The organism is Clostridium beijerinckii, from assembly GCF_008705175.1.
Taxonomy (GTDB): Bacteria; Bacillota; Clostridia; order Clostridiales; family Clostridiaceae; genus Clostridium; species Clostridium beijerinckii.
This window is the reverse complement of sequence record NZ_CP043998.1, coordinates 1,078,014-1,193,356: the sequence shown is the minus strand read 5'-3', so window position 1 is coordinate 1,193,356 and position 115,343 is coordinate 1,078,014. Positions and strand designations below refer to the sequence as shown.

Genomic DNA, 115,343 nt, shown 5'->3' with positions numbered 1-115,343 from the left:
AGTTCCCTCTTTATCCTGTGTAATTAGTTTCTCTCTCATTAGCCCGCCTAATGTCATTTTAAAATAATTTTTACTTGTATTAAATTCTCTCTTTATATCATCAGGTGACGATTTATCATTATAAGGCATAAATCCACCATTTGCTTTTAAATAATTAAGTATTGTTTCACTTAATTCACTTCTTGCTTCTAACCTTTTCTTTCTCGTTGTAACTCCAATAGTTCCATCTTCATAAATCCTCTTAACTCTTCCTTTTATTTCTTGTCCAGGATATATGTACTCAAAATGCTCATTAGCTAATATTAAACCTCTATATTCACCATCTATTGCAACATTTAAAGTCGCATTTTCATTTATTTCATAAACTATAGCATTTACTTCATCAGAAACTTTATATTTCCCCTCTTCTGCCATATCTAAATAAGAGTGTATTCTAGTAGTTGCCGCTAACCTGTCGGTTTTATCTACATACATATAAAATAAATATTTTTTTCCTTCTTTAAGCTTATAATTTTGTTCTTTTAATGGAACGAATAAGTCTCTTTCAAGCCCAAAGTTTACGAACGCTCCAATATTATTTTGACTTACAACTTCTAAATAACCAATTTCTCCAACTGTTAATAATGGTTTTTTTAGAGTTGAAATCATCCTATCCTTTGAATCTCTATAAATGAATACTTCTAATTGGTCGCCTTCTTTTATTTCATGTCCCTTTGCCGCACTGTTTGGAAGTAAGACCTCATCACCAAAATTATCTTCAAGATAATATCCAAAATCTACCTTTTTACTTACTTTTAATTTACTGTATTGCCCTACTGATATCATTTTTAATTTCCTCCATTAATCATAACATCTTAATCGATGTTATCTTCTTTATTACTTTTCTTGATCATTCTATATATTGAAATTAACTTTCTACATTGCTATCCTCAATTTGGTACTCACATTACTAGAACCTTGAATATAAATTTATTACTACACAATATGATAATAACTTGTATCTTTTCTTTATATAAAACATGTTAAATCTAAATTACTTGAAATCTTTACTCAATTCCAGATAACTTATATATGATTTCTTAATTCCTTCAATTTCTTCTTGTGTTAACTTTCGTATCACTTTTGCTGGATTTCCAAGTATCAAAACGCCATCTTCAAATTCTTTATTTTGAGTTATTAGACTTCCTGCTCCTATAATTGTATTATTGCCTATTTTTGCTCCATTTAATATTATTGATCCCATACCTACTAAAACATTATTTTTAATGGTGCATCCATGGATTATTGCGCCATGCCCTATAGTACAACCATCTCCTATAACTGTATTATATCCATAATCAACATGTACCACACAATTTTCTTGGATGTTTGTATTTTCTCCTATAGTTATTGATGCTTCATCACCTCTTATAACAGCACCAAACCATATATTCGCATTTTTCTTAAGTGTTACGTCTCCAATAATTACTGCAGTTTCTGAAATATAAATATCGCTATCCAAAACAGGTTTTTTGTCTTTATAAATTTTCACCATAACAATCACCTCACTAAACACTAAGGTTATTTTAACATTACATTCACTTATTGTCATTATTTTGCTCACTTTAGAAATACGAAATAAAATAATAATTTAAACCATAATTAATTATTAATTGTGAATTGTGCATTGTGCATTGCAATATATATATACTATAAATAATTTTTAGAGGTAATAACTTTGGGGAAAAAAAAATCACCTAAAAATAAGCTTAATATAGATGATCTGAATTTTTACTATGGAATTCCTCATGCCCATTGCAATTTTTCCACTGGACATGGAACTCCAATTGAAGCATTTGATTATGCACGACATAACGGCCTTAATTTCCTTATATTAACAGACCATAATAATCATTTAACAAAAACAATAAAAGTAAAAAGCTCTGAGCTAAGTAGATGGGATGCGCTAAAATATTTAACTGTTCGTTATAATAAAAAACATGAAAACTTTTTAGCTGTGGTTGGTTTTGAAAGCAAAACTAATCCGTTTGGAGACATTAATGTAGTAAATCCAAACAGGTTCTTTACTGGAACAGTAAATAATATACAACTATTAGTTTTATGGATGCTTAATAATCCTAATGCATTTATTTCAATTAACCATCCCCACAAAACAATAACATATTTAGAATACAACTCTATTTTAAATAAACTAATAACTTCAATAGAAGTTGGAAATGGATCTTATCCAAACAAGTATTTAAGATATGAAAAATATTATTACCATTTACTCGATAAAAACTGGAAACTAGGCGCAATCAATGGTCAGGATAATCATAGATTAAACTTTGGTGACGATGAAAATTTAACATGTATAATTGCAGAAGAGCTTACAACTCAGTCTCTAGTCGACGCTTTTAGAAAACGACACACTTATTCAACAGAATCCAGAACTTTAACTATGTACTTTACAATAAATAATGAATTTATGGGCGATATTATACCTATGGAAGATGATAATTTACAATTTTCAATTTTTGCCCATGATCCTAATCACAAAATATTAGAAATTGATATAATATCTACTGGTGGGACTATAATAAAAAAAATATCTAACTTGAATTTAAATAAAGTAAAATACTTGTATTCTCACGAGCCCTTAAAAACTGAGTTGTGGTATGTAATAAAGATAGCACTGGATAATAACAAAATCGCTATTAGTTCTCCCATTTTTAGAGGTCAAGAATAATATTGTTTATATACTTAAAATATATATGTTGCAATTAGCAATTCATAATTCACTATGCACAATTACAGCTAAAATTCTTGCAATATTTTTAGAATTATGATGAAGATTTTTTGCAACGCATATATATTCTTAAAAAAATAATTCATATAAAAAGAAATAGAATATATAATTTCAAAACATTTACATTGTTATAAATCATACATTCTATTTCTTTTCTATGTTTCTATTTATTTTTTTTAACTCTATTTGGTTTAGCTTTTGGCTTAATCACTATTTGCTTTTCTTTTTTCTTAAGTCCGCCTCTTTGTGTAATATCCATGAACCATAAGAAAAATAGAACTGCAAAAATAGATAATCCACTTGAAATATAAGTATTTGATGCACCTACGAATATTTGGGCCGCAAATAATACTGCAGCTATCGCTAAAGGTATCCACTTATTTATACGCACTTTACCAAATATAAATTTTTTGCATAATGCATAAGCTACAAATATAACAAGAAGCATTACTACAAATAAAATAATTGATGTAAAAAGATTCATCTACTCACATATCCTCCTATAAAAAAGTCTATATGGTTAATGATAATTTATATATAAACTATTATCAAGCATTCCTTTTAATTGGTGTTGATTTTCATCAGTATACATTGTAATCAAAAAGTAATAATTTTTATTAAAATATCAATATTATAATTTTTTTTTAACAAATTTATAGTTTTATCTTTAATTATTCGCGTATATTTGATAAAATAGAAAAAGTATATGATATAAAAGATATGAGGTGATATAATGAATTTAATTTCAAATAATCATTTAGATGAATTAGATTTACAAATACTTGACTTATTAATAAAAGATTGTAGAACTCCTTACTTGGAGATTGCCAGAATATGCCACGTAAGCGGTGGTACTATTCATGTAAGAATGAAGAAAATGGAAGATCTAGGAATAATAAAAGGTTCTAGAATAATTTTAAACCTTCCTAAGCTAGGATACGATGTATGTTGTTTTGTAGGTATCTATGTTGATAAAACATCTTCTTTTAACTATGTATTTGACCAAATGTCAAACATAAAGGAAGTAGTTGAATTGCATTTAACTACTGGTGATTATTCTATGTTTGCTAAAGTTGTATGTGCTAATATTTTAGATTTGCAGAATGTTTTACTTAACAAGATAAATAACATTGATGGAGTACAAAGAACTGATACATTTATTTCGCTATCTCAACCTATAGACAGAAATATATCATTAGAATAATTATAAAAAATAGAATAAAAACACATTTTTATATACATACTAAAGGTATCTTATAATAAGGAGTGTGTTTTTTATGAAAATTTTAAATTCAATTTCACTTGCCCTTATAATTATAGGCGGCATTAATTGGGGCTTAATAGGTTTTTTTAGATTTAACTTAGTAGATTTCCTTTTTGGAAGTTTTTCAATGTTATCTACAATAATTTATTGTTTAGTTGGAATTGCTAGTTTATATTCTATCTCTTTTTTCGTTCAAGAAAGATCTAGAGTATAATGCAGCATAATAAATATTAATATTATATTTGTTAAAATAAAAATGACTTAAACGCTAATTCTATCGCTGCTAATCTCAATATAATATTTATTTATACTTAAGCTTTATACATAGTGATAAGAAATTTTTAATGTAAAATTAATATTTCTTTAGCTATGTTTTGATATATAATGGAATAAATTATTAATACTTATATTTTACTAGGAGGTTAGTATACATTTGCGTACAGTATTAAATTTTAATTTTTATAATTTAATATATTTTTTTGTATTCTATTCATTTGCTGGCTGGTGCCTCGAAGTCTTGTATTATTTCAAAAATGAACGTAGGTTTGTTAATAGAGGATTTTTATATGGTCCCTTTTGTCCTATATATGGATTCGGTGTCTTATTTCTTGTAGTCTTTCTTGATAACTACAAACATAATATTTTCGCCTTATTCTTCTTAGCCTGTTTCTTTACAACAGTCTTAGAATATATTACTGGTTTTGTATTAGAAAAAGCATTTAAGACAAAGTGGTGGGATTATACTGACGATCCATTTAATATACATGGTCGTGTTTGTTTACTTTATTCTCTACTCTGGGGAGTTGGTGAGGTAGGCATAATTAAGATAATACATCCTATAGTGGTAAACATAATCAATAATATTCCCAAAACACTTGGTGAGGTATTTATTTTCTTTATTATTATTTATTATCTTATTGATTTTAGTTTAACTATAGCTTCTTTAATGCAATTTGAAAAAATGTCTTTTGCATTTCAATTTGTGCCAGCTAATTTTTTATTTGATAAACCAAGTTCATTATTGAATTTTACAAAAGAAAAAGCTGTTGGTAGGATTAGACACTTTGAATCATTTTTCAGTAAGCTAAAAATGAATTTATATAATAGACAATCAAGACAAAACTTTTCAAGTATTTCTTATAGATCTTTAAATATTTTTAAGGCTTTAAGAGATAAATTAAAAAGAGATTAAGGTAAATGCTTTACCTTAATCTCTTTTAGGCACATGAAAATAAATAATAAGTCCAAAGTTGCCATGGATATTTTTCATTAGGCAATGCGACAAATTGCCCTCATAGCGGGTCTATTAGGTCGATTTTCCAACGTAGCATAATGGGAAATAGGCTGGCAAATGGACTTTTTATTTATTTGATTGTGCCTTAATACTTATTTCATCTTTTTAATTTCATCGAATAATTCTATAGCTGCATTTCTTGGCCCATTTTTTTCTTGCCCTTTTACACCTAAACAAGTTCTAATTTGTCCAACTTTTACTTGTCCATTTTCAAACATTGTATTAAAATATTTTTCTATAAGAATATTTGTTTCATCCTGCTTTTGCGCTGGCCCAAATGGATTTGCAAAAAATGACTCTACTAAGCCCTTCTCCGTTGTTGTTCCCTTCGCCATTCTAGCACCTGCTTTAAATACTTTAATGGCTTCCTCTGGAGTTTTAAAGTAATCTAAATATTTTTCTCCTTCATTAACGCCGTCGTAGTTATTAGCATAGAAGAAAAAGTCTATTGGATGTCCCTTTGATATTTCCTTATATGATGCTACTGGTACTACAAGTCTAGCATTGACCTTATCCGGATTCATAAATATACTTCTATCCATTTCTTTAAAGGCGTATCCTTGATCTAAGTCATCTAATCGGACAAATGCACCAATCTCAGTTCCATATCCATTAATTAATCCATCCTCTATTTTAAAAGTTCCCATATCATCAAAGATAATAGTCATATCTGAAATATAATCTTCGCTTAAACTACGAAAAGCTTCTAAACTTTCAGATTTACCAGCTCCGCTATCTCCCATGATAACAACATTAGCTTCATCTCCGCTTTTTAAAATAATATTCACCATTGAACCATGTATTGGCAAATATCCTCTCTTTATCATTATTAAGTTGTATAATGTTAATGTCATCTTCTTTATATACCCAAAATAATCTATCTTTTCTGAATGATTTACATATCCAAGCATTATATCATTTTGAACATCATCAAAGAACACTGTTTTTAGATCTTCATCGTTATCTTTAGCTCCATATACATAAATAATGTCTGGCTTTCTTCCCCTTGTTTCTTCACTTCTAGCCATCTCGAACAGATTACATAAAGTTATTCCATGTTCCATAAAATCTCTATGGAAATAAATAAAAGTAAGTAACCCGCCTATCTTAGCTGGATAACAAAACCAATGCTCTTTATTTATTTGTGCATACTTTAATGGGTTATATTTTATCTCTGTGAACATTCCATCTCTTGTATTCTTTTTAGGATAAGTTATAAATGGTGTTTCTAAAAGTATATGATCAATAAATGGTACTTCCTCTAAAACTTCATATCCATTTGGTCTTACCCATTCCATTTCATGAATCATTATGCAGGCATTTCCACCAGCTGGTATTTGTCTATAAACTTTTGGCTGATATCCTGCAACATGCTGTTCAATTTTTCTGTACAAACTTAGAATTAATGTAGAAAAGTTAGCATTTGCTTCTGTAAAACTAACTGCTGCAAGGCCTTGTTGAACCTTATATCTATGAACTATTGTATATCTTTCAAGCTTTCTCCAAAATAAATAGAAATCTTCTATAAATACTACAAACTTGTCCCTATCCTCTAATAGTTTCGAATATGAGTCACTAATCTCTATAATTTCCTCAACACTCATAACTGTTAAATATTTTATTACTACAGTTAAATCTCTCCTAATATCTATAAGACTATCTGTATCTAATGTCTTACTTAAATATCTGTATGCTACTGAATTTTTCTTTTTAGCTCTTCTTAGATAAACTTCTAAAATTCGTCTAAATCCATCACTTTCTAGTATAGCCTCAAAGCTATTACAGTACTTTGCTGTAAAGTTTATCATCACTTTGTCATTACTCATAGAAAATTCTTTCTTCATTTCATGGCCCCCCATATGAATTTTTTCATATTTAAATATTGCATTTTTCTTTTCAAATTCCACATATTGAAATAATTATATCATACTTTTTGCAATATTCAACCTTTGCATTTTTCATTTTAAAGTTTTTTTCATCTAAAAATAACTCGAGTTCATAAGAAATTTCTTAAATTAAAATTCAACAAAGTTAATTCCTCCACCCCTATCTGACTATGCTATAAAAAAGCTCAGAAAGCTCATTATATGAATATTATATCGTCTTTTTACAATTTTGTTCGTGTTTTATTTTAACTTTTTATTTTTCTTTTGCTTGCATTTAGAATAATTTTGTTTCCATTACATTTCCTTAAATGGTAGAATTATATTAAAACTATGTAATCAAGGAGACAACTTTTTTATGAACAAAAATAAGTATAATGTAAAAAAATATTTATTAACTTTTCTTGCAATTCTATTATTTTCATTTTCCATAGTAAGTTGTGGCCTTACAAAATTCAATTCAAATAAAGCCAATAACGCTGATATAAACAAGATGTTCGTTCATTATATAGATGTAGGCCAAGGCGATTGCATTCTCGTTCAAGTAAATAACAAAAATCTTTTAATAGATTCTGGGCCTAAATCTGATAGAAGAAAACTTTTTAACTATTTATCAGGGCTAAACTTAAATAAATTAGATTATGTAATTGCAACTCATCCACATGAAGACCATATTGGTAATATGGATGATATAATAAAAACTTATAGTATAGGAACTTTCTATTCTCCAAAAGTTGAATCTACTACAAAAAGCTTTGAGGACATGGTAGATGCTTTAAAAAATAAAAATTTAAAGGTACATGTATTGAAAAACAATAGTAATTCTATTGACTTAGGTGAAAATACTAAAATAAATGTCTTCTCTCCTAATAAGGATTTTTATGATAATTTAAACAACTACTCTCCTGTAATAAAAATTCAATATGGTAACACTTCTTTTTTATTTACTGGTGACGCCGAAAAGGAAGTAGAAAAAGAAATTCTTAATAATAATGAAGATATCAGCGCAGATGTGCTTAAAGTGGGACATCACGGATCCTCAACTTCTACTAGTAAAGACTTTCTAAAAAAAGTTAATCCTTCAATAGCAGTTATATCTGTAGGTAAAGATAATATATACAATCATCCTGATGCTATTACTACAAAATTATTAGATGAAAGCAATATAAAAACTTATAGAACAGATAAAGATGGAACCATCGTCATCTGCTCAGACGGCTCTAACATATCAAAAAAATAAATCAACACCAAAATGGATGCTTCATTATATTAAAAGCATCCTAGGTGTTCTTAAAGCATTAAAATAGACCCCAAAAACTTGGAGCCATTTAAAAATCAGAAATAAAATTTATTTATTTCTAAATTATTTATTTCTAAATTATTTATTTCTATCTTATTTATTTTGCAGTCATTAATTAGAATTATTATTCAATGAATTTTCTTGAATATCATACTCTTCTTCTAGATTTTCTAAATCTTCAACTTCATCTTCAGCGATAGCTTCTTCGATAATATCTTCATAAATATATTTTTTCCAATTTACATATATATAATATAAATTTATAACATCCTGCTCATTATAAAGAAGAATTTTTTCAATTTTCTCTTCTGGCATTCTTTTGAAATAGCTTTTATCTTTCATAACTTTGTGAAAAGTTTTAGCTAAATTAGATCCGCTGATTACCTCTCCCTCTCTTACAATATCAAAAACTTTTTCTAACTTTTTAAGCCCAATAGACAATTTTTTATTCTTTTCATATTCTTTTTGAATATCAATCGAATCAAATTCTTCACTAAAATTATAATATATATTATTTTCTTTGAAAAGATAATTAATAACTGAAAAATCATTATTCCCTGAAAAAGTGATAATGGCCTTTTTTCCTTTTTGTTTCATCTTTATAAAATATTCTTTAGCGAGATACAATATATGTGTCGCCTCATCTCTATCTTCAATCATATATTGGGTTACTAGAATATTATTATTTTTCTTATCATACTCACACGCCCCAAATACTCCAATACACTTAGGCTTCTTATATACATAATGCTCTAAATCAAAGAAGATAATTTCTTCTGGTGTATATTCTTTATCTAGAGACTTCATCATAAATTCTTCACTATATTCTTCAACCTTCACCTTATTTTCACGAATAATCACAGTATCACTCTTTTCTATAAGAATTGTATATCCTCAATGTCCAAATTGTATATTACATCCTTTCTTTCAACAACAACATTCACTCTTTTTATTAATTCTCGATCTTTCAATACTTTTTGCAAAAGTTCTTTAGTTGGATTCATACAATAAGGATGTTTTACATTTTTAAACATAGTATAATCGCCTGCTGTATCTCCATATGCATAACTATCGTTTAAATCTATATCATACTTTTTAACAAATTCATTTATCGCCTTCGATTTACTTTTACTATCCCACATTGGTGTAACTTGCCCTGTATATACATTTTTATCATCTATAATATATTTTGCACCTATATAATCTGTAAAGCCATATTTCTTGGCCATCTCTCCAACAAGTTCTGAAGGCGATCCAGATATTATAATTAGAGTATGGTTATTAGCTTGATGCCACTTTATTCTGTCCCTCGTAAAAGTATATACTCTATCGCCCTTTTGTTCTACAACTTTCTTAGCTATATATTCCATTTGATACTTCTGTAATCCTTTAATTGACTCAATATATATATCAATCATTTTCAACAGGTATTGATCATAATCACCTTGCCTCTTATCCCACTTCATAAAGTAAGGCCTTAAATCATTATACCATCTTTCTGAACCTATAATTTCATATTTAACCATCTTTTTAAATACTTCTGTTATTAGTCCTTCTCTGTATAAAGTTCCATCTAAATCAAAAAACGCACCTATATTTGCCATTAACTCACATCCTTTTATACTTATTTATTATACTTTATTTTTTCATTTCAGAAAAGCTTATAAAATCTATCTGATTAATTTAAATATATATGTTGCAATTCACAATGCACATTTCACGCTTCACAATCACGACGGAAATTCTTGCAATATTTTTTGAATTATGATAAAGAATTATTTTTGAAATATATCATATAAATTGTATAAGTAAAAACACTACCAAATATATTTATTATTGATAGTGTCGTTAAAATTTATCCATGACTATTCTATAAAAGTTAGAATTTCATCTATATTCTTTCTCACTTTTTTTCTTATATTATCATTTTCTGGATATCCAACAGCCACTACTAATCTAATTCGCTTTAATTTATTTATATTTAAAAGTTTCTTTAGTTCTTTTTCATTAAACCAACCTAAAATACAAGTACCTAAATTTTGTTCTGTTGCCGCTAAACATATATGCTCAGTTGCAATCCCAATATCAACAGATCTATAATCCTGCTGTTTAATTAATGCTCCAGCTCGTGAAGTTAAATTTCCACTTTCCTCCACCACTATTATAAAAGCTGGACATTCTGTAGTAAATTTATTCATAACTGCATCCTGTAAGCATTCTGAAACCTTAGGTACTAGCTCTTTATTATTAACTACTACAAAATGCCATGGTTGACTATTACATGCTGATGGAGCTAATCTGGCAGCCTCAATACATTTTACTAACTTTTCTTTTTCAACAGGTTTATTTAAATACTTTCTACAACTTTGACGTTCATTTAATAAATCAATAAATTCCTTCATAAAACTTCTCCTAAATTCTTTATAATCTTTTATAAATCAATTTCTCCAAGACTTTCTTTCTTAACTAATCCTGGATTCTTTTTTCTAAACTCCTCTACTGTTTTCTCATAATATATTTTTATGGTTGCCATTGTAGGTGATCCTAGAAGCATTCCAAAAGGTCCCCAAAAGCCACCGCCTATTGCAACTCCTAATATTATCCCTAATGGACTGACTCCAACCTTTTTCCCTATAAGCTTAGGATCAAGGTACCAAGCATCAAAAAGATGAATACAAAGTAAAAGTATGAATACCATAAAAGCCTTCATAGGTGAAACAAAGATTGCAACTCCCGCACCGACTACTTCACCAATAAGTGGTCCAAAATAAGGAATCATATTAGTAATCCCTTCTATCAGGGCTATTAGTGGTGCATAGGGTTCCCCAACAATTAATAGACCTATAAGTGATATAAAACCTATTATTGCTGAATCAATTGCTTTTATCCCTATATAAACTCCTATCATTTTATTATAGGTTCTAATAAATGTAACTAACTTATTCCCCTTTTCTTCATTAAAAATCATATATGTTATGGTTCTAGCACGTTTTAACAACTTTTCTTTATCCATTAAAACATAAATTGAAATTAAAAAACCAAAAATCACACTAACTAAATTTGATGTAAATGATAATAAGTACATAATAAAATTTTGTAGTAGTCCTATTGTTACACTTCCTATCTGGCTTGACATTTCCTGTAGCTTATTTAAAAGTCCCGCTTGTACAATCAGTGTCTTTATTCTTTCATTTTGAAGAAGAGTATTGATCCACTTTTGTATAATTTCCACATAGGCCGGCATTTCTCTAGTTATATTTACTATACTATCTACTATACTTGGTATCGTAAAAAATAATATTATAATAATTAAAGCTATAATTATAAAATATGTAATCAATATCGATATTGCTCTTTTAGTTTTAAAATTATTTTCAAAAAAACTTACTACTGGATTTAATATATAAGCACAAATAATAGCATATATAAAAGGTGACATAATAGATAAAACTTTTCTGCCTATATCAAAGAAAAAATTATAATTATCTATAAGTTTGTATCCAATTACACCTATTAAAGCAAATATTAATATATCCCTATATTTAATATTTCTATTTATAAACAATTCATTCCACATCCTTTCCATGCTTTTTTCAATTATACCATATATCATTTTTTAAGGCATATAAAAGAAATTAACGAGTCAAAAAATAGAGGGTTGCTACATAAGACATCCCTCTATTTCAAAAAATTATAATAAATTTAATATTAAATAACTACATTTTTTCTACTACATCTATTCCAAGTAACTCTAATCCATTTTTTATTACTTGTAAACTTGCTTTAACTAAGTTTAATCTTGTAGCTTTTAAATCCTCATCTTCTAAGTTCAATACCGAATGCGCATTATAGAATTTATTAAATCCTTTTGCAACTTCAATTACGTACCTTGTTAATATTGAAGGTTCTAACTTATCTAAGGCTAAAGTTATTACGCTATTAAAGTTAGCTATGCTCTTAACTAACTCAAATTCTTCTTTTGAAGATAATTTACTATAGTCAACAGTTCCAGTACATTCTTTACCTCTGTTTAATATACTATTTCCTCTTGCATATGAATATTGAACATATGGGCCAGTTTCTCCATCAAATGATAATATTTCCTTCCAATCAAAAACAATATCTTTTTCTCTTGAGTTTTTAAGATAAGTAAAGATTACTGCTCCGACACCAATTTTCTTTGCAACTTCCTCTTTATTTTCAAGTTCTGGATTTTTTTCATTTATAACTTCCATTGTCTTCTCTACAGCTTCACGAAGTAAATCATCAAGTAAAACAATCGATCCATTTCTAGTTGAAAGTTTTCTATCTGCAAATTTAACTAACCCAAAGCCTACATGAACACAGTCTTTAGACCATTCATGTCCTGCAAGTTCTAACACTTTAAATACTTGTTTGAAGTGAAGTGCTTGAGGCGTTCCAACTACATAAACACATTTATGAAAATCATAAGTTTTCTTTCTATACATAGCAGCTGCTAAGTCTCTTGTAGCATATATCGATGCACCATCACCTTTAAGTACTATACAAGGTGGCATATTATATTCTTCAAGCATTACAACTTGAGCCCCATTACTTTCTACAAGAAGTCCTTTTTCTTTCAATTCATCAACAACAACATCCATCTTATCATTATAAAATGCTTCTCCAGCTAATGAATCAAATTTAACTCCTAAAATGTTATAAACTCTTTCAAATTCTTTTAAGCTCAACTCTCTAAATCTAGTCCAAAGTGCTGTTGCTTTTTCATCACCAGTCTCTAGTGCCTTAAAGTTTGCTCTTGCTTCATCTTCTAATGAAGGATCTTTTTCAGCCTCTTCGTGGAATTTAACATATATTCTAAGTAATTCATCAATTGGAGCCTTTTCTAATGCCTCTTCGTCTACCCATCTATCATACGCACTTATAAGCTTACCAAATTGAGTTCCCCAATCTCCCAAGTGATTCAATCCTACAGTATTATATCCTTCCTTCTTAAACATCTTATATAAAGAATTACCTATAGCTGTAGTGAATAAGTGACCAACATGAAAAGGTTTTGCTATATTAGGCGAAGAATATTCAACGCAAACTGTTTTCCCTTCCCCTATATTTGATGCTCCATAATTTTCTCCATCTGCTAAAACCTTTTTGATCGTATTTTCTGCAAATACTCCTTTATCAACGAAGAAGTTAACATATGGCCCTAAATTCTCAATTCTTTCAAATCCATCAGTTGACATAGAATTCTTCAATTCTTCTGCTATCATATTTGGAGCTTTTCTCATAACCTTTGACAATTGGAAACATGGAAATGCATAATCTCCCATTTCTGGCTTTGGCGGTATTTCAATCAATTTTTCAATAGCTTCAATTTCTAATTCCACATGTTTTTTTATTAGTTCTGCAACTTTACTTTTATAATCCATAATATCCTCCTTATATTTAGACAAACTCTTCATAAATTAAATAACTTTATAATTTGTAAGAATGTATTTCTTTATTCTTTCTCAAAATTTAATTTTCTTAGTCAGTATTTCTCATAATAAATGCACAAATTTAACTTCGATATAGATTTCTAAAGAACAAAAAAAAATCCGCCTCTTAAATAAAAAGAGACGAATTATCCGCGGTACCACTCTTATTGTATTTTATATAAATAAAATACCTCTCAACTTTTAACGCAATTTAACTTGCGACCAGCCCTACTAAAGGTTTAAAAATAATAATTAATATATCATACCAGCTATATTAGATTATTATCTTTTTAACTACTTATTTCAGGTGATTTCTCCAAGGCTCTTTTCACTTAATCTATCCATAGGGCTTACACCATCTCCCTATTCGCTAAAGGAATTAATTAAACTACTTTCCTCTTCTTAGAATTTTTCAATATTAATGATAATAAATTATACAAATTATCTTAAATTTTGTCAACTTTATTTTTAAAATAGGAAACGTGTTATTAAATTAGTAATCCCTAAAAGCATATTACGTATAACGCCGGCTGGTATAGAAATTATTCTTCCTCCAACAAAGATTAACGCTAACATAATGAACATTTGATATTGATAAAATTTTTCTTCAAATCTATAGAACGTATTTGGACTTAAATCTCTTAAAAGACTAAAGCCATCTAGTCCTGGTATTGGTATCAAATTAAATAATCCTATATTTACATTAATAACAAGCGTCATATATATCATTCGCTCTAAAACACCAGCTAATGCATCTGGTAAAAATCTATATGCAAAACTATAATAAAGTCCCAATACTATTGAAGTTGCTATGGCAACTAAAAAATTTGCAATTGGTCCAGCTAAACTTACTTTCAAGTCATCTTTATAATAGTTTTTATATGCCGATGGATTAGTTTGTACTGGCTTTGCCCATCCAAAGCTAAAGATAAGTACAGCCACAAATCCTATAGGATCAATATGCGCAATTGGATTTAAAGTCAATCTTCCTTGAAACCTTGGTGTCTTATCTCCCATTCTATCTGCTATTAATGCATGTGCATATTCATGAAATGTAAAAGCGATAAGCATCCCTGGAATCATTAAAATCATATTAAGTACTGAATTCATGTTTTCCTCCTTTTTCGATATGTATGTTTTATATTATATCATACTTAGAACAAATCCTATTAAAAGAACATATATATTTCAACTAAATAATATTACTCTGTCCTTATAGACTTATTCATTTTTGTTACCTAATAGTTTAAGATAAACTTTTATAAATTAAACTTTTTAGGTATATATATTCTTTATCTTCCTTACGCTATTATAGTGTCTTAAATGTTTATATAAAATGTATATATTGCTTACTATTTATTCCCAACATTATATCATAAAAGATTACTATCAACAATGTAAATGCACTTATTAGTTTATATCAGAACATTGTTCTATATGTTGTACTAATAAACCTACATTTAAAATTTTAGTAAAACAAATGCTCAATTAAGACAAAAGGTAGAAACTCAGTTACAACATATACATTATAAGATCTAATTTAATAAAGAGTGTTTAATTTCAATTTAATTAAACACTCTTTATTTACCATCTTTATTTACTATTATTTAAACTTTTATAAACTAATTTTCCGCTATTATCTTCAGTCGCTATGAAATCTTCTTTAATCTGAACAAGTTTTCCTTCATATTCAACTTCTTTTCCTGTACTTAAATTCTTAACACTACCTTTAAGATTATCATTAACTAGTATTTCACTTTTATTACTAAAATACAAGTCATTAGCACTTACAACCGAATCAAGTGTTGCCTTTTTCCAATTTGCTGTATCTTCATCAACTTTTCCATAAGTGATACTGGTAATTTTATCACCGTTAAGCTCACCAATATAAATCACATCATTTCTGTCGATTCCAAGAAGTGTCAGATTTTTATTACCACTAAATGTTAATTGCTTATTGGGGCTGGTAACAAAAAATTTACTATTCAACTTATCTTCATATATTAATCTATCGTTGTGAGGCATTACTTTCATATTTCCTAAAACATTAACTGCTAGAGGAACCTTTTTTCTTTCATAATCTCTATCAAATCTATAAACTGCGCTCTTTAAACCACCTGTATATATTTCTACATAAAATACACCTGTAAAGACAGAAGTGGTTATCTTTTTAACTTCCATACCCTCTTGGTATGTGCAAATATCTTCTTTACTTGCAACTGTTTCTGTTAAATCTTTAGCATTATATGTTATAAGCTGAACTTTAGATTCCCCATCTTTTTCAATCTTCTGAGCTATTACTAGTATATCTCTTTCTAAAAGCCAATCATAATACATAATTGTACCCTTTTTTTCCGTTGTAATTGGATTACTTGTTCCCGTCTTGGTATCTTCCAAATACACACTTTCGCCATCCTGGTAACATATGTATTTACCATCATCTGATATTTTAGTATCTTTTGCACTTCCCGGAATAGATGCTGAAATATCTTTTGTATTATCCTTTTTTTGAACTTCTATTTTATTACTTTTAAATTCTGACGTATGCTTAAAAATAAAATTTTCTAAAATATATAAGCCAGAAATTTGTAATAGTATAGATAACAATGCCCATGCAGTTATCTTCTTAAACATCTTCATAATTCTACCTCACCTTCTGTTTATTTAACAATAACTGCTGTTGGAATAGTTCTTTCTCCCATACTATTTGATGGTTTATTTCTAACTTCTCCATAGTAATACAATGTTGTCGATTTTCCACCATCCAAGTTCATTGCATTCCATGCACCTAGCTGATGCATAATTTCTTGTAATTCCTTTAATGTTGCTCCTATGCTTCCAATTTCTCTACCATCTATAACTAGGAGAATTATTGAGCCATCCTTCATTTGTCCTATAGCAGTTTTAGGAGCTGTCCCAAATCCTCCATCACCGTTTATCTTTACCATATTTCCATTAATTATTAATGCCGGACCAAAACTTAAAGCTTCTTGAATTCCAAGTTCTTTAAGTTTATCTACTGTATAATCACCTACAACCATTACTCCATTTTTATCTATCCCAAAAGTTGTTGTTGGGTTATCTCCTACATCATTAACTTTCACTTCACCACCAGTCATTACAATTCCTGATGCCAATCCACCATTTCCTGTCCACTGAGCAGCAGATGATTGATCTGTAAATGCTCCCCCATTAATAGCAGCTATAGCATCATTGTTTTCAGCAATTGTTGATGTAGTTTCACCTTCAACTCCCAATTTAGAACTTACTCCAATTTTAACTCTTGTTGGGTCTTTTACCACCAAATAATAACCATTATACTTAGAATTTTCTATATCATGAAGTTCTATAGTATCATCTTTAACCTTTGGAACTTTAATATCTGATATATTGGTAGTTTCACTAGTTTCTTCAGTTGAGTTTTCTCCCATAATTTCTGCTATTTTTTTATCTGATAAGAACCATGTAGCCAGATATTGATGACTCATTGAAGTCATTGCTGCTCCAACATATTGGCTTTTCGCATTATCAAATGGTCCATATAAAAGTAAAAATGGGAATGTACATCCAGTAAAAAATAATTCAAATGCAAAAAATATAGCTAATGTCTTAAATGAAATCTTATTTACTCTTTTCTTGCTTTTTTTTACCTTAGATTTCTTATTTTTTCTATTTATATCCATTTTATTATCCTCTCTAAAAATGCATTTTAGTTGCATTTATAAAAATTACACCAGACCTAATTATATAATATTTTCAATTAGATTACAATAATTTCATTTTTCCAGCATTTTATTCTATTTGGTACTTGGATTTTGCTTTTAAATACTCACATTATGTTATAATTAGTCTTAGGAGGTATATATAAATGGAAGATAAAATTTTAAATGAATTAAAAAAATCTCAAGATTATGTTTCTGGCGAATACCTAAGTTCTACTTTAAATGTTTCACGAACTGCTATATGGAAACATATAAAAAACTTAAAATTAAAAGGCTATATAATAGAAGGAATTTCTAATAAGGGATACAAATTACTTAATTCTCCTGATTTATTAAATAAAAATGAAATTCTACCTTTATTAAAAACATCTGCTATTGGAAAAAGCATAGTTTACTTTGATGAAATAGATTCTACAAATATTAAAGCAAAAGAGCTTGCACAGAAAGAAATCGAACACGGTACTATAGTAATTGCAGAAAAGCAAACTTTAGGAAGTGGTCGCTTCAATAGGAAATGGGTTTCTCCAAATGGCGGTCTTTGGTTTTCATTAATATTAAGACCTAAACTTCCTCCAACGGAAGCTCCTAAAATAACTCAAATTGCTGCTGCTTCTGTATATAAGACACTAAGTAATTTAGGTATTAATTCAACCATTAAATGGCCTAATGATATACTTTTGAATGACAAAAAGTTTTGTGGAATCCTAGCTGAAATGAAATGTGACATGGATAGTGTTCATTATTTAGTTTTGGGCGTAGGGATGAATATTAATATAGATGAAAGTGACTTTGATGATAATATAAAAGCAATTGCCACTTCACTAAAGATTGAATATGATAAAGATTTCAAAAGAACTGAGATACTTTCAGCTTTCTTAAATAATTTCGAAGTATTATACAATAACTTCATAAATAAATTAGATCTTTCCGAGACAATTTCAATCTGCCGAGATCATTCCAACATTTTAGGTCGAAAGGCAAAATTAATCACATATAATAATGAAGAAATTGTTACCTGTGTTTCTGTTTCTGATAACGGCGACCTTATGGTCATAGATAGCAACGGAAATGAAAAAGCTGTAATTACTGGAGAGATTAGTTTTAATGGAATGAATTAAAAATTTATATTGCAATGTTTAAAGTTAAGTATATATATTATCGAAAAGAAGATCATGCATTTGTTCAGGTTACTGAGGATTTGGCTGTGAATTTCTAGCAGCAGAAGTTGTACCCATTTTTGCATGTTCCTACAGCAAGTGCAGGACAAGCAAAAATGAAACAACTTCTACTGAAGAAATATCTACAGCCAAATCCTCTATGTAACGCCTCCACAAAAGCATGATCTTCTTTTCTGGCATATACTAAAATTAATGTCTACTCTTAACTTTAGGCCGTTATCTATGTGTGAAATAACCGAAGTATATCAATAAAATCTATCATTAACATATTCTTATAGCGTATTCCCAAATTCTTAAGCCACATATATGTATTGTCTTTCTTTGTTTTGCTATCATTTTGAGTATTTCAAATATTATAAATTTATGATGATAGTTATAAGAAAAAGTCACAGACGAATGTGTAGTGGTATCTTTTACCAGCTACTTTTTCAAATATATGTGAGAAAAACTTAGGAATCAATATAGACTCTAAAATATTTAAGTCAATTATTAGATGGGATATTGCATAAATATGAATTTGATTTAAGTTTACTACTAAATAAAGAAAAAGAATATATGCTTTTGTGCAATGTTCATTAGAAGATCTTGCCGGCTGCGATTCTTAGATTAGAAGTTGTTCCAAATATGCTAGTTCAAAACTTGCTTTTGAGGCTAGCATTTTGGGCACAACTTCTATTCTTAGAATCACCCGGTAAAATCTTCAGAGAACCAGAACAAACGCATATATTCCCTTTCGAGAGTTCAGCAGTAAACTTAGAACTTACTCATACTGCAAGTATTTTTATATTTCGCTTAGTACACAATACCTTTAGTTAATTCTAGTTATTTATTCACAACTTTTTCAATATGTCCTTTTAGAACACTTGCTGATTCTTTTAATTTTTTCAATTCTTCATCATTTAGAACAGGGTTTACAATTCTTACAACACCCTTACTATTTAAAATTGTTGGGGCTGCTAAGTAAACATCTTCTATTCCATACTCTCCCTGCATCAAACATGATACAGTTAAAATAGTATTTTCGTCTCTTAATATAGCTTCTACTATTGTATTTACTGCTAATGCTACAGCAAAATAAGTAGCATTTTTCCTGCTTATTATTTCATAAGCTGCATTTTTAACATCGCTTTCTATTACTGATTTTACATCATCATCCCACTCTAAATTGAACTTTTTAGCATATTCTTCAAAAGTTTCTCCAGCTATGCTTGCAGTGCTCCAACTTACAACTTCGCTATCACCATGTTCTCCCAAAACATACGCATGGATATTATTATTATTTACATTAAAGTATTTACCAATAACGTATTTTAATCTTGACGTATCTAATACAGTTCCTGATGCTATTACTCTTTCCCTAGGGAATCCAGATAACTTATAAGTTATATATGCAAGCACATCACATGGATTTGATACTACTAACAAAATAGCATTTGGGCTTGCTGCTGCTATTTGTGGAACAAAGCTCTTAAATATATTGTAATTTTTTTCAATAAGATCTAGTCTAGTTTCCCCTTCTTTTTGAGCTGCACCAGCTGTAATTATAACTATATCTGAATCTCTAGTTTCTTCAATACTTCCTGCATAAATGCTAACAGGCTTTACAAAAGAAGTACCATGAACTAAATCCATAACTTCTCCCATTGCTTTATCCATATTTATATCAAATAAACATATTTCTGTAGCTACTCCACTATTCATTAATGCATATGCTGTTGTTGCACCTACAAAACCTGCACCAATCACAGATATTTTACGTTTTCTTTCTACCATTATATATTCCTCCTAATTAATACAATATTAATTCTATTCTTTCCAGATAACAAATTTATTATTTGCTCCTAAAAAGTTTCATCTTAAATTATTATCCAACAATTTTATTAATTAATAATCATTCTTATCTGATTATACCTTATTTGAATTTTTTCGTAAATACTATATAATTAAATTTAGCAACTTAATAATGAATTTATTAGTAAGCATATAGACGTAATTATTTTTAAATGTTTTACGCAGAAGATGGAGGTACACTTTAATGAAATTATTATTTTTTGATACAGAAACCACTAGTATAAAACCGGGCAGCATATGTCAGTTAAGTTACATAACTGTTGATGCTAGTAAAAAACCTCAGATAACGACTGGTAAAAATTTCTTTTTCACAGTCGACGAGATGGACCCTTCTGCCCAAGAAATTCATGGTTTTTCTTTAGAGAAGCTTTATGAATTATCTAATGGACAATATTTTGAGGATTTAGTACCTGAATTTCTTAATGATTTTATGACTGCTGATTTTCTAATCGGTCATAATGTTAATTTTGATGTTAGATTTTTAAAACATGAACTATTATCTTTAGGAGAGGATTTTTACCCAAAAAATGTTTTCTGCACTATGGCTTACTATAGAGATATATGTAAGATTCCAAAAGCCAATGGAGAAATCAAAAATCCAAAATTATCTGAAGTGATAGATTGGTTAAATATTTCAAGCGAGCAAATTGTTGAAACATCTGAAAAATTATTTGAAGGTAGTGGAAATTATCATGATGCCAGATTTGATACAGCTGCAACATATTTAACTGTTATCGAAGGATTAAAGAAAGGCTACTTTCCAAAAGGGTATTTTTCAAATCTTCTAGCTAAGAACTCAAACGGCTTAAAATAAAATATAATTTTTATTAATTAACACCTCAATAAAAATATCATATAATATACTATAACTTGTGGTTTTTACTCTATCTATTCTTTATGGTATCTAGAATTTTAGATTTAGACAGTTTTAAAATTTATTCTTGTCTTGTTTAATTTATAAATGAGGTGATAAAATGAAAAAATATGTTTGTGAAGTATGCGGATATATTTATGATCCAGAACTTGGAGATCCTGATGGTGGAATTGCTCCACATGTAGATTTTAATGATTTGCCTGATTATTGGGTATGTCCAATTTGCGCTTTTAACAAAGATAATTTTTCTGTACTAGAATAACACATTATAAAAATTATATTTAACTCATCTCGTAAAAATTAGTATACTTAAAGAAAACTTAAATTAATATTTTCATATGAAATCAAAAAGACTATATGGACTGGAATATTATGTCCTATAGTCTTTTTATATTTGTAATTAATTTATTAGCTTCAAGCCATTTATATTTTCTTAAAATTTTTGTGCATTTAAATTCATCAAAACTTTACTATAAACACAATAATTTTATTTTACTAAATACTTTCATGGAATGTTCTGCTTATAACTTCTAATTGTTGTTCTTTTGATAATCTGCTAAAATTAACCGCATATCCTGATACTCTTATTGTAAGTGTTGGATACTTATCTGGATTTTCCATTGCATCTATTAATGTTTGTCTATTAAGAACATTAACATTTAAGTGATGAGCTCCTTGAGTAAAATATCCATCTAATATTGCAACTAGGTTATTAATCTTTTGATCTTCATTTTTTCCAAGTGCATCTGGAACGATTGAGAATGTATTCGATACACCGTCTTGGCAAATTTCATTATATGGTATTTTAGCTACTGAGTTAAGTGATGCTAATGCTCCATTAATATCTCTTCCATGCATTGGGTTTGCTCCTGGAGCAAGTGGTTCACCTTTCTTTCTTCCATCCGGAGTTGTCCCTGTCTTCTTACCATACATTACATTTGATGTGATTGTTAGCGCTGATAATGTATGTTTTGCATCTCTGTATAGTGGATGTTTCTTAAGCTCATTTGAGAATTTAGTTACTAATTCTACGCCTAGATCATCTGCTCTGTCATCATCATTTCCGTATTTAGGAAAATCTCCTTCAACTTCAAAATCTACAGTTATACCTTCTTCATTTCTAATTGGTTTAACTTTTGCATATTTTACAGCCGATAATGAATCTATTGCTACTGATAGACCTGCAATACCAAATGCCATTAATCTTTCTACTGCTGTATCATGAAGAGCCATTTGACTTGCTTCATAAGCGTATTTATCATGCATAAAGTGGATTATGTTCATTGTATCTACATAAACTTTTGCTACATACTCTAATACTTTGAAGTAATTTGCTTTTACTTTATCAAAATTAAGAATTTCTTCGTCTGTAAGCTTTTCAATTCCTGGTACTACCTTAATACCTTTTAATTCATCTACTCCACCATTTATGGCATATAAAAGTGATTTAGCTATATTTGCTCTAGCTCCAAAGAATTGCATTTGTTTACCAACCTTCATAGCTGATACGCAGCAAGCTATTGCATAATCATCACCATAAATCGGTCTCATAACTTCATCATTTTCATATTGAATTGAATCTGTTTTTATTGATATTTCTGCACAATATTTCTTAAAGCTTTCTGGAAGCTTATCTGACCATAAAACTGTTAAGTTTGGCTCTGCTGATGTTCCAAGATTAATTAAAGTATGAAGATATCTAAATGAATTCTTAGTTACAAGTGGCTTACCATTAATGCCCACACCACCAATTGATTCAGTTACCCAAGTTGGATCCCCACCAAATAATTCATTATATTCTGGAGTTCTTAAGTGTCTTACCAATCTTAACTTTATAATTAATTGATCAACTATTTCTTGAGCTTCCTTTTCTGTAATTAACCCTGCTTCTAAATCTCTTTCAATGTATATATCTAAGAAAGTTGAAGTTCTTCCAAAGGATGTTGCAGCTCCATTGTTTTCCTTAATTCCTGCTAAGTATCCAAAGTATAAGTGTTGTGCTGCTTCTTTTGCATTTGATGCTGGCTTAGATATATCAATTCCATATTTCGCTGCCATTGATTTTACTTCACCTAAAGCTCTAATCTGCATTGAAACTTCTTCTCTTTTTCTTACTAATTCATCAAGCATATCACCGTTTAGATTATCAAGATCCTTTTTCTTTTCTTCTATTAAGTAATCTATACCATAAAGAGCTACTCTTCTATAATCACCTATTATTCTTCCTCTACCGTATGCATCTGGTAGGCCTGTTAATAATCCAGCACTTCTCGCTGCTCTTATTTCTTTTGTATACGCATCAAAAACACCTTCGTTGTGAGTCTTTCTGTATTTTGAAAAATTCTTATTAATTTCTGGATCAAGTTCATATCCATATTCCTTTAATGAACTTTGAACCATTCTCATTCCACCAAATGGATTTACTATTCTCTTAAGTGGTGCATCTGTTTGAAGCCCAACTATAACTTCGTTATCTCTATCTATATACCCAGGATCATAATTATCTATCCCTGATACTATATCTGTAGCAACATCAATTATTCCCTTTTTTACTTCCTCAACTATTAAGGCATAAGCTTTGTCCCAGACTTTGCTTGTCCTTTCTGTTTTCTCTTCTAAGAAACTTCCATCACCCTCGTATAATTTATAATTTTTTTGTATAAAGTTTCTTACATCAATACCCTCTTGCCATGTTCCGTTTTTGAATCCTTCCCATTGTTTAAACATAATTTTTCCTCCCTAAGATAAATTTAGTTTTATAATTTTTTCCATATAAAAAAGCCGACGCAATCCAGGCTTTTTTTGCCCAGACGGTCGGCTTTTTGTGGCATATAATATGCCTAGTCATACTTCATGTGGTAACTCCACTTCCGTCAGTCATATGACTAATATCTAATATAAGAATAATACCAAACCATTTAGTTTGTCAATAAGAATAATTTTACACTTATTAGTATTAGGCATAATGAAGAAATAACGAACCCATCTTATTTGCCATAAGAATAATCTCCAAATATCTCTTTCTGGTATTTTTTAATTAATTCTTTATCCATAGCTTTTACATTTTCAAGAGGATATTTAATCCCTAGTCCTTCATACTTATTTGTACCTAATAAATGATATGGAAGTAATTCTACTTTCTCAACATTAGGTATCTCGTCGATGTATTTTTTAAGTTCCTTTAAATGTTCTACATCGTCTGTTAATCCCGGAACCACAACATGCCTTATCCACATCTTTGTATTATTTCTCTTCATTGCTTCTAAGAATTTCAAGGATTCATCTATATTCATTAAAGTTATATTTTTGTATCCTTCTGGTGTAAAATGTTTTATATCAAATAAAACTAAATCTGTATATTTTAATATTTCATCATAATCACCAAATCCATAACCTGCTGTATCAATACAAGTATTAATTCCTTTACTTTTGCATAGTTTAAGAGTTTCTAGTAGAAATTCTGGCTGCCTTAAAGGCTCTCCACCTGAGAATGTGGCTCCTCCTCCACTACTTGCAAAATAAGTTTTAAATCTTTCAATCTTATTAACTAGCTGTTCTGGAGTATATTCCTCTCCACCATTAGTAGCCCAAGTATCAGGATTATGACAATACTTACATCTTAACGCACAACCTTGCAAAAACACTACTACTCTAATTCCTGGTCCGTCCACAAGACCCATGCTCTCTATTGAATGAACATTACCTTTTACCATTTGTTACACCCCCTATACTTTATTATACTTCAAATTAATATACATAAGTTCTAAATAATATAATTCATCCTCTATAAAATTATTTGGGGACATTATCTAGTATTTTAAGAGAACGCTTATTGAATTAACACTTTTAGAATATATATTAATTTATTATTCCCTTAAATAAGCTATTAATATTTAAGCGAATTGTATATGGTACACTATATCATTACTTAATATTATCTAACTCTATTGTTTCTTCATCATAAGGCAAAAGAAGGGAAAGTTCACCTTCCCCTTCCTCCAAAATTTTTTTATTTTATAGTAATCCTTAAATAATATACATTATTCTACTTCTCATTAGATGCTCTCATGGAATGTTCTGCTTATAACTTCTAATTGTTGTTCTTTTGATAATCTACTGAAGTTAACAGCATACCCTGAAACTCTGATTGTAAGTGTTGGGTATTTATCGGGATTTTCCATAGCATCTATCAATGTTTGTCTATTAAGAACATTAACATTTAAGTGATGAGCCCCTTGAGTAAAATATCCATCTAATATTGCAACTAGGTTAGTTATCTTTTGATTCTCGTCTTTTCCAAGTGCATCTGGAACGATTGAGAATGTATTCGATACACCATCTTGGCAAATTTCATTATATGGTATTTTAGCTACTGAGTTAAGTGATGCTAATGCTCCATTAATATCTCTTCCATGCATTGGGTTTGCTCCTGGAGCAAGTGGTTCACCTTTCTTTCTACCATCTGGAGTTGTCCCTGTTTTCTTACCATACATTACATTTGATGTGATTGTTAGCGCTGATAATGTATGTTTTGCATCTCTGTATAGTGGATGTTTCTTAAGCTCTCCAGAGAATTTAGTTACTAATTCTACGCCTAGATCATCTGCTCTGTCATCATCATTTCCGTATTTAGGGAAATCTCCTTCAACTTCAAAATCTACAGTTATACCTTCTTCATTTCTAATTGGTTTAACTTTTGCATATTTTACAGCCGATAATGAATCTATTGCTACTGAAAGTCCTGCAATACCAAATGCCATTAATCTTTCTACTGCTGTATCATGTAGTGCCATTTGGCCTGCTTCATAAGCATATTTATCATGCATAAAGTGAATTATGTTCATTGTATCTACATAAACTTTTGCTACATATTCTAATACTTTGAAGTAATTTGACTTTACTTTATTAAAATCAAGAATTTCTTCGTCTGTAAGTTTTTCAATTCCTGGTACTACTTTAATACCTTTTAATTCATCGACTCCACCATTTATAGCATATAAAAGCGATTTAGCTATATTTGCTCTAGCTCCAAAGAATTGCATTTGTTTACCAACCTTCATAGCTGATACGCAGCAAGCTATTGCATAATCATCACCATAAACCGGTCTCATAACTTCATCATTTTCATATTGAATAGAGTCTGTTTTTATTGAGATTTCTGCACAATATTTCTTAAAGCTTTCTGGAAGCTTATCTGACCATAAAACTGTTAAGTTTGGTTCTGCTGATGTTCCTAAATTTATTAAAGTATGAAGATATCTAAATGAATTCTTAGTTACAAGCGGCTTACCATTAATACCTACACCACCAATTGATTCAGTTACCCAAGTTGGATCCCCACCAAATAATTCATTATATTCTGGAGTCCTTAAGTGTCTAACTAATCTCAACTTTATAATTAGTTGGTCAACAATTTCTTGAGCTTCTTTTTCTGTAATTAATCCTGCTTCTAGATCTCTTTCAATATAAATATCTAAGAAGGTTGAAGTTCTTCCAAATGATGTTGCAGCTCCATTGTTTTCCTTAATTCCTGCTAAGTATCCAAAATATAAGTGTTGTGCTGCTTCTCTTGCATTTGATGCTGGCTTAGATATATCAATTCCATATTTTGATGCCATTGATTTTACTTCGCCTAAAGCTCTGATCTGCATTGAAACTTCTTCTCTTTTTCTTACTAACTCATCAAGCATATCACCATTTAGATTATCAAGATCCCTTTTCTTTTCTTCTATTAGGTAATCTATACCATAAAGAGCTACTCTTCTATAATCGCCAATTATTCTTCCTCTACCATAAGCATCGGGAAGACCTGTTAATAATCCCGCACTTCTTGCTGCTCTTATTTCTTTTGTATACGCATCAAATACACCTTCGTTGTGAGTCTTTCTGTACTTAGGAAAATATTCTTCGATATTTTTATCTAACTCATATCCATATTCTTTTAAAGAGCTTTGAACCATTCTCATTCCACCAAATGGATTTACTATTCTCTTAAGTGGTGCATCTGTTTGAAGCCCAACTATAACTTCGTTATCTTTATCTATATATCCAGGTTCATAGTTATCTATTCCTGATACTCTATCATTCGCTACATCTATAATTCCTTTTTTAACTTCTTCTACTATTAATTCATAAGCTCTCGCCCATACTTTACTTGTTTTTTCAGTTTTATCTTCTAGGAAAGTTGAATCTCCTTCATATAACTTATAATTTTTTTGTATAAAGTTTCTTACGTCAATACTCTCTTGCCATGTTCCGTTTTTAAATCCATCCCATTGTTTAAACATTAGTTTTCCTCCTTTATACTTTTGATTAAAAACTTTGTTAATTTTTAATCAATTAATTCATACCATTATTGTATACTTTAATTAAATGCATGTCAATGATATCTTTTATCAGTTAGTAATTAGTTTCACTTTTTTTGTTAATAAATCTATCAGACTTTCATAAGATAATATTTCTATAAGTTCGCGAAATAAATTTTCCCCTTAACTTGTCACTTATTGCTAATTAAGATATTATCTTTAATTTATAAAAAATATTATTAATAAATAAATCAAGTTATTGATTTATTTATCTCTAGATTACTAACTGCAAATATTATAACCTTTACCATTTCTTAAATTTATAATATTTTTCTTTCAGTGTATAAATTAATTTATATTGACATATTAGTATTATCAGAAAACGTTTTAAACATAATGTTATTTACATTTATAATTTTTAAATATTCTTCAATCTTTTAAAATCCATTTTTGAATTTCATATTTTAGATTCATAAGTTTATAAAACTATACCAAAAAGTTTTCTTTGTCAACTTTTTTTAGAATTTATAACATAAATTTAACATTCGTACAAAATAATTGACACAAAATAATGATATAATTTTGTTACAATATTGTTTATACATAATTCAAAGGGGAGAAAACATATGCAAAGGAATGCTAAACTATCTTTATTTTCTTTTTTAGCAATAGCTCTATCTGTCTTTATATTATATCAAGTTCTTTCTTATTTTAATTTTTTTAGAAAGAATCTAACTATTATTAATAAAACATTATACTCAAGTATGCTACCAGAGGAAAAATTTAAAAGTACATATACGCCCAAAATTAAATTTTCAGACAAGCCTGTAACGAAAGTAAATGATGTAACCCTAAATATTTTAAATACAGGAAATCTAACTAATGTTCCGATGCTGCTAAAAGCCCAAAGGTATTATATACCTCTAACTTTTATTTGCAGTAAACTCAATTATACTTTAGATACTTCTAATAATTCCATATCAATATATAATGATAGTAATAAAATTTTCTTAAATGAAACCACTTATGAAAAAAATTCTATAAAAGGTACTCTTCGTGGTAATTTACTTAACAATAATGGTAGCTATTATATTTCAATTTCAGATATAGAAGAAATTTTTGATTTATTTGCCGTATTTGACTTTCAGAACAAAAAAATAAACCTAATACCTAACGATGTAAAGGAACCAGAAGATTCAGCTATACTATATAGCGATAAAATTGGTTTAATACGTTTTGAAGATTTTGGTTGCGGTTATACAAATGTTGTAGATAAAAATCAAACAAAAATAAAGATAATGGCTAATTTGCTATTTTCCCAAGGACTGAAATTTCATATTTCATGGATACCTAGATTTGTGGTTCCTTCAGCAAATTTTGATAATGATTTGTTGACGAATGATAACATTGTAAATGTAGGATTTGTAGATGTATTAGATTATGCTCTTAATAAGGGTGGAGAAATAGGTTTACACGGATATACTCATCAATCTGGTAATGACTCAAGCGGAACTGGTGAGGAAATGTCTAAAGACGTAAATAGTACAGAAGCTGAGACTAGAGCAGTAATAGAAAAAGGTATAGATACTGCAAGTGCTCTAAATATTCCTATCTCGTATTACGAAAGCCCTCATTACAGAGATACTGAGCAACAAAAGAAAATAATTAGTGAATATTTTCAGTTCATATACGAGCCATATGATTATACAAAAAAGAACATATATAAGCCAGATGATTCTCACTTATTTGTTCCAACTCCATTAGGTCGTATAGCTGATCCATCAACAGATACGACTCGTATGGTAAATACGATTAATGAAGGAGATGCTGATACGCTTAATAGCTTTTATTATCATCCATCTATAGAAATAGATTATATAAACTTTAACCTAAATGGAAACAAACTTAACGTGAATTATGATACACGTTCACCTTTGCAACAAATAGTAAAAGCACTTAAAGATAATGATTATACTACTGTTCATATTGATAATCTTATAAATAAGTAGTAAAAAAGGCTTGCCACGCATATGACAAGCCTTTTATTTTTCAAATATTTTCGTAACATCACTTAATATTGCAAAATTAGTAAAATCAAAATGAAGCGGTGTTAATGTAACATATCCTTGAGATAGATAATATACATCACTTTCTTCTTCCTTGATAGCATTTCTTGTTCCTTTTGTTGTATACAAGTCACCTTCTTCATTACTTTCTAAAAGTATATATTCTGTTTTATATGTGGACCTTCCAATCTTACAGACTTTGATGCCCTTTATATCTCTTTCATTAAAATTTGGAATATTAAGATTTAATACCACATCACTTTTTAAGTATTCTTCCTTTGCTATATTTAAAACTTTTATCGCCCATTTAACAGCCTTAGAATAATCCTCATTATCTTTCCCATATTCAACATCCATTGAAACCGCAATTGATGGAATTCCATATATAGTTCCTTCTATTGCTGCTGAAACAGTACCTGAGTATAAAATATCAGTTCCTACATTTGGTCCTTTATTTATGCCAGATATTACAAGTTCTATATTCTCTTTCAAAAAAGATAACCCAACTTGAGTACAATCAGCAGGCGTTCCTGAAACACTATAAGCCTTACAATCTAAGCCTTCAATGAATTCTTCTTTAATTTTAATCGGACTATGAATAGATATTGAATGACTAGACGCACTTTTTTGATCCTTGGGCGCAACAATTATAACCTTATTCTCCTTAGAAATTTCCTTAGCTAAAGCAATTATTCCTGGTGCATTTATTCCATCGTCGTTAGTAATTAAAATATTCATATTTCCTCCTTATAACTGTATTTTACTCATAACTTAATGTAACGCAATGAATAACCGAAATATAAAAACACTTGCAGTCTTATGAACATTTAAATTTCCTGCTAAACAACCGAAGTGGAATATATGTGTTTGCTCCAGTTCTCTGAAGATTTTACTGGGTAATTCAAACAATATAAGTTGCACCCAAAGTGCTTGCTTCAAAGGCTACGCTTTGAACTAGCACATTTGGAACAACTTATATTCTAAGAATTATTTCCAGCAAAATCTTCTTATGAACACTCCTCAAAAACATATATTTCATTTCTTTGTTTATCTTAAATTTAAAGTAAAGCATATTTAGGCAAGTATTTTTATATTTCTGTTGTTACAATACCTTTATTTTAACTATATTGTAACTTTTTATAAAATATATATTCTCTTTTTCTATATTAAGTGTTACTAAAAGAACTAAAGTGATAACAAAACAAAGAAAGAGAATACATATATGCGGAACAGGCATTGAAAAATAAGCTGCTGCATATATTAACGGGAAGTTGTTCCAAGTCTGCTTGTCATGGGCTTGTCGCAGGAGCATGCAGACTTGGGTGCAACTTCGCGTTTAGATATGCTAAGCGAAATTTTTCACAGTCCTGAGAAACATATATGTATTCTCTTTCGGTTGTTCATTGCTTCACGTTGAGTTGTTCTTAATACTTTTATTTTGCACCATATTGTTTGTAATATTCGTCAATTCTACCTTTAACTTCGTCTGTTATAAGTATAGTTCCGTTAATCTCTTTATTGTATAAGTACTCAATAACTTCCGCCATTGTAACTATGGCACAAGTTTTGAATCCGAATTTTTCTCTTATTTCAGTTAATGCTGATTGTTCGCCTTGCCCTCTTTCCATTCTATCCACTGATATTATAAGACCTTTAACATTAACATCTGCTTGGCTTTTTAAAATAGGCATAGTTTCGTAAATTGATGTTCCTGCTGTTGTAACATCTTCAACTATTAGTACTTTATCTCCATCATTTAATTTACTTCCTAAAAGAATTCCTGTATCTCCATGATCTTTTACTTCTTTTCTATTTGAACAATATCTTACATCAATATCAAATGAGCTAGACAAAGCAATAGATGTTGTAACGCTTAGAGGAATTCCTTTGTATGCAGGCCCAAATAATACATCATAATCATCTGCAAAGTTTTCTTTTATTGCCTCTGCATAAAATTCTCCAAGTCTTCTTAACTGGCTTCCTGTTTGATAGTTACCTGTATTAACAAAGAACGGAGTCTTTCTTCCACTCTTAGTAACAAAATCTCCAAATGTAAGTACTCCACATTCTATCATAAAATTGATAAATTCTTTCTTATATGCCTTCATTTAAAATTCCTCCAATATCTACTTTGTAATTATTAATATTCACTTATCAGTTGCTTATTTTCATTATTAGGAATTAGGATCTATGATCAATTTATATTATTCCTATAATCTCGTTAATATCCTTAATTCCTTGTTCCTTCAAGAAACTTTCCATTTCTTCAACTATTTCTTTCCCAGCCATAGGATTTACAAAATTAATCGTTCCTATCTGTACTGCGCTAGCTCCTGCCATCATAAATTCTATGGCATCTTTACCATTTGATATTCCTCCAAGTCCTATTACTGGAATATCTACAGCCTTAGCCACTTCATAAACCATTCTAAGAGCAATTGGTTTTACAGCTGGGCCCGAAAGACCTGCAGTTATATTATTAAATACCGGCTTTCTTTTATACACATCTATAGCCATCCCTTTTAAGGTATTTATTAGTGATATAGAGTCCGCTCCTGCTTCCTGGCACTTTACAGCCATATCTACTATATCTTCTGCATTAGGAGATAACTTAACCATCAACGGCTTCTTAGTCATGGCTTTAATTTCTCTAACCACATCATATGCTACTTTTGACTTAATCCCAAAAGCCATACCACCATGTTTTACATTTGGGCAGGAAATATTAAGTTCAATCATGTCAACATCACTGCTATCAATTTTTCTTACCGCAGCTTCATAGTCTTCCAAGCATCCTCCCCCAATGTTTGCTATAACATTAGTTCCGTACTTCCTCATTTTCGGAAGCTCATTTTCTATAAATGCATCTATTCCTGGATTTTGTAATCCTACTGAATTCATCATTCCTGATGGTGTTTCATATACTCTTATCCCTTCATTACCTTGCTTTGGGTTTATTGTAAGCCCTTTTGAAGATATTCCACCAAGAATTCCAACATCATAAAAATTATTAAATTCTTCACCAAAACCAAAGGTTCCCGATGCTGCTATTACAGGATTTTTAAATTCTACATTATTAATAGTTACTTTCATCATATTCTTCTTCTCCTTTGGTTATTATAGTTCAACATAGTATCCATCAAATATTGGACCATCTTTACACGTTCTCTTATGTCCATCTTTTGTTTTACAAGTACATACTAAACATGCACCCACTCCACATGCCATATGCTTTTCCATAGATACATAAACAGCCACATTCTTTTCTTTGCACATATCTATAACTTTTTTCATCATAATCTCTGGTCCGCAGCATAACACTGTATCGTAGTCTTCTGGTTTTAAAATTTCGGTAATAAATCCTTTATGCCCATTTTTTCCAGTGTTTGTAGATATATAAACTTCATTTACGTATTCCTTTAACTCATCTATTAAGTAAACATCATCTCTGAATCCTGCATAAAGATCTATCTTTTGATCTGGATTTTTCTTTCTCAATTTCTTTGCTAGTTCAAGCATTGGTGCTGTTCCAATTCCCCCTGAAACCAGTGCTACCTTGTTATATTCTTTCTCTAAATCAAACCCATTTCCAAGAGGCCCTGTTAAGCTTATTTCATCATCTTCTTTAAGCTTAGTAAACTCTTTAGTTCCGTTTCCTACTACAGCATATAAAAATGTTAGTTTATTCTCAGATTTTTCACATATACTTATTGGTCTTGGCAGAAATGTTGCACCATTTAGCTTTAACATATAAAATTGTCCTGCCTTTATTTCTGCATCATCTTCTACTACTAATTTATATATATCTTTCGAGATTTCTTTATTTGAAACTACTTTTGCATTTCTGTAAGTTATAGCCATAACCCTGCCTCCTTAAGTTATCTTTAATGTAAAATTTATACGTTCTTCACTGCTTCCCTTATTGCATCTCTCATCTTTATGGCTTCTTCTCTAGCGCATAAAGCAAACTCTTTTTCTCTATTTTCTTTTTTGTAAGCAAGTAGTATTCCCCTTGAAGAATTTACAACCCCACCATTTCCATTGTTTAAATATAGTGCAACATCTTCAGCTTTCCCGCCTTGTGCACCATATCCAGGTATTAAGAAAAACATATTGCTATAATTTGATCTTATTTTCTTTCCTTCTTCAACATGCGTACATCCTATAACACCGCCAATTGCTGTATATCCACAACTTCCAGTATATTTTTTTCCCATTTCAGTAATTTTATCTGCCACAACTTCATAAACTTTCTTATCTCCAGTAGTATCTAGATACTCAATATCTTCTGCACCTGGATTTGAAGTTCTGACTAAGCTAAACACACCTTTGCTTCCCTTTTCTAAATAAGGTAGATATGGTTCAATACTATCCATTCCCATATATGGACTTAGTGTTATAAAATCCGCTTCAAAATCTCCATCAAAATGAGCCTTTGCATACATAGTTGCTGTAGCTGCTATATCTCCTCTTTTAATATCCGCTATGATAATTTCACCTTTATCTCTTAAATAGTCTAGAGTTTTCTTGTAAGCAATTAATCCTTCAAGTCCTAAAGCTTCATAGTAAGCAATCTGCACCTTAAAGCATGCTGATACATCCCAAGTCGCATCTATTATTTGTTTATTGAATTCAAAGATAGCTTCACTGTCAGTTCTACCTTCTTTTATATGATCTGGAATATAGCTTAATGCAGTATCCAACCCTACACAAACTACCCCTCTTTCTTCAACCCTATTGTATAATTTATCAATTATGTAATTTGTCATTTCAGATCTCCCTCCAACCCTATTTAGTCCACAGTCAGAATTCATAATTAATTACTTTAGGAACTCATATCTTATAATTTTCTTAATCATGTTCTCTATTTTCTACTTATGATACTATTTAAGCCACTCTTATTTTACACGTGTCCGCTTCCCAATTTATAATCATAGTTGCGCTTAAAAGTTCTCTATCTAGCTGTACACTTTTTTTGGTATCAAATGTTCTTAATTAACCAAAAAGTTCTTTATTGCGATTCTCTCATATTTCATATGTTTGTGCCTTTTTAATACAAAATGTCCTCTTTTGTGCTGCACACTTTTTTTAATATCAGATGTTATCTGTTGCGCTTCGCGCCTTTTTCTAATGTGGACTGTTCTTTATTGCGCTTCGCGCCTTTTTCTAATGTGTATACTTAATTTCTCCACCCTTTATTGTCATAAGAATTTCACCGTAGAATTCCATACCTGTAAATGGCGTATTCCGTCCCTTTGATGCAAATTCTTCTGGATTCACTTTTAGGCATTTATTAATATCAACTAAAACTAAATCCCCTTCGACTCCGATACTAATTTTTCCTTTATTCATTCCTAGGAGCTTTGCAGGATTATATGACATAAGCTCACTTAATTTATTTAGTGAAACATTGTTCTCTTTCACTAATTTCGTATAACATATTGAAAATGCGGTCTCTATTCCAACCATTCCAGGCGAACCTTTCATCTTCTCATCCGCTGTATGTGGAGCATGATCCGTTCCTATTGTATCAACCATACCCAATTTTATAGCATTTATGATTGCCTCTACATCCTCTTTTTCTCTAATTGGAGGATTTACTCTATAATCATTTATATCTCTTGTTAGACCAATATGATGAGGAGTAACCTCTAGTGTTATATTTGCGCCACTCACTTTTCCATCAATTATACATTTTATAGCTTCCTTTGTGCTGACATGGCACATGTGTAATCTAGCTTTACTTAGTTTAGCTAATTCTACATCTCTTATTGTCATCATATTCTCAGCTATCCTCATATCTACTTTGGAGAATTCAGGACTTTCAGCATGAGACATTATAACCCAGTTATTCTTCTTCGCAATTTCCATGGCTTCAAGCATTGTATTGGAGTTTGATATCCCAACTCCATCATCTGAAATTGCTTTAATTTCCTTATCACCTGAAAGCTCTTCTAAATGAGTTAATGTCACTCCATCAAAATCCTTTGTTACTGATAAACATTGATGAATATCTATCAAATTAATTTCTTTAGATTTATTTCTTACGTATTCTAGAACCTTTTTTGATGAACATATAGGGTTTGTATTTGCCATAAGACAAACTCCTGTGTAACCACCTTTTAGCGCTGCTCTAGATCCTGTTTCAATATCTTCTTTCCATGTAAGACCTGGATCTCTAAAATGTGCATGTGTATCTATAAATGATGGCATTAGAATCTTTCCTTCACACTCAATAGTTTCTACATCTATCTTAAAGATCTTTTGCCCTATTTCTTCAATTATTCCGTCCTTAATATAGATGTCGCCTATAAAATCTTGGGTTACATCTACTATCCTCGCGTTTTTAATTAACAGTTCCATATAACACCTCTTAATTCTTCTAAATTTCTGAAAGCTTTGTTATCTCATCGCAATATTCACATCTATATCTTCCATTCTCTTTATCTACTAAAATAAAAGAATGAGGTACATATTCTTCCTGACTAGTTATGCAGCTTGGATTCTTACACTTAATTATATTTTCCACTTTATCAGGTAGCGTTGGCGTAACTTTATTTATTATCATTTCATCCTTTACTTCACAAATTGTTATTGTAGGTGAAAGTAGACCTAAAACAGTATAGTCTAGTTCAAAGCAGTTTTCTATCTTAATTATATCTTTCTTTCCAAGCTTCTTACTATCTGCATTAATTATCAAAGCAACACTGCAATCATTAGTGTCTAGTTTTAAGTACTTAAATATCTTAACTCCCACTCCTGCTTGGATATGGTCAATTACTATTCCATTCTTAATACTTGTTATTTCAAGCATCTTACATCACCCCCAAAAGCTTAATCATTAACGCCATTCTTACATACATTCCGTATTCAGCTTGCTTAAAGTATGAAGCTCTTCTATCTTCATCTACCTCATAAGCAATTTCATTTACTCTTGGCAGCGGGTGCATTACTATCATATCGTCTTTAGCCAGATCCATTTTCGCTCTGTCTAATATATAACTATCTCTTAATCTTAAATACTCTTCTTCATTAAAGAATCTTTCCTTTTGAACTCTTGTCATATATAAGATATCAAGACTTTCAATTACATCTTCTAATTTTTCTACCTCTATATATTCAATGTGGTTTTTCGCTAAAACTTCTTCTCTTATATATTGTGGTATAGCAAGTTCTTTTGGAGATATTAATACAAACTTATTATTTTGGTATCTGGACATTGCTTTTATTAACGAATGTACAGTTCTTCCAAATTTTAAATCACCACAAATTCCGATTCTATGATTGTTTAACCCATTTTTTAAGCTTGTAATCGTAAGTAAATCTGCTAGGGTTTGAGTTGGATGTTGATGTCCACCATCACCAGCATTAATTATTGGAACGTTAGAATAGATACTTGCAACTTTTGCTGCACCTTCTTTTGGATGTCTCATTGTTATTATATCTGAATATATTGATACCATTTTAATTGTATCAGCTAAAGTTTCTCCTTTAGAAATTGATGTTGAATTCGGCTCTGAAAATCCGAGAATTTTACCACCAAGTCTCATCATTGCAGCTTCAAAGCTCAATCTTGTTCTCGTACTTGGTTCATAAAATAATGTAGCTAAAATTTTCCCGTCACAAATATGAGAAAATTCTTTTGGATGTGCGATTATTTGATGTGCTAAATTGAATATTTCGTCTAATTCCTCTACCGTAAAATCCATAGGCTCTATTAGATGTTTAATATCTTTTATCATTTTATTATCACTCCTTCTTAACCTCTCTGTGTTAATTTAAAGGGAAAAATTATATAATACTAATTCTTTATAATAAAAAAGCTTCCTTAATATAAAGGAAGGCATAATAATCCTAGATTATTGGTATTATATAACTTCCTTATTGATTTCTCTGAATCAAATTAAAGGTTATTCTTTGTGTAAGAATACCATTTCTTTTAGGCTGTGTCAATAAAAATTATTTTATACAAATTTCATCTAAATTTAGTTTAAATTTTAATTAGGTCATAAAAATAACTCCTAGTTTTCTAGGAGTTATTAATTATGTCTCTAAAAGTTGTTCATTATGTTATCCCACATCATTTTTCCACATTTAGCAAGGGTAACTGTTCCATAAACGCTATTAGGAATTCCCATTGAAAGAACAGTAAATGTAAAAGATCCTTTTGGTGAGTGGATCAAAGCTGTATCGTTTTCAACGCTAGCCTTATCGCCTGTCTTGCTTGATATTTCATATTTTAAATCATCAGGTATATAAAGTGCTAATTTGTTTTTCATTTGTTGTCTTTGTAATATATCCATAAGCATTTTGCTATTTTTCTCATCTAAAAAGCTTGAATTATATAAGTGTTTCCATATCTTTGATAGATCTAAAGCACTTGTTATATTTTCAATTCCATTACTTACAGCTCTTTCATCTGAAGTTTTTCTATTTAATTTAGTGTTTTTTAATCCTTGTGCTTCTATATCGTCATTTATCTTATCTATACCAACTATATCTATGAGCTTATTTGCTGCAGTATTATCACTTTGTATAAGCATTGCAACTAACAATTCAAATATAGTATATTCTCTATTATCAAATTCATGGAGTATTCCTGTTCCATAAACTTTATCTTCTTCTTCAATTTTTATTTTATCTAAAAATGTACTGTTCCCTTCTTGAACATGTTTTATTATAGATACTGCTATCGGCAATTTCATACACCCTGCACTTGTCATTTGAACATTTTCATTGTATCCATAACTAAAACCACTTTCTAAATCCTCAAAGAAAAATGAATATGTTCCTATTCTAGACTCTAAATATCTTTTTATTTCTTTCATAATACCCACCGCTTTCTAAAAATACTACTAAATGTCATTAGGTATCTTATGAGTACTAAATCACTAGTATAATTTAGTGCTCATATTAAGTTAACTAATCGGCAAATGATATCCCTATTCTCTTAGCTACAGCTACTAACTCTCCATCTTGATCTACTTTCTTGTTATTACCAATGACATTTTCTAAACTATCATAAGTAATTTCATTACCTTTTAAGCATACCATGCTTCCGAACTTACCTTTATTGATAAGCTCTATTGCTTCAACACCATATCTTGTTGATAATATTCTATCATATGTTGATGTAGTTCCACCTCTTTGAATATGACCAAGAACTGTACATCTAACTTCTCTATCCTTAACTAACTTTTCCAAATCTTCAGCTATCTTATTTCCAATACCACCAAGTCTAATTGGATCTGGACTATCTTCAACTATCTTAGATACTATAACATCGCCGTTCTTAGGTTTTGCACCTTCTGCTACAACAATTATAGTGAATAACTTTCCATGTTTTTTTCTATCTTCAATTTTTTCTACAACTTTATTTATATCATATGGAATTTCAGGTAGTAGTATAACATCTGCCGAACCAGCTATTCCTGATTCCAATGCTATAAAACCTGCATTCCTTCCCATAACTTCTAGAATCATAATTCTATGATGAGATTCTGCAGTTGTATGCAGTCTATCTAATGCTTCCGTTGCTATACCTATAGCTGTATTAAAGCCAAACGTTACATCAGTTGACCCTAAATCATTATCTATAGTCTTTGGAACGCCAATAACATTTACTCCTTTTCTTGAAAAATCTCTAGCTGATGTTAATGTTCCATCTCCACCAATTACAACTAAAACGTCTACACCCTCTTTTTTTAAATTCTCAACTGCTACATCTGATACATCTTTTTTTACTATTTGACCATTTTCTTCTACTGAGTAATCAAACAAATTATCTTTATTTGAACTATAAAGAATTGTTCCTCCTCTTGATATAAGGCCTGATACAGCTCCTAAATCTAATGAAATAAAATCATTGTTATATAATCCTCTGTAACCGAATTTATATCCAATAACTTCATATCCATAATTTAAAATTGCTGATTTCGTTACTGCACTTATTACTGCATTTAAGCCTGGGCAATCTCCTCCTCCAGTTAATAGAGCTATCTTTTTAATATCTTTGGACATCTTCTAATCCCCCTATACCATAATCTTCATTGGAAATTATTGTTCCGATTAAATTATCATTATTTTCTGACTATTTACTTAATAATATCACAAACTTTAATTTATGAAAAGTATTAATTTACAATATATTCATTCTTTAAATAAGAATTGAAATTTTTAATTTTAATATTTAGTCGTTTCTCTTATATCTTCATTATTATTCCTAGGAATTTTAATCCAAACTTATTATAAAGAAAGACTATTTTGAATTTTAACTACATTAATTACTATACCCAAACTTACATTAAGTATTATATTTTATAAATTAATATTTAGAAGTGTTATTTCTATTTTTATTAATAAATTCCGCAGATTATTAACCATTATATTACAATTAACTTCTTATAATAATTAATCTTAAGTGTTATTGTTATTTACGTTTCTTTTTAACATATATACTTAATTGCGTTTCTACATTAATTAGTCCTAATTAAACTCTTAACGTATTTAAATGATAAATATAAATTTACTATTTAAATACACTTATTTGTTTTATAATTTAAATTTAATTCTTTTTTATAAAAAAAGTTGAATTAGCATAAAGCTAATCCAACTCTTTATTTTTATAATGTAAAATTTAAAAAACCAAAGAACATAAGTATTCCAAATACTATACCTGCACCTATTCTATAAACTGCAAATACACGCATTGGTCTTTTCTTCAAATAAGAAACAAATTTATCCATAACAACGACTGACACTACAAATGCCACAATAAAGCCTACTACTAATGATATCCATGAAGTCAAATTCATTCCTGAATAATCAAATTCCATAAGGTCTTTTGCAGATGCTCCTATCATGGCTGGAATAGCTAAAAAGAATGAAAATTCAGCAGCTATTGGTGTTGAAAGACCTGCAATCCATCCTCCCATAATAGTCGATGCACTCCTTGACATTCCTGGCCATACTGAAAGTACTTGGAATACGCCTACCTTTAGAGCTTGCATTGGAGTTATACTATCTAAACTTTTTGTTGCATGTTTGTTACTTTTTCTAAACATGTTTTCAATTATTATTAATAGAATACCTCCAACTATAAATCCTATAACAACAGCTTCAGGATTAAATAAACTTTTTATCTTTTTATAAAATAATAATCCTATTATCAGCATTGGTATGCATCCTACTATTACATTTATACCAAAGTTAAAACCTGTTTTACCTTCTTTTCCTTTTGTAAATATATATCTGAAAAATTCAATTACGCTGTCTTTTATCTTCTTCCAATATAAAACAACAACGGCCAATATTGCACCTAATTGAATTACAACCTCATACATTTTAACAAAGTCACCCTTAAAATTAATGATGCTTGACGCCAGTATCATATGTCCAGTTGATGACACCGGAATAAATTCTGTTAATCCTTCAACTATTGCTATTATTATAGCTTTGATTATAAATAAAATATCCAATCCCACTTAATTTTCACTCTCTTTCTTTTTTGTTTACTTATTTACTTTTTTAACCATATTAATATATTTTAAACCTATTAGGTCTTATTTCATATTAAAAAATTATTAATTTTTTAATAAATTCACTATATTTCTCTTTACTCTCACCAAAATTCACTTTGCTCTCTATTTCTAAGATAAATAATACTTTGTCCAATTTCAATTCTTATAAGATTCTAAACGCAATTTATTATTTCAATATATAAATATAATGATTATTCCTTAATCAAATTCTTATTTTACAAGTTAGTCAAACAATTAAGGAGCAACTTAATAGTTCCCCCTTAATCTTTATTATTATTTCTCTATTACACTCATTATGCTTTTTTCTTCATTTTCTATGTTTGGTACATAGCTCTTTAATACTGTAAAATTACCAACTAATTCGTAATCTCCAAGAGTTGCTGGAATGAAGATACTATCTCCCATAAGCATTTTTTCTTCTCCACCACTATATTTAATTACACCATTACCTTCAACACATGTAAATAAATAAAATCTTCCCTCATCACTCGTTTCTTTTACAGATGTAGTAATTTTATATTTTTGTATTGTAAAATATTCACCTAAACAAAGATATGATTTATCATATCCATCTCTTTCAATTAGAATTCCTTTTGAATTCTCCCCTTTAAGAGAAAAATCTATTACATCTAATGCCTTTTCTACATGAATTTCACGACCTCTATTATAATCGTAAACTCTATATGTAGTATCACTATTTTGTTGAATTTCAGCAATTAATACCCCTTCACATATAGCATGAACTAATCCACTTTGCACAAAGAAAAAGTCGCCTCTTTTAACTGGAATCTTATTTAAGTACTTATCTAATTCCCCTTCTTCTATTGCTTTTTTAAATTTTTCCTTATCGCAATCTTTTGTTCCCACTATTAATGAAGCATTTTCTTCTGCATCCACTACATACCAAGCTTCTGTTTTTCCAGAATCTTTTTCAACCTTATTTGCATACTCATCATCAGGATGGACTTGGACCGAAAGTTTATCTTCTGCTGTTATTAGTTTAATTAAAAGTGGAAATTCTTTAGTACTTATTTCAGTACCTAAAAGTTTTTCTCCATATAGATTTATTATTTCATCAAATGTTTTACCTTTTAATTCTCCATTTTCTACTTTACCAGTCCCATTTTTATGACAAGCTATATCCCAACTTTCTCCTATTACACCTTCTGGAACATTATTTCTAAATTTCTCTAGGTGCTTTCCACCCCATATTCTCTCGTAATATAGGTTTTCAAACTTAATTGGATACATACTACTCTCCCCCTATCAAATGACTATTTTATACTTGTTTGCAAGTTTATATTATATAAATAATTATCTTAATAAAATAATTTTAAATCTGGTATTTTTAATGTTGCCCCGTTTCTTTTATTATATGCATCAGATAAATTCCTTACTCTATTATAATTTTCGCTTATTGTATCTTTATCCTCTTCGCTTGTTTTATCATTTATACCATCATATGCTGCCTTAAAATTAACTAGCCCTCTACTTAAATCTCCTTCTATAGCTACATAATAACATCCAGCATTATTTAGCGTTAGTATATCATTTTTATCAATAGCATATGCCGCTCTTATTTCCTTAAGAGCATCATCACCTTTTTCTTTATTTAAATACACAGTTCCTAGCGCCCTATGATATTTAATTTCTTTTGAATTTATTGCTATACTCTTTTTCAATAAATCTATAGCTTCGTCTTGTCTTTGATTTGCTACTTTAATTAATGCCATATTATAATATACTTCTGCATCATTAGGATTCATTTTAGATGCTAAGGTATAATAATATAATCCTCTAGAACTATCCTTAACTGTATTTCCATAATACTCTGCTAATTTAATTAATATATTATAATTAAAAGGTTCCTTATATAAAGCAGTTCTAAAATACGGCTCTGCATTTTCACTCTTATCTTGTTTTTCCATTATCTCTGGCATCAAGAATCCATAGTTATCTGCATAGTCTTTGTTTAAAGATATACTCTTTTCGCAATTCTTAAGTGCATCATCATAATTTTCATCACTATAATCTTCCAATGACATTGCGTGATATCCTATAAATGAGTTTGGATCACTCTTTATCATTTCATTTATAACATCTCTTGCTTTTTCTGATTCACCTAAATTCTGATATGTGTTAGATTTAATAAGTGCTAAATTTATACTTCCAACATCTTTACCTTCTAACTCACTAATTAAATTATTAGCTTTTTCAGCCGATTCCTTATCTTTAGAGTAAATCTCTGCCTGCCACATCTTATATGCAAGTTCACCTGAATCTTTTTTCTCAAGTGCTGTAATCTTATTTAAAATGTCATTCTTATTATATTCTGCAATTTGCGTTATTACATCAAAAACTTTAACTTCATTTTTATCTTTATGCCATGCATCTTTTAATAATAAAAGCCCTTCATCTAAATTATTCATCATCATATTCATTCTAGCTAAATCTGCCAGATCAGATGCATTTTCATCATCTCTTGGATAATTATCAATTATTTCTTTCATTTTATCTTTCTTGTCATTTGCCATATAAACAGTAAACATTGTTTTTAACAAACTCTTATCTGTTGGATAATCCATCAAAAACAATTCACCATATTGCAAAGCCTTATCATAATCTCCGTTCATAAAAGACGTAAACACTATATAATTTGTAAGTTCTCTATCTTTAGACTCAAAATTATCTATATTTTTTTGCTTCTTACCATCAACTATCTTGTTTCTAGCTAAATAAACTTTTGTAAGAAGTTCATTCGAATCTGCGAAATCTCCTTTTACAGAATAAATTTCTGCAATTTTTAAATTCCATATTGGCCATTCATCTTTTTCTTGTTCTTGATACTTATTATATTCTTCAATTGCAGCATCATACTTATCATTATAAAAATCCTCTTCAGCACTATTAGCTGCAATAGTAAGCTTATCTTTTGATGACTCAATTCTAGATTTAGAGATTACATTAGTTATCATAACCGCGCTCAGGCAAATTACTATAATTACAGGTGGAGTAAAATATCTGTCTTTCTTGAAGTCGCTTATGTATTTAAAATACTTACTTTTTTTCAAATCATTTATGTACGTAAAATATTTGCTATTTTTAAAATCGCTTATATACTCTATAACTGATTTCTTCACGAATAAATCACACCTTACTTTTATAATCAATTCATACTTGTCCTCTATTTTAACAAACTTTGATATAAAAATCTACTTTTTGACTAACATTCATTAAATTGTAACTATATATTCATAAATATATTAAAACTTTTACATTTTAAATCAGTAAATTTCTAGATTAAAATTCTCAATATAAATAGAATTAAATTTTCTGCCTTTAAATATTCCCATATCCTTATTTTGAATATCAAACAATTTTAATTCAAATTCTATCTAGTTTAAGTCCTTCGTGCCTTATAAATCCTTCTTATAAAAAATCAAATTAGCGGCATTTAAATGCACTCATACTACTTAAAGCACTGAAACAAGTGTATTTGCAGCCCAAATCTTTTTATACTTTCCTTATTGCTAAAAAGAGCAAGATCTTAATCCTGCTCTTTTTTAGCACTGCAAACATTATTTTTTAGATAATTATACATTAAATCTAAAATTAACAACATCTCCATCTTGCATTATATAATCTTTTCCTTCTAGTCTAAACTTACCTTTTTCCTTAGCTGCAGCTTCTGAACCACATTCAACTAAATCATTATAAGAAACCACTTCTGCTCTTATGAATCCTCTTTCGATATCAGAGTGAATCTTACCTGCCGCTGCTGGTGCTTTAGTTCCTCTTTTGATTGTCCAAGCTCTTACTTCTTGTACTCCGGCTGTTAAGAAACTCATAAGCCCAAGTAATTTGTAGCTAGCTTCAATTAATTTATCTAATCCTGATTCATCCAAACCATATTCACCTAACATTTCAGCTTTTTCTTCATCATCAAGACCTGATAATTCTTCTTCAATTTTAGCACTTACAACCATAACTTCCGAATTTTCACTAACTGCATATTCCTTAACTCTTTTAACATAATCATTATCAAAATTACCTTCCATAACATCATCCTCAGAGATGTTACAAGCATATAGAACTGGCTTTGAAGTAATTAAGAATAAGCTCTTTATAAAAGCTTCTTCTTCATCAGTAACTTCTAAAGTTCTAACTGGTTTGTTTGCTTCTAAATGTTCTTTAATTCTTTCCATTACTCCATATTCAAATTTAGCAGTCTTATCACCAGATCTTGCAAGCTTTATAGATTTTTCCATTCTTCTCTCTAAAACTTCTAAGTCTGAGAAAATTAATTCTAAATTTATAGTTTCTATATCTCTTATAGGATCAACAGAACCTTCAACATGAACAACATTTCCATCATCAAAACATCTTACAACATGAACAATTGCTGCAACTTCTCTGATATGAGATAAGAACTTATTTCCTAAACCTTCACCCTTTGAAGCTCCTTTAACTAATCCTGCTATATCATAAAATTCTATTGCTGTATATACCTTTTTCTTTGTATTATACATTTTTTCTAAAACATCTAATCTTTTATCTGGAACACTTACTACACCAACATTTGGCTCAATTGTACAGAATGGATAATTAGCTGATTCAGCTCCAGCTTTTGTTATCGCATTAAACAACGTACTTTTACCTACGTTCGGTAAACCTACCATACCTAATTTCATCTATGTACATTCCTTTCTTATATCGAACTTTTACTTAAAGATATTCAAAATATACCTTAACTTTTAATATACCTTTAAAAATTATACTCTAGAACCTTTTTTATTTCAACTTTATATTATCACAAAAGGCATATTCAGGCATCTGTAATAATCAATTACTATTGAAAAATTATATACTAAGATACTGCACTTAATAGTAATGCAAAAAAACTAATTAGATCTATATTATAAATGTTTAATCCCTCATAAACTTAAGTTTAAATAATTATATGATTTACCTAATAAGCGACATATGTGCAAGTATTCCTTTTGGACTAAAATTATATATAATTTACCACGGTTATTCCTACCCAATATTCAAATACTATACTTGGTTAAGCATTTATTCAATGTCTTCAATTGAATTTTATCTTATCTATAGCTACTGTAACATCACCATTTCTTCAAGTAGAAGATAACGATAGCATGACTCTAGATAAAGTTCAACTAATATTCACTTTATATTTTTCTTGGATAAATCTGAATTAAATATGTAAATTTTTAAGATTGAAGGTGAGAAAATGAATAAGTCTATAAAATCTTTAATTGCTCTTTCTTTAGCAATGAATCTAATTACTCTTGTTCCTCAAAAACCTGCACTTGCTGCAAGTGATAATGATACCGATTCAAATGAATGTTTTCAAGAAGATGGTGTCTTTGGAGATATTTTAGATGTTGATAACATAAGAGATATTTTTTCTTCTTTTAGTGATGAAGATGAACTTAACTGGTATTACGTTGGTAAAGGAAAAGATCAAATTGCAGAAGGTCCGAAGGAATCTGTCAGCTTCTTAAAAGAAAATTCTGCTTATTACCTAGGTGATACCTCAAAAAAAGTTCTATATCTTACTTTTGATGAAGGATATGAAAATGGTAATACCGGAAAGATTTTAGATATATTAAAAGAATGCCAAGTACCTGCAGCCTTTTTTGTTGTCAAACCATACATAGACACTCAGCCAGAACTAATAAAACGTATGGTTGATGAAGGACATGTAGTTGGTAATCACACAGTTCATCATCCTTCTATAGCTCAAATACGTGATAAAGAAAAATTTGAAGCAGAATTTACTGGAGTAGAGAATGCTTTTAAAGAACTTACTGGTCAGGATATGCCTAAGTTTTTTAGACCACCTATGGGTAAGTATTCCAAAAAATCATTAGCAATGACAAAGGATTTAGGGTATAAAACTATATTCTGGAGTTTTGCTTATAAAGATTGGTTAGTAAATAATCAGCCTTCAGAAAGTTATGCTGTAGAGAAGATATGCAAGGGCGCCCATCCAGGTTCCATAATGCTTCTGCATGCTGTCTCAAACACAAATACAAAGGTATTATCATCAGTTATTAAAACACTTCAAAAGGAAGGTTATGAATTCAAATCACTTAATGATTTACCTACGGAATAGTAAATCCAGCCATAAGGTATAGTAACAATTCCAGTACTATATACAATGGTTAGATTCACTTAAATGCTTTCACAACAAGAATAACTATAGATATTCAATTATAAAAGTTATATCATTTTAGTGTGTTTTAAATTTATCTTAATTACATACTAAAATGTTTTAACTTTTATTTTTTTAATCTATAGTCATTTACTTATTATTACTGGTTAGAGAACTTTTCAAAAGTATCTCCTAAAACGCTATTTTATATAATTATTATTTTATAAATTTACTTACATCTTCGCTCACTTTAACAGAAGAATTTTTTGATACAATAATATTTTTTATTACTCTAAAATCCTCTGCACTATACGACATAGGATTAATTAAGTACGTGTCCTCTGCAGAATTTTTATTCTTCTTCTTATCATTTCTATAAAAGCTAATTATAAAAAAATCTTTTCTCTTATTTTTAGGCTCATTTCCTTTACCTATAAGAATAGCTTTTATATTATTATACTTAATCGATTTTATTAGATCATTGTTTTTATAGAATTCTATTGCATCCTCTTTAATTAATATATCTTGACTATACTCCACTAAAACTGAAAGTGCAGTAACTATTCCTGCAAAAAAAAGCACCCACATAGGAGCACTTTTTAATCCTCCTTGTAACGCTCCAAAGATTATTCCTATAATTATCTCTATTATTGCAACTCCTATCATTACACCATTTTTCTTCTTTAACACAATAGGAAATTTTGCGTTTTCCAATGCTAATTCCTCCTTAAAATTACTATAATATATAGACAGACTAAGTTAGACCTAAACTTATGCACATAGCTTATAATTGGTTTATCTATATATGTTTGAGAATATATAATTTAAACTTATATTATAACTTACTAAAATTATAAACACGTTTAGCTAATAAGTTAAATCTTTAGATTTGTTATCTATAAATCACATTCAATATTATTATAAGCTAAGTCTTAGTCCAAGACTATAATATAGAAAATAAATAACAATATATAATTAATTCAAAATTACACATATTTTTTATATTCAATATATATATCTTATGTTAATAAATATTATACATTATATATGCAATCTTTTTCAATACTTGTTAATATTATTCCTTAGTCATTTATTAATCCCTTAATCACCAAAAAATTAAACGTATCAAAACCTCATATGAGCACAAAATATAAAAAAAGGAGGTGTATCATATGCCACGTAAAGATGGACCACACAAACCAGGATCAAGCAATCCAATGCAAAAAGGTGTAAGAAGAAGAAGACTTCATGCTAACCAAGATAATGTGGGCGATCCAAAAAATAGGCCCGAATACGAGAATTTTGATGGAGAACCAGTAGAATAAAAGTACATAAGAGATACTTACTTTAATTGAATTCTTAGTAAGTATCTCTTATTATAATTAACCACTTTTGCATTGCTACATCTTAGGATAAATTATTTTATTTACTGTTTCTGTAATCAATTCTTTTTCTTTAGCTGATTTTTCTATAATACTATCTAATTCACTATCAAGTTTCTCAAAAAATTCTTCATTTCTAAGCCCATTTAAATTTACTTTAACATTTATTATGGAACTTTCTATCGCACAATGTAGTAGAATTGCTGAAATTGCTAAATCTGATAGCAACATCTTATTTCCATACTGCGCCATAACATTAAGGTTCTTATAAAATCCTAAGCTTTCTCTAGCTAAAATTAAAGGCGCTTCCATAGACTTTATAGTATTCTCTTTTATCGCCAATTTTCTCTTTTCTTTTTCTTCTTCAATATCTTTAGGCAACTTATAAGAATCCATTAACTTCAAAAAGTTCTCTCTATCTTCTTCCATAAGTTCTAAGTTCCTTACAGTGAACTCTTTAGATTCCTTTTGAAATTTTATTATACTTTCTTTTTCATCCTCTTGAAGACTCATATATGCTTTTTTGTCTACTGTCAGAGAATAAACCATAGAATTCAATGCACCAGATAATGCCGCAATAAGACCCGCTACACTTCCGCCACCTGGAGCTGGCAAATCTGATTCTAATTCACCTAAAAATTGTTTTATAGTTTCGTCACAAAATTTCATATAATATTTTCCCCCTATCTATAGTCGTATTTTTTTATATTCCTTATTGCTTATACCTAATCTATATTTTTATTATCTAGAATCGATACTAGATACCCTAAGTATATCCAAAATATCATTGAAATAAAACTTATTGTATATACTAATACACTTTCAAATAAGTTTACTGCAAGAATACCTGCTATAATCGAAGTTATTATTGTCATCTGGTTTTTTTCTCTTCTGTTTAACTTATCTAGATGTTGTATTATAAACATCAAGATCATTCCTATGAACATTAGAAATAAGAGTAACGAAATAACTCCATTTACCGCAGCTATTTGCACATATATATTATGCATTCCTCCAAGTTCAATTCCAGGTAAATAACTTCCTATTCTTGCATTTCTAACCGCCTCTATAAGATTACTATTTCCTACACCGGTCAAAGGATTTTTTTCTATTACAACTGATGCTGAAGTCCAAATAATATTCCTCTCTGTTGTAAAAGCCTCCAAATGACTTTTAACCATTTCAAAAAATACTCCACAAAAAAGTATTGGTATTAAAACAAGTGCTGCTCTAATATATTTATTTTTACTGTATATAAATATTGATAGATATATCACAGCTATTATTACCAAATATGCACTTCTTCCATGTGAACCAATCATAGTTACTGCCTGCAATATTATATTTCCCATCCAGAACATCTTGGGCTTGTGACTTCTTGATATATAATTAAGATACACGCACATAACTATAGCTAATGAAGTTGCTATAGAAAGAGCATTTTCATTTTCAAAAACCCCTTTTGTATTTCCAAACACCACTTGTCCGATTTCTATATTTATTCCCGAATATCTCATTACCAGTGATATAATAGAAGCAACCATCATAAATATTACATAAGAATAAGTAATTATGTTCATCTCTTTAATAAGCTTCTTTTTTGATTTAAATACATCAACTGCAAATATTACTACAAATATAATTAAATTAACTATCCAAACTTTAATATTATCACCACTTCTATAAATAAAAATGTTAAATATTAAAGTCACTATCATAAATAATGCCAGTGGAATATCAAATTTATAAATTTTTCTTCTCTTATATCCTTCAATAACCATGAATAAAATTAAGAGCATACCCCAAGCTAGTGTTATATTACTTAGAATTTTTATTCCTGGTACATCTTTGAGCATAGTTACAAATGTTAGACTTACAAATAAGTACAATAACTTAAAATAAAATTTGTTATCTAAAAAATCATATATATTTTTAATTGCTTCTCTCATATACTTTTTTATACACTCCTTTTAGCTTTTCAACTAATACTTTTTCTGAATAGCTAAAAATTGTTTGTTCTCTAATTTTATATTTATCATACATTTTATGATTTTCTTTTATTTTTTTTAATGCTTCGGCTAAATCCTCCACATCATTCTTTTTAGCTATTATTCCATTATCTTCTTTTATAATATCTTCTGCGCCACCGTTATCAGCTCCAATTACTGGCTTTCCACATGCAAGTGCTTCAATATATACAACACCAAATGTCTCATGTTCAGATGGTAATGCAAATGCATCACATTCCTTCATTTCCTTCGAAACTTCCTCCCTCGATAAAGCTCCTAGAAGTATTACCTGCTTTTCAATATTCAATTCTTTAATAAGTGATTCCAATGATAGTTTAAGGGTTCCGTCTCCACCAATTCTTAAGCTTACATTTTCATTTTTGAAAGCTCTAGAAAAAGCTTTAATTAAACATTCAATTCCCTTTCCTTCTTCAAGAAAAGCACATGAAAAAAATTTAAAACCTTCATCCATATTGGTACTCTTTTTAATATTCTCATCCACAGAAAATATATTCAAATCTACCATGTTGTGAATAACTTCGATAGGTTTATTTACATATTCTTGAATTTCTCTTTTTAATCCAGACCCAACCGCAATCAAATAATCCGAATTCTCATAAGCATTGTAAATATATTTTTTATAACTTTCTCTAGCATACTTTGCATACTTAAGAGATGAATGTTCTGTTAATACTAATGGAACATTATATTTCTCACTTATATATGAAGCAGCTATCCCCCCCCAAAAAGCTGAATGAGCATGGATAATATCAACCTTTCCTTCATTTTTAACAATTTCTTGGTACATCTTATCCATTCTTTTATTGAAACTCTTAAACATTAATGGACTTTTAGGTAAATAATTATAATCTTTATATCTATAAGTTCTAAGGTTATCTTCTATATTAAAATTTATGCCTCTCTTTTCATGAATTTTTCCAAACATAGTAATAGGCCAAATTTCATTGTATGCAACAGTAATCTTCTCTCCATTATTTGAAAGAGCTTTAAACTGTTCCTTAAAAAAACTTCCATGAACCTCGTTTCTTGGAGATGAATACCAAGATGGAATAACCATTATGTGCATTTATTCACTTCCTTCTAATATATTGTTTAGCCTTTCCACAATTGAATTCCATTCATAATTAACATCTGGTTCACAATATATCTCATTATTTTTATGAATTTCTATTAATTTATAGATATGATTTTTTATTTCTTTACTATTATTCTCAGTTACAACACATTTTCTATGATTTTCTACCACTCTTTTAATCGGATCATCTTTATCCCCATAAATAACAAATATCCTACCCTTTGCCCCAAAATAGTCATAAATCTTAGCCGGTATTTGCTTTGAGTTTTTATTACCAAATAAGAGTAAAACCTCTCCATTTAACATGTATTTAAGTGCCTCATCAAATGGTATTCTAGGAGATACATTCGCAATCTCCAAGTTTTGAAGTTTCTTCCTAGCTTCTATATCATCTATATTTCCAAAAAACAATACATTTAACTGATTATATATTTCCAAGTTCTCTGTTTTTATTTCTTCAAGCGCTTTTACAAAAGGTCTTATATCTCTAAGTTTAGAAAATATTTCTCCTGTATAGATTATGTTAAGTTTATCTTTCTTTATAAGCTTAGGTGTTTCTTCATGTAATAATTTATCGTATAATTTCGCATCAAACCCTCTATTTAATATAAAAGTCCTACTATTATCTAAAATATTATAATCTTTTAAATATTCATCTCTATTAGCGTCAGTCACAAATATAAATTTATCTGCCAGATTAACAATATCTCTTTCCATATTCTTTTCTAACACCTTTTTTACAATAAAAGATTTTTCTCTTGTTGAATCTTTGAGCCATGGATCACTCCAGTAAGTAATCCATGGTACCTTTGGATAATGTTTTTTTATATAATAAGCACATAAATGAGAAGATGGCGGCTCATGCATAGAAAATATAACATCAAATTTTTCTTTTTCCATTAGCTTTATACCATATATTCCCGCTTTCCTTGCCCATGAATAATACATATCTGGTATCGCTAATGCATTTTTTATTTTCCGTAACACTTTTCTTCTATTAGTATTTCCTATTTTTGAAGGCGAATTATTGTAGCTTTCACTATTTTTTGGCATAAACTTTTTAAAGATAAGTCCACCATCAATAATATGCGTTTTGATTTTATCATTCATCATAGAGCGTAATACTTCATCATAATATATTGAATCTTTAGGAAAATTAACAGTCAGAAGATGTACTTCATTATTATTAATCTCACTTAACTTATTTAGATATTGTAAAGTTTCAATAGCTGCTGAATTATTTATCAATGGTGAATAGCAGGCAATAAATAATATCTTCATATACCATCCTCCTATCTCTTTATCTTTTTTAAGATTAATTCTTTTATTTCCATTAGTTCTTCAACCTTGAATAAATAACATAAACCAAGATATATAGCTGCCCCAATACTCGCTCCAAGTAATAGGATTGCAATTGAATTAAATTTATTTTTGAAGTAAATTAATAACGTTAAAAGTGCCGTTCCCATGATTATTGAATTCATTATTATTATACTCACTTTTTTTAATATCTCTGTTATGTTAAAGCTTTTTTCTAATTTAATTATATTTATAAATAAGAGTACCGATGTTACTATCATAGCTATAACTGAAGCTAATGCTATTCCCATAATACCTATATACTTAGATAAAGTTATGCTAAATATTATGTTAATCACAACACCAATTATACCATTTATTGCTGTTACTTTTGTCTTTCCACTGGAGAATAAAGTTGAATTTAAAATATCTCTTACTCCTGTAAAGAATATTCCTGCTCCATACCCTAATAATGCAAGTGTTGTAATATTTATTGCATAACCAGTAAACTCACCCCTAGCATATACAATTGTTATTATATCTCTACTAAATATCATAACTCCAACACTAATTGGAATTAATAATATAGATAAATATATGATTGATTTCTTTAAAATCTCTAAAAACCCAGACACATCTCCTCTATTTCTCATATTAGCCATAAGAGGATATGCTACGCTGGTAACTGATGTCGTTATAATTGCATTTATAAAAACAATTAACTTCTGCGCATAATTTAAAGCTGAGACTGAACCATCTGGCAGCTTCAACGCAATATACTGATCAACAGCCATATTTAATGAGTTCGCTCCTGCTCCAATAATTACTGGAAGAATCAATACCATAATCGCCTTTAATCTATCATCTTTAAAGTTTATAAAAAGTTTATATTTATACTCGTGTGTAATCAACGATGGTACCTGAACTGCTACTCTGAAAAAATTTCCTATTACATTGGCAATGGTCAATCCTAAAATATCATAATTCCTAAACAACAATAAATATAATATCATAGGCAAATTAAAAAACAATCCTAAAATGGACGGAATTACAAAATCTTCATTTACTTGTAATAATGCTGTAAAACATGCATTAACCGATAAAAATAATATATTCACAAGTGTAATCCTTAATAACTTTATTGCAATTAGTCCTGTTTCCTCAGCTGGCCCCAGTATATGGACTATTTCTTTCGAAAAAAGGCTTGTTATAACAAAAAGAAAGAATGATATAATAAAAAGTATGTTTATTATATTGTTTGCAAAATCGTACATCTCTTTTTGTCCCTTTTCAGCTCGAACTTTACTAAGCATTGGTAAAAATGCAGTTGAAATTGCAAGTCCAACTAAAGTAAATATTGTTTCTGGTATAGACACTGCAATATTATAAGCATCAGTATATATTCCAGCACCAAAATTTTTAGCAATAAGCATGTCTCTGGCAAAACCTAAAAATCTACTAATCAATGATACTATCATTATTACAAATGTAGATTTTATTAAGCTACTTTTTTGTTTCATTTAATCACCTATTTATTTCTGTGTTATAATGTTCAGCTTTTCTATTAAGCACTAATCTGCTTATTCCTATATTTTAATACTAACAATAAAAACTTAGGAATAGCCATTAATCTCTTTATTCTAAAAGGTTCTTTCGCAACTCTGTATAACCATTCTAAGCCTAGAGATATCATCCATTTGGGTGCCCTTTTGAGCTCACCTGCAAATATATCAAAAACACCACCAACACCCATAAAAATATGCACATTTGAATTTCCAATAATTTTTTCAATAAATATCTCTTGCCTTGGGGAACCCATTGCAACAAAAACAGCCCATGGATTCCCACTTTTTACATCTTCAATTATATCACTACAGTTATTTAAATCAAAAAAACCATTATGAAAGCCAGATATCTTTAGTTTAGGAAACTCATTCTTTATATTTTCAACACATTTCTTAATAGTTTCCTCTTTTGAACCTAATAAATATATAGATCTTTCTTCTAAATTTGCTTTAATTAATATCTCTCTAAAGACATCTATTCCTGCTATCTTTTCTTTAACGGGTTCTCTTAATATCTTCGAGGCAATAACAGTTCCAACCCCATCAGGTATAATAATAGAACTTTCGCTTTCAAAATTCTTTTTAAGCACAGGACTATTTAATCCATTAAAGAGAACTTCTGGATTTCCAGATATTATATTTACCTTTTCAAAATTTTCAATATAGTTCATTAAAGCAGTTTTGTCTCTATTAAAAATATTAAAATCAAGTATTTTTGTAAACATATCTATCTCCTAAATCTTAGGCAATGCACACTATATAATTTACAATTAGTAATTAAGGGTTAATAACAAATAAAAAACTATGTTAACCCAAATTCAAAATTGAAAACATACATCACCATGTTTATTTTACGGTTCTATTTAACATTTGATCTATTTCTACTACTATATCATCTTCTGGAGCTATTTTCTTTGCAAGTTCTAAATGAATTTTTGCTTGCTCTTTGTCTCCTAAGTTTATATAACACATTACTATATTAGTACAAATTTCAACTTCTTTAGAAGCTTCAAATGCTTTTCTAAAATATTTTATTGCTTCCTCATATTCACCAATGCAAGCATAATTCATTCCAAGCTCATTAACTGTTTCAAGACTTCCTGATTCTATAGTAAGACTTTTATTCAAGTAATGAATAGCTTTATTATAGTTTTCAATTCTTCTATACCCAACACCTAGATAGTAATAAACTAAAGGATTTTCATTAAATTCTTCACTTAGTGGTAATAACAATTCTATTGCTTTCTTAGGTTCGTCTTTTAAATATTCAACAGCTTTCTCAAAATGACTTATATTAGTAATATCGCCTATTATCTTATCAATTTCATCTGTTTTTTTGCCACCCTTATTTATATACTCATTTATTTCCACTTCTGCACCTTTATAATCACCATCATCTTTGAGTATTAGTGCATTATAAAGATGTGGTTCTGGAGATTTTTCAAACTTTTCCTTAAATTCTTCAATATCCTCTAATAAAATTTCGGAAAATCCAGAATCTTTTTCTCTTATTGTCTCTCCTACCGCTAAAAGCCTAGTTAAAATTTCTTCTTCTCTTGTATACCTATAAAGACCTTTTAGCAGAAGATAAGCATCTTCTAATCTATTTTTCTTTATTCTATCCGCAATTAGACTCTTCACACATTCTTCTGCATCTGGTATATAAGATAGAATTTTTCCGTAATCATCATTATATTTAACATTTTTATCTGCTCCAAAAGTAATAAATATACCCTCAACAAAGTAATATATAGGCAGGTTACTTAACTTAACTTCATCGTTAACATTAGATACAACATAATCCGAGCTTATAGGCAAATACAGATCATCATTCTTAAAGTTAACATCTTCTGGTATATTTAGACTTCTTTTAAACCCTTCTTTATTCATTTCTAAAAATAATAATTTACTTAATTTATCTTTATACATTGTCTTGTAATTACTCATTTTACACCTCTTGTTTAAATCTCACTTTATAGATATCCAACTCTAGAACTTACTTTATATGGTAGCTTATCAAAATCATAAATATTTTGGTTCCGAAAAGCTATGAAAATATTGTTGAAGCTTCTAAGCAGCTGGTTGTATCCACTTTAGCATGCTCCAACTTTCAGTTTAACAAGCTAAAATGGAACAACCTACAGCTAAGAACCTTTAACAGCTCATTTTCAAATGTTTTCTCCACAAATATATTTATGATTTCTAGTGAAGATACGAACTTAAAGTTTTAGCAACTTAGTGAATATGTTCATCTAATAAGTCTAAGTTATATGTTAAAGATCTAGTAAATATGTTTACCTAACAAGTAAAATATTTAATTATCATTATCAATACTTAATCAATTTATAATTCTAAAATTAAGAATGCACAATTATTGAGCAGATTTCCCAGGAAATTTGTAATAATACAATTCTATAAACTTCTTAAAGGCATTTATTTCTTAATTGTTCAGTATACATTAATTTTATTAATTGTTTAAGTATTCATTAATAATAATTGGTAGACATTCACTTTTTGATTTCATAATTAAAGAAATTGCTATCACCAAAAGATGATAGCAATTTATAAGGAAACTCGACTCACATTCGTTCGCTGAGTACTCACAGAGTAAGCGGCCATCATCAAATCGCGGATTTAGATGTCTGCTTAACTGATCAACACAAAATCATAGATTTTGGCTCTCCACTTATGGAAACTTAGCTTAATTGTGAATTAATTATTTCCATTACTTTTTCTTTAAATGTAGCAATATCTTTCTCAGCATTGTCTAAGCTGTTGCTCTTAACTGCTAAATAAACTTTCATCTTTGGCTCTGTTCCTGATGGCCTTACTACAAAATATGAACCATCTTCTAAGATGTACTTTAATACATTTGACTTAGGTAAGTCAATAGGAGCCTTAGTGTTATTTACAGTGTTTTCCTCAACACTTAATTTGTAATCTAATCTTGTAATGATTTTCACACCGTTAACTTCACTTACTGGATTATTTCTTAATGCTTCAATGCAGTTTGCTATCTTTTCTTGGCCTTCTTTTCCTTTTAATTCTAATGATACAAGAGTTTCTTTAAAATATCCATACTTTTCATATAAATCTATTAATGCATCGTAAAGACTCTTTCCTTGTTCTTTATAATATAGGCACATTTCACATACTAACATTGCTGCAATAACAGCATCTTTATCACGTACAAAGCTTCCAGCAAGATATCCATAGCTTTCTTCAAATCCGAAGATATAGTCTCTATCTCCTGCATCTTCAAATTCTCTTATCTTTTCTCCAATGTACTTAAATCCTGTTAATACATCCATAAGTTCAATATCAAAATCTTCAGCAATACTTCTAGCACCTTCTGTTGTTACTATTGTTTTAATTATAACACCATTCTGTGGCAATTTATTAGTTTCTTTCATTGAACTTAATATATAATTAGTTAATAGTAATCCTGTTTGGTTACCAGTCAATACCTTGTATTCTCCAGTGCTATCTTTAGCTACAAGACCTATTCTATCGCAGTCTGGATCAGTTCCAAAAATTATATCTGGATTTTCTGTTTTAGCCATCTTTAATGCTAATTCAAATACATCAGGATTTTCTGGATTAGGATATGATGCTGTTGGGAAATTTCCATCTGGTGCTTCTTGTTCCTTAACAACTTTAACATTACTATAGCCTAATTCTTTTAATACGGTTCTTACTGGAACATTACCAGAACCATGAATAGGAGTATATATTACATTTAAATTGCTGGCCTTTTCCTTAACTAAATCTGTTCTTATAGTCAAGCCTTTAACTTTTTCGTAGTAAACCTTATCTACATCTTCTCCAATATATTTTAATAGCCCTTTCTCTAAGGCAACATTTTCATCAATACTCTTAATTTTTGAGAAATCATCTACCGCTTTAACAGAGTTAATTATCATTTTTGCTTTTTCGTCTGTTACTTGGCCGCCAAATTCATCATAAACTTTATACCCATTATAAATCTTAGGGTTGTGAGATGCAGTAATTACTATACCACCACAACATTTTAATTCTCTAACTGTAAAAGACAATACAGGAGTTGGTCTTAAATTTTCATATAAATATACTTTTATATTATTTGCACATAAGTTAAGTGCAGCTGCTTTTGCAAATTCCTTAGACATATTTCTTGAATCATATGCAATTGCAACTGAAGGATCTTTAAAATTATCATTTAAGTAATTAGCAAATCCTTGAGTAGCTTGAGCAACAGTATATATATTCATTCTATTGCTTCCTGCACCTATTACCCCTCTTAATCCACCAGTTCCAAAATCTAAATCTTGGTAAAATCTATCTTCAATCTCCTTTTCGTCAGATATGCTCTTTAATTCATTCTTAGTTTCCTCATTAATAAAGTCAGAGTTAATCCACACGTTATACTTTTCCTTATAATTCATTTTCTGATCCCCTCTCTGTGTTTTTTCTCCTATACATTATACAATATTTATCCATAATATAAAAACACTTTTATATATTTTGCATCATATATAAAAACCTGGATGCTTTGCCAAGCACTTTTCCCTTCTAATCTATAATATTAACTGCAATAATTAAAATTATCATAAAATATATCTTTGAAACAAGATCCCTTTTCATAATAATTATAAATTACTGTATATACTCTAAAAAAACAAAAAATCAACCATCTAATGCTCAATTAAAATGGTTGATTATAATATTTAAAATCTAACTCTGTTTATCTATAATTCTATTCTGTTCCTTCTTCCTTAGCCTTTTCTTCTTCACTTATTGATCCTATAACCGTTGATAAATCATCTAAAACTTCAATTCCTTCAGCAAATTTTAGATCTTTAAAAGTATAAACTGTCCCGGCTTGTCCATTAGAAACATCTAATTCAACATCCTTTGGTAAATCTTTTGCTTTACAAGATACTTTTACTAAATCTCTTTGAGTTTGTAATATTAATCCTTTGCTTTCTAAAATGCCTTTACCAACAATCTTAATTAAGACTTCAGTATGCATTATATCATTTGCTGCTACTTCTTCAAAATCAACATGAATTGCTTTATTTCCCAAAGCATTCCTTTGAATTTCCTTAATTACAGCGTTTCCTTTCCTTCCATCAAGATTAAATTTTACTATTCCATGCTCTCCACTAGCCGAGATTTCTTTTAGTAATGCTGATTCATCTAAAGTAAATATTTCATTTCCTATTTCTTTTCCATAAATCACACCTGGAATCTTGCCTTTTCTTCTTACCTTTCTAGCACCATGGCTAGCTGTTTTTATTCTTTTAGTTAAATTTAATTCCTCCATTATAAGTACCTCCTAAAAATTAATTTTCATTTTCTTATAATTATCTAATTCATATTTTAAAAGTACACATTCACGTTGGAATAAAATAAATAGGCCTATTGCATTTACAAGGTCTAATAGTTTTTCTAATATTAATTTTATCTGAAGAATTATGAAAAGATAAAATCAAGTTAGACTTACAATTAAACATTTAAAATCGCCTCTAATATTTATTGAATTTTTATTTTCGTAATCTAATTACAATTTATATTATAGCACTTAATTACCAATTAACACAAAAAATAACAAGTTATAGATTAATACAATAACTTGTTATTTTTATAAATTTAGTTTCTTTCAATTCTAACTTTACTCCCACCCATACCTGATTCTGCAGGAGTAATCATAAGTTTCACTGGTACTCTATTCTTTATTGCTTCAACGTGGCTTATTATGCCGACCTTTAATTTTTCATTATGAATCCTTTCTAGCGAATTCATAACAACTTCAAGTAGATCATCATCTAAAGTACCAAATCCTTCATCAAGGAAAAATAATTCTAATGGTGCTGTTCCCTTAAGCTGAATCTGTGCTGATAATGCCAAAGCTAATGATAAGGATGCTAAAAATGTTTCTCCTCCTGATAAAGTAGTAGAGTCTCTTTTGGCTCCACCATTTTTATAATCTCTAATTATAAATCTGCTATTGTCATCAACCTCTAGTCCATAATTTCCATGAGTTATCTCTTTTAATCTCTTAGATGCTTCAATTGAAACATACTTAAGCTTGCTTACTGCTACAAACTCAACAAATTTCTTTCCCTTAAATAACTTTTCCAAATCACCAAGAAGAGCCAATTTATGTTCTAGTTTCATCTTCTTATCTAAGAGATCTTTCTGTTCTTCCAGCTTATTTTTTATGTTTTTTAATTCTTCATCTACCTTAATTTTGTTTTCATTAATTTCATTGAACTCTTTTTCTTTAATATCTTTTAAGAGTTTTATTTCTGTATATTCTTCTTCACTTAACTCTTTACCATCTATTTTATTAAGTAAACTTTCAATTGCTCCATTCACTTTTGACACTTCACTTTTATAACTTTCTACTTTTAATTTATAATCATTAATTTCTTCTTTTCCAATTATATTTTTTTTGACATCGTCAAGGGAATTAAATCCTTCACTGTCTATTGCAACTTCTAACTGAGCTTCTTCATCTTTTTTTCGTTTACTTAATTCCTTATATTTACTGATTGCAGAAATTAACCTTTCATTGTTTTCATTAAATTCTTTCTCTATTTTATTTTTATTGTTTTCACTTTCCTTAAACTCACTATTAATATTTTCAATATTCTCCTGAATTTTATGTAATAGTGAAACCAGATCATCTGCATTATCAACCTTATTCTTTATCGCTTGTATTTTTTCTTCTTTACTTTTTTCGTAACTACTTAATTCTGTATTATATTTAGTTAAGTTTTCTTTTACTAAGATTACTTCATTACTTAAATTTTCTTTATTCTTTTCTAATTTTTCTATTAGCTCTCTATTAGATTTAATAACCTTTGATAATCTTTCTCTCTCTTTTTCAACGGCTTTAATTTCTTCGCTTTTTTTATTAAAATCACTTACTAATGTCTTTGCTCTTAGCGAATCCAATCTATTTTTTAGAATATTCAATTCTTCTGTATTTTCTGTAATACTCTTTTCCAAATCTTCAAGCTGTCTTTGGTTAGTTCTAACTACTGCTCGTAATTCATTTATTTCTCCAGTTTTAATATTAATTTCATTCCTTAACCTATTAACACTTTTTTCAAGTTCTTCCTTATCTTTAGAATAACTTTCTAAAGCTTTTTCTAAATCTATAAATCCCTGCTTTAACTCTTCCAAAGTTTTTTCCTTAAACTCAGTTCCGAGCTTTTCAATTTCTTCGAGATTAACTTTAATTTTTTCGTTAAAACTATTTACCTTAGTTTCACCTTGAGTTATTTTACTACTAATAATCTTTATTGAATTTTCTTTTAGTTTTATTTTTCCCTCTACATTCTTCACATCTTGAACTTCAAATATCCTAATATTTTCTTTCATATGATGAGTCGAACCACATACAGGACATGTATCTCCATCTTTAAGTTCCTGTCTAAGAGTATGTGCTAAATTTTCTCTCATAATCTCCTTTTGAGTATTTTTTATTTCCTCTAGTTCTTTTTCAAGTTGCTTTTCTTCTTCTCTTCTACTTAATATATCTATTTGTAAGTTTTTTATCTCTTCTCTAGAGAAATCTATTTCTTTGTTCAGCTTTACATAACTGCTCCATTTTTGCTCATTTTCCACTACTAACTGTTTTAAATTAACTAAATCTTTTTGTTCACCTGGCGAATTTTTAAGTAAAAACTCATGTTGTTTCTCTTTATCTTCCAAACTCTTTTTTTCTTTATCTAAAACTTCTCTTAAGGCTTTTCCTTTAAGTATAGTTTCACTATTTTCTTTTTCAATAACTGCTTTCTTTTGCTTATCCTTAACTAGAATTCCATTTATTTTTTCTAACTTTTCTTCTACAATTATTCCTTCTTGAACTGCCTCTTTTAAGCTTTCTTCAATTTTCAAATTATCATATGTTTTTTCGTCTTCTTTTATTAGTTTATTTTTATTACTTATTTCTTCTTCTATTTTAATGAGCTCACTCTGTATACTATTATTTTTAGCATCACATTCTTTAATTTGTGCCTTTAATAAATCTATTTTATTTTCTATCTCACGTATCAAATTCTTTTCTTCAATAGCATCTTTAACTTTTTGTTCCTGCATCATTAATTGAGGAAGTTTATTCTCTTTTTTATATTTTGCCATACACCAAAGTTGCTCGATTTTTTCTTTTTCTTCTTTTATATTATCTATCTTTAATTTTAATTCTTCTAGCTCAACCTCATTTTTATCAAAGGCTTTTCTAGTGCTTTCAAATGCATTTAAATAAGGTAGCACCTTTGCGCCTGCTTCACCTAGCTTTATCTTTTCTAGATATGAATTTATCTTTTCCTCTTTTTCCTTTAATTTTTGTTCTTTATTTTTATACTCTAATAAATCAAGCTGTAGCTTCCATATTTCTTCATTTTCTTTATGCTTCTTTTCTATTATATCTAATTCCTTTTTTAAATCTTCCAGATTATTTTTTAATTCATTAAACGAATCTTCCTTTTCTTTTAATTTTTCTTGACTAACATCGCTGTATCCGCTTAATTGTCCCGCTAAAATATTGCTATCAGTTCGCTCTTTGCTTATCTTTGCACTAAGTTTTCTGGATAAATTGTCTCCAAATTGTTGAAGGTTAAACAACCTTTCAAGCATATCACGCCTATCTTTGCCTTCAAGTTTTAAGAATTCACTAAACTTCCCTTGAGGTAAAACAACAGTTCTCGAAAAATCTTCTAAATTAAGACCTACTATCTCCTCAACTTTCTTATTTATAGTTTTAACTCCATCTGCTAAAATTTCTTCTTCTGAACTTGTTACTTCAACGATTTTACATTTTCCAGAGCTTATTCCACCATCTTTTTTTCTTTTAAACTCCCTGTCAATGATATATTTTCTTATTTCACTACCTGATATTTGAAACTCAAAATTTACATTTAATCTGTCACAATTAGTATTTATAAAATTGGAGCTTTTTCTTGATACATTTCCATATAATGCTAGAGTTATTCCATCTAATATGGTTGATTTCCCACTTCCAGTTGGTCCAAAGATTCCAAAAAATCCTCTATCTGTTAATTTATCAAAATCTATAATTTGTTCATCCATGAAGCTATTTAAGCCCTTAATCCTCAATTTGATTGGTCTCATCTGTTCCACCCTCTTCGTTTATAATTGATAAAAGCAATTCCATAACTTCACCTTCTGGAGGAGTGCCCCTTTCTTTAAGATAAAACTCCTTAAATATTTCCTCAAACGATTTTTCACTTAAGTTTAATTCACGCTCTTCTTCCAATCCTTTAACCTTAGGCATTATCTCTAATATATCTGCTTTTAATTCTTTCATTTGTTTTATTTCATCTTCTCTTATGTATCTATCTGTACTTATTTCTAAATACACCCAGCAATCTTTATCTTTATTTTCAGCACATCGTAATATTGCATCTTCAATACTTGAGCATTTCCAAATTTCTATTGGTTTATATACCCTTAAGTTTATTTCTTGTATGTCACATTCTTCATTAGCTTTTGCATCAACTATATAACATCTCTTTTCAAAGCTAATCTCTTTTTTATTATAGTGAATTGGTGACCCACAATACCTTGCTCTTTTATCCGTTCCTGGAACTATTTGTGGTTTATGCACATGCCCTAATGCTATATACTGTGCTTCCTTTGGAAAACAACTTCCATCTACTATATAAGCACCTCCTAATTGAATGCTTCTTTCAGAGCCACCTTCCTCACTTCCCATTGCAAATAGATGCGATATTATAAGATTAATTGTATCTTCTCTAAAATGACTTTTTAATGAATTGAATAAAGAAAATATCTTATCACTATAGGATTTAGCTTTTTCCTCTTCATCTTCCATATAGTTATAGATAACTTCATTCAGTCTTTTCTCACTTGGATAAGGCACAGTTAAGATAACTGCTTTTTCACTATTAATTTCAACTTCCACATACCCTTCTCCTGATGACAAAACTTTATGTTTCCCATACTCACCACAAGGAACTATAGTTTTTGGTGTTCCAACCATAATGATTCCATGATCACGAGCAAGTGGACCTGCCGCAACCAATCTCTCTGGATTATCATGATTTCCTGATATAACCAAAGTAAGTCTCTCCCCATTTTTCGATAGTCTCTTTAAAGTATCATAAAACATTTTTTCTGCCCTTGCCGGAGGGTTTGGATTATCATAAACGTCTCCCGCAATCATTATTAAATCTATATTATTATCTTCTACAATCTTAACAAAATCATTTAAAAACTCTTCCTGCTCATCCATTCGGCTTTGTCCTTCTAAATTCTTGCCTAAATGCCAATCAGCTGTATGCAATATTCTCAAATTATATCTCCTCCCATTAGGCCCAATTTATATTTACATTATAGCCTACTTAAATAGATTTTTTCCAATACTATTTTGTGGATATATATGTCTAGATTGAATTATTCTAATCATTTCTATGTGTACCCATACATTTGATAAATTTTAGATATATTAATATAATGATTTTATTATTTGTATTGAGTTTTATTGTATAAAGCATGCTAGATATAAAAAACAAAGACTATAAAAACCTGTATTCATATACAGCAAGTAATTTATAAAAAAGGTAGGTAATATTTATGGAAAGAAGTAAATCTTTAAATACTAGTGAATTAGTATTAATGGGGCTAATGATTGCTTTAACCTATATAGCAGGAAGCATAATTAAAATTCCATCAGTTGGAGGCTTTGTCCAAATAGGCGACTGTATGGTATTCTTATCAGTGATAGTTCTAGGTAAGAAAAAAGGAGCAATTTCAAGTGCTCTTGGTATGTTTCTTGTTGATGCATTAGGTGGATATTATTTTTGGGCACCCTTTACGCTAGTTATTAAATGGGGAATGGCTTATATTGCAGGATCTATATTAGAAAAAATGTCAGAAAACAAAGTTACTGTGAGGTATACAATTGCATTTGTATCCAGTGGTATATTTATGGTGATTGCATATTTTTTTGCTGGAATAATAATATCAGGCTTTTTAACAGAAAAAATTGGGCTAATACAAGGAATAGCATATTCAGCTAAAGATATATTAGGGAACATAATCCAAGTATCTACTGGTATAGTAATCGCATTGCCATTAAGTGCAGTTGTATCAAAAGCAAAACAAGCTGTATTTGCTCATTAGATTTAGCTTCTACAAATCATTCAAATTTTTATAACAGAAATTTTTAAAATTTTCTATCACTAAAAGTCTCAGGTGATTCCGTATCCTGAGATTTTTTATCTTCATTTTCAAATTTAACTAAAAAATATCTAGGGGATGAATATATTTTCCTTTTTGTTCTCTTTTAAAATGTCCCCTTCTGAATTATCTTTATTAATAATTTATGCTTCAGAGTGGCCTAGATGCCACCTATTTCATTCCAATTCAAACTCTTATATAATAAAGAAGTGACTATATCATAATAATTAAAAAACTTAATATGATACAGTCACAGTAATTAATAAATTTTCAACCTCTATTTTATGCTCTGTTCTCCTCTGTCTTAGAACTTTCCATTATTTTAGGCATTATCATTGATGAAAGTAACGATATAACAGCTATTCCTATAAGTATTATAAATAAAAAGTGTAATGAACTGTTTAATGAGAGTCTTATCTGTTCATCAGTTACCGCTGAATTATACAAATTACTTGGATCAACTCCATTTATTCCTAATTGAGTAAAATACTTAATTATATATATATTAAATATACTACCAAATATACTTACTCCTATAGTTTGACCTATTGTTTTAAGCAATGAATTAGCTGCAGTTGCAGCACCTCTCTTGTTATATTCTACTGACTCTTGAATTATTATTGTTAAAGTTGTAAATGCTCCACCAAATCCAAATCCCATTATGAAAGCATATATTATTACTAATAATATAGAAGATTCTGCATTCAATGTAGGCAATAACGCTGTACTAATTAGTAAGATAACATTAGATATAAGTATTACTATTTTCCCACCAAACTTTACTATACACTTTCCTAAAATTACTGCAGCTATAAGCCAAGCAAATGACATAGGAGCTAGTGCCAAGCCTGATATCTTAGCACTATATCCAAGTACATTTTGTATGTATATTGGGAGATAAACATTCGAACCCATTAATATAGCTGAAGCCAAGAAGCTTATTAAATTCACAATTGAACTTGTCTTTGTAAATATATCAAAAGGAATAATTGGCTCTTTTGCTTTTCTTTCAATTATACAGAATGCAACTAGTAATATAACAGTTGCAATAACGGATAATAAAGTAAATATATTATTGCTAGAACTCATATCTTCATTTGACAAGAAGATATTCAAAAATATAACCATCGCCAGTGATAAAGTTATAATTCCAGCAAAATCTATGCTATGTTTTTTCTTTTCGAAAACTTCATCCAAATTTCTTTGAATAAGTACAACTGATATAATTCCAAATGGAAGATTTATAAAAAATATCCAATGCCAGGATAATAAATCTATTAAAATCCCTCCCAAAAATGGACCTACTAAACTTGCAATTCCCCAAACAGAACTTATTATTCCTTGGATCTTTGGTCTTTCCTCTAATGTAAATACATCTCCAATAATTGTATATGTAACTGTAAATATTGCTCCAGCACCTATTCCTTGTACTGCTCTAGCTCCTATCAGCATGTACATAGTTTGCGATAATCCACATAAAAAGCTTCCAATTAAAAATATTATTATTCCAATTGAAAGCATATTTTTTCTTCCATATAGATCTGATAGTTTCCCATATATAGGAGTAGCAATGGCAGAAGTTAGTAAATATACTGAAAAAACTGAACTAATAATTTCAAATCCTTGTAAATCCTTCACTATTGTTGGTATAGCTGTCGTTACAACAGTTCCTTCCACTGCCCCTAAAAACATTGCTACCATTAATGCTGCTGCAATGCTTCTTTTTCTTGAATTCATCTTTAAATCACTTCCTTATAAATTTCCTTTGTTTATTTTAAGGTCAACTTTATAATTATATATATACTTAGCTATTTATACAACATTATAATAATATTTTAACTTGATGTGCTACTGATTTATGATATAGTATATAATAAAATATTCAATAATTTAAGAGGGGTAATTATATGACAAAATCGACAATGTCAATGTCTTCATTTTTTCGCAATAGATTTGTTCAAGTAATTATAGCTTCTTCTATTTTTCTACAAATAGGAATATGGGTTCGTAATTTCGCCATATTGTTATTTGTAATGGAGAAGACTAATAACAATCCCATTGCGGTTTCTTTAATTTCAGTTGCAGAATTTGCTCCAATATTTATATTTTCATTTATTGGGGGAACCTTTGCAGATAGATGGCGACCGAAGCGTACCATGGTTTGGTGTGATTTACTAAGTGCTATTTCTGTTTTTGCCGTTCTGCTTACAATAATCTTTGCAACTTGGGAAGCTGTATTTTTTGTAACATTTATTTCATCTATTTTGTCTCAGTTTTCTCAGCCCTCTGCAATGAAATTATTTAAAGTCCATGTTCCTGAAGAGTTTATGCAAACTGGAATGGCTATTTTCCAAACTCTTATGTCTATTTTTATGATTATAGGACCAGCATTAGGTACCATTGCTTTTCAAAAGTTTGGAATAGATATTTCTATATCAGTAATGGGTGTAGCTTTCTTACTATCAGCTTCAGTATTAACTCTATTGCCCGCTGATGAGATAATTGAAAAGAAAGAAACTACAAATCATTTCTTAGAAGAATTAAAAGAAGGTTTCGCCTATGTTTGGCAGCAAAGAGAGCTAACTATACTTGGATCTGTTTTTGCAGTATCAGGCCTTGCTGTTGGTATCATACAACCACTTGGGGTTTTCTTAATTGTTGAAAGACTCGGTCTTCCTAAAGAAAATCTTCAATTATTACTTATGGTAAATGGAGCAGCAATGTTTATTGGTGGCGGATTAGTTATGACAATCTCAAAGAAAGTTATGCCCCAAAAGCTTCTTGCAATAGGACTTATAGTTAACACCATTTCAATGGTTGGCATGGGATTATCTTCAAGCTGGATTATAATTCTATTGTTCCAATTCCTTAATGGATTTTTTATGCCTTGCATCCAAATTGGTATTAACACATTAATTCTTCAATTAACAAAATCTGAGTTTGTTGGAAGAGTAAACGGAGTATTAAATCCAATGTTTATGGGATTCATGGTTATTACAATGTCAATTACAGGATGGCTTAAAAGCCAATTTTCCCTTACTATTCTCTACATCTCAGCAGGCATACTTTTTCTAATAGGTGCAATGCTTACTTCATTAATATTTAATACCTCAATTAGTAGTGAAATAGATTCAGCAGAATAGAAAAGTGAAAAAGCACCACTAGATGTTATAAATTATGATATCTGGTGGTGCTTTATTATTCTTAAAATACGTCTATTTATTTCAAAAATATAAAAAATCATTACTTTTCTATTGGATACTTAGGGCCTGTTAGATCTAGTTGATAAAAAACTAAGTCCAACCATTTACCAAATTTATAGCCTGCTTTATTTACTGTTCCCGAGTATTTAAACCCAAATTTCTCATGAATTTTGATACTACCGTCATTTAAACTATCAATGCAAGCAACCATAGTTGCGTACTCATCTCTATTAGCAGCATCAATTAATTCCTTTAACAATATCTTCCCTATTCCTAAATTTCTATAGTCTTTATGAACATATACAGAATGTTCTATTGTGTACTTAAAGGCTGGATAAGTTCTAAAAGACCCGTATGTAGCAAATCCTACAACTTTGTTATCTTTTTCAAACACCAATAGTGGGCATCCATCTTTTTTCTTTTCATCAAACCACTGTTTTCTTTCCTCAAGATTATGAGCAGTATAATCATAAATCGCTGTTGTATTTAATATAGCATCATTGTAAATCTCTAAAATATCTGCTAAATCTTTTTCCGTTGCTTCTCTTATCATTTTTCATATCCCTTTCAAAATAAACTAATCTTCCTATATTTTAACACCTATGTGCAATATGTAAAATTATTTTTTTAATATCCCCATTTTATTAATTTTTATAGTGATAAAACAACACTTAATTACAAATAATTGAATAATAATAAATTAAACTAAATAAAAAACAGCATACATGAACTTATTTACCTACAGTTAATGTACGCTGAACTTTACTAATATTTTTAATTATTCATCTATTATCATAAACAATGAAAGATTGGCTCCATTTTCTTATATGTACAAAATTCTTTATATCCCAGTTCCTTAAGTTCATTTTTTACATAAGAAATCTTGCATCCTACATCATCTTCCTTATGTGAATCAGATCCTATTGTAATAATAGTTCCTCCTAATTCTCTGTATAACTTTAATATTTCTCTAGAAGGTGTCAAATCATCTAACCCATATCTAAAACAAGATGTGTTAATTTCAATTCCTTTTCCATGAGAAATTACGTGAACTAAGATTTCTTTTACAATATCTCTTACCTTTTCAAAAGGATATTTTCCCATCTTATCATATCTATTAATCATATCTAAATGACCTAAAACACTATAATCATTATATTTTTTTATTACTTTTAATATTTCCTCATAATATTTCTCATTATATTCCTTTTGTGTCTTTCCTTTTTGAAAATCCTGTGTCCAAAATGCCTTATTATCTACCTGATGACAAGAGAGAATAACAAAATCAAAATCATATTCATTAAAATCTTTTTGAAATTCATCAATAGTATGTTCTTGCATCCCAAATTCGATTCCAAGTTTCATAGTAATTTTATCTTTATATTTTTCTCTGCACCTATTAAATTCATTTATATAATCTATATAATTGCAATTTATATCTACTTTCACTCCATAATCAACATGCTCTGTAAAGCATATTTCATCAATTCCTAAAGATATTGCCTTTTTGATCTCATCTTCCATAGGATAAGTGGAATCATCGCTAAAACTTGTATGCATATGATAATCAGCTAACATAATTAAATTTCCTCCTAAAATATTATTACAACTATTATTACTATTTCTTCAATATAAAATTCTCAATTAATTCAGCGACAACACCTTCATTATTATCGGCTTCTGTTGTATAATCACAGGCTCTTTTTACATCTTCAACTGCATTTCCCGCCGCTACTGATAGACCTGCTACTTTTAACATAGACATATCGTTATAGTTATCTCCTACAGCAATTGTGTCTTTAATATCTATATCTAAAATTTTTGCTAAATTAATTAGACCACTACCTTTATCTACCCCTAATGAATTAAATTCCATATATCGATTTGACGAATAACTTACAGCACAATACCCCTCTGTAATACTTCTCATATCTGGCTCAATACCCATCAAATATTGAACATTTATATTTTGATATATGATCTTTGCAATTGGTTCCTCTTCAAGAAAATCCACTGTATTTTCTTTCATAATAGTACACTCTAATTTTTGATTTTTAATTCTTTCTTCTTCACTTTGTGATAAATTATAAATATACAATTTATCTTTTGTATAAACATGTATGCAAACATCCTTATTTAATCCATACTCAAAAATTTCTTTCATCTTATCGAATCTTAATCCTTTAAATTGCAGTAGCTTGTTATCCTTATTTTCTGTTAAAGCGCCGCCATTAAAGGAAATAATATATTCCCCAACCTGATCATATAAATCTAAAATTTTCAAGTCCTTCTGAATAGAAGAATAACCTCTTCCTGTAGCTGGTACAAATTTTACTCCATACTCTTTCTTGGCTCTTTTTATTAAATCAATATTTCTTTGACAAATTATATGATTATCATTTAATAGTGTCTCATCCATATCACAAGCTATTAGTTTATATGCCATAATTTTGCCTCCTCCTATATTGCGCATTTTTATATATACTTTTTTAAAATATTTAAAATAAGATCTGCTTCTAAGACTGTGTATTTCCAATACTTTCAAAAGTTATTTGCGATTTGATTTTATTGTAACTCTCCAAAGAATGAAGCACTGTATCAATCTTGTGCCGTGAATATATACTCTACTTAATAATTTTCTTCATAAAAAAGAAACTGCTTGTACTCTTTAAAAGTCATCTTTATAATAGATGCTCAAATCCAGTTATAATTTCTACAATATAATTTATATGCTAACTCCATTGATATTTTAAGTTCATAATTCTTTAGTTCAATTTGATGATAATAATTTTTATTAATGCTAAAATAAATATATATATGTTGCAATTCATAATGCATATTTCATAATTACGGCTAAAATTCTTTAAATATTTTTAAAATTATGATGAGTAATTGTTTTATCAACATACATAATACTTTTCCTTAAAAAGTATTAATGACAAATTTAATTGTTTATTCACGACATTCATTAATAAAATAATTCATCTAAAAATGTAAACTTCACCAAGGAGATAATCATCATGACAATTTATAATTTACTTTTATATGCTAATAATTTAACTGAAACAGAAAAATTACTTGCAAATTACATATTGGAAAATCAGGAGCAAGTTGCTGGTATGTCACTAGATGAATTAGCCAAAGTATCTTTTTCATCAATCTCAACTATACACAGACTATGTAAAAAAATCGGATTAACTGGTTTCAAAGAATTTAAAATCAAGTTTGTTGAAGAACTATACTCCAAAATGAATAAGCCAGAAAATATTGATATAAATTTTCCTTTCAAGAAAGACGATACACAGTTTCAAATCGCTAGTAACATTAAGCAGCTTTATATTGATACCTTAACCAACACTTTTTCCTTCTTTAATTCCGAACAGCTAGAAGATGCTGTTGATTTAATTTATAATGCCGAGATAGTCGATGTTTATGCCGTTACAAATAATATACAAACGGCATTGAACTTTCAAGATAAAATGCAAAGCATCGGTAGATACGTTAATGTTTCACTAATTCCAATGAACCAAGTATACCGTGCTGCCGCTTCTAATAATAAAAATAAGCAAGTTGCAATTATCCTTTCTTATTCTGGTAAGACACCTGAAATTAAAGAAATTGCTTTAGTTCTAAAACGTAAGGAAATAGAAACCTTAGTTATCTGTTCAGCTCAAGAAAACTATTTAACTAAGTTATTTAAATATCATATATTTGTTTCTAGTAAAGAAAATTTAAAAAAGAAAATTTCTCACTATTCTTCTCATATTGCTACACAATATGTTTTAGATGTCATATTCTCTTGTATCTTTAACAAAGATTATGAAAAAAATATGGAGTATCGCCTAAACGAATTTAATAAGTTAGATCATCGCCAGGTAGAAGAATGACCTAATCTTTAGATGTTTATGCTTCGTACTTAGTATTACATTTTGTTCATTTACATTATAGTAGATAACTATTGATAATTATATACATGCAATCAAAACAGGTACTTATTTTCAAATATTCCTTTAAATAATAAAATTATCTGAAAATATTTTTCAGATAATTTTATACTCATAGAAATATATAATTTTTATAGATTTCAATTAACATTAAAAACCTAGCCAGCTTTTCTTCATTCAACATAATTATTTCTTACTAATATCTTTTTATATTTATACAACAATTATTTAATCTCTCTCAAACAATTGTTGTAAATCTTCTTTTGATAAACTGCCTAATAAGCCGCTATTTTTAAGTTCTCCCGTTAAAATACTGTCAATAAGTTGTTTTTTATCTTCTTGAAGCAAAATGATTTTCTCCTCTATAGTTCCTTTAGATACTAACTTAATCACCTCTACTACATCCCTTTGACCAATTCTATGAGCTCTATCCGTCGCCTGAGCCTCAACTGCTGGATTCCACCATGGATCAAAATGAATAACTAAATTAGCTGATGTTAAATTAAGTCCAGTTCCTCCAGCCTTTAAGGAAATCAAAAAGACATTCACAAACTCATTAGTATTAAAATCTTTAACCATTTTTATTCTATTTTTAGGGCTTGTTTTTCCGCTCAAATGGAAAAATTCTATTTTCTCCTTATTTAAGCGATCCCCAATCCTATCTAATGCAGAAGTAAATTGTGAAAATAGAAGTATCTTCCCACCAGAATCAATATGATTTTTGATAATTCCTGCTACTTCTTCTATTTTCCCACTTCCTCCATTATAGTCTTCAAGTATAAGTGAAGGATCTAAACATATCTCCCTTAGCTTAGTTAAATATGAGAATATCTCGATTCTACCATCTTTGTTATTCTTCATTACAGCTTTTACTCTTTTTACATAATTACTATACACAGCTTTTTGAGAAGGGGTCATTTCAACTAATAAAGTTTTTTCTATTTTATCTGGTAATTCATTCATTACTTCTTTCTTAGTTCTCCTTAAAATAAAAGGCTTTATCATAGTCTTAAGATTCTCTAAATTATCTTCCCTTCTTGAAATAAATTTTTCCTCAAACTTTTCTTTAGCGTAGAGGTACACTGGCATTATAAAGTCAAATATAGACCAAAGCTCTGTCAAATTATTTTCAATAGGTGTTCCAGTTAAAGCAAATCTAATTTTTGCCTGAATTTCTTTTACAGCTCTTGAATTCTGAGCTTCAGAATTCTTAATACTCTGCCCCTCATCAATTATGCAATAATCAAAAACAATATCTCTATAATTATCTATATCTAATCTCAATGTTCCATAAGTAGTTAGCACTACATCATACTCATATATATCTTCCATAATTTTATCTCTTTGACTTCCATGAACCATCACAACCCTTAAACTTGGCGCAAATCTTAAAATTTCATCTTTCCAATTATAAAGCAATGATGTCGGACAAATTATGCAAGTCTTTTTGTTCTTCTCTGATAATAAGAATGCTATAACTTGTATTGTCTTACCTAATCCCATCTCATCTGCTAATATTCCTCCAAATCCCACTTCACTTAAGGTCTTGAGCCACTTAAATCCATTAATTTGATATTCTCTAAGGATTCCTTTAAAATCACTTGGGATTGATATATTTTTATTATTTATGTTGTCTAACTTATTTTCTATATCTTCTAATTCATTGGAATTCTGTATAATTCCTAACCCTATATTCTTTATATTTTCATATAGACATAAGGCTTTATTCTTCTCCATTTTAACTTTTTCATTATTTAAATCCAGATTTATATTTAACACTTCAATTAGATTAAAAAAACTTCTCACACCATTATCTTCAAAATCTAAAAAGTTATTATTTCTTGTTTTGTAAAATTTATTTTTATCTTTATATGCCTTTAATGCACTATTTAATTCCTTTGTTCCTAACTCCTCTATACTATAAGAGAAATTATAACTACCGTCCACTTCATCTAAATCAACTCTAATTGAATCCAGATTATATATTTTTTTATTGCTAAGGCCGTTTCCTAACATAACATTTCCCAACGAGTGAATTGTCTCTCCTTTTTTGCTTAGTATATTAAACAACTCTTCATCTTTACCTATAAATACAAGTCTGTTATCTATTTTTACAAAACTTAGTTTTTCAACTTCCATAAGAAGCTTTTCTTCTTTTTTATCATCTCTTATGAACGTATGTGAAACATTTCTCTCATCTAATATATTGATTTTTGTACTACCATAGCTAAGAAATATATCACAGTAAATTTTTCCGTTCCCTTCATATAAAAAGAATTCAGGTCTTGATAAATTAGATGCATAATTTCTTAAGTTTTCCGCAATATTTATGTTACTCGAAATTCTACTTAAAAGAGACATTAGTTTAGTGTAAGTATCTATATCTTTTCTATAAGTAATTCTGCCATAAACTAATAATCTTTCATGCAAACTAGCATAATTATCAATTTGATTTTTTGAAGGTAAATAGAGTTCATTCCTAAAATAATAAACATCATTGTTTGAATTTAATGAAATGGGAAGCTGCTTATGAGTCGTCAATACTATCATTCCGTTATCTTCCTTAACATTAAAGGTTATAGGTAGATCTTTGTGTAATATTGGTGCTGTAATTTCAATATAATCAAACTTAAATTTTATTTTTCTATCCTCTATACCTTTTAAAAATTTTCTAAGTTCCTCTGGCTTAAGTATAAGCTTCCCACTTCTCGAAGGTGTTTGTACCTCATAATATAGAGAATCTTTTTCTATTTTTCGAATAAGCCTTGTGCTATGATCATTTCCCCATATTTTATATTTTTCTGCAGTTTTCTCTTCAGAATTTTCTTCTTTATCATTATCGCTTTCAAGCAAGCTAATAAACTTATATTCAGTAGCAGTTATATGACTACACATTAATGTATATCCACTCGAAGTAAACTCTTTAAACTCGTCACAGGAACACTTAGCGCTCTCTAGTTTTTTCTTTTGAAGGTTGATCTTAATATGTGTACTAAATTCGTTAATTCTATTTTTATCCGTAACTCTTCCATAAATATGATATATATTATCTATCTTTTTCCCCTTAAAATAAGTGACTAAACCATTATTAAATTTAACCTCTCCCTCTCTTTTCATAGTAGATGAAGCTGATTTAAATAATATTGACTTTAATTCTTCTAGTTTCAAGTAATCACCTCTTTCGTGACAAGCACAAATAAGATTCTAGCCATTTATTTAATCTATAAATTATAAATTAAATATCACTTTTACCTCTAATACTTGCATTTCAATAATGCTATTTTTGCATAAAATATATTATAACATAGTAGTTTAGATTTTTTATCTTTGATCAAAAAGTTATACCCTCAAGGAGTATCTCCTCGTCCACAGATTTTACTGAATTATAATTTCCTAAATAGCCAAAAAATAGCTTAGTGCTGAAACACTAAGCTCTCCTAGAACTCTTTAGTTTTAATATAAAATTATATGCCGCCTCATCTTCCCACTGAGATAGCTTAACATGACCTAAATTAACTCCATCAATTTTAAAATTTAAAATCCCTTTTAGGTTATTGTAATATAATTCTCTATCCAACTTGATTTTGCTAAATAAAATCTTTTGAACACATGGTTTACTATTCGCATCTGAGGGAAGCATCATCATAGCAACACCACCGGTATATTTATTTTTATTGAGGTTTGGTTTAATCATATTTATATATGTAACTCCATCATTTGAGCTGCTTAAATTAAAAAATATCATTTTATCGGATACAATATACTTCCCCATAAAATATTTAATCACCTTTTCATCTGAACAAATCTTAAAATTTACATTTTCATTCTTAATTTCTACGATTCCTTCATGCAAAGATCCTTCTTTAGCTATATTAGTAACAAAAAAATAAACGTAGTATTTCTCTTCAAAAATATCGGATCCAATTTCATTATTATTTTCTAAGTTCTCAATATCTTCTGCTGTTAGCGGCATAGAAATAAGTTTTTCGATTGTTATATTATATACCTCAGAAATATATAGTAATGTTTCTATAGATGGGAAAGCATCTCCTGATTTATATTTAGATAGTAAATCCTCTGATATACCAATTTTACCAGCCAACTTTTTTTGTGTTGATTCCAATTGAATTAATTTTCTTAGATTGTACGTAAAAACCTTAGATGTTTTTTCATATATATCATTTTTTAATGCTTTTACTTCATTAATATTGTTATACATAATATCTGAATCAGCTTTAATATAATTTAATTTGTTCTTTATCTTTTCATCTATTTCTTTAAATTCATATAAATCTTTATTCAAATTCCTCACTCCATATTGTTATCATATAATGATAATCAAATAAGTTGAATTATATTCAACTCAATATTTTATATTTTTCAATTATCTTAGACATTTATATATAGTAATTGAAACAATTCAATTACTATATTACCATAATATTGCAAACTTCAAAATACAATATATTTTAAGGAGATAATTATGTCTAGATCAATATCTAAAAATGCTTTTTTTAAAGCGGTATTAAATGTTTCAAATATAATTTTGCCTATAATAGTTATGCCAATAGTTCTTAGTGCAATTCAAGATAAATTAAATGGATATATGACCATGGGGGAAACCTGGACTGCAGTTTTTATGATTTTTGCAAGCTTTGGGGTGTATCAATATGGTTTAAGAGAAGTAAGCAAAGTAAGAGATGATAAGGATAAACTAACCAAAACAATTACTAGTTTATTTGTAATTACCACCACAACAACAGCTGTAACTTCTATTTTTTATGCTATCTTTTTAACTATATTACATAGAAATGATGCATATTTTTATACTTGCATGGTTATGGGATTAAACATAGTTTTTAATATGTTCAATGTTGAATGGATTAATGAAGCTCTTGAAAATTATGATTTTATAGCATTAAAAACTATGATAATTAAAATCATATATAATTTATTAACAATATATTTTGTAAAGACTCAGGCTGATTTTTTATTTTACATATATCTTACTTGTGGTATAAATTTTATTAATAACATATCCAGTTTTATATATATAAAAAAGAAGATACACTTTGACTTCTCAGATTTACAAATAAAAAAACATATAAAACCTATGTTTTCAGTTGTAATACTTGCCAACACATACATTTTATATACTTGGCTTGATAAAAACATGCTAAATAGCAATTTAGGATCAACAGAAGCAGGATATTATGGAGTGGCCCAAAAGATAATGTCAATGATAGATATCTTAATGTTTACAATAGTTCAAGTTTCCATGGCTAGACTTTCAAACTATTTAGAAAATCATTCAAAAGAAATCTATTTGAATTTATTAAATAAGGTAATTAAAATATATTTCTTATTCTTATTTCCAGCCTCAATAGGATTACTTGGAGTTTCTAAACAGGTTATTATGATTATGGGCAAAGGTACTGATATCTATCTTCCAGCTGTACCAATACTAATGGTGTTTTCAATATATATGCTGACTATTGGAATTGATAGAATTATTTCAGATCAGATAATTTATATTTTCGGGAGAGAAAAAACAGATGCTAAATTAGTTTTCATTGGAGGGATATTAAATTTAATCTTAAATGCGCTTTTAATATTTACAGATATGTTCACACCAACAAAAGTAATAGCAACAACTTTAATTTCAAATTTAGTAGTTATGGCTTTAGAATATAGATTAGTAAAAAATGAACTTAACATAAATATAAGATTATTCGCTTTTGAGAATTTGAAGTATTTGTATTACTCTTTAATATTTATCCCAATAACCTTTGTTATAAATAAATTTATATCTGGAACTATATTATCATGTATACTTGATATACTTGCTTGTTGCAGTATTTACTTTATAATTCTTATAGCAACAAGAGATGGTGTGTTCTTTGGATTATTAAGCATAGTCTTTAAAAAATTAAAAGTGTTATATAATCACAGAATAATGTAGATCTTTCTAGTTAATTAGAACGGATATAAAAAATGGTGTATTGTACTTTCTTTTCAAATAGAAGAAACAGTAAATAGTTTATTTTTATAAAAAACTATTTACTGTTCTAAATTTTACAATAAACTTAATATATTCAATTTCAATTAAAACTCAAAATAAATTATTAGCCTAATAACATTTTTTCATCAATACGTTTAAATAATTATTATAGAATTTTTACGCAACCAACTTATTAACAATTATTTTTATTACAGATTATTTATTAATTCTCTTGCTTCCAAGTTTCATATGAAATTGAGGATCTTTTGGTATACTCGGATTAACACCTCTTAAATTAGGTATCTCTCCACATATTAATTGCATTGGCACTATGAAATTAAATGTTTGATGATGTTCATCTTCACTCACATTTATTTGTAGATTTCTATCATCCGAAGCAACATTTCGTCCTATTACATAAATATTGCTTGTCCATTCAGATAAAACTTCAATCATTTTTGCTACTCTTGGTTCTTTTCCTGTATCTAATATAAATATTGTTGAATCACTATTTATTGCATTATATATACCATGTATAAATTCTTCAAATTCATATCCTGTAACAGGCACTCTCATAGTTTCTAATAACTTCAATGCACTTTCTAAAGTATCACCATATAATTCTGCTGGACCTATTATTCTTATTTCCTTAGCTTCTACTAATCTACTTTTATTTTTCTCAATCCATTGTTCTGACTTTTTATATACGTCTTCAAATCTATCGCTAGCATCTAATATTTTATCTATTTCTTCTTTGTATTTTTCTTCAGATATTTGTCCATTTTCTTTTCCTAATTTAAGTCCAAGAAGCATTAAGTTTAACTTTGTGCAATAAAAACCTTTAGTTTTAGCTCCAGCTTTTTCTTCTCCACAGTATACTGTTAAAATATAATCTGCAGCCTCATCTATTAAAGCATTTTCGCATCCAGCCATAGATGCAGTTATACAACCACATTCCTTTGCCAATTTCATTGCATTATAAGTCGAATAACTACTTCCGCCTTGTGATATTCCTATTATCAATGTCTTTTCGTTTTTACCTTTGAATGTATCTTTAGTTATCATAAATGGATACATTGCTATAACTTCAGCATCTAATATTCCTTGCAAATAAGTTTGTACTTGTACCCCTGAATGATAACTTGTTCCTGATCCTGTAATTATAATTTTATCTATATCTTCCTTTATTATTTCTTTAAATAATTCATCAGATTTTGAGATTATCTCCTTCATTTTAGTTGGAGTTTCTAACATATAATCTTGTATTCTCATTTTTATTACCTCTTTCTCTTATTTTTTATTATAATAGCCATATTGCATGCAATATTATTCCACCAACTATAACACCTATTGTTATTTTAGTGATGCTTACTTTCTTCTTTAATAGATAGTAAATAAAGAAGGCAAATAATAGTGGCAGCATGTTTGGCAATATTTTATCTAATATATCCTGAACTACTACTTTTGCACCGTTTAAATTAAATACCAACGGAGTTTTTATTTTTAACATAGTAGATACCATTCCACCAACAACAAATAGTCCAACTGTTGTTGCTATAGACATTATTTTTTCCATTAATCCTTGCTTTTGTATCTTCTCTAATGAGTTAACTCCTAATTGGTACCCATATTTTAATCCCAATATTCTAATAGCAAACCCTGGTATATTGTATAATAGCAAGAACAGTATTGGTCCAAATATATTCCCTTCACTGGCTAGAGAAACACCTATTCCTGCTGCTATAATTCTAAATGTTCCCCAGAAGAGCGAATCTCCTATTCCTGCTAAAGGCCCCATTAAAGCAGTCTTTATTGCACTAATTGCGCTTTCATCAAAATCAGAATTATTTGAATTTTGTTCTTCCATTGCAGCAGTAATTCCAAGTATTGTCGGAACAATTACTGGGGTTGTATTAAATATCTCAAGATGTCTTTCTAGAGCTTTAGCTTGATCTTCTTTCTTTGAATAAAGTTTTTTGATAACTGGTAACATTGCATAACAATAGCCTAAATTCTGCATTCTTTCATAGTTAAATGCTCCTTGAAGAGCGAATGAACGCCAAAATACACTTCTTAACTCTTTTTTACCTAGTTTATTCAAAGTCAATCTCCCCTTCCGTTAAATTATTCGCAACTGCCTGCTTAACTGTGCTATTTTCTTTAGTGTTAATATAAATATTTAGTATAAATGCAACACATGCTCCAAATAAAGCTATTGCTGTTATATCTAATTTAGCGTAGGCTGCTAATAAAAATCCTATGAAGAAAAATACAGCCATTTTCTTTGAAAGTAACATATCCATTAATAGTGCAAATCCTACAGCAGGTAATAGTGATCCTGCTATTCCAAGCCCTTCTAAAATTATCTTTGGAATAGAATTTATTAACGCCGTAACAGCATTTGCTCCTAACATGATTGCTAAGAATGTTGGAATAAAGGTGCTTAGGAAAAATAACATAACCGGGATCCACATCATTATTGCAATCCCCCTGAAGTCAGCCTTTTTAGCATATGCACTTGCCCTTTGAGCAAAATAAGAATTTATTATTCTTACTAATACGCCTAATGATTGTGCTAAAACTGCAATTGGTACTGCTATAGCAAGAGCTACCTCAACACCATTTCCAGATAATATTGCAAAAGCTGTTCCTAATATACCACCTGTTACAACATCTGGTGGTGTTGCTGCGCCTATTCCTGCAATACCCATCCATATAAGTTCAAGTTGAGCTCCTATAATAATACCTGTTTTTAAATCGCCTAAAATTAGTCCTACTAAGGCACCTGTGATTATTGGTCTTTCAAGCATTATCTGCCCAAAAATACGTCCATCCAGTATACCTATTCCTGCAAGTAATCCCAGCATAATTGCTTGTGCTATCATAATTTTTTACCTCCTTACTTATTTTAGTAAATCTGATAAAGTCTTTTTCTTATCCCTTGGCAGCATTCTAAATTCGATTTCTATGCCTAAATCATTTATTTCTTTTAGGTTAGATACATCATTTTCATCAACAGCAACTAAATCTGTTAGTTTCTGCTTCCCAGCTTCATATCTTAAGCCCCCTACATTTAATTCCTTTATAACTCCGCCTGAATTTTTTACTAGTTCCAATGCATCTTTTGTATTTTTTACTAAAACAAGTACATTATTCTTCTTAGATTGAGCAAATTTCTCTACTATCTCACCCGATTCCTGTACTCCTCTAATATATAAAGTTACATTATTGGGTTTAGCTAAGTTTAATGCCATAGCTTTCATTTGATCATTTTTTGCTTCATCATTAACCACTAATATTACATTTATCCCTAGCGATGTTGACCATCCAAATGCAACCTGCCCATGTATTAATCTGTCGTCAATTCTCATCAATGATATCATCTTCTTCATTCCTTTCCTTATTGTTTTTTAGTAATTCGTTTATATGAATAATTCCTTTTCTTGCTTCTTCTATTCCATTTTTTATCAACATTTCTATATCATCTTCGCCTGATAAAAGTATTGTTAAAATCATTGGCAAATTTATACCTGTTATTAATTCAAATTCATATCCATTCAACAATAAATTGGTACATAAATTAGCTACACTTCCACCAAAAATGTCTGTTAAAACAATATACTTTTCTTCTTCGCTTTTATTAGATAAAATTCTTTTCATTTCCTTTTCTGCATCATCTCCCGATTTATCTTTAGTCATGCAGAAATATTCAACATTGCTTAATGATCCTACTATTAATTTACTGGTTTCTATAAATTCTTTTGATAATTCTCCATGAGTTGCAATTAGAAATTTCTTCATTACTATCACCTCCTTTAATTTTTTTATTTATACTTTATTAATAAGCAAAAAGCATGCCAACTAGTGACATGCTTTTTATAAAATTTTATTTTATTCTCTTAATTGCTTGAAATTATTGAATTGGTCCATATATTATATTATAGATATATCCAATCTCTGCAATTGGTATTTGCACACTATAACTTTTTTCTATCACACTAAATGAATTTTTAATTAGCTTAATCTCACTCTGATGCTCTTCAATTAGCAAATTTAAATCTGTATATTCTTCTATCTCAGCCTGTCTTACTAATCTCTCTACCATACAGCTTAAATGAACATATAAAGCAATTTTTTTGTCATTTGGTATTTTTCTTTTCTGATTATTTTCAAACTCATTGATACCGTCCTCTATTCTCTCTATAATCTTATTAGAATCTAAAATAGTTAGGCTATCTATAACTCTTGTCAAAGAGAAGTTTTTCACAATAGAATCATTTATTAATTTAATTTGGTCATGTCCTGCTACCTTACTGAAAATTCTATACACCTCATCTTCTCTTTTTCCTGATATAATATCTTCTAAAGATATAAACTTAATTGTCTCAATTTCAGGATTATACGTACCGACAATAGCTAATACGTCATACATCTTGAATATAGAGTCATCTTTTCCTTTAGATACTAGATTATTATAACTATACGGAACCACCTTTACATCAACTATTCCTGCTAAACTTTCTGAAAGTAAATTCTGTATCTTAATTGCAGTACTTATTCCTGTAAAACAAGATGCTATTATTGCATATTCTTTATTCTTCTGAGGATAAAATAACTGTATGTTAGGTTTAATTTCTTCATTCATTACTTCAGAGATTTCTTCAATAGTTTTTCCTTGTATTAATAAATTTCCCACTTCCAAAGCTAACATAGTTGTAACTTGATCTATACAAAGCATGGGAATATTAATCTTATCTTTTAGATTTTCATAAATTAAGCTAAGAGATCCCATATCAAATAAAACAATTAAGCCATTTTTTAATTTATCATCTTCAATATACCTGTTCAATTGCTTAAGCACATCTATTGCTGTTGCATCTATTGGCATGTCAATAGATGCAAATACATTTACACCTATAATACGATTGCAGACATTAGCCATACTACTTGCTGTTGCATATCCATGAGCAATAATTATTGCATTCATCTTATTAAAATTTATACGTATTGCAGTAGTTTTAATAAATATAATCATAATAATTAAATCACTATCAGTTAAATAAATATCTAACCTGTTCGCTATAAAACTTGCTATTTTATATACTACAGAATATTCTTTATAATTTTCTCTCTTTAAATAGCTCAATAACTTATTCTCTATTTTTAATTCCTCTTCATCTAAGCTATAAAAATCATTTTTTGAGTATAAGTATGATGAAAAAGCCAGCACATTATTCCCATCATATTTAATATTATAATTTATTTCTAGATTTCTAAATATATCCTGCATTGTTGATATTATAAATTCTATAATTACGTTTTTAGTTTCATCATTATTAGCAAATACTAGCCTATCCATCAAATTAACCATTATATTGGAACTCTTCTCATAAAATCCTTCTTTGCTGACTTCTCCACTTTCAACTAATTTATACAACTTAAAACACTCTAATATACTTTGCTTAATTATGCTTTGCTTACTTTCTTCATATGTTTGGACATGTCTATTGTTATTGTCTGAAAATACAATACTTTTGCTTTTATTATTATTTTGAAACTTAAAAATCTCTGCATTCTCAATGTATATGTTTCTTGGTATATCCTGCAATGTTACAAATATATTTCCATTTCTTCTTTGGCCCTTTGAATATGATCTTCCACACGCATATTTTATTACATTTTTACATTCTCCAATATTTCCTTTAAATTTTATTTTTAGAATTGTATTTAATGTAAGCTGTGTAATTTCAATTGGTATTCCAAAAATCTTACTTTCTTCATATATAAAATGTTCTATTATTCTCCTTTTCTCGATAGGTCCTCTTTCCTCTACATTAGGAATATATATATTAATAGGTATTCTTCTTAAAAAAGTTGGTAAAAATTCAGATAGATTTTCTGTTGTTGCAAAAACTAATCTTACATCTGCTTTTCTCTTTACTCCATTTTCACCAATTCTTGAAAATACTCCCGTATCCATAAATGTGAACAATTTTTCTTGTCCTTCGCTATTAAGTCTATGTACTTCATCTAAAAATAAGATTCCGCCATCTGATTGTTCAATTAACCCTGCTTTTGATTCTGTAGCCCCCGTATATGCCCCTTTAGCATGCCCAAATAATATACCAGATAATAATTCAGGATTATTATAATACTGAGCACAATTCAAAACATTATATGGTCCATCTTTTTCTAAAACATTACAGCTTACACTGTACTTGTAGATTATCTCTGCTAAAAAGCTTTTACCAACTCCACTTTCACCTGTAAGCATAACAGTTAATCCCCCTTTGGGATATAAAACTGCCGTTTTGATTTGCTCAATAACTTCCTTCAGACTGTTATCATAACCAATTATACTTTCAAAAACAATCTCCTGTTTTAATGACTCACATTCCTGTTCTAGTTCGTATATATCTTTATATATACTTTTCTTTGTTGGCCCAATAATATCATTAATTTTTTTTCTAGGAAGAAATTTAACTGGGCGACTATTTATCTTAAGTAAATCTTTAGATTTCACCAATTCATTTAATAATCTGCTTGCTTGAGTCCTGCTCATCTTAAAATTGCTAGATATATATTCCGTCTCAATTCCTCCATACTTTTCCAAGTCTTTAAGACTCTCAAATACAGCTTCTGAATTAATAAATTCCAAAACTTTAGTAATCATAAATTCCCTCCAATACATATAAAAATTTATTTTAAATAAATCTACATTTTTCCTTAAGCATTGTACTTATCATTAATTTATCATTTGCTTAAATAATAAAAAACATATCCCTCTAAAATTTTTATCTTATTTTAATAAATTATTTATATAATTTTATCATAATATCAATAAAACTCAATTATTATTCAATATATTTTACTTTTTATATACACTTATTATTTTTTTATTAAAATAATCCCTTTATTTTTATATATTTAATATATTTGTTGTAATTCACAATACACATTTCACATTTCACAATTACGGCTAAAATTCTTGCAATATTTTTAGAATTATCATGAAGAATTATTTTTGCAATATATCTATCATATTAAGTTTTATAAATAAAACAACTATCTGTACTATAACTAATTCAAAAAATAACAGTGCACATTAACCATTTGTCTAAAAAAATATTTAATGATATGATAACTTTAAAATTACTTGCCTAGTTCCCTTAAAATAAATAAATCTAAAATTATTTATAATTCCTTATGATTTAAAATGAAGGAGAAATGCCTAATGATAGACTTACACATTCATACAAATAATTCTGATGGAGATTTTGATGTAATAGACATATTAAAAATGTCTGAAGAAAAGAATTTAGAATTTATTTCATTTACAGATCATCAATCTGTTGATGCATATAAAAAAATTAGCAACTTAAATATAACTAATTTATACAGTGGTAACATAATTAAGGGAATTGAAATCGCTTTTTCATTTGGCGGAATCAGCATGGATATGCTAGGATATAATATTGATATTGATTCTATAGAAAAATCAAGAATATTACAAGTTAATAAAAATATTAATGTTATTGAAAAAGAAATTTCTAAATTAAATTATTTAATAAATGTTTGTAATGAACTAAAAATTCTACATTCCTCTAATTTAAATATAAATGGCAGAAATACTCCTGCTAACGATGTTATTTGCGATGATATTTTAAGCTATGATGAAAATTTGCATATTCTAAAAAAATTAGAAATTACTGATAGAACTACTTTTTATAGAAAACACTATTTAAACCCTAATAGTCAATTTTATATAAAGCCAACAGAAGATCTTCCAAATATCTATGAAGCTGCAGAAACCATTCATAGTTCAGGCGGTAAATGTTTTTTAGCTCATCCTTATGTATATGACGTAGATAACATATATAATTATATCGACAGTATTGTCAAATTAAACTTAATAGATGGTATTGAATGCATACATCGTAAGCATTCTCACTCACAAATAAATGAAATAATTAATTATTGTGACAGCCATGACCTGTTAAAAAGCGGAGGCAGTGATTTTCATACTTCAGCTCATACATTAGGATTTGGAAATGAAGGTAAAATACCAATTAATTATCCCATAGCTAAAAACTGGCTACAATAATTCATTCATATTTATTTAGCTTTAATAATATATTGTGAACACCCTTTTATTATATACCTTGAGTTTCGCTTAATAAGAATACAGATAAAGTGAACCCTTTTAAGTAAATCCTCTTCTAGCATTTTCAGCTTTCTCTACTTAATTGGGTTCACTTCATAATAATAGTTCTTATAATTTTCATATAAATATATTTTTTTATTTTATAATTATCTCTTTTCCTTTATAGGCTTTCCATATCCATATGCACCTTCAATCATGCAAATATCTGCCGAATAATTACTTGCCTTTTCAAATGCACTAAGTATTTCATTTTCAGTTAATTTATTATTATCTTTCCACCCGAATCTTAACAAAGTGACAATAAATGCCGCGATGAACGAATCTCCTGCTCCCATTGTATCCACTGGATTAACTAATTTTACCTTTCCATTATAGTATTTATCGCCATCAAAAAATACTTGTCCATTTTTTCCCATAGTTACTAAGACATACTTACATCCAAAATCATGAATCTTCTTTTGAAATATTTTTATCTCATTTATATTCATATTCTCACATGAAAATAAAGCTAAATCTATATATGGACATGTCTTCTGCAAATAGTCATCTGTTCTATACTTATCTTTGGTAGAAAAATCAAAAGTTATTATTGAATCTATCGCTTTTAACTTATATATCTGATCTTCTAACTTTGCATTACAACTACTATGTATGAGATCAAATTCAGCTAAATACTCTAACTCATCCTTTTCAATTCTTATAGGCTTAGGCCAATTTGCTCCTATATCAACATTTAATAGATCTCTCTCCCCATCAATTATATTTATATCACACCTTTTTGTGGTTCCATTTTCCAACTTTCTACATTTTGATATATCAACCCCTAAATCTTCTAAGGAATATTTTATTAACTCTGCTTCCTCATCATCCCCAAATACTCCTAGATACGCAGAATCAACTTCACATTTTTTCGCATTTACTGCAAAATTTATTGCATTTCCTCCTGGATACATCATGTTCTTATTCATATATCTATCTATTACGTTGTCTCCCAGTCCAATAACTTTCATAATATTATTCCTCACTTTCAAAAAGAGGTTATCCTAAAAGTTAATTTTAGGATAACCATTATTATTATTTTTAATATTCAACCTTTCTGTAGTAACGTCTTATTTCTAATGAGTGATTACGTATTACTTCTAGGTGCGCACTTATCCTTCCTAGTATTGCCCACATTACTACTGGAGATAATAATTTCCTATATTCTTCACTTATTCCTGGTAGTTCATAATCCTTTGTATCAAATACTGTAAATTTATCAGTATAATCAACTAAGAACTTTTCTACTCTGTCATCTAATGGTCTAGTTTCTGCCTCTGTTTTTAATAAAGTTGCACACACATCTTTTTCAATTAGTTCTATAGTTCCATGAAAAAACTCTGGTGAACTTACAGATTTAGTTCTCAACCATTGGGATTCTTCTAATACACACATTGAGTATGAATAAGTAGTTCCCCAAAGGTTTCCAGACCCAATCCAAATTTGATATGGATCATTTTTATATTTTTCTGCATATTCTCTTGCTTTTTCATCGCTTGCTTTTCTAACATGGTTCAATGCAGCTGGTAAGCTTTGTAGCTCTTCTGCAAACTTATTATAATCCGTAAATTCGTGATTGTTATTTAATAACTTACCAATTAATATATATAGAATTAATTCTTGTGGTCTACCATCCTTGTATACTACTGAATATGTTGATAGTTCTTCTAGGATAGAATTCTCTTTCCCAATTATAGAAATAGTAGTAACTCCCTTTTCCTTTAAATACTTTGCTGCTTCAACAGTCTCTTTTGTATCCCCTGACTTGGATGCTAAAAAAGCTATTGATTTATCAGTTATTTGAGAATTTCCTGTTAATAATAATTCTGCTGATATTTCTGAGTATACAGGAATCTTAGATTTTGTTTTAATCATATATTCAAATGGTTGCATCATTGCTATAGATCCACCAGATGATGTAAATAATATATTTTCAAATCCTTTTTCTGTTAGCTTGTCTGCTATTTCTTCAATAGCCTCCCTTTTACTATAGATATATTCTCCATTTTCTAGCATCTTTTTTTCATCAAATTTAATCATAATATCCTCCTAATTTTTATATATTGATATCTACGTAATAAATATTTATATAATTGCATCTCTAATATTAAGCTGCAAATATTCCTAAAAATGTGCCTAATATGCCTAATGCCATTAATCCTATTAGTATATATATAACTTTTAATTTCCTCTGCAATAATGAGTAAATTATAGTAGTAAGCCCAAGAGGAAGAATATATGGCATTATTCCATCTATTATCTTCTGTATTTCAACAGCACTATCTCCAGTTCCCATCATTCCAGCAATTTTAATGTTCACCATTCCAGGTATCATTGCTCCTATTATAATTAATCCAATTATTGAAGCCCCATATGTTAACTTAGGCATTAATCCAGAGTCTTCTATTTTTTCAAGAAACTTCGTTCCAAATTTATATCCACTTATCATACAGACATATCTAACAATAAATTGTGGTATATTAAATAATAGTAAAAATAATATTGGTCCTAAAATATTTCCTTGTAATGATAATGATGTTCCAACTCCTGTAGCTATTACTCTCAACGTTCCCCAAAAAAGCGAATCTCCTATTCCTGCTAAGGGACTCATTAGAGATGCCTTTACGCTGCTTATTGAAGATGTATCAAAATCTTCATTATTTGCGTTACTCTCCTCCATTGCTGTAGATATCCCTAATACTAAAGTTGATACATATGGTGTTGTATTGAAGAATTCCATATGCCTTTTTACGGCCTCTATTTGCTCTTCTTTTTTCTTATAAAGTTTCTTAATAATCGGCAGCATAGCATAGCAATACCCCATATTTTGTTGGCGTTCATAATTCCATGAATATTCTAAAGCAAGGCCTCTCAAAAACATCTTCTTAAGATCATTTTTAGTAACTTTAACATCATTTGATTGTTCTAAATTATTAGAAATCTTCATCTGGCACTACCTCCTGTTTTTTTACATTATTGTTTTGTAATCCCACAAGAACTATCGCAATGATAGTTGCAAAAATTGCAATACCTAACATAGGTATTTTCAAGTATGCACTAATTGCAAATCCTAATACAAAGAATATCACTAATTTTTTTGTTAAAATCATTTGTGCTAAAAGCGATATTCCTAAGGCTGGAATAAATCCTGCTGCAACTACTAACCCATTTTGTACAAATTGTGGAATGCTATCTAGAACGGCGCTCATAAATGGGCTTCCTAAATATAATGCTAGTGCAACAAAAATTCCTCTTGGTAAGCTCTTTACTACAAATCCCCCTAAAAAGTGCATCCTACTTACGCCGTTGAAATTTCCCTCTTCTACATATTTATCTGCTTTATGAAGAAAAAATGGCATTACAAAAAGTGTCATAACATTATCAACTAATAGAAATAGCGTTGCTATTGGAAATGCCAATGTCAATGCAACTTCTGCTCCTTGCCCTGTTGCTATCGCAAAAGCTGTACCTAAGATCCCTCCTGTTATAACATCTGGAGGAACTGCAGCACCTAATGTAACTGCTCCAATAAATGCCATTTCCAGAGTTGCTCCCATTATAATACCTGTTTGTAAATCACCCATAACTAATCCTACAAGTACTCCTGTTACTATTGGCCTTGTTATTAAGCATGATCCTAAACACCATTCAAACGTAACAAACATTGCAATCAATCCTACTAAAATAGCTTGAGTCATACAATTTTACCTCCTTATAATACGTTTTTAACTAAAATTTTCTTATCACCTGGAACCTGTCTTATCTCTAATTCAATATCTCTATTTATTAGTTCTTGTAATATTCTTTCCTCCTCCTTTGATATTGGAACTGATTTAGTGATTGTTCTTGTCCCTTCTCTAGGCATAACACCTCCTATATTAATTGATTTTATATCAGGTAATTCATTGCTTAATTTTGCTGCATCTTCTATTGTTTCTACTATAATGAATAACTTATATTTATCTGTAACTCCACTTTTTATAGCCGCAATGGAATCCTCTATATTCTTAATTACTAATTTAACCCCATTAGGTTTAGCCAACTTTATTGTTGTCTTCTTTATCTCATCTTGCATAAGTTTATCATTTGCAATTAATATACAATCTGTGTTAATTTGTTGAGTCCATGCTAATGCCACTTGTCCATGTAGCAAACGATAGTCCACTCTTAATAGTTTAATCATATAAAATCACTCCTTTAAAATTCTTCGTCTCTAATTGATTTAGCCGTATGAAATGTTTTATTACAATATTTTATATTCTCTTGCGTATTTTTAATTGTTTCTCCAATTAATTTTTCTGTACTTTCTTCTTGGCTTGTTATTAATTCAATTACAAGTGGTAAACACATACTCGATATAATGTGTAAGTTTTCATAATTAATGTATTTCATAAACTCATTATTTACACTTCCTCCGAAGATATCCGTTATTACTATTAACTCTTCCCCATATTCTAAATTATTTATGACCTCCTTTACTTGTTGGCTTAAATTTTTTTCGCTACTTATGTATGCACAAAGTGTTGATATATTATCTTGTTTTCCTATTATTATCTTTACAGATTCATGCATTCCATCTGCAAGTCTTCCGTGACTTGCTAATAAAAATCTTCTCTTCAAAATTTATCATCTCCATCCAAACTCATGATATTATAAATCTTATTTCACTTCTCATAGCATTATAAAAGCAAGAAGCGTGCCAATGTCTGGCACGCTTCTTTATTCTTCACTATCTCTATCACTTAAAACTCAGTATTTTCAGTACTTTGATACATCAAAATATCATAAATAAATCCTATCTCTGGTAGATTAATTTTGACATTATATATTTTTTCAATGACACTAAATGAATTTTCTATAGTTTTTATCATATCTTTTTGACACTCTATAAAGTTTTCTAAGTTTGGATACACATCTATTTCTTCGTGCCTTATCAGTCTTTCTACTAAACAACTTATGTGAACTAATAAAGCAATTTTTTTCTCATTATTTAATTTCTTTTTCATAGCTATTTCTAAGTTATCCAAGCATTCCTCTATATTTCTTAGCAATTTATCTGTGTCTAATATAGTTAATGTATCTATTACCCTTCTTAATGTAAAATTGTGAACTATATTATCATTAATAGTTTTCAAGTCATTTTCATCAGCTATTTTTTGGAGTATACGTCTTAATTGATTTTCGCCTCTTCCAGACATTAAATCTTCTAAGGAAATATAATTAATATGTTTAATTTCCGGATCTGCAGTACCTACTATAGTTAAAACATCATACAATTGGAATAATGCTTCATTCATTCCAAAAGTTTTTAGCCTCTCATAGTCATGTGCTATGACCTTAATCTTAAGTTTTTCTGGGATACTGTCCTGCAATAACTTCTGAAGTTGTAACGCAGTTCCCATACCAGTAAAACAAGAAGTTACGATTACCTTTTTCTTATTTTCTTCAGGATATAGAATTTTATAACTTGTTTCATTATGCTCTTTTAGATTTTCCACAAGTTCTTCAAGATAGATTTTATTTTTTAACATTTCACCAACAAATAGCGCCATTTGAGTAGACACATTATTAATAATTACTACTGGACCATTTATATAACTATTTATGCTTTCATATATATCATTTAGCGAACCCATATCAACAAGTATTACCAATCCTTTAGATACATCATTTTCTTCAATAAAATTTATTAACTTTTTTGCTATTTCATCCATTTTTATATCAATAGGCATATCAAAAGCTTCAAACATATTCATTTCTAACATTCTATTTGCTACATTTGCAATACTACTAGCTGTTGCATAACCATGAGCCAAAATTACAGTTTTAGTTCCGTTATTAGATTGCTGAATATTTAAGCTTTTCAAATAAAAAGATAAAAAAATCTTATCATCTATCGTAAACTTAATATCCATCTTGCTCTCAATAAGCTTAATTAATTTAATTGCAATCTCATGTTCTAGCTTATTGTTTTTTAAAATATAGTTATACAAACTATCTCTTAATTTTCTTTGTTCCTCATTCCATTCTAATGAATCTTCACTCTTTATATATAAAAAATATGATATTGCATAAACGCTGTTACCATTAAATTTTATATTATAATTTATCTCCATGTATCTAAATATCTCTTGAATACTCGCTGTTATGTATTGAATCATAACATTTTTATTTTCTTCTTTTCTTTCAAATATTAATTTATCAAACAAAGCATATACTTCTTGAAAAACATTAGTCTCAAAATACTCAATGCTTACATTTTTCTTTTGAATATCATTAAAAAAACTCATTATTTGAATATAAGTATTCTTTATTAGTTGCTGCCAATTCCCATCTTTTTTTAATATCATTGGTATAGTAGTATCTGGTAAAATTAATATATATTCACTTTGTTTTATCTTTATATCAGATTTCTTAATTGAGTCTTCCAACAACTCTTCTGGAAAATCCAATACCCCTAACTGTATCATTTCTGAATTTATTTTTTTAGTATAAGATTTAGCACATACATATTTAACTGTGTTTTGCAGTTCACCTATATTCCCTTTAAAGTTATAATTCAACATTAGATCTATAGCCCTATTTGAAATTGAAATCTTTTTATTTAATATTTTCGCTTCTTTTATTAAAAATTGATATATAAATTGAAGTTTTTCATCGGTGCCACGCTTATCTAGATCTGGTATTGAGACTGATATAGGAATTCTTCTTAAAAAAGTTCTCAAAAAATTTTCTGATAGTGATTCTGTTGTAGCAAAAACTAGTCTAACGTTTGCTTTATGCCATCCTGAGCTTTCACCCATTCTTCTAAAAACCCCTTGATCCATAAATGTGAATAACTTCTCTTGTCCTTCCTCGTTTAGTCTATGCACTTCATCTAAAAAGAGTATTCCTCCATCAGCTTCCTTAAGCATCCCTTCTTTTACGCTTTCTGCCCCAGTGAAGGCACCTTTTATATATCCAAAAAGATTTGCCGATAATAATTCAGGGTTATTATAATATTGAGCACAATTAAATACAATAAATGGGGAATCTTTTGATATTACTTGTTTTTCTACCGAATAATTATATATATACTTTGCTAAAAGACTTTTACCAACTCCAGTTGGCCCACTAAGTATAATCGGTAATCCGTTATTAGGATAAAATATAGATGTTTTTATTTGTTCTAACGCTTTTTCTAGACTTCCTTTAAATCCAATTAGCTCTGAAAACTTGTCCTTTTCTTCATCTAATGGTTTTTGAAAAAATAATTCTTCAATGCTATTATATTTGTTGCCTTTTATTCCAAAAAAACACTTTTCAAATTGACTATAATGCAAAAAATAAACAGGTCTTGTATTAATTTTTATTATCTTACCTTCGTCAACCATTTGATTTAAATAATGGCTTACAGTATTTCTCTTAACATCAAACTTCTTTGCAATTTCGCTAGCTGTAAACCTAGAATTATCACCAGCTCTTCCAAAGTAGCATGTTTGCTCTTCCAAATATCCCATTATATAGTCTAACAACATATTTATCACCCTTATATATTATTTTTGAGAAATGAAACAAGAGTATATAAATAAAAAACTTTTTTATATTATACTATATTTTTCTACATTAGAACTATATCTTAACTTTATATTTAAATATTTTCACATGACCTGTACTTTCCTTTTTTATAACTTACAAGAAATATATAGTCTCAAGAATAATCAAGTACTCTTTTACAGATATTTCTATATTAAATGCTTCTTCCATTGGTTTTAATATTTCTCTAACAAAATTATATTTATCTTTATTCTCATCTAACATTTTCTCACTATACTTGCGATATATAATCTTTTCGCCACTTAACATACGCTCTATTACACACGCAATGTGTAATATTAACCCTATTAGTGCAGAACTATTAAGTTCAACTTTATTATTTACAAGACGTATGTAAAAGCTTCTAAAACACTCGATATACTTATATGAATCTATATTTACATTTTCTCCAATTACTTCTCTCATATCATATATCTCTTCTATTAGATTTAATCGTGATTTTAATAGTTCTACTTTTTTCTTATCAAAAATATCTGATGTTGATATATACAACAAAGACTCATCATCTGGTTTTACCGCACTTACCACTGCCAATATATCCTTTTCTGCCTTTATTTTTTGTATATTATGATTGAATTTTTTCTTGTTTACTATGTCTATATTAAGTATGTCGATGTCATTACTAGTGATTTCTAGTTTCTCTTCCACAATTGGCTTGAGTTTTATAGCAGTTCCTTGTCCTGTAATGCAAGCTGTTATAATCACCTTCTTTTTAAGTGTTGAATTTATACTAAAATTATCTGCATAACTTCGCACTATATGTGGATTTAAATTTATGCAGCAATCATAAATTTCCTCCAATGATGCTTTTAATGTTGCTTTTCTTGTAGCTTCAAGAACAATAGGTGTAGACACCATTTCTATTGTTTTTACCGGTACCTTTGTCTTTTCGTAAATCATATCCCCAAATAAAACAAGAGATCCCATATCTACTAACAGCAATACTCCTCTACCTTTATCTATTTCTTTTACTATTTCTGTTAAATTCTCTAGTGCGGTCTCTGGTTTCTGATCCAATGGCATATCATATCCTATAGCATATTTCTCACCCAAAAGTCTATTAGCTACATCGGCCATTGAACTTGCTGTATACTCTCCGTGCATAGCAACAATAATTCCAACACTACTCTCATTTTCATAATCCTCTTTATCTATACATAAAAACATAGTTATAAATCCAACTTCATCTTCTGGAATTCTAATATGAAATGTGCTTTCAACTTTTTCTTTCAAATCATACGAAATTTCATATTCCCTAGGATGCATCTTTTTAATATCTTCAAGTTGATGATTTTTAATTTCTTTTCCCTTTAAAATTCTTTCAACTGTACTTGCTACATGCATTGATAATCCATATAAAATTTTACTATCAAACTGCATTAACAATTTTTCACTAGCCTTGTTTAAAAATTCACTAACTAGATCTACAATTTTTCTATCAACAACTTTATATAATTCTTCTAAATTATCCTTATCTATATTCAGTATATATTTTTTAAAATACGTATCTATATCAAGACTCATTATAAGTTTTATGTCCTTTTCACTTATTCCATTAGACTCCAAAAGTTTTCTTTTTTCTTCTAATGCTCCATAAAAATCAACTATTTTTATATCTTCTTCTTCTCTTACATTATTTTCATCCAAACAAAACTTTATAACATCTTGATTCACAAACCTATCAATTTCATTTCTTTTCTCTTTATACTTAAATAATCCGCTAAGTACATACTGAGGCAAATATTGGCTATGAATGCATATGTTCTTATCTCTTTTCATCATATTCTCAAGAAAAGCTTTTGAGCAGCTTAGTTTTATATCGCTTTTGAGTTGTCCAATATTGTTAGAACAGTTGTATAGTAAGAATGCTTTTAGCGCATTTGCTGTAATACCTATGCTCTGCTTAATACAACTCACTTCTATCTTTAAAAAGTTTTTAATAAGTTCATATCTTTCTTCTATAGTCCTATCTTTTAATGCTGGTAACCTTATAATCATAGGAATCCTTCTAGTAAATGTTTTCAATAATGCCGATTCAACATTTTCAGTAGTAGCACATATTATAAGTAGTTTAACTTTATATTCTTCCTCAGAATCTCCAAGCCTTCTATATATGCCCTTATCAATTATTGAAAATAGCATTTCTTGACCTTCCGATGGTAATCTATGAACCTCATCCAAAAATAATATTCCTTCATTAGCTTTTTCAACTAATCCTATGGTGTCTCTGCTAGCACCAGTATATGCCCCTTTCTTAACACCAAAAATGTGACTTACTAGTAGCTGTGGATTATTCGCATAATCTGCACAGTTAAATGAAATAAATTGTGCATTGGCTTTTATTTTGCCAATTTCTTTAGCGTACTTATACATAACTTCTGCAAACATTGATTTCCCTGTACCAGTTTCCCCTAAAAGAAGAGTATGAAGTCCATTGGGAGGATATATTATAGCAGCTCTGGCCTGTTGTGATGAGTTTTTCAGACTGAAGCTAGTTCCAATGATGTTATCAAAAGCATCTTTTAAAACTTTTTCTATGCATTGCTCTATCTGAATATCCTCCGCCTTTATTTTATATAGTACCGGTTTCTTCAATATCTTTTCTATTTTTCCATCTCTATAAAGTTTATTTAAATCACTAGATACGTTTGTCCTTTGAATATTCATTATTAATGAAATTTCTGTAGCTGAAAAACCGTTGATGCATCTACGTTCATTATATTCCTTACTACACAGATCCCTTAGAACTTTATAAATATTATCAATCCTTCTCATTGCTTTTCCCCTCATATCCTATTCGTATAACTCTCTTAACGTTAACACTCTAGGTACGTAAATTAAATTTAAATATCTTTAACTAATAAGCTTATTATACATGATTTACCATAGAATTTGAATAAACATATCAAAGAGTGGATTATTCAAGTTTTATTAAATAACCCACTCCATTTTTACTATTTGCTGTTTTTACTTATTATACATTGCATGCTATTTCTTTTTCTTTAAACTTTTCTTCATACATTTTAATAAGTTCACAGATAAGATCTTTAGCTAAAGATGCAGTCATTAAATGATCTTCTGCATGCATCAGCAATAAAGATAATTCTTGTTTATTACCTGCGGCCTCTTCTTGAATTAAGCCAGTCTGTATATTGTGAACTAATGAAAGTTCTTCTTTAGCTTGTTTCATACATAGATTGGCTTTATCAAACTCACCATTTCTAGCTAAATTTAAAGCCTCAAAACAAGCTGATCGTGAATTACCTGCGTGACTAATTATAGTGAAAACTATTTCTTCTAATTCCATATTCATTTTAAATCCTCCATTATTTATCCATTAAGTTTAGTGCAAGTTCTAGAACACTTTTTCCATCTATTCTTCCATAAAGTTGTACTGGTATGCAGGCATAAGGCTTACCTTTTTCATCAACTATTTCTTTAACCCATTTTTCTTTATATTTAACTTGAGGCCCAAGTAAAAATACATCATAATCATCAACATTTTCATCCAAATCTTCTACTGGTTCAGCATTAATAACTAAGTCCTTGTGACCTATTTCCTCTGCATATTTTTGCATTTTTGTTACTAGCAAACTTGTTGACATACCTGCTGCACACATTAATAATATCTTCATGCTAAATTCCTCCTAAATTTCATTCTATAAATATTTTTCTAATTAATACACTAAGCTTGTACTGTATTTAAATTTTCTTCTTTCCCTTCAATTTCTAATTGTTGTTTTTCAGCAAATTTAAAGAATGGGTAGTAAATTATTGCTGCTATAACCATTTCTACAGCAGACCAAACTGCTGCTCTCCAATCTCCACCAGTTGCAATAAATGGTCCTATAATAGGGGGCATTGTCCACGGAACCATAGCTACTGGTCTACCAATTATGTCAAAATACATCATAAAATAAGACAAAGTAGTAAGTACTAAAGGTACCACTGTAAATGGAACTAGAATAACTGGATTTAAAACTACTGGAAAACCAAATATGACTGGCTCGTTTATTTCAAAACATGCAGATGGAAATGAAACCTTTCCAAGTGATTTATAAAGTTTGCTCTTTGAACGGATCATTAATAAAACTAAACAAAGAGTTGCACCTGTTCCTCCTACATTAACAAACAATGAGTAAAATCCTGATGCTGTAATGTATGGAATCTTTTCATGTGCTATAAAAGCTGCTGTATTAACAGTTAAAAATTGAATATATATTGGATCTGCTATACCTTCAAGCGTCATGTCTCCATGAATACCTGCTGACCAAAGTAATGTAACTAATGCGCTATATATTAATATTCCCGGAAGAGTATTAAGGGCAAAAACAACTGGACTAAATATCATAGTAATAAAATCAGTTATATTAAATCCTATAACTACTCTTATTAGCCAAACTGTAATCATAACTACAAGAGCTGGTATTAACGCAATAAATGAGTTTCCAACTGCTGGCGGAACTCCCTCTGGTAATTTAATAACAATATTTCTCTTTACGAAAAATCTTAATACTTCTACTGCAAACATACAAACTATTATAGCAGTGAAAAGTCCTTCTGCTCCAAATTTACTAGTATCTAATTGAAAATCCTCTGTCACTTGTGTAAGTAAAAATGCTACAAAAGATATTACTGATCCTGTAATTGGATCTAATTTATAGCTTTTAGCTAAGTGATATCCTATTCCAAGGGCTGCTAAAACGCCTAGAACTCCAAATGATGAATTTACAACTACATTCATCTTTGGGCCAAGCTCTCCAATATAATCTGCCCACCAATCAAATGGAAGGTTACCTAAAATAAGAAATATACTTCCTACAATAATGAATGGAATTGTAATAGCTAATCCATTACGAATTGCCATTAGATGCCTTTGATTACCGACTTTAACTAATGGTGGTATCATCTTTTCTTGAAAAAAATCCATAAATCTTTCCATAATTTCTTCTCCTCCATAATTTTTTCGTTCTGTTAAGCTGCATAAACATCTTTCAATTCTATTTAAGTAGTAATCGCAAGCTTGCTAAGTATTTAACATCTCTGCTAAAGTATTAAATAATAGAACTGAAGAAAACAAACATAAAAATTTTCTATCTTACGATAAGTTATATAAAACTAATTTTAATAAACATTATATTCAAACAATGTATTATGAAAAATGAAATCCATAACTTTTGCATAATATTATTAATACTCAAAAATGAAAATAATTAAATCCCATAATTATTTCAGCATACTAAAGTAATCGTTTTTATATGTTACAGTATAATTTTAATATTTATAAATGTATAAGACAAATATAATTGAATTATTGTTTATTATTACTATCACAATATAAATTTTCACTCAATATATAGGCAAAAGATTACGTTTATTTTTTATAAAATACAAGAGATTTGAGGTTTATGGTAAATAACTAATTTTGTTTATTAAATTTATGCTTAAGTAGGATTAAACTAAAATTATATAATCGCTAAATAGTAAAATTTCTATGAAGTATTAAATTATTTCTTCTAGCAACTCACAGAATGAATTTATTTTTACATAGAATTATATAAGCAATTACCATGCCAATACTCTAAAATACTGATAAAACTCAGACTTAATTGATTCAGTATAAAATCAATACACATTTTACAGTTTTCTAAAGATATAATACACATATGTGTATTATATCTTTTCTACATTTCGTTTTTCATAACTAAAAGGCTTAAAATACTGCCATATATAATTAAACGCCAGTATTATGCCATTAATTGATTACGTAGCCTACTAACGCTTTGAATATAAATTTGTTATCACAACATATATGCATACAAAATTAATATTTAAAAGTGCAAAAATCTGTATAAACTAAAAAACAGTATTAATACTTGTCCATATTAATACTGTTTTTTATCTTTATTTATATAATTTTATTGCATAGCTAAAAATCTAATTACTATCCTGTTTACATTAATTTTAGTAGCTATCACAAATTAGTATAAGAAAAACCTGTTCTTAAACCATTAATTAATACTAATAAACATCACCATCTATATTGAAAGTATCTCCATAAACTGTAAAATTAAAGTCTGGTTTCAAATCTACATTACCTGCTTTTAATAATTTTCTATATGCATTAACTCTATCCGAACCTTCTGGATCATCATCTTTAAGAAATGCATATCTATAATCCATTACACTAGAAAGAAATTTATTTTCATCTATACCATCCTTAGGTAATCCACCTAACTTTTTCTTAGCCGAATTAATATATTCTTTTGCTCCATCTTCTCCATGATTTACACACATATCATATATAAATGCTAAAGTTAGTTGATGTTTAGCGCCAATGGAAGTTGCTAGAGATACTGCTGGTTTCCAATACATTTCATCAAGTTCATATAATTGAGCTTTCTTAAATAATGAATCATTACATGCCTTTACATCTTTTATAAAATTATCTAGGCCTTTAATATCATCATTTTTTCCATCCTCATCATGTTCTTCCTTGTCTATTCTATCTAATGCTGGAATATACTTTGCCAAATTATTATTGGGATTTAGCTTAGTATAATAATGTATTAATATATTTCCATCGTAAGTTCCTGTAGTAAATCCTATACATCCAAATGTAATTCCTCGTCCATCAAATGAGCCAAGCTTCTCTGCATAATTATAAACAAACTTTGTTTTACTGTTTTCACATACAGTCGTTAACTGAAGGTCCACTGCTTTTTGTTCAGAATTTGCAGTAATGGCTAATGCTGCTGAAGAGAATGAGAGACACATAGTCAAAGATACTGCTAAAGTAACTAATTTTCGTAAATTTTTCATATAAAAATTCCCCCTAATAATTATTTTATCTCAATTATATATAAAGCAAATATTATGCCAATTATAAAATACAAATAATGTATATTGAAAACAGATGCTTTATAGATAAATAATACATATTATTTAATGTGTATTCTAAAAATACATGTACAATACACATAAATGTATTAATTACATAATATGTAAATCGAATATAATCTTAAAAAGTAAAAGCTTTGTATTGAATTACTTAATCCTTTGAAATATTAATAATTCAATACAAAGCTTAATTATTATGAGAATATAATTTTCTAATCTTCAAGAATAGCAGCTACAATACTTGAATTTTTCAACATAAAGTTTTTTTATCTAAAATTAAAACATTATCGTAACGTTAACACTTTTGTTTACATATAATAATTCATGGTAATAGTTCAAGAATATATATCTTAAGATAAAATAATATTATGGAGGAAAACAAATGACTAAAATATATGAAGGAGACGCTATAAATCAATATACTGGCGTAAAACCAACTGAATTAATGCAGGAATCATCAAATCTTTTATTTAGAGTTCCTGTATTCCTAAGCCATCCAAGTAGATTGAATTCTATTCAACAAGAATTTGTTGATGCTATAATATCTAAAATAAGAGAGGCTTTATTATTTCCACGTACCCTACCAGTAACCGAACAATATCCCGAAACTCCATTAACAAATATCAGAAGAATGATGCTATCTAGTTATGGATTTATTTCACTTAATCTTAATCAACGACAGGTATATATAATTCAAAATAATCTTGGTCAACCTCAAAATCAGTTTGCTCTTGAGGGTAGTCCTTTTGCTCAAATTGAACCAGCTATGGCTTATCAATACGGTCTTCCTATTCTTCTTATAAGAGAAGCTGGAGTAGAACAAAGTGGGATTTGGTCATTTGGTATAGGTCCATTTCTAATTTTGGAGTGGGATCCTACAAGGCCACTTGAAGATTTCTTTACAAGCAATGCGTGGCTAGAAATATTTCAAAATTGGATATCACAGGTAAGAAACGGATTTTATCTTCAAACTCAACCTGAATTTAAATATTCTTGTAATAACACTGATGTAAGGTAAATTAAAAATATTTCTTAGTTTTTATACTCCATCTAAAAGATATAAAAAAGCTGTTACATCACAAAGAAATTCTTTATGTAACAGCTTAACTTTTCTTTTAACTGACATTAAAGTACTTTTTAAACACGATTCTTAATTGTTCATTATAATCCTTATTAAGCCTCCAAAACTTCCACACGCTAAAAATCCCCATGATAATTTAATCTATCATGGGGATTAAACAAATACTAGTAATATCTGAATTAACAAAATCAACATATATTAATTAATATCTATTTGCTTCTTATTATTCTTCCTCTAAAATTTCTTCTACTTCCTCTACACTAAGCCCTGTGGCTTCTGCAATTTCATCAATTTCTTCAAAGCCCATTAAATCACGAGCTAATGAAATCATAAGCTTTTTCACATTTTCTTCAACACTTGGTGGAAGCTCAGACATATCAGTTAAATTTTCTGTTAAATCAAAATATTCTTCTCCATAAGACTCGTCTTCTTCTCCTTGTTCAAAAAGTCTTCTTTTCTTAGCCTTTTCTCTATCAAACTCATTAAGGTATACTAACTTACTATTGTTTACTTCTAAGTCTTCATCTGAAAATACTGTTATACCTTCATTCTCCAATAAAAGAGCTGTAATTCCTTTGCCTTCTATCTTATTACCTGTAAAAGTACCATCATAGACAAAGTTAGATCCACATGAAGGACTTCCTTCTTTTAATATAGCTTTTGTGGCTCCAAGTTCTTTCGCAATTTTTAATGTTTCATATGCACCATCTATAAATTGCTTAGTAAAATCCTCACCTTTATTACTTAATGCTTTTCCATTCCCATCTAACACTTCACTTGCTGCACTATTTAGCTCAACAGGATTTCTTGGAGTTGGTAATCCGCCTAATTGTTCTGGACAAACTAGAACCGCTCTTCCTTCTCTAAATAATTTTAAACATCTATCATTTAGATTATTTTTACCACTATATTTACAATTAACTCCACACAAGCATGCACTTATTATGTACATATTATCACCTCTTATCTAACGTACACTTAACACTATAAACCAAAAACTTAAGAGAAATTTAATTATAGCTTTACTTAATTATACATTAATATTTGTATAATATTCTTACTAACAATAATTTTAATGATATTTTTAACTTAAATAAGTAAAAATATTAGGTATATGAAAAAATAACTACCCCTTAAGTTCTACCATAGTAACTCCGTCTCCACCTTCACCATATGCACCTAGTCTATATGATTTTACATGTGGATGTCTCTTAAGCATATCATTTATTGCTTTACGAAGTACTCCAGTTCCTTTACCATGAACTATTGTTACTTCCCCTAAGTTAGCCATATATGCATCATCTAAATATTTATCTGCTTTGTAGCACGCTTCTTCTGCATCTAATCCCCTTAAGTCTACTCTAGATTCTACATTACTTAGATTAAGCTTTACTTCTCTTTTTCTTCTTACTTTTTCTTCTTTAGTAACTTGAGTTTTTCTTAAATCTTTAAGCTTAACATTTATTTTCATTATTCCAGCTTCAACTTGAACTTCGCCCCTATTATCTGGCATAGAAACAATAATTACTTTTTGGTTTAATGAAGGCAGGTAGGCTTCCATACCAAGAGTCACATTAGTTATAGATTCCCCTTCATTTTCCTTCATTTTGTGAATTCCTTTTTCTCTTTCTTCTAAGCTATCTTTAAGTTTCTTTCTTTCTTCTTCAAGCCTTTGTCTTCCGCCACTTGATATTCCAATTTTTTCAAGTTCCCTCATAGCTTTTAAAATCTCATCTGCTTCATCTTTAGCATTTGCAATTATCTCTTTTGCCTCACGCCTAGCATCCATATAAGCTTTTTCTCTAGTATTTTCTAATTTTTCAAGCTTTTCTTCATACTTCTTTTTAAGATCTTCTGCTTGATCTCTAAGTATCTTAGCTTCCCTTGCTTCTTTTTTAGCTATTATACTTTTTTCTTGAAGTTCCCTGATTAGATTTTCAAATTGAAGATTTTCCTCGGACATATATTCTTTTGCGCGTTTAATGACACCTTCTACAAGTCCTAATCTCTTAGAAATCTCAAAGGCATTTGATTTACCTGGAACACCAATTAATAATCTATAAGTTGGCCTCAAGGTTTCTATATCAAATTCAACAGAAGCATTTTCTACACCATCTGTTTTTAATGCATAAGCTTTAAGTTCACTATAGTGAGTTGTTGCGATTAGCTTTGCGCCTCTATTTCTTAAAGTTTCTAATATTGATACTGCAAGAGCTGCTCCTTCTGCTGGATCTGTACCTGCACCAAGCTCATCAAATAAAGCTAAAGACTTGTCATCTACATGCTTCATGATATTAACTATATTAGTCATATGAGATGAGAAAGTAGACAAGCTTTGTTCAATACTTTGTTCATCACCTATATCTGCAAATATTTCTTTAAAGAAGGCTATAGATGAGTTATCTCTAGCAGGAATTAATAATCCGCTTAATCCCATAATATGAAGCAAACCAACAGTTTTTATTGTAACTGTCTTACCGCCGGTATTTGGTCCTGTTATCATCAAGGTTTGAAATTCTTCCCCTAGATATATATCTGATGGCACAACTTTATCGCTTTCTATTAATGGATGCCTTCCAGAGAATATGCTAAATGCTCCATCTTCTCTAACTATAGGCTTTACAGCATTTAATGCAGATGCATATCTTCCTTTTGCAAATATAAAGTCAAACTCAACAAGTACCTTTAGGTTACTTAAACATGAATCTCCATTAATTTTAACTTTCAATGAAAGATCAGAAAGTATCCTCTCTATTTCAGCTTTTTCTTTTAAAAACAACTCTCTTATTTCATTGTTTAAATTTACTAGACTCATAGGCTCTATAAAAAAAGTTGCTCCAGTTGAACTTTGATCGTGTACAAGTCCTGGAACTTGACTTTTATATTCTGATTTTACAGGAAGCACATATCTATCGCCTCTCATAGTATATAAATCATCCTGTAAGTATTTTGAATTACTTCTAACAATAGAACTTATTTTTTCCCTAACTGAAGAATTCTTTTCTTTTAAGCTTCGTCTGATATTATAAAGAGTTTGGCTAGCTTTATCACTAATTTCATCCTCTGATACTATAGCTCTTTCTATTTCGTCTTCTAATGCTTTTACTGGAGCTAATATGTAAGCTAAGTCTTCAAGTTTTGGATATGACTTTTCAACTTCTTCTCTTTTAAAGAATTCCTTCATATTTCTCGTAGCTTTAAGCATTCCACCAACTTTTAATAATTGTCCTGGTGATAAGGTTCCTCCCTTTTTAGCTCTTTCTATACCTTCATGTATATCAGCTAATCCTTCAAGTGGTGGATTCCCCTTTGATATTAAGATTTCAAGAGCCTCGTTTGTCTCTTCTAACTTATTATTTATTTCATATAAATTATCATAAGGCTCAAGAGCCTCAACTTTTACTTTAGCAGCATTTGTTCTTGCATATTTTTTAATTTTTTCTTTTATCTTATTAAACTCTAAAATTCTTAGAGATCTTTCATTCATTATCCCACATCCTAACAATCAATCGATCAATCAATAATTGACAGCATATAAGAGATAACTAAAACTTTATACTTATAAAACTTAAAATACTCTCTTTCTAATAAGTTTCAAAGTAATTTTCACCTTAATTATCAATTACAAACCGTCAACTATTCCTTGGTATTATTCTACTCCACGTTTATAGTGGCCCTTAGTATATTTATTATTTTCATTTTTTGCTTTACGAGTAATTTGATTTAAAACATCTTTTACTTCATCATAACTTTCATCTTTAAAGTCTACTCTAAAATTTGAAATATTAAAAGACTTAAGTTCTTCCATTTCATCAATTAAATTTGTAGATATTGAATTTAAAATATAACTTCTACAGCTATTATCACCCAAAACAGTAAAACTTTCGTTCATTCTATCTATTAACTTAAAGTTGTCCTTCATACACACACCACTACATTCTTTTTTAGATGACTTATTACCAAAAGTACTTCCCATAGGACAATATTCACTAATCATAAGCTCAGTTTTTCCATAAATATTTATTCCCATGTTGCAGTTAGTGTGCTTCATTAATTCTTTTATTTCTTTTCGATTTAGTTCAAGACTTAAGAATGGAATGTCAACGTCTTGCGCATAAAATTCAGCCGCTTCTTTATTAAATATATTTAACTTATAATCTCCTATTATAAATAGTTTATCTTTATAGATTTTTATTATTCCAGCATTAGATGTAATTATTCCCTTTATATAAGGTTTTAGTTCATCTATTATCTTTACTATGCTATTAAATTCCTGCTTAATAATACTTGGAACTTTTAAATATATATTTTTATCTTTTGAAGTTTCATATAAATTCTTTAAATCATTTTTATTCAACGCATGTTTTTGCCTGCTGAAAAATATATCTAACGCTATATTTTGAGCCTTATCATCCTCAAGTAGTGCCTTTAGTTGATCTTTTGTAATACAACTATAAATATAGCCTAAGTTTTCCTGACATCTTGCATTATATTCTTTAATAGTTCCTTCTGTTCTTTTCCTTCTATATGAACTTATTTCTTCTTTTAAAATCTTTTCAAATAATTCTCTTCTTAGATTATTTATAGATGAAATTCTTATAAATCCATCGTCAAAAACATCAAAAATTATCTTATCAAATTTATATGGAATTTCTCCTGATTTTCTTAAGGCTTCCTCTACTCTTTCTCTTGTTAATGGTTTATTCGTTGCTTCTTCAACCATTTCTCCATAAACTCTATATTCTTTTTTATTGTATTTTGCTTTAATACAAAGAGGTGCATTAACTTTAAATTCAATCTCTCCAGTTAAATTTATCTTCCTTTTATAAGGTTTTAAATCATCATTTAACTCATCATAAAGTTTTTTATCAGACATCTTATATAGCTTATAACCTTTTTTGTATCCCCCAGTTGGAAATAATTTTACTGTTTCACCCTTAAAAGCTTCCTTAACTTCATTATTATTATTTAAAATTTTACTTAAAGTAAATCCATCGTCATTAAACCTTATACCATCACCCAAAGATACACTTGATTCTAGTTTAACTTCTCCACTGTTAGACACCTGACCTATATATACACCAGTATTTTTAGGGTAATTATAACTCATCATATCTTTTCCTACATTTTTATATAGATATGCTTTAGCAAAACCTTCTCTATTAAATAGCTGTGCTAATTCTTGTCTTCCCCTTTGTAAATCAAACTTTGTATTTACTAATACCTTATCAATAGCTTTTCTATAATTCCTTGTAACTCCAGCAACATATTCTGGCTTTTTCATTCTTCCTTCAACTTTTAATGACGAAGTTCCACTCTTTATAATGGCGTCCATATCATCAATAAAACATGTATCCTTAGGACTTAAAAGATAAGCCTTTCTTTCTCCAAAATTTTCACCCTTTAAGGTATACTGCATTCTACAAGGTTGTGCACACCTTCCTCTATTTCCGCTTCTTCCGCCAATCATAGAACTCATTAAGCACTGTCCTGAATAACATACACACAAAGCACCATGCACAAATATTTCTGTCTCAATTCCTAAGTCTTTTGAAATATACTTAATTTCATCTACTGTAAGCTCTCTAGATAAAACTATTCTCTGCATTCCTTTTTCTCTAAAATATAAGGCTCCCTCTGCATTATGAATTGTCATTTGTGTAGATGCATGAAGTTCAAAATCAAGATACACATCTCTTATTAATTTTACTAGCCCTAAATCTTGTATTATTATTGCATCTACTCCAATTTCATAAAGGTATCCTGCATATTTTAAAGCTTCCTTTAATTCACTTTGTTTTAAAATTGTATTTATAGTTACATATACTTTTACATTATAGCTATGAGCATAATCAACAGCCTTCATCATTGTTTCATTATCAAAATTTGATGCATAAGCTCTAGCTGAAAATTTATTTCCACCAAGATATATTGCATCTGCTCCATTATTTATAGCAGCAATTAAACTCTCCATGCTTCCTGCTGGAGCCAGTAATTCTATCTTATTCATATTTCTCCTTCATTGATTATCTTTTCTTTTTTACAATAGGACCTACTTGTTCTTTTTTAGCTCTTGCAATTTCTATTTCTTTGTTTATTATTTCTGCTTGTAGCTCAAATAACCTATTGTGAAAAGTTCTTGCTTCTTGATTAAGTTTATCATTTTCATTAGCTAATTCTTCTTTTTCTTTAGCTAGTGTTGACATCTTTCCTTGTAAATCATCTATTGATACCTTACTTGTATTCAAATCTTTTTCCTTAGCTTCTATTTCTCTTTTTAATTTTAGGAAAATCCCTTCTTTATCTTCCAATTCCTTTTCTAATCTAGCTAAAGCTCTCTCTCTACTTGCTAATTCTTCTTTAATTCTTCTTAAGTCATTTTCTTTACACTCTAATGTATTGCTTACTTCCTCAATCTCTTTTACCTTAATGTTAACTTCTACTTCTTTTTCTTCATGAACTTCTTTAAGTTCACCTTTTAGCTTTTCATTATCATTTCTTGTTATTTTTAATTCCCCTTCTAATCTTTCTTTTTCTCTATCAGAATTCTCTATTTCTTGTGATAATTTATCGTTAGTATCATTGATATTTTTAATTTCATTATTTAAAATATCTTGTTTTTTATTTAATTTATTAATTTCGCTTACTAAAGTATCCTTTTCTTCATTTAATAAATCAATTTGACTTACTAACCCTTCATTTTCTTTATTCAGCTTGCTCAATTTTTGCTTACATTCCGTAATCTCTTTTTCTGATTCTTCAAATAGATCATTAAGCTGTTTATTAAGATCAGCTTTTTCCATATTATTATCTTGAATTTCTTTTGTTAATTTAACAGCATTATCTTTTTCAAGTTTTAAACTATCATTTAATTCCTGCTCTCTTTCAAGTAATTTTTTAATTTTTTTATTTAATTCTTCTTCACTTAGTAACAATTCTGTAATTTTATTTTTTAGTATTTCTTTTTCTTCTCTAGCTTTAGAAGTTATTGCATTATTAGTCGTAATTTGATTTTCTAACTTTTCCTTATACTCCGCAAGTTCTTTAGCACATTTATGATGCTCCTCATTTAATTTTTCTAAATTTGCTTTACATGAGGTATATTCTTTGTTTATAACCTCTTTATTACTAATTTCATATTTTAAGTTTTCGCTTGCTTTTTTTAATTCCTTACACACATTATTATAATCAGCTTCTAGCGAGATATTCTTTTCTTGTAATAGAAGCATCTTATTTTCTAAATTTAACTTAGTTTGAGTAAGTTCTTTTATTTGCTTATCTAACTCAAAATTTACAGCAGTCATTTCGTTTAGTTGTTCAGTCACCATATCTTTTTCTTTGCTAACTTTAGTAAGTTCGCTAGTTAAACTACTTACTTGTTCATTAGCTTGTTGCACTTGCTTATCTAATCTATGCTCTTTGTTTTTGGCCTCATCTATCTTCTTATAAAGAATCTTGCTCTTCTCTTTATAGTCGGAAATATCTTTTGTTAAGGCTTCATTACTATTCTTATTTCTCTTATTCTCATCAGTTATTAATTTATTTTCTTTTTTCAGCTTTTCATTTTCAATTTTCAGTTTATTAATTTCATCACTTAATGAACTAAATTTTACTTCTACATTATTATATTTCCCATGTAGTTCTTCTTCTTTCTTCTGAAAATTATTTTGAAGTTCTGATTTTTCTCTATTTATATTTTCTAATTGCAAGCTAAGCTCGTCTACTTTCTTCTTTAACGAAGAATTTTCACCACTAATGGCTTCTTTTATTTTAATTGCTTTATCTAATTCTAAATCACACTCGTAAAGTTCATCAGCTATATTCACCGCCGCTAAAACAGAAGCATCTGTTGTACTAAAACTAGCTTTCTTAGACAGAATTTCTTTAATTCTTGTATCAACAAAATTTGCTACCCCAAGCAAATATTTTTCGTCTTTTTCCCCTTTTAAGTTATAATTCATACCATTTATATTAACTGTTACCCTAATCATAATAATAGCACCTCGTAAAATTCTTTATTACTTCTAATTATATGGTATATTCATCAATAAAACAATTATGTTAGGTTAACTGAACCTTGAATTCTTGCACTTTTTCTTTAAATTTACGAAAAACAACCTATATCTATTCAATTGCTAAAAAAGTTTTCGTACTTCTTAAATTTTATGCTATACTTATTTTGATTATTTTATTGTTTAATTGTATAAAAATGATTAATATTACTTTATTGTGTTAATCATTCTTATATATAACTAGAATTGGGCGGTGAGTGAAATTAATATTAAATCTATTTTAAGCATATTACTATCAAAAATTACTGCGTTTTCTGCAAAACACATTGTAAAAGGTGGAAGTAATTTTCCTGGTAAGATAGCTTTAAAAATTGATAAATCAATCTTAAAACATGTTAGTAATGGATACAAGGTGATTCTAGTTACTGGAACTAACGGAAAAACAACAACTACAAGCATGATTTATAATATCCTAAAGGAAAATAAATTACACGTTATAACAAATAGCACTGGAGCCAATTTATACCCAGGTATCGTAGCTTGTTTTGTTTCCAACTATTCTTTTTTTAAGAAAAAAGAAAATCCTTATGCGGTAATAGAAGTTGATGAGGCTAATGTAAAATTCATTACAGAACATATAACCCCTGAAATAATAACTGTAACTAATTTATTTAGGGATCAGCTAGATAGATATGGAGAGGTTTATACAACTCTAGTTAAAATTTTAGAAGGTGTGACTAAAGTTCCTGAGTCAAAACTAGTTTTGAATGGTGATGAATCTTTACTCGGAAAGTTAGATATAAAAAATCCAGTAGTATATTATGGTTTTAATACACCTATTAAAGAAGATACTACATTGGAAATAAATGCTGATGCAAAGTTCTGTAAGTTCTGTAAGGCACCTTATTCATATAATCTAGTTACTTATAATCACTTAGGCGATTTTTACTGTCCTGAATGTGGTTACAAGCGTTCTGAACTTGCTTATGCTGTAAATAAAATTTTTGATTTAACACCTGAAAACTCTTCTGTATTAATTAATGACACTGAAGTTTTCATAAGCCAATCAGGTGCTTATAATATTTACAACGCCTTATGTGCATTTGCCATTTCAAAAGAACTTGGAATAGAAGACTCAGTAATTAAAGCTTCTCTTCAAAATCAAAGTTCAAGCTTTGGCAGACAAGAGCAAATATCTATTGATAATAAAGATGTACAAATTATATTAGTAAAAAATCCAGCTGGATATAACCAAGCTTTAGACACCCTTGCTCTTAATACGAGTGAATTTTCAGCAGTTTTCATGTTAAATGATAATTACGCTGACGGACGTGATGTCTCTTGGATTTGGGATGTAGACTTCGAAAAAATATCTAGTTTAAAAATAGAAGATATTTTTGTATCAGGAATTAGAATGTATGATATGGCAGTAAGATTAAAGGTTGCTGGATTAAATGTAGATAAATTTATTTTAAAAGAAGATTATGAAGAGCTTACAGATAAAATTAAGGAATCTGCATCTAAAAAAATATATATATTAGCAACTTATACTGCAATGATTAATTATAGAAAATATCTTCATTCAAAAGGTTATATAAAAAAACTTTGGTAAGATAAGGAGAATACTATTATGGAATTAACTATTTGTCATTTATATCCGGATTTACTAAATGTATATGGTGACGTAGGTAATGTACTCATTTTAAAACATAGAGCAGCCCTTAGAGGAATTGATGTAGATATAATAAATACTTCAATAGGTGAAAACATAGATAAAGACAATGTGGACATCATCTTCTTCGGTGGTGGCCAAGACTATGAACAGTCTATAGTCTCTAATGATTTAAATGAGATAAAGAAAGATGCTTTAACAAGTTATATTGAAGATGGCAAAGTTATGCTAGCTATATGCGGCGGATATCAATTATTAGGTAAATACTACACTGCTCCAAATGGAGAAAAAATAGATGGACTTGGTATTTTAAATCTATATACCGAAGGCGGGGATACTAGATTTATTGGAAATACAGAAATATTTAACGAAGAATTTAATGAAACTTATGTTGGATTTGAAAATCATTCTGGTAGAACATATATAAATGACCATACTCCCCTTGGAAAATGCATTCACGGATATGGCAATAATGGTGAAGATGGATATGAAGGATGTATCTATAAAAATACATTTGGTTCGTATTTTCATGGCTCTTTTCTTTCAAAAAATCCAGAATTTGCAGATAGGCTTCTAACATTAGCTTTGAAGAACAAATACGGAGAAGATGTAAAATTAGAAAACTTGAATGATAATTTCGAATTAAAAGCAAAAAATTCTATAATACAAAGACTAAAGTAAATATTACAAAATTGTAAATTCTCATATATTGTTTGTAACTTTTTACATAACATTTATTGTTATAGCATTACATAAATGTTATACTTAAAATGTTTTATTATACTTAAGGCATGTTAAAAAAGATTATTATTTTATATATGTTTAAAAGAAGTGGAGAGATTTGACTTGAAAAAAAATTTAATTTTAAAAGCATTTGCATTAACCCTTTCTCTTTCTTTATTTAGTCCATTAAGTATGGCAAGTTATGCAGCAAGCAATTCTGCAAAACCTAATACTGAAACTTCATCAGAGAACTTACCAAACATTAAAGCTGAAGCTGCTTTAACTATGGATTTAGAAACAGGAGAGATAATTTATTGCAAGGATGCTGACAGCAAGAGATATCCTGCTAGTACAACAAAACTTTTAACTGGCTTATTATTAGCTGAAAGCAAAGACAAAGCAGATCAGCTTGAATATACTAAATCTGCAAAGGAACAACCTGAATACTCTTTAAATTTAAATTATATGCATAATACTATGCAGCCTGGTGACAAAGTAACTGCCGATGATATAATGAAGGGCTTACTACTTTTTTCTGGTAATGATACTGCATATGTAATAGCAGACAATATTTCCGGAGATGTTAAATCATTTGCTGAATTAATGAATAAAAAAGCAAAAGAACTTGGAGCTAATAATAGTAACTTTGTTACTCCTAATGGACTTCATGATCCAAATCATTACACTACAGCATATGACCTTTCAATGATCATGAAGGCAGCTTTTGCAAATCCTTGGGAAAGAGAAACAATGGAACTTGAAAAAGCTCCTATAAATTTAAAAAATTCTAGAATAATTTTAGAAAATAGAAACTTAACACTTGGTAAAAATGGTAACCTTGCTGGTAAAACTGGTACAACTAATGAAGCTGGCGGTTGTTTAGCGACTGTTTATGATAGAGATGGGCGTCAGTTAATTGGTATTGTTCTTAAAAGTAGACAAATTGATAATGCAGATATGACAAAATTTAATGATATGGATGCTATTATGGATTATAGCTATGGTGCTAAAAAAGAAGTTTATAAATCAAATGGTGAAAGTGTTGGAACCGCTGATGTAAAATATAAACCATTTATATTATTTGGGCCTACAAAAACTATCTCTGTTCCAATTAAATTGACTCAAGATGTGAACTATTATAAAAATGCTATAAACGATTCTGAATCTCAGATTACTTATAAAGGAACAGATTCTACTGCATGGAGTTTACTATTCAATAAAAATACTAAACTTACTTATAGTACAAGAAATCATTCTGAAGAAGTTACAGGTTCAGTTGATATTTCACTAGGTTCAATAATTAAAGATAATTTAATTATCTACATTTCTACTTTAGTAGGTTTGGCTATTATCGTAACTCTTATTGCTCTTATTAAAAATGCTGCATCTAATTCAAGACGCAAGAATAAAAATTACTATAGCCGTTCTAACAGAAGAAGAAGATAATTAAATAACTTTACTTAATTTCTATAATATATCTTAAGCATCTTCAAAAATAGGTTGTATTCTTCCTAGGTATTTGAAGATGCTTTTATTTAAGGAGTAATTAACATGAATAAATTGAATTTTAAAGGCAGTGTTATGCTTAATCCCACGCCTGTAGTACTTGTCACATCAAAAAACAAAGATGATAAAGTTAATGTTTTTACGGTTGGCTGGGTAAGTACTGTTTGCACTAAAGAACCTATAATAGCTATGGGAATACGACCTGAGAGATTATCTTATGATTACATAAAAGAAAGTG

General features: G+C 29.0%; 91 protein-coding genes, 1 riboswitch and 1 other annotated feature (2 of these 93 cut by a window edge). Of the genes, 21 read left to right on the top strand and 70 right to left on the bottom strand.

Annotated features, from left to right (window positions below):
• Both F3K33_RS05410 and F3K33_RS05405 read right to left on the bottom strand, forming a co-directional pair.
• A protein-coding gene (locus F3K33_RS05410) for a CvfB family protein (protein ID WP_023973475.1) crosses the window boundary here: on the bottom strand, positions 1–825 show its 5' portion. Its footprint begins 12 nt before the window's first position; the window shows 825 of its 837 coding nt (coding positions 1–825); the start codon lies at positions 823–825; its stop codon lies off the left edge, out of view.
• A 208-nt stretch (positions 826–1,033) separates the two neighbouring features.
• Complete coding sequence (locus F3K33_RS05405; protein WP_026015891.1) at positions 1,034–1,534, bottom strand: gamma carbonic anhydrase family protein; 501 nt, start codon at positions 1,532–1,534, stop codon at positions 1,034–1,036.
• 183 nt (positions 1,535–1,717) lie between these two features.
• On the opposite strand from F3K33_RS05405, the gene F3K33_RS05400 reads away from it, so the two are divergent.
• On the top strand, positions 1,718–2,728 hold the full coding sequence (locus F3K33_RS05400; protein ID WP_039770464.1) for a CehA/McbA family metallohydrolase: 1,011 nt from the start codon (positions 1,718–1,720) through the stop codon (positions 2,726–2,728).
• A gap of 223 nt (positions 2,729–2,951) precedes the next feature.
• Here the strand turns inward: F3K33_RS05400 and F3K33_RS05395 are convergent, their stop codons facing one another.
• Positions 2,952–3,272 (bottom strand): hypothetical protein, encoded by a 321-nt coding sequence (locus tag F3K33_RS05395; protein WP_023973477.1) that lies wholly within the window; start codon positions 3,270–3,272, stop codon positions 2,952–2,954.
• A 249-nt stretch (positions 3,273–3,521) separates the two neighbouring features.
• Between F3K33_RS05395 and F3K33_RS05390 the strand changes: the two genes are divergently transcribed.
• The 3 genes from F3K33_RS05390 (at position 3,522) to F3K33_RS05380 (ending at position 5,244) form a co-directional block, all read left to right on the top strand.
• Positions 3,522–3,992, top strand: a complete 471-nt coding sequence (locus F3K33_RS05390) for an Lrp/AsnC ligand binding domain-containing protein (protein WP_011968371.1) — start codon at positions 3,522–3,524, stop codon at positions 3,990–3,992.
• Between the two features lie 73 nt (positions 3,993–4,065).
• Positions 4,066–4,266, top strand: coding sequence for a DUF378 domain-containing protein (locus tag F3K33_RS05385; RefSeq protein ID WP_011968370.1), 201 nt, complete (start codon positions 4,066–4,068; stop codon positions 4,264–4,266).
• A 219-nt stretch (positions 4,267–4,485) separates the two neighbouring features.
• Entirely contained in the window at positions 4,486–5,244 is a 759-nt protein-coding gene (locus tag F3K33_RS05380; RefSeq protein WP_011968369.1) for a putative ABC transporter permease, read from the top strand.
• A gap of 194 nt (positions 5,245–5,438) precedes the next feature.
• Here F3K33_RS05380 and F3K33_RS05375 read toward each other — a convergent pair whose 3' ends face one another.
• Positions 5,439–7,190, bottom strand: coding sequence for a phosphoenolpyruvate carboxykinase (ATP) (locus F3K33_RS05375; protein WP_039770465.1), 1,752 nt, complete (start codon positions 7,188–7,190; stop codon positions 5,439–5,441).
• Positions 7,191–7,587: 397 nt separating this feature from the next.
• On the opposite strand from F3K33_RS05375, the gene F3K33_RS05370 reads away from it, so the two are divergent.
• Positions 7,588–8,469, top strand: a complete 882-nt coding sequence (locus F3K33_RS05370; RefSeq protein WP_039770467.1) for a ComEC/Rec2 family competence protein — start codon at positions 7,588–7,590, stop codon at positions 8,467–8,469.
• Positions 8,470–8,640: 171 nt separating this feature from the next.
• Here F3K33_RS05370 and F3K33_RS05365 read toward each other — a convergent pair whose 3' ends face one another.
• The 8 genes from F3K33_RS05365 to F3K33_RS05330 all read right to left on the bottom strand — a co-directional run bounded on the left by F3K33_RS05365 (position 8,641) and on the right by F3K33_RS05330 (position 17,668).
• Entirely contained in the window at positions 8,641–9,390 is a 750-nt protein-coding gene (locus tag F3K33_RS05365) for a ribonuclease H-like domain-containing protein (RefSeq protein ID WP_011968366.1), read from the bottom strand.
• A 14-nt stretch (positions 9,391–9,404) separates the two neighbouring features.
• Complete coding sequence (locus F3K33_RS05360; protein WP_011968365.1) at positions 9,405–10,133, bottom strand: HAD-IB family hydrolase; 729 nt, start codon at positions 10,131–10,133, stop codon at positions 9,405–9,407.
• A gap of 261 nt (positions 10,134–10,394) precedes the next feature.
• Positions 10,395–10,931, bottom strand: a complete 537-nt coding sequence (locus tag F3K33_RS05355) for a nitroreductase family protein (RefSeq protein ID WP_011968364.1) — start codon at positions 10,929–10,931, stop codon at positions 10,395–10,397.
• A gap of 29 nt (positions 10,932–10,960) precedes the next feature.
• Positions 10,961–12,106: an AI-2E family transporter gene (locus F3K33_RS05350; protein WP_077723707.1), complete on the bottom strand. Its 1,146-nt coding sequence runs from the start codon at positions 12,104–12,106 to the stop codon at positions 10,961–10,963.
• A gap of 139 nt (positions 12,107–12,245) precedes the next feature.
• Complete coding sequence (argS, locus tag F3K33_RS05345) at positions 12,246–13,937, bottom strand: arginine--tRNA ligase (RefSeq protein ID WP_023973482.1); 1,692 nt, start codon at positions 13,935–13,937, stop codon at positions 12,246–12,248.
• Positions 13,938–14,119: 182 nt separating this feature from the next.
• Positions 14,120–14,398: a binding site (T-box leader), on the bottom strand.
• 55 nt (positions 14,399–14,453) lie between these two features.
• Positions 14,454–15,095, bottom strand: coding sequence for a site-2 protease family protein (locus tag F3K33_RS05340; protein ID WP_011968361.1), 642 nt, complete (start codon positions 15,093–15,095; stop codon positions 14,454–14,456).
• 483 nt (positions 15,096–15,578) lie between these two features.
• On the bottom strand, positions 15,579–16,625 hold the full coding sequence (locus tag F3K33_RS05335; RefSeq protein WP_039770470.1) for a hypothetical protein: 1,047 nt from the start codon (positions 16,623–16,625) through the stop codon (positions 15,579–15,581).
• Positions 16,626–16,645: 20 nt separating this feature from the next.
• Entirely contained in the window at positions 16,646–17,668 is a 1,023-nt protein-coding gene (locus F3K33_RS05330) for a phosphodiester glycosidase family protein (protein ID WP_039770471.1), read from the bottom strand.
• A 185-nt stretch (positions 17,669–17,853) separates the two neighbouring features.
• On the opposite strand from F3K33_RS05330, the gene F3K33_RS05325 reads away from it, so the two are divergent.
• Positions 17,854–18,825 carry a biotin--[acetyl-CoA-carboxylase] ligase gene (locus F3K33_RS05325; RefSeq protein ID WP_023973485.1) on the top strand — a complete coding sequence of 324 codons (972 nt, stop codon included), beginning with the start codon at positions 17,854–17,856 and terminating at the stop codon, positions 18,823–18,825.
• 882 nt (positions 18,826–19,707) lie between these two features.
• On the opposite strand, the gene F3K33_RS05320 is transcribed toward F3K33_RS05325, so the two are convergent.
• Positions 19,708–20,658, bottom strand: coding sequence for an L-lactate dehydrogenase (locus F3K33_RS05320; RefSeq protein ID WP_023973486.1), 951 nt, complete (start codon positions 20,656–20,658; stop codon positions 19,708–19,710).
• A gap of 262 nt (positions 20,659–20,920) precedes the next feature.
• On the opposite strand from F3K33_RS05320, the gene F3K33_RS05315 reads away from it, so the two are divergent.
• Positions 20,921–21,550, top strand: coding sequence for a 3'-5' exonuclease (locus tag F3K33_RS05315; RefSeq protein ID WP_039770473.1), 630 nt, complete (start codon positions 20,921–20,923; stop codon positions 21,548–21,550).
• A 160-nt stretch (positions 21,551–21,710) separates the two neighbouring features.
• Entirely contained in the window at positions 21,711–21,872 is a 162-nt protein-coding gene (locus tag F3K33_RS05310) for a rubredoxin (protein WP_011968355.1), read from the top strand.
• Between the two features lie 233 nt (positions 21,873–22,105).
• Here F3K33_RS05310 and pflB (F3K33_RS05305) read toward each other — a convergent pair whose 3' ends face one another.
• From pflB (F3K33_RS05305) to pflB (F3K33_RS05295), 3 genes are all read right to left on the bottom strand, one after another.
• A complete protein-coding gene (pflB, locus tag F3K33_RS05305; RefSeq protein WP_154861616.1) occupies positions 22,106–24,337 on the bottom strand; it encodes a formate C-acetyltransferase in 2,232 nt (743 codons plus the stop codon).
• A 70-nt stretch (positions 24,338–24,407) separates the two neighbouring features.
• A riboswitch (ZMP/ZTP riboswitch) is annotated at positions 24,408–24,501 on the bottom strand.
• Between the two features lie 96 nt (positions 24,502–24,597).
• Positions 24,598–25,323 carry a pyruvate formate-lyase-activating protein gene (gene pflA / locus F3K33_RS05300; RefSeq protein WP_039769826.1) on the bottom strand — a complete coding sequence of 242 codons (726 nt, stop codon included), beginning with the start codon at positions 25,321–25,323 and terminating at the stop codon, positions 24,598–24,600.
• A gap of 342 nt (positions 25,324–25,665) precedes the next feature.
• A complete protein-coding gene (gene pflB, locus F3K33_RS05295) occupies positions 25,666–27,897 on the bottom strand; it encodes a formate C-acetyltransferase (protein ID WP_154861618.1) in 2,232 nt (743 codons plus the stop codon).
• A gap of 644 nt (positions 27,898–28,541) precedes the next feature.
• Here pflB (F3K33_RS05295) and F3K33_RS05290 point away from each other — a divergent pair.
• A complete protein-coding gene (locus F3K33_RS05290) occupies positions 28,542–29,924 on the top strand; it encodes a DUF2334 domain-containing protein (RefSeq protein ID WP_023973490.1) in 1,383 nt (460 codons plus the stop codon).
• Between the two features lie 33 nt (positions 29,925–29,957).
• On the opposite strand, the gene surE is transcribed toward F3K33_RS05290, so the two are convergent.
• From surE to ychF, 14 genes are all read right to left on the bottom strand, one after another.
• Positions 29,958–30,719 carry a 5'/3'-nucleotidase SurE gene (gene surE, locus F3K33_RS05285; RefSeq protein WP_023973491.1) on the bottom strand — a complete coding sequence of 254 codons (762 nt, stop codon included), beginning with the start codon at positions 30,717–30,719 and terminating at the stop codon, positions 29,958–29,960.
• 695 nt (positions 30,720–31,414) lie between these two features.
• Positions 31,415–32,089, bottom strand: coding sequence for an orotate phosphoribosyltransferase (gene pyrE, locus F3K33_RS05280; RefSeq protein ID WP_011968349.1), 675 nt, complete (start codon positions 32,087–32,089; stop codon positions 31,415–31,417).
• 91 nt (positions 32,090–32,180) lie between these two features.
• Positions 32,181–33,077, bottom strand: a complete 897-nt coding sequence (locus F3K33_RS05275) for a dihydroorotate dehydrogenase (protein WP_039769823.1) — start codon at positions 33,075–33,077, stop codon at positions 32,181–32,183.
• A 21-nt stretch (positions 33,078–33,098) separates the two neighbouring features.
• Positions 33,099–33,842 (bottom strand): dihydroorotate dehydrogenase electron transfer subunit, encoded by a 744-nt coding sequence (locus tag F3K33_RS05270; RefSeq protein ID WP_023973492.1) that lies wholly within the window; start codon positions 33,840–33,842, stop codon positions 33,099–33,101.
• 35 nt (positions 33,843–33,877) lie between these two features.
• Positions 33,878–34,750, bottom strand: coding sequence for an orotidine-5'-phosphate decarboxylase (pyrF, locus tag F3K33_RS05265; protein ID WP_039769821.1), 873 nt, complete (start codon positions 34,748–34,750; stop codon positions 33,878–33,880).
• Positions 34,751–35,147: 397 nt separating this feature from the next.
• Positions 35,148–36,344, bottom strand: coding sequence for a dihydroorotase (locus F3K33_RS05260; RefSeq protein ID WP_023973494.1), 1,197 nt, complete (start codon positions 36,342–36,344; stop codon positions 35,148–35,150).
• A gap of 19 nt (positions 36,345–36,363) precedes the next feature.
• Positions 36,364–36,795 (bottom strand): aspartate carbamoyltransferase regulatory subunit, encoded by a 432-nt coding sequence (locus F3K33_RS05255; protein ID WP_011968344.1) that lies wholly within the window; start codon positions 36,793–36,795, stop codon positions 36,364–36,366.
• Position 36,796: 1 nt separating this feature from the next.
• Positions 36,797–37,723, bottom strand: a complete 927-nt coding sequence (pyrB, locus tag F3K33_RS05250) for an aspartate carbamoyltransferase (protein WP_011968343.1) — start codon at positions 37,721–37,723, stop codon at positions 36,797–36,799.
• Between the two features lie 309 nt (positions 37,724–38,032).
• Entirely contained in the window at positions 38,033–38,809 is a 777-nt protein-coding gene (locus tag F3K33_RS05245; protein ID WP_011968342.1) for a serine hydrolase, read from the bottom strand.
• Positions 38,810–38,903: 94 nt separating this feature from the next.
• Positions 38,904–40,001, bottom strand: coding sequence for a 6-phosphofructokinase (locus F3K33_RS05240; RefSeq protein ID WP_011968341.1), 1,098 nt, complete (start codon positions 39,999–40,001; stop codon positions 38,904–38,906).
• Positions 40,002–40,603: 602 nt separating this feature from the next.
• Positions 40,604–41,464, bottom strand: coding sequence for an undecaprenyl-diphosphate phosphatase (locus F3K33_RS05235; protein ID WP_023975242.1), 861 nt, complete (start codon positions 41,462–41,464; stop codon positions 40,604–40,606).
• A gap of 330 nt (positions 41,465–41,794) precedes the next feature.
• A complete protein-coding gene (locus F3K33_RS05230; protein ID WP_039769817.1) occupies positions 41,795–42,772 on the bottom strand; it encodes a type I phosphomannose isomerase catalytic subunit in 978 nt (325 codons plus the stop codon).
• Between the two features lie 68 nt (positions 42,773–42,840).
• Positions 42,841–44,661: a tetratricopeptide repeat protein gene (locus F3K33_RS05225; protein ID WP_039769815.1), complete on the bottom strand. Its 1,821-nt coding sequence runs from the start codon at positions 44,659–44,661 to the stop codon at positions 42,841–42,843.
• Positions 44,662–45,114: 453 nt separating this feature from the next.
• Entirely contained in the window at positions 45,115–46,212 is a 1,098-nt protein-coding gene (gene ychF / locus F3K33_RS05220) for a redox-regulated ATPase YchF (protein WP_011968337.1), read from the bottom strand.
• Between the two features lie 560 nt (positions 46,213–46,772).
• Here ychF and pdaA point away from each other — a divergent pair.
• A complete protein-coding gene (gene pdaA / locus F3K33_RS05215) occupies positions 46,773–47,660 on the top strand; it encodes a delta-lactam-biosynthetic de-N-acetylase (RefSeq protein ID WP_011968336.1) in 888 nt (295 codons plus the stop codon).
• 255 nt (positions 47,661–47,915) lie between these two features.
• On the opposite strand, the gene F3K33_RS05210 is transcribed toward pdaA, so the two are convergent.
• Positions 47,916–48,413 carry a hypothetical protein gene (locus tag F3K33_RS05210; RefSeq protein WP_039769813.1) on the bottom strand — a complete coding sequence of 166 codons (498 nt, stop codon included), beginning with the start codon at positions 48,411–48,413 and terminating at the stop codon, positions 47,916–47,918.
• Between the two features lie 458 nt (positions 48,414–48,871).
• On the opposite strand from F3K33_RS05210, the gene F3K33_RS26270 reads away from it, so the two are divergent.
• The gene (locus F3K33_RS26270; RefSeq protein WP_011968334.1) at positions 48,872–49,024 is read left to right on the top strand and encodes a clostri-philic family protein; all 153 of its coding nucleotides are present in this window, start codon (positions 48,872–48,874) and stop codon (positions 49,022–49,024) included.
• 75 nt (positions 49,025–49,099) lie between these two features.
• On the opposite strand, the gene F3K33_RS05205 is transcribed toward F3K33_RS26270, so the two are convergent.
• The 11 genes from F3K33_RS05205 to F3K33_RS05155 all read right to left on the bottom strand — a co-directional run bounded on the left by F3K33_RS05205 (position 49,100) and on the right by F3K33_RS05155 (position 65,377).
• On the bottom strand, positions 49,100–49,750 hold the full coding sequence (locus tag F3K33_RS05205) for a cyclodeaminase/cyclohydrolase family protein (RefSeq protein WP_039769811.1): 651 nt from the start codon (positions 49,748–49,750) through the stop codon (positions 49,100–49,102).
• A 56-nt stretch (positions 49,751–49,806) separates the two neighbouring features.
• Entirely contained in the window at positions 49,807–51,030 is a 1,224-nt protein-coding gene (locus tag F3K33_RS05200) for an O-antigen ligase family protein (RefSeq protein WP_023975248.1), read from the bottom strand.
• Positions 51,014–52,177 (bottom strand): glycosyltransferase, encoded by a 1,164-nt coding sequence (locus F3K33_RS05195; RefSeq protein WP_023975249.1) that lies wholly within the window; start codon positions 52,175–52,177, stop codon positions 51,014–51,016. Before F3K33_RS05195 ends, F3K33_RS05200 begins: the two co-directional genes overlap by 17 nt.
• A complete protein-coding gene (locus tag F3K33_RS05190) occupies positions 52,178–53,467 on the bottom strand; it encodes a glycosyltransferase family protein (protein ID WP_023975250.1) in 1,290 nt (429 codons plus the stop codon).
• Between the two features lie 11 nt (positions 53,468–53,478).
• The gene (gene murJ / locus F3K33_RS05185; protein WP_039769809.1) at positions 53,479–55,005 is read right to left on the bottom strand and encodes a murein biosynthesis integral membrane protein MurJ; all 1,527 of its coding nucleotides are present in this window, start codon (positions 55,003–55,005) and stop codon (positions 53,479–53,481) included.
• Positions 55,006–55,049: 44 nt separating this feature from the next.
• Positions 55,050–55,775 (bottom strand): WecB/TagA/CpsF family glycosyltransferase, encoded by a 726-nt coding sequence (locus F3K33_RS05180; RefSeq protein ID WP_023975252.1) that lies wholly within the window; start codon positions 55,773–55,775, stop codon positions 55,050–55,052.
• Between the two features lie 121 nt (positions 55,776–55,896).
• Positions 55,897–56,997, bottom strand: coding sequence for a tetratricopeptide repeat protein (locus F3K33_RS05175; RefSeq protein WP_023975253.1), 1,101 nt, complete (start codon positions 56,995–56,997; stop codon positions 55,897–55,899).
• Positions 56,998–57,746: 749 nt separating this feature from the next.
• Positions 57,747–59,474, bottom strand: a complete 1,728-nt coding sequence (locus tag F3K33_RS05170) for a phospho-sugar mutase (protein ID WP_017212720.1) — start codon at positions 59,472–59,474, stop codon at positions 57,747–57,749.
• 311 nt (positions 59,475–59,785) lie between these two features.
• The gene (locus F3K33_RS05165) at positions 59,786–60,355 is read right to left on the bottom strand and encodes a 50S ribosomal protein L25 (protein WP_039769806.1); all 570 of its coding nucleotides are present in this window, start codon (positions 60,353–60,355) and stop codon (positions 59,786–59,788) included.
• A gap of 326 nt (positions 60,356–60,681) precedes the next feature.
• Positions 60,682–64,173: an AAA family ATPase gene (locus tag F3K33_RS05160; protein WP_023975254.1), complete on the bottom strand. Its 3,492-nt coding sequence runs from the start codon at positions 64,171–64,173 to the stop codon at positions 60,682–60,684.
• The gene (locus F3K33_RS05155) at positions 64,148–65,377 is read right to left on the bottom strand and encodes an exonuclease SbcCD subunit D (protein WP_039769804.1); all 1,230 of its coding nucleotides are present in this window, start codon (positions 65,375–65,377) and stop codon (positions 64,148–64,150) included. The genes F3K33_RS05160 and F3K33_RS05155 overlap by 26 nt, the downstream gene beginning before the upstream one ends.
• Before the next feature lie 281 nt (positions 65,378–65,658).
• On the opposite strand from F3K33_RS05155, the gene F3K33_RS05150 reads away from it, so the two are divergent.
• Complete coding sequence (locus F3K33_RS05150) at positions 65,659–66,207, top strand: ECF transporter S component (RefSeq protein WP_023975256.1); 549 nt, start codon at positions 65,659–65,661, stop codon at positions 66,205–66,207.
• Positions 66,208–66,546: 339 nt separating this feature from the next.
• Here the strand turns inward: F3K33_RS05150 and F3K33_RS05145 are convergent, their stop codons facing one another.
• Complete coding sequence (locus F3K33_RS05145) at positions 66,547–68,001, bottom strand: MDR family MFS transporter (protein WP_023975257.1); 1,455 nt, start codon at positions 67,999–68,001, stop codon at positions 66,547–66,549.
• 170 nt (positions 68,002–68,171) lie between these two features.
• Between F3K33_RS05145 and F3K33_RS05140 the strand changes: the two genes are divergently transcribed.
• The gene (locus tag F3K33_RS05140) at positions 68,172–69,407 is read left to right on the top strand and encodes an MFS transporter (RefSeq protein WP_039769802.1); all 1,236 of its coding nucleotides are present in this window, start codon (positions 68,172–68,174) and stop codon (positions 69,405–69,407) included.
• Positions 69,408–69,507: 100 nt separating this feature from the next.
• Here the strand turns inward: F3K33_RS05140 and F3K33_RS05135 are convergent, their stop codons facing one another.
• From F3K33_RS05135 to F3K33_RS05125, 3 genes are all read right to left on the bottom strand, one after another.
• Positions 69,508–70,020 (bottom strand): GNAT family N-acetyltransferase, encoded by a 513-nt coding sequence (locus F3K33_RS05135; protein ID WP_039769800.1) that lies wholly within the window; start codon positions 70,018–70,020, stop codon positions 69,508–69,510.
• Positions 70,021–70,259: 239 nt separating this feature from the next.
• Positions 70,260–71,045: a histidinol-phosphatase HisJ family protein gene (locus F3K33_RS05130; RefSeq protein WP_023975260.1), complete on the bottom strand. Its 786-nt coding sequence runs from the start codon at positions 71,043–71,045 to the stop codon at positions 70,260–70,262.
• Between the two features lie 40 nt (positions 71,046–71,085).
• Positions 71,086–71,913: a Cof-type HAD-IIB family hydrolase gene (locus F3K33_RS05125; protein ID WP_039769797.1), complete on the bottom strand. Its 828-nt coding sequence runs from the start codon at positions 71,911–71,913 to the stop codon at positions 71,086–71,088.
• Positions 71,914–72,487: 574 nt separating this feature from the next.
• Here F3K33_RS05125 and F3K33_RS05120 point away from each other — a divergent pair.
• Entirely contained in the window at positions 72,488–73,354 is an 867-nt protein-coding gene (locus tag F3K33_RS05120) for a MurR/RpiR family transcriptional regulator (protein ID WP_011968316.1), read from the top strand.
• Positions 73,355–73,639: 285 nt separating this feature from the next.
• On the opposite strand, the gene F3K33_RS05115 is transcribed toward F3K33_RS05120, so the two are convergent.
• Positions 73,640–76,579: a DEAD/DEAH box helicase gene (locus F3K33_RS05115; RefSeq protein ID WP_039769794.1), complete on the bottom strand. Its 2,940-nt coding sequence runs from the start codon at positions 76,577–76,579 to the stop codon at positions 73,640–73,642.
• 259 nt (positions 76,580–76,838) lie between these two features.
• Positions 76,839–77,714, bottom strand: a complete 876-nt coding sequence (locus F3K33_RS05110; RefSeq protein WP_023975263.1) for a helix-turn-helix domain-containing protein — start codon at positions 77,712–77,714, stop codon at positions 76,839–76,841.
• Positions 77,715–77,894: 180 nt separating this feature from the next.
• Between F3K33_RS05110 and F3K33_RS05105 the strand changes: the two genes are divergently transcribed.
• Positions 77,895–79,373, top strand: coding sequence for an oligosaccharide flippase family protein (locus F3K33_RS05105; protein WP_023975264.1), 1,479 nt, complete (start codon positions 77,895–77,897; stop codon positions 79,371–79,373).
• 255 nt (positions 79,374–79,628) lie between these two features.
• Here F3K33_RS05105 and F3K33_RS05100 read toward each other — a convergent pair whose 3' ends face one another.
• The 6 genes from F3K33_RS05100 to F3K33_RS05075 all read right to left on the bottom strand — a co-directional run bounded on the left by F3K33_RS05100 (position 79,629) and on the right by F3K33_RS05075 (position 86,085).
• Positions 79,629–80,684 carry an SIS domain-containing protein gene (locus F3K33_RS05100; protein WP_017212704.1) on the bottom strand — a complete coding sequence of 352 codons (1,056 nt, stop codon included), beginning with the start codon at positions 80,682–80,684 and terminating at the stop codon, positions 79,629–79,631.
• A 28-nt stretch (positions 80,685–80,712) separates the two neighbouring features.
• Positions 80,713–81,513, bottom strand: a complete 801-nt coding sequence (locus tag F3K33_RS05095) for a PTS system mannose/fructose/sorbose family transporter subunit IID (protein ID WP_023975265.1) — start codon at positions 81,511–81,513, stop codon at positions 80,713–80,715.
• Positions 81,506–82,297 carry a PTS mannose/fructose/sorbose/N-acetylgalactosamine transporter subunit IIC gene (locus F3K33_RS05090; protein ID WP_023975266.1) on the bottom strand — a complete coding sequence of 264 codons (792 nt, stop codon included), beginning with the start codon at positions 82,295–82,297 and terminating at the stop codon, positions 81,506–81,508. The genes F3K33_RS05095 and F3K33_RS05090 overlap by 8 nt, the downstream gene beginning before the upstream one ends.
• A gap of 18 nt (positions 82,298–82,315) precedes the next feature.
• A complete protein-coding gene (locus F3K33_RS05085) occupies positions 82,316–82,804 on the bottom strand; it encodes a PTS sugar transporter subunit IIB (protein WP_241394411.1) in 489 nt (162 codons plus the stop codon).
• Complete coding sequence (locus F3K33_RS05080; protein WP_039769792.1) at positions 82,773–83,213, bottom strand: PTS sugar transporter subunit IIA; 441 nt, start codon at positions 83,211–83,213, stop codon at positions 82,773–82,775. Before F3K33_RS05080 ends, F3K33_RS05085 begins: the two co-directional genes overlap by 32 nt.
• Positions 83,214–83,325: 112 nt before the next feature.
• Positions 83,326–86,085: a sigma 54-interacting transcriptional regulator gene (locus tag F3K33_RS05075; RefSeq protein WP_023975268.1), complete on the bottom strand. Its 2,760-nt coding sequence runs from the start codon at positions 86,083–86,085 to the stop codon at positions 83,326–83,328.
• Positions 86,086–86,646: 561 nt separating this feature from the next.
• On the opposite strand from F3K33_RS05075, the gene F3K33_RS05070 reads away from it, so the two are divergent.
• Positions 86,647–87,516: a PHP domain-containing protein gene (locus F3K33_RS05070; RefSeq protein ID WP_023975269.1), complete on the top strand. Its 870-nt coding sequence runs from the start codon at positions 86,647–86,649 to the stop codon at positions 87,514–87,516.
• A 206-nt stretch (positions 87,517–87,722) separates the two neighbouring features.
• Here F3K33_RS05070 and F3K33_RS05065 read toward each other — a convergent pair whose 3' ends face one another.
• The 12 genes from F3K33_RS05065 to F3K33_RS05010 all read right to left on the bottom strand — a co-directional run bounded on the left by F3K33_RS05065 (position 87,723) and on the right by F3K33_RS05010 (position 102,033).
• A complete protein-coding gene (locus F3K33_RS05065; RefSeq protein WP_023975270.1) occupies positions 87,723–88,586 on the bottom strand; it encodes a PfkB family carbohydrate kinase in 864 nt (287 codons plus the stop codon).
• Positions 88,587–88,656: 70 nt separating this feature from the next.
• Complete coding sequence (locus tag F3K33_RS05060) at positions 88,657–89,655, bottom strand: SIS domain-containing protein (protein ID WP_011968302.1); 999 nt, start codon at positions 89,653–89,655, stop codon at positions 88,657–88,659.
• A 67-nt stretch (positions 89,656–89,722) separates the two neighbouring features.
• Complete coding sequence (locus F3K33_RS05055) at positions 89,723–90,562, bottom strand: PTS system mannose/fructose/sorbose family transporter subunit IID (protein ID WP_011968301.1); 840 nt, start codon at positions 90,560–90,562, stop codon at positions 89,723–89,725.
• The gene (locus tag F3K33_RS05050) at positions 90,549–91,313 is read right to left on the bottom strand and encodes a PTS mannose/fructose/sorbose/N-acetylgalactosamine transporter subunit IIC (RefSeq protein WP_039773900.1); all 765 of its coding nucleotides are present in this window, start codon (positions 91,311–91,313) and stop codon (positions 90,549–90,551) included. Before F3K33_RS05050 ends, F3K33_RS05055 begins: the two co-directional genes overlap by 14 nt.
• 14 nt (positions 91,314–91,327) lie before the next feature.
• On the bottom strand, positions 91,328–91,798 hold the full coding sequence (locus F3K33_RS05045; protein WP_011968299.1) for a PTS sugar transporter subunit IIB: 471 nt from the start codon (positions 91,796–91,798) through the stop codon (positions 91,328–91,330).
• 14 nt (positions 91,799–91,812) lie between these two features.
• The gene (locus tag F3K33_RS05040) at positions 91,813–92,235 is read right to left on the bottom strand and encodes a PTS sugar transporter subunit IIA (protein WP_039773901.1); all 423 of its coding nucleotides are present in this window, start codon (positions 92,233–92,235) and stop codon (positions 91,813–91,815) included.
• 122 nt (positions 92,236–92,357) lie between these two features.
• Positions 92,358–95,132: a sigma-54-dependent transcriptional regulator gene (locus F3K33_RS05035; protein ID WP_039773902.1), complete on the bottom strand. Its 2,775-nt coding sequence runs from the start codon at positions 95,130–95,132 to the stop codon at positions 92,358–92,360.
• A 154-nt stretch (positions 95,133–95,286) separates the two neighbouring features.
• Positions 95,287–97,986, bottom strand: coding sequence for a sigma-54-dependent transcriptional regulator (locus F3K33_RS05030; protein WP_039773903.1), 2,700 nt, complete (start codon positions 97,984–97,986; stop codon positions 95,287–95,289).
• Between the two features lie 199 nt (positions 97,987–98,185).
• Entirely contained in the window at positions 98,186–98,524 is a 339-nt protein-coding gene (locus F3K33_RS05025) for a PTS lactose/cellobiose transporter subunit IIA (protein WP_011968295.1), read from the bottom strand.
• A 13-nt stretch (positions 98,525–98,537) separates the two neighbouring features.
• Positions 98,538–98,846: a PTS sugar transporter subunit IIB gene (locus tag F3K33_RS05020; RefSeq protein WP_011968294.1), complete on the bottom strand. Its 309-nt coding sequence runs from the start codon at positions 98,844–98,846 to the stop codon at positions 98,538–98,540.
• 50 nt (positions 98,847–98,896) lie between these two features.
• The gene (locus F3K33_RS05015) at positions 98,897–100,153 is read right to left on the bottom strand and encodes a PTS sugar transporter subunit IIC (protein WP_011968293.1); all 1,257 of its coding nucleotides are present in this window, start codon (positions 100,151–100,153) and stop codon (positions 98,897–98,899) included.
• A gap of 1,079 nt (positions 100,154–101,232) precedes the next feature.
• Complete coding sequence (locus tag F3K33_RS05010; protein WP_011968292.1) at positions 101,233–102,033, bottom strand: chitosanase; 801 nt, start codon at positions 102,031–102,033, stop codon at positions 101,233–101,235.
• A 460-nt stretch (positions 102,034–102,493) separates the two neighbouring features.
• Between F3K33_RS05010 and F3K33_RS05005 the strand changes: the two genes are divergently transcribed.
• Positions 102,494–103,129, top strand: coding sequence for a hypothetical protein (locus tag F3K33_RS05005; RefSeq protein WP_011968291.1), 636 nt, complete (start codon positions 102,494–102,496; stop codon positions 103,127–103,129).
• 286 nt (positions 103,130–103,415) lie between these two features.
• On the opposite strand, the gene F3K33_RS05000 is transcribed toward F3K33_RS05005, so the two are convergent.
• The 4 genes from F3K33_RS05000 to zapA form a co-directional block, all read right to left on the bottom strand.
• Positions 103,416–104,144: a 2-thiouracil desulfurase family protein gene (locus F3K33_RS05000; protein WP_023975276.1), complete on the bottom strand. Its 729-nt coding sequence runs from the start codon at positions 104,142–104,144 to the stop codon at positions 103,416–103,418.
• A gap of 174 nt (positions 104,145–104,318) precedes the next feature.
• Positions 104,319–106,679: an endonuclease MutS2 gene (locus tag F3K33_RS04995; RefSeq protein ID WP_023975277.1), complete on the bottom strand. Its 2,361-nt coding sequence runs from the start codon at positions 106,677–106,679 to the stop codon at positions 104,319–104,321.
• Between the two features lie 162 nt (positions 106,680–106,841).
• Positions 106,842–109,202 carry a U32 family peptidase gene (locus F3K33_RS04990; RefSeq protein WP_039773904.1) on the bottom strand — a complete coding sequence of 787 codons (2,361 nt, stop codon included), beginning with the start codon at positions 109,200–109,202 and terminating at the stop codon, positions 106,842–106,844.
• A gap of 16 nt (positions 109,203–109,218) precedes the next feature.
• A complete protein-coding gene (gene zapA / locus F3K33_RS04985) occupies positions 109,219–111,183 on the bottom strand; it encodes a cell division protein ZapA (protein ID WP_039773905.1) in 1,965 nt (654 codons plus the stop codon).
• A 274-nt stretch (positions 111,184–111,457) separates the two neighbouring features.
• Between zapA and F3K33_RS04980 the strand changes: the two genes are divergently transcribed.
• The 4 genes from F3K33_RS04980 to F3K33_RS04965 form a co-directional block, all read left to right on the top strand.
• Positions 111,458–112,816 (top strand): Mur ligase family protein, encoded by a 1,359-nt coding sequence (locus F3K33_RS04980; protein WP_039773906.1) that lies wholly within the window; start codon positions 111,458–111,460, stop codon positions 112,814–112,816.
• 18 nt (positions 112,817–112,834) lie between these two features.
• On the top strand, positions 112,835–113,557 hold the full coding sequence (locus tag F3K33_RS04975) for a type 1 glutamine amidotransferase (RefSeq protein WP_011968285.1): 723 nt from the start codon (positions 112,835–112,837) through the stop codon (positions 113,555–113,557).
• A 165-nt stretch (positions 113,558–113,722) separates the two neighbouring features.
• Positions 113,723–115,045: a D-alanyl-D-alanine carboxypeptidase family protein gene (locus F3K33_RS04970; protein ID WP_023975281.1), complete on the top strand. Its 1,323-nt coding sequence runs from the start codon at positions 113,723–113,725 to the stop codon at positions 115,043–115,045.
• 105 nt (positions 115,046–115,150) lie between these two features.
• On the top strand, positions 115,151–115,343 hold the beginning of the coding sequence (locus F3K33_RS04965; RefSeq protein WP_017209861.1) for a flavin reductase family protein. It continues 392 nt past the right edge of the window; the window shows 193 of its 585 coding nt (coding positions 1–193); its start codon is at positions 115,151–115,153; the stop codon falls past the right edge of the window.

What these genes read in the sequence shown, in the direction of transcription:
- F3K33_RS05405 (WP_026015891.1), bottom strand. Translation starts at nt 1,534, where the DNA reads ATGGTGAAAATTTATAAAGACAAAAAACCTGTTTTGGATAGCGATATT.
- F3K33_RS05395 (WP_023973477.1), bottom strand. Translation starts at nt 3,272, where the DNA reads ATGAATCTTTTTACATCAATTATTTTATTTGTAGTAATGCTTCTTGTT.
- F3K33_RS05390 (WP_011968371.1), top strand. Translation starts at nt 3,522, where the DNA reads ATGAATTTAATTTCAAATAATCATTTAGATGAATTAGATTTACAAATA.
- F3K33_RS05385 (WP_011968370.1), top strand. Translation starts at nt 4,066, where the DNA reads ATGAAAATTTTAAATTCAATTTCACTTGCCCTTATAATTATAGGCGGC.
- F3K33_RS05375 (WP_039770465.1), bottom strand. Translation starts at nt 7,190, where the DNA reads ATGAAGAAAGAATTTTCTATGAGTAATGACAAAGTGATGATAAACTTT.
- F3K33_RS05370 (WP_039770467.1), top strand. Translation starts at nt 7,588, where the DNA reads ATGAACAAAAATAAGTATAATGTAAAAAAATATTTATTAACTTTTCTT.
- F3K33_RS05360 (WP_011968365.1), bottom strand. Translation starts at nt 10,133, where the DNA reads ATGGCAAATATAGGTGCGTTTTTTGATTTAGATGGAACTTTATACAGA.
- F3K33_RS05355 (WP_011968364.1), bottom strand. Translation starts at nt 10,931, where the DNA reads ATGAAGGAATTTATTGATTTATTAAATGAACGTCAAAGTTGTAGAAAG.
- F3K33_RS05350 (WP_077723707.1), bottom strand. Translation starts at nt 12,106, where the DNA reads ATGTGGAATGAATTGTTTATAAATAGAAATATTAAATATAGGGATATA.
- argS (WP_023973482.1), bottom strand. Translation starts at nt 13,937, where the DNA reads ATGGATTATAAAAGTAAAGTTGCAGAACTAATAAAAAAACATGTGGAA.
- F3K33_RS05340 (WP_011968361.1), bottom strand. Translation starts at nt 15,095, where the DNA reads ATGAATTCAGTACTTAATATGATTTTAATGATTCCAGGGATGCTTATC.
- F3K33_RS05335 (WP_039770470.1), bottom strand. Translation starts at nt 16,625, where the DNA reads ATGAAGATGTTTAAGAAGATAACTGCATGGGCATTGTTATCTATACTA.
- F3K33_RS05330 (WP_039770471.1), bottom strand. Translation starts at nt 17,668, where the DNA reads ATGGATATAAATAGAAAAAATAAGAAATCTAAGGTAAAAAAAAGCAAG.
- F3K33_RS05325 (WP_023973485.1), top strand. Translation starts at nt 17,854, where the DNA reads ATGGAAGATAAAATTTTAAATGAATTAAAAAAATCTCAAGATTATGTT.
- F3K33_RS05320 (WP_023973486.1), bottom strand. Translation starts at nt 20,658, where the DNA reads ATGGTAGAAAGAAAACGTAAAATATCTGTGATTGGTGCAGGTTTTGTA.
- F3K33_RS05315 (WP_039770473.1), top strand. Translation starts at nt 20,921, where the DNA reads ATGAAATTATTATTTTTTGATACAGAAACCACTAGTATAAAACCGGGC.
- F3K33_RS05310 (WP_011968355.1), top strand. Translation starts at nt 21,711, where the DNA reads ATGAAAAAATATGTTTGTGAAGTATGCGGATATATTTATGATCCAGAA.
- pflB (WP_154861616.1), bottom strand. Translation starts at nt 24,337, where the DNA reads ATGTTTAAACAATGGGAAGGATTCAAAAACGGAACATGGCAAGAGGGT.
- pflA (WP_039769826.1), bottom strand. Translation starts at nt 25,323, where the DNA reads ATGGTAAAAGGTAATGTTCATTCAATAGAGAGCATGGGTCTTGTGGAC.
- pflB (WP_154861618.1), bottom strand. Translation starts at nt 27,897, where the DNA reads ATGTTTAAACAATGGGATGGATTTAAAAACGGAACATGGCAAGAGAGT.
- F3K33_RS05290 (WP_023973490.1), top strand. Translation starts at nt 28,542, where the DNA reads ATGCAAAGGAATGCTAAACTATCTTTATTTTCTTTTTTAGCAATAGCT.
- surE (WP_023973491.1), bottom strand. Translation starts at nt 30,719, where the DNA reads ATGAATATTTTAATTACTAACGACGATGGAATAAATGCACCAGGAATA.
- pyrE (WP_011968349.1), bottom strand. Translation starts at nt 32,089, where the DNA reads ATGAAGGCATATAAGAAAGAATTTATCAATTTTATGATAGAATGTGGA.
- F3K33_RS05275 (WP_039769823.1), bottom strand. Translation starts at nt 33,077, where the DNA reads ATGATGAAAGTAACTATTAATAATGTAGAATTTAAAAATCCTGTAATA.
- F3K33_RS05270 (WP_023973492.1), bottom strand. Translation starts at nt 33,842, where the DNA reads ATGGCTATAACTTACAGAAATGCAAAAGTAGTTTCAAATAAAGAAATC.
- pyrF (WP_039769821.1), bottom strand. Translation starts at nt 34,750, where the DNA reads ATGACAAATTACATAATTGATAAATTATACAATAGGGTTGAAGAAAGA.
- F3K33_RS05260 (WP_023973494.1), bottom strand. Translation starts at nt 36,344, where the DNA reads ATGGAACTGTTAATTAAAAACGCGAGGATAGTAGATGTAACCCAAGAT.
- F3K33_RS05255 (WP_011968344.1), bottom strand. Translation starts at nt 36,795, where the DNA reads ATGCTTGAAATAACAAGTATTAAGAATGGAATAGTAATTGACCATATC.
- pyrB (WP_011968343.1), bottom strand. Translation starts at nt 37,723, where the DNA reads ATGATAAAAGATATTAAACATCTAATAGAGCCTATGGATTTTACGGTA.
- F3K33_RS05245 (WP_011968342.1), bottom strand. Translation starts at nt 38,809, where the DNA reads ATGAAAGAAATAAAAAGATATTTAGAGTCTAGAATAGGAACATATTCA.
- F3K33_RS05240 (WP_011968341.1), bottom strand. Translation starts at nt 40,001, where the DNA reads ATGTCCAAAGATATTAAAAAGATAGCTCTATTAACTGGAGGAGGAGAT.
- F3K33_RS05230 (WP_039769817.1), bottom strand. Translation starts at nt 42,772, where the DNA reads ATGTATCCAATTAAGTTTGAAAACCTATATTACGAGAGAATATGGGGT.
- ychF (WP_011968337.1), bottom strand. Translation starts at nt 46,212, where the DNA reads ATGAAATTAGGTATGGTAGGTTTACCGAACGTAGGTAAAAGTACGTTG.
- pdaA (WP_011968336.1), top strand. Translation starts at nt 46,773, where the DNA reads ATGAATAAGTCTATAAAATCTTTAATTGCTCTTTCTTTAGCAATGAAT.
- F3K33_RS26270 (WP_011968334.1), top strand. Translation starts at nt 48,872, where the DNA reads ATGCCACGTAAAGATGGACCACACAAACCAGGATCAAGCAATCCAATG.
- F3K33_RS05205 (WP_039769811.1), bottom strand. Translation starts at nt 49,750, where the DNA reads ATGAAATTTTGTGACGAAACTATAAAACAATTTTTAGGTGAATTAGAA.
- F3K33_RS05200 (WP_023975248.1), bottom strand. Translation starts at nt 51,030, where the DNA reads ATGAGAGAAGCAATTAAAAATATATATGATTTTTTAGATAACAAATTT.
- F3K33_RS05195 (WP_023975249.1), bottom strand. Translation starts at nt 52,177, where the DNA reads ATGCACATAATGGTTATTCCATCTTGGTATTCATCTCCAAGAAACGAG.
- F3K33_RS05190 (WP_023975250.1), bottom strand. Translation starts at nt 53,467, where the DNA reads ATGAAGATATTATTTATTGCCTGCTATTCACCATTGATAAATAATTCA.
- murJ (WP_039769809.1), bottom strand. Translation starts at nt 55,005, where the DNA reads ATGAAACAAAAAAGTAGCTTAATAAAATCTACATTTGTAATAATGATA.
- F3K33_RS05180 (WP_023975252.1), bottom strand. Translation starts at nt 55,775, where the DNA reads ATGTTTACAAAAATACTTGATTTTAATATTTTTAATAGAGACAAAACT.
- F3K33_RS05175 (WP_023975253.1), bottom strand. Translation starts at nt 56,997, where the DNA reads ATGAGTAATTACAAGACAATGTATAAAGATAAATTAAGTAAATTATTA.
- F3K33_RS05170 (WP_017212720.1), bottom strand. Translation starts at nt 59,474, where the DNA reads ATGAATTATAAGGAAAAGTATAACGTGTGGATTAACTCTGACTTTATT.
- F3K33_RS05165 (WP_039769806.1), bottom strand. Translation starts at nt 60,355, where the DNA reads ATGGAGGAATTAAATTTAACTAAAAGAATAAAAACAGCTAGCCATGGT.
- F3K33_RS05160 (WP_023975254.1), bottom strand. Translation starts at nt 64,173, where the DNA reads ATGAGACCAATCAAATTGAGGATTAAGGGCTTAAATAGCTTCATGGAT.
- F3K33_RS05150 (WP_023975256.1), top strand. Translation starts at nt 65,659, where the DNA reads ATGGAAAGAAGTAAATCTTTAAATACTAGTGAATTAGTATTAATGGGG.
- F3K33_RS05145 (WP_023975257.1), bottom strand. Translation starts at nt 68,001, where the DNA reads ATGAATTCAAGAAAAAGAAGCATTGCAGCAGCATTAATGGTAGCAATG.
- F3K33_RS05140 (WP_039769802.1), top strand. Translation starts at nt 68,172, where the DNA reads ATGACAAAATCGACAATGTCAATGTCTTCATTTTTTCGCAATAGATTT.
- F3K33_RS05135 (WP_039769800.1), bottom strand. Translation starts at nt 70,020, where the DNA reads ATGATAAGAGAAGCAACGGAAAAAGATTTAGCAGATATTTTAGAGATT.
- F3K33_RS05130 (WP_023975260.1), bottom strand. Translation starts at nt 71,045, where the DNA reads ATGTTAGCTGATTATCATATGCATACAAGTTTTAGCGATGATTCCACT.
- F3K33_RS05125 (WP_039769797.1), bottom strand. Translation starts at nt 71,913, where the DNA reads ATGGCATATAAACTAATAGCTTGTGATATGGATGAGACACTATTAAAT.
- F3K33_RS05120 (WP_011968316.1), top strand. Translation starts at nt 72,488, where the DNA reads ATGACAATTTATAATTTACTTTTATATGCTAATAATTTAACTGAAACA.
- F3K33_RS05105 (WP_023975264.1), top strand. Translation starts at nt 77,895, where the DNA reads ATGTCTAGATCAATATCTAAAAATGCTTTTTTTAAAGCGGTATTAAAT.
- F3K33_RS05100 (WP_017212704.1), bottom strand. Translation starts at nt 80,684, where the DNA reads ATGAGAATACAAGATTATATGTTAGAAACTCCAACTAAAATGAAGGAG.
- F3K33_RS05090 (WP_023975266.1), bottom strand. Translation starts at nt 82,297, where the DNA reads ATGATAGCACAAGCAATTATGCTGGGATTACTTGCAGGAATAGGTATA.
- F3K33_RS05085 (WP_241394411.1), bottom strand. Translation starts at nt 82,804, where the DNA reads ATGAAGAAGATGATATCATTGATGAGAATTGACGACAGATTAATACAT.
- F3K33_RS05080 (WP_039769792.1), bottom strand. Translation starts at nt 83,213, where the DNA reads ATGAAGAAATTTCTAATTGCAACTCATGGAGAATTATCAAAAGAATTT.
- F3K33_RS05075 (WP_023975268.1), bottom strand. Translation starts at nt 86,085, where the DNA reads ATGATTACTAAAGTTTTGGAATTTATTAATTCAGAAGCTGTATTTGAG.
- F3K33_RS05070 (WP_023975269.1), top strand. Translation starts at nt 86,647, where the DNA reads ATGATAGACTTACACATTCATACAAATAATTCTGATGGAGATTTTGAT.
- F3K33_RS05065 (WP_023975270.1), bottom strand. Translation starts at nt 88,586, where the DNA reads ATGAAAGTTATTGGACTGGGAGACAACGTAATAGATAGATATATGAAT.
- F3K33_RS05060 (WP_011968302.1), bottom strand. Translation starts at nt 89,655, where the DNA reads ATGATTAAATTTGATGAAAAAAAGATGCTAGAAAATGGAGAATATATC.
- F3K33_RS05055 (WP_011968301.1), bottom strand. Translation starts at nt 90,562, where the DNA reads ATGAAGATTTCTAATAATTTAGAACAATCAAATGATGTTAAAGTTACT.
- F3K33_RS05050 (WP_039773900.1), bottom strand. Translation starts at nt 91,313, where the DNA reads ATGACTCAAGCTATTTTAGTAGGATTGATTGCAATGTTTGTTACGTTT.
- F3K33_RS05045 (WP_011968299.1), bottom strand. Translation starts at nt 91,798, where the DNA reads ATGATTAAACTATTAAGAGTGGACTATCGTTTGCTACATGGACAAGTG.
- F3K33_RS05035 (WP_039773902.1), bottom strand. Translation starts at nt 95,132, where the DNA reads ATGTTGTTAGACTATATAATGGGATATTTGGAAGAGCAAACATGCTAC.
- F3K33_RS05030 (WP_039773903.1), bottom strand. Translation starts at nt 97,986, where the DNA reads ATGAGAAGGATTGATAATATTTATAAAGTTCTAAGGGATCTGTGTAGT.
- F3K33_RS05025 (WP_011968295.1), bottom strand. Translation starts at nt 98,524, where the DNA reads ATGAATATGGAATTAGAAGAAATAGTTTTCACTATAATTAGTCACGCA.
- F3K33_RS05020 (WP_011968294.1), bottom strand. Translation starts at nt 98,846, where the DNA reads ATGAAGATATTATTAATGTGTGCAGCAGGTATGTCAACAAGTTTGCTA.
- F3K33_RS05015 (WP_011968293.1), bottom strand. Translation starts at nt 100,153, where the DNA reads ATGGAAAGATTTATGGATTTTTTTCAAGAAAAGATGATACCACCATTA.
- F3K33_RS05010 (WP_011968292.1), bottom strand. Translation starts at nt 102,033, where the DNA reads ATGAAAAATTTACGAAAATTAGTTACTTTAGCAGTATCTTTGACTATG.
- F3K33_RS05005 (WP_011968291.1), top strand. Translation starts at nt 102,494, where the DNA reads ATGACTAAAATATATGAAGGAGACGCTATAAATCAATATACTGGCGTA.
- F3K33_RS05000 (WP_023975276.1), bottom strand. Translation starts at nt 104,144, where the DNA reads ATGTACATAATAAGTGCATGCTTGTGTGGAGTTAATTGTAAATATAGT.
- F3K33_RS04995 (WP_023975277.1), bottom strand. Translation starts at nt 106,679, where the DNA reads ATGAATGAAAGATCTCTAAGAATTTTAGAGTTTAATAAGATAAAAGAA.
- F3K33_RS04990 (WP_039773904.1), bottom strand. Translation starts at nt 109,202, where the DNA reads ATGAATAAGATAGAATTACTGGCTCCAGCAGGAAGCATGGAGAGTTTA.
- zapA (WP_039773905.1), bottom strand. Translation starts at nt 111,183, where the DNA reads ATGATTAGGGTAACAGTTAATATAAATGGTATGAATTATAACTTAAAA.
- F3K33_RS04975 (WP_011968285.1), top strand. Translation starts at nt 112,835, where the DNA reads ATGGAATTAACTATTTGTCATTTATATCCGGATTTACTAAATGTATAT.